Source organism: Ferrovibrio sp. (assembly GCF_036381655.1).
Lineage (GTDB): Bacteria > Pseudomonadota > Alphaproteobacteria > Ferrovibrionales > Ferrovibrionaceae > Ferrovibrio.
The window spans coordinates 1-103,031 of record NZ_DASVCJ010000047.1; the positions used below are offsets into that span (position 1 = coordinate 1).

At 64.5% G+C, this 103,031-nt stretch carries 108 protein-coding genes and 2 tRNA genes; 56 read left to right on the top strand and 54 right to left on the bottom strand.

From position 1 onward, the window contains the following. A partial coding sequence (locus tag VF194_RS09355) for a diguanylate cyclase (protein WP_330890294.1) occupies window positions 1–202 on the top strand: 202 nt, incomplete at its 5' end. A 55-nt stretch (window positions 203–257) separates the two neighbouring features. Here the strand turns inward: VF194_RS09355 and VF194_RS09360 are convergent. The 12 genes from VF194_RS09360 to VF194_RS09415 form a co-directional block, all read right to left on the bottom strand. After that, complete coding sequence (locus VF194_RS09360) at window positions 258–662, bottom strand: host attachment protein (RefSeq protein ID WP_330890296.1); 405 nt, start codon at window positions 660–662, stop codon at window positions 258–260. A 144-nt stretch (window positions 663–806) separates the two neighbouring features. Further along, a complete protein-coding gene (locus tag VF194_RS09365) occupies window positions 807–1,370 on the bottom strand; it encodes a hypothetical protein (protein WP_330890298.1) in 564 nt (187 codons plus the stop codon). Between the two features lie 14 nt (window positions 1,371–1,384). Beyond that, complete coding sequence (locus VF194_RS09370; protein WP_330890300.1) at window positions 1,385–3,262, bottom strand: hypothetical protein; 1,878 nt, start codon at window positions 3,260–3,262, stop codon at window positions 1,385–1,387. Window positions 3,263–3,388: 126 nt separating this feature from the next. Next, window positions 3,389–4,351: a universal stress protein gene (locus tag VF194_RS09375; RefSeq protein ID WP_330890302.1), complete on the bottom strand. Its 963-nt coding sequence runs from the start codon at window positions 4,349–4,351 to the stop codon at window positions 3,389–3,391. Between the two features lie 104 nt (window positions 4,352–4,455). Beyond that, complete coding sequence (locus tag VF194_RS09380) at window positions 4,456–5,034, bottom strand: DNA-3-methyladenine glycosylase 2 family protein (RefSeq protein ID WP_330890304.1); 579 nt, start codon at window positions 5,032–5,034, stop codon at window positions 4,456–4,458. 77 nt (window positions 5,035–5,111) lie between these two features. Continuing rightward, window positions 5,112–6,359 (bottom strand): HD-GYP domain-containing protein, encoded by a 1,248-nt coding sequence (locus tag VF194_RS09385; protein WP_330890306.1) that lies wholly within the window; start codon window positions 6,357–6,359, stop codon window positions 5,112–5,114. A gap of 101 nt (window positions 6,360–6,460) precedes the next feature. Beyond that, window positions 6,461–6,536, bottom strand: a tRNA-Glu gene (locus VF194_RS09390). Window positions 6,537–6,583: 47 nt separating this feature from the next. Then, a tRNA-Ala gene (locus tag VF194_RS09395) sits at window positions 6,584–6,659 on the bottom strand. Window positions 6,660–6,741: 82 nt separating this feature from the next. Beyond that, window positions 6,742–9,426 carry a methionine synthase gene (gene metH / locus VF194_RS09400; protein ID WP_330890308.1) on the bottom strand — a complete coding sequence of 895 codons (2,685 nt, stop codon included), beginning with the start codon at window positions 9,424–9,426 and terminating at the stop codon, window positions 6,742–6,744. Next, complete coding sequence (locus VF194_RS09405; RefSeq protein ID WP_330890310.1) at window positions 9,423–10,502, bottom strand: homocysteine S-methyltransferase family protein; 1,080 nt, start codon at window positions 10,500–10,502, stop codon at window positions 9,423–9,425. Before VF194_RS09405 ends, metH begins: the two co-directional genes overlap by 4 nt. Before the next feature lie 11 nt (window positions 10,503–10,513). Next, window positions 10,514–11,431 (bottom strand): methylenetetrahydrofolate reductase [NAD(P)H], encoded by a 918-nt coding sequence (metF, locus tag VF194_RS09410; protein WP_330890312.1) that lies wholly within the window; start codon window positions 11,429–11,431, stop codon window positions 10,514–10,516. Next, on the bottom strand, window positions 11,428–12,423 hold the full coding sequence (locus VF194_RS09415; RefSeq protein ID WP_330890314.1) for a metalloregulator ArsR/SmtB family transcription factor: 996 nt from the start codon (window positions 12,421–12,423) through the stop codon (window positions 11,428–11,430). The genes metF and VF194_RS09415 overlap by 4 nt, the downstream gene beginning before the upstream one ends. A 194-nt stretch (window positions 12,424–12,617) precedes the next feature. Between VF194_RS09415 and VF194_RS09420 the strand changes: the two genes are divergently transcribed. Next, window positions 12,618–13,238: an ABC transporter substrate-binding protein gene (locus VF194_RS09420; protein WP_330890316.1), complete on the top strand. Its 621-nt coding sequence runs from the start codon at window positions 12,618–12,620 to the stop codon at window positions 13,236–13,238. A 53-nt stretch (window positions 13,239–13,291) separates the two neighbouring features. On the opposite strand, the gene phoB is transcribed toward VF194_RS09420, so the two are convergent. The 8 genes from phoB to hutG form a co-directional block, all read right to left on the bottom strand. Then, window positions 13,292–14,011: a phosphate regulon transcriptional regulator PhoB gene (gene phoB, locus VF194_RS09425; RefSeq protein ID WP_330890318.1), complete on the bottom strand. Its 720-nt coding sequence runs from the start codon at window positions 14,009–14,011 to the stop codon at window positions 13,292–13,294. Further along, on the bottom strand, window positions 14,008–14,730 hold the full coding sequence (gene phoU / locus VF194_RS09430) for a phosphate signaling complex protein PhoU (protein WP_330890320.1): 723 nt from the start codon (window positions 14,728–14,730) through the stop codon (window positions 14,008–14,010). Before phoU ends, phoB begins: the two co-directional genes overlap by 4 nt. Window positions 14,731–14,748: 18 nt before the next feature. After that, window positions 14,749–15,537 carry a phosphate ABC transporter ATP-binding protein PstB gene (gene pstB, locus VF194_RS09435; protein ID WP_330890502.1) on the bottom strand — a complete coding sequence of 263 codons (789 nt, stop codon included), beginning with the start codon at window positions 15,535–15,537 and terminating at the stop codon, window positions 14,749–14,751. Between the two features lie 23 nt (window positions 15,538–15,560). After that, the gene (pstA, locus tag VF194_RS09440; protein ID WP_330890322.1) at window positions 15,561–16,400 is read right to left on the bottom strand and encodes a phosphate ABC transporter permease PstA; all 840 of its coding nucleotides are present in this window, start codon (window positions 16,398–16,400) and stop codon (window positions 15,561–15,563) included. Window positions 16,401–16,404: 4 nt separating this feature from the next. Beyond that, window positions 16,405–17,385, bottom strand: coding sequence for a phosphate ABC transporter permease subunit PstC (gene pstC / locus VF194_RS09445; protein ID WP_330890324.1), 981 nt, complete (start codon window positions 17,383–17,385; stop codon window positions 16,405–16,407). 102 nt (window positions 17,386–17,487) lie between these two features. Then, entirely contained in the window at window positions 17,488–18,519 is a 1,032-nt protein-coding gene (gene pstS, locus VF194_RS09450; RefSeq protein WP_330890326.1) for a phosphate ABC transporter substrate-binding protein PstS, read from the bottom strand. Window positions 18,520–18,743: 224 nt separating this feature from the next. Beyond that, entirely contained in the window at window positions 18,744–20,141 is a 1,398-nt protein-coding gene (locus VF194_RS09455; protein ID WP_330890328.1) for an ATP-binding protein, read from the bottom strand. Window positions 20,142–20,155: 14 nt separating this feature from the next. Further along, entirely contained in the window at window positions 20,156–20,962 is an 807-nt protein-coding gene (gene hutG, locus VF194_RS09460; RefSeq protein WP_330890330.1) for an N-formylglutamate deformylase, read from the bottom strand. 176 nt (window positions 20,963–21,138) lie between these two features. On the opposite strand from hutG, the gene VF194_RS09465 reads away from it, so the two are divergent. After that, complete coding sequence (locus VF194_RS09465; RefSeq protein ID WP_330890332.1) at window positions 21,139–21,792, top strand: TerC family protein; 654 nt, start codon at window positions 21,139–21,141, stop codon at window positions 21,790–21,792. A 5-nt stretch (window positions 21,793–21,797) separates the two neighbouring features. On the opposite strand, the gene VF194_RS09470 is transcribed toward VF194_RS09465, so the two are convergent. Continuing rightward, on the bottom strand, window positions 21,798–22,712 hold the full coding sequence (locus VF194_RS09470; RefSeq protein WP_330890334.1) for an alpha/beta hydrolase: 915 nt from the start codon (window positions 22,710–22,712) through the stop codon (window positions 21,798–21,800). Window positions 22,713–22,774: 62 nt separating this feature from the next. Between VF194_RS09470 and VF194_RS09475 the strand changes: the two genes are divergently transcribed. The 11 genes from VF194_RS09475 (at window position 22,775) to VF194_RS09525 (ending at window position 32,063) form a co-directional block, all read left to right on the top strand. Next, window positions 22,775–23,197 carry a transcriptional regulator gene (locus VF194_RS09475; protein ID WP_330890336.1) on the top strand — a complete coding sequence of 141 codons (423 nt, stop codon included), beginning with the start codon at window positions 22,775–22,777 and terminating at the stop codon, window positions 23,195–23,197. 80 nt (window positions 23,198–23,277) lie between these two features. Then, window positions 23,278–23,766 (top strand): sulfur oxidation c-type cytochrome SoxX, encoded by a 489-nt coding sequence (gene soxX / locus VF194_RS09480; RefSeq protein WP_330890338.1) that lies wholly within the window; start codon window positions 23,278–23,280, stop codon window positions 23,764–23,766. A gap of 32 nt (window positions 23,767–23,798) precedes the next feature. After that, a complete protein-coding gene (gene soxY, locus VF194_RS09485) occupies window positions 23,799–24,281 on the top strand; it encodes a thiosulfate oxidation carrier protein SoxY (RefSeq protein ID WP_330890340.1) in 483 nt (160 codons plus the stop codon). A 47-nt stretch (window positions 24,282–24,328) separates the two neighbouring features. Beyond that, on the top strand, window positions 24,329–24,655 hold the full coding sequence (gene soxZ, locus VF194_RS09490; RefSeq protein WP_330890342.1) for a thiosulfate oxidation carrier complex protein SoxZ: 327 nt from the start codon (window positions 24,329–24,331) through the stop codon (window positions 24,653–24,655). Window positions 24,656–24,690: 35 nt separating this feature from the next. Beyond that, window positions 24,691–25,554 carry a sulfur oxidation c-type cytochrome SoxA gene (gene soxA, locus VF194_RS09495; protein WP_330890344.1) on the top strand — a complete coding sequence of 288 codons (864 nt, stop codon included), beginning with the start codon at window positions 24,691–24,693 and terminating at the stop codon, window positions 25,552–25,554. 126 nt (window positions 25,555–25,680) lie between these two features. Continuing rightward, entirely contained in the window at window positions 25,681–27,399 is a 1,719-nt protein-coding gene (gene soxB, locus VF194_RS09500) for a thiosulfohydrolase SoxB (protein WP_330890346.1), read from the top strand. A 31-nt stretch (window positions 27,400–27,430) separates the two neighbouring features. Further along, a complete protein-coding gene (soxC, locus tag VF194_RS09505) occupies window positions 27,431–28,735 on the top strand; it encodes a sulfite dehydrogenase (RefSeq protein ID WP_330890348.1) in 1,305 nt (434 codons plus the stop codon). Then, a complete protein-coding gene (locus tag VF194_RS09510; RefSeq protein ID WP_330890350.1) occupies window positions 28,719–29,372 on the top strand; it encodes a cytochrome c in 654 nt (217 codons plus the stop codon). Before soxC ends, VF194_RS09510 begins: the two co-directional genes overlap by 17 nt. A 20-nt stretch (window positions 29,373–29,392) precedes the next feature. Next, on the top strand, window positions 29,393–29,878 hold the full coding sequence (locus tag VF194_RS09515; RefSeq protein WP_330890352.1) for a DsrE family protein: 486 nt from the start codon (window positions 29,393–29,395) through the stop codon (window positions 29,876–29,878). Between the two features lie 22 nt (window positions 29,879–29,900). Continuing rightward, window positions 29,901–30,497, top strand: coding sequence for a thioredoxin family protein (locus VF194_RS09520; protein WP_330890354.1), 597 nt, complete (start codon window positions 29,901–29,903; stop codon window positions 30,495–30,497). 9 nt (window positions 30,498–30,506) lie between these two features. Continuing rightward, window positions 30,507–32,063, top strand: coding sequence for a fused MFS/spermidine synthase (locus VF194_RS09525; protein WP_330890356.1), 1,557 nt, complete (start codon window positions 30,507–30,509; stop codon window positions 32,061–32,063). Between the two features lie 4 nt (window positions 32,064–32,067). Here the strand turns inward: VF194_RS09525 and VF194_RS09530 are convergent, their stop codons facing one another. Together VF194_RS09530 and hrpB are read right to left on the bottom strand one after the other, a co-directional pair. Then, the gene (locus tag VF194_RS09530) at window positions 32,068–33,060 is read right to left on the bottom strand and encodes a response regulator (RefSeq protein ID WP_330890358.1); all 993 of its coding nucleotides are present in this window, start codon (window positions 33,058–33,060) and stop codon (window positions 32,068–32,070) included. A 147-nt stretch (window positions 33,061–33,207) separates the two neighbouring features. After that, complete coding sequence (hrpB, locus tag VF194_RS09535) at window positions 33,208–35,745, bottom strand: ATP-dependent helicase HrpB (protein WP_330890359.1); 2,538 nt, start codon at window positions 35,743–35,745, stop codon at window positions 33,208–33,210. Between the two features lie 102 nt (window positions 35,746–35,847). On the opposite strand from hrpB, the gene VF194_RS09540 reads away from it, so the two are divergent. The 6 genes from VF194_RS09540 to VF194_RS09565 all read left to right on the top strand — a co-directional run bounded on the left by VF194_RS09540 (window position 35,848) and on the right by VF194_RS09565 (window position 41,477). Further along, on the top strand, window positions 35,848–36,735 hold the full coding sequence (locus VF194_RS09540) for a DMT family transporter (protein ID WP_330890361.1): 888 nt from the start codon (window positions 35,848–35,850) through the stop codon (window positions 36,733–36,735). 137 nt (window positions 36,736–36,872) lie between these two features. Continuing rightward, a complete protein-coding gene (locus VF194_RS09545; protein ID WP_330890363.1) occupies window positions 36,873–37,628 on the top strand; it encodes an ABC transporter ATP-binding protein in 756 nt (251 codons plus the stop codon). Next, complete coding sequence (locus VF194_RS09550; protein ID WP_330890365.1) at window positions 37,621–38,334, top strand: ABC transporter ATP-binding protein; 714 nt, start codon at window positions 37,621–37,623, stop codon at window positions 38,332–38,334. The genes VF194_RS09545 and VF194_RS09550 overlap by 8 nt, the downstream gene beginning before the upstream one ends. 33 nt (window positions 38,335–38,367) lie before the next feature. Continuing rightward, window positions 38,368–39,579, top strand: coding sequence for an ABC transporter substrate-binding protein (locus tag VF194_RS09555; RefSeq protein WP_330890367.1), 1,212 nt, complete (start codon window positions 38,368–38,370; stop codon window positions 39,577–39,579). A gap of 64 nt (window positions 39,580–39,643) precedes the next feature. Continuing rightward, complete coding sequence (locus VF194_RS09560; protein ID WP_330890369.1) at window positions 39,644–40,525, top strand: branched-chain amino acid ABC transporter permease; 882 nt, start codon at window positions 39,644–39,646, stop codon at window positions 40,523–40,525. A gap of 10 nt (window positions 40,526–40,535) precedes the next feature. After that, window positions 40,536–41,477 carry a branched-chain amino acid ABC transporter permease gene (locus VF194_RS09565; protein WP_414656089.1) on the top strand — a complete coding sequence of 314 codons (942 nt, stop codon included), beginning with the start codon at window positions 40,536–40,538 and terminating at the stop codon, window positions 41,475–41,477. Window positions 41,478–41,516: 39 nt separating this feature from the next. On the opposite strand, the gene rfbB is transcribed toward VF194_RS09565, so the two are convergent. Then, on the bottom strand, window positions 41,517–42,563 hold the full coding sequence (gene rfbB, locus VF194_RS09570) for a dTDP-glucose 4,6-dehydratase (protein WP_330890371.1): 1,047 nt from the start codon (window positions 42,561–42,563) through the stop codon (window positions 41,517–41,519). Between the two features lie 135 nt (window positions 42,564–42,698). On the opposite strand from rfbB, the gene uvrB reads away from it, so the two are divergent. The 7 genes from uvrB (at window position 42,699) to VF194_RS09605 (ending at window position 49,786) form a co-directional block, all read left to right on the top strand. After that, window positions 42,699–44,939: an excinuclease ABC subunit UvrB gene (uvrB, locus tag VF194_RS09575; RefSeq protein ID WP_330890372.1), complete on the top strand. Its 2,241-nt coding sequence runs from the start codon at window positions 42,699–42,701 to the stop codon at window positions 44,937–44,939. Further along, entirely contained in the window at window positions 44,939–45,757 is an 819-nt protein-coding gene (locus tag VF194_RS09580) for an SDR family oxidoreductase (protein ID WP_330890375.1), read from the top strand. Before uvrB ends, VF194_RS09580 begins: the two co-directional genes overlap by 1 nt. Before the next feature lies 1 nt (window position 45,758). After that, window positions 45,759–46,199: a dihydroneopterin aldolase gene (gene folB, locus VF194_RS09585; RefSeq protein ID WP_330890377.1), complete on the top strand. Its 441-nt coding sequence runs from the start codon at window positions 45,759–45,761 to the stop codon at window positions 46,197–46,199. A gap of 329 nt (window positions 46,200–46,528) precedes the next feature. Next, on the top strand, window positions 46,529–48,421 hold the full coding sequence (gene uvrC, locus VF194_RS09590) for an excinuclease ABC subunit UvrC (RefSeq protein WP_330890378.1): 1,893 nt from the start codon (window positions 46,529–46,531) through the stop codon (window positions 48,419–48,421). A 53-nt stretch (window positions 48,422–48,474) separates the two neighbouring features. Beyond that, window positions 48,475–49,068, top strand: coding sequence for a CDP-diacylglycerol--glycerol-3-phosphate 3-phosphatidyltransferase (gene pgsA / locus VF194_RS09595; RefSeq protein WP_330890380.1), 594 nt, complete (start codon window positions 48,475–48,477; stop codon window positions 49,066–49,068). After that, window positions 49,065–49,319: a molybdopterin converting factor subunit 1 gene (gene moaD, locus VF194_RS09600; RefSeq protein ID WP_330890382.1), complete on the top strand. Its 255-nt coding sequence runs from the start codon at window positions 49,065–49,067 to the stop codon at window positions 49,317–49,319. Before pgsA ends, moaD begins: the two co-directional genes overlap by 4 nt. Before the next feature lie 2 nt (window positions 49,320–49,321). Then, window positions 49,322–49,786: a molybdenum cofactor biosynthesis protein MoaE gene (locus tag VF194_RS09605; RefSeq protein ID WP_330890384.1), complete on the top strand. Its 465-nt coding sequence runs from the start codon at window positions 49,322–49,324 to the stop codon at window positions 49,784–49,786. A gap of 61 nt (window positions 49,787–49,847) precedes the next feature. Here the strand turns inward: VF194_RS09605 and VF194_RS09610 are convergent, their stop codons facing one another. Next, complete coding sequence (locus VF194_RS09610; protein ID WP_330890386.1) at window positions 49,848–50,732, bottom strand: branched-chain amino acid aminotransferase; 885 nt, start codon at window positions 50,730–50,732, stop codon at window positions 49,848–49,850. Between the two features lie 179 nt (window positions 50,733–50,911). Between VF194_RS09610 and VF194_RS09615 the strand changes: the two genes are divergently transcribed. Genes VF194_RS09615 through VF194_RS09625 form a run of 3 tightly spaced genes read left to right on the top strand, consistent with a single transcriptional unit; the run spans window position 50,912 to window position 53,422 of the window. After that, window positions 50,912–51,406: a MarR family winged helix-turn-helix transcriptional regulator gene (locus VF194_RS09615; RefSeq protein WP_330890388.1), complete on the top strand. Its 495-nt coding sequence runs from the start codon at window positions 50,912–50,914 to the stop codon at window positions 51,404–51,406. A gap of 9 nt (window positions 51,407–51,415) precedes the next feature. Beyond that, a complete protein-coding gene (locus VF194_RS09620) occupies window positions 51,416–52,105 on the top strand; it encodes a response regulator (protein ID WP_330890390.1) in 690 nt (229 codons plus the stop codon). Next, on the top strand, window positions 52,106–53,422 hold the full coding sequence (locus tag VF194_RS09625; protein ID WP_330890392.1) for an ATP-binding protein: 1,317 nt from the start codon (window positions 52,106–52,108) through the stop codon (window positions 53,420–53,422). It abuts the gene before it with no gap. A gap of 30 nt (window positions 53,423–53,452) precedes the next feature. On the opposite strand, the gene VF194_RS09630 is transcribed toward VF194_RS09625, so the two are convergent. From VF194_RS09630 to VF194_RS09660, 7 genes are all read right to left on the bottom strand, one after another. Further along, on the bottom strand, window positions 53,453–53,869 hold the full coding sequence (locus VF194_RS09630; RefSeq protein ID WP_330890393.1) for a DUF2914 domain-containing protein: 417 nt from the start codon (window positions 53,867–53,869) through the stop codon (window positions 53,453–53,455). Window positions 53,870–53,911: 42 nt separating this feature from the next. Then, the gene (locus VF194_RS09635; RefSeq protein ID WP_330890395.1) at window positions 53,912–54,250 is read right to left on the bottom strand and encodes a tRNA-binding protein; all 339 of its coding nucleotides are present in this window, start codon (window positions 54,248–54,250) and stop codon (window positions 53,912–53,914) included. 153 nt (window positions 54,251–54,403) lie between these two features. Further along, a complete protein-coding gene (locus VF194_RS09640) occupies window positions 54,404–54,838 on the bottom strand; it encodes a TIGR01841 family phasin (protein WP_330890397.1) in 435 nt (144 codons plus the stop codon). A gap of 120 nt (window positions 54,839–54,958) precedes the next feature. Then, complete coding sequence (locus VF194_RS09645; protein WP_330890399.1) at window positions 54,959–55,627, bottom strand: TetR family transcriptional regulator; 669 nt, start codon at window positions 55,625–55,627, stop codon at window positions 54,959–54,961. A gap of 111 nt (window positions 55,628–55,738) precedes the next feature. After that, window positions 55,739–56,542 (bottom strand): pyrroline-5-carboxylate reductase, encoded by an 804-nt coding sequence (gene proC, locus VF194_RS09650; RefSeq protein ID WP_330890401.1) that lies wholly within the window; start codon window positions 56,540–56,542, stop codon window positions 55,739–55,741. 75 nt (window positions 56,543–56,617) lie between these two features. Next, entirely contained in the window at window positions 56,618–57,121 is a 504-nt protein-coding gene (locus VF194_RS09655; RefSeq protein ID WP_330890403.1) for a YbjN domain-containing protein, read from the bottom strand. Window positions 57,122–57,370: 249 nt separating this feature from the next. Then, a complete protein-coding gene (locus tag VF194_RS09660; protein ID WP_330890405.1) occupies window positions 57,371–57,637 on the bottom strand; it encodes an accessory factor UbiK family protein in 267 nt (88 codons plus the stop codon). A gap of 167 nt (window positions 57,638–57,804) precedes the next feature. Here VF194_RS09660 and lysS point away from each other — a divergent pair, with 167 nt between their 5' ends. The 12 genes from lysS (at window position 57,805) to VF194_RS09720 (ending at window position 68,420) form a co-directional block, all read left to right on the top strand. Further along, window positions 57,805–59,355, top strand: a complete 1,551-nt coding sequence (gene lysS, locus VF194_RS09665; protein ID WP_330890407.1) for a lysine--tRNA ligase — start codon at window positions 57,805–57,807, stop codon at window positions 59,353–59,355. A gap of 2 nt (window positions 59,356–59,357) precedes the next feature. Beyond that, window positions 59,358–60,182: a prolipoprotein diacylglyceryl transferase gene (gene lgt, locus VF194_RS09670; protein ID WP_330890409.1), complete on the top strand. Its 825-nt coding sequence runs from the start codon at window positions 59,358–59,360 to the stop codon at window positions 60,180–60,182. Window positions 60,183–60,195: 13 nt separating this feature from the next. Then, window positions 60,196–61,293, top strand: coding sequence for a class I SAM-dependent methyltransferase (locus tag VF194_RS09675; protein WP_330890411.1), 1,098 nt, complete (start codon window positions 60,196–60,198; stop codon window positions 61,291–61,293). Continuing rightward, a complete protein-coding gene (gene pgeF, locus VF194_RS09680) occupies window positions 61,290–62,072 on the top strand; it encodes a peptidoglycan editing factor PgeF (RefSeq protein ID WP_330890413.1) in 783 nt (260 codons plus the stop codon). The genes VF194_RS09675 and pgeF overlap by 4 nt, the downstream gene beginning before the upstream one ends. A 9-nt stretch (window positions 62,073–62,081) precedes the next feature. Further along, window positions 62,082–62,960, top strand: a complete 879-nt coding sequence (locus VF194_RS09685; protein ID WP_330890414.1) for a hypothetical protein — start codon at window positions 62,082–62,084, stop codon at window positions 62,958–62,960. Between the two features lie 92 nt (window positions 62,961–63,052). Next, complete coding sequence (locus VF194_RS09690) at window positions 63,053–63,985, top strand: ribose-phosphate pyrophosphokinase (RefSeq protein WP_330890416.1); 933 nt, start codon at window positions 63,053–63,055, stop codon at window positions 63,983–63,985. Window positions 63,986–64,082: 97 nt separating this feature from the next. Then, entirely contained in the window at window positions 64,083–64,769 is a 687-nt protein-coding gene (locus tag VF194_RS09695; RefSeq protein WP_330890418.1) for a 50S ribosomal protein L25/general stress protein Ctc, read from the top strand. Window positions 64,770–64,836: 67 nt separating this feature from the next. Beyond that, the gene (pth, locus tag VF194_RS09700; RefSeq protein ID WP_330890420.1) at window positions 64,837–65,427 is read left to right on the top strand and encodes an aminoacyl-tRNA hydrolase; all 591 of its coding nucleotides are present in this window, start codon (window positions 64,837–64,839) and stop codon (window positions 65,425–65,427) included. A 6-nt stretch (window positions 65,428–65,433) separates the two neighbouring features. Further along, entirely contained in the window at window positions 65,434–66,534 is a 1,101-nt protein-coding gene (gene ychF, locus VF194_RS09705; protein ID WP_330890422.1) for a redox-regulated ATPase YchF, read from the top strand. Window positions 66,535–66,852: 318 nt separating this feature from the next. Further along, window positions 66,853–67,278 carry a MaoC family dehydratase gene (locus tag VF194_RS09710; RefSeq protein WP_330890424.1) on the top strand — a complete coding sequence of 142 codons (426 nt, stop codon included), beginning with the start codon at window positions 66,853–66,855 and terminating at the stop codon, window positions 67,276–67,278. A 10-nt stretch (window positions 67,279–67,288) separates the two neighbouring features. Then, entirely contained in the window at window positions 67,289–67,747 is a 459-nt protein-coding gene (locus VF194_RS09715) for a MaoC family dehydratase (RefSeq protein ID WP_330890426.1), read from the top strand. Between the two features lie 7 nt (window positions 67,748–67,754). Beyond that, the gene (locus VF194_RS09720; protein WP_330890428.1) at window positions 67,755–68,420 is read left to right on the top strand and encodes a dienelactone hydrolase family protein; all 666 of its coding nucleotides are present in this window, start codon (window positions 67,755–67,757) and stop codon (window positions 68,418–68,420) included. Here the strand turns inward: VF194_RS09720 and VF194_RS09725 are convergent. The 6 genes from VF194_RS09725 to petA all read right to left on the bottom strand — a co-directional run bounded on the left by VF194_RS09725 (window position 68,417) and on the right by petA (window position 73,665). Continuing rightward, window positions 68,417–69,271 (bottom strand): VOC family protein, encoded by an 855-nt coding sequence (locus tag VF194_RS09725; protein WP_330890430.1) that lies wholly within the window; start codon window positions 69,269–69,271, stop codon window positions 68,417–68,419. The genes VF194_RS09720 and VF194_RS09725 overlap by 4 nt on opposite strands. Before the next feature lie 26 nt (window positions 69,272–69,297). Next, window positions 69,298–69,828, bottom strand: a complete 531-nt coding sequence (locus VF194_RS09730; protein WP_330890432.1) for an adenine phosphoribosyltransferase — start codon at window positions 69,826–69,828, stop codon at window positions 69,298–69,300. A gap of 20 nt (window positions 69,829–69,848) precedes the next feature. After that, entirely contained in the window at window positions 69,849–70,946 is a 1,098-nt protein-coding gene (locus VF194_RS09735) for an S-methyl-5'-thioadenosine phosphorylase (RefSeq protein ID WP_330890434.1), read from the bottom strand. A 120-nt stretch (window positions 70,947–71,066) separates the two neighbouring features. Then, window positions 71,067–71,819 carry a cytochrome c1 gene (locus VF194_RS09740; protein WP_414656090.1) on the bottom strand — a complete coding sequence of 251 codons (753 nt, stop codon included), beginning with the start codon at window positions 71,817–71,819 and terminating at the stop codon, window positions 71,067–71,069. A gap of 25 nt (window positions 71,820–71,844) precedes the next feature. Continuing rightward, a complete protein-coding gene (locus tag VF194_RS09745) occupies window positions 71,845–73,119 on the bottom strand; it encodes a cytochrome b/b6 (RefSeq protein WP_330890438.1) in 1,275 nt (424 codons plus the stop codon). A gap of 12 nt (window positions 73,120–73,131) precedes the next feature. Next, window positions 73,132–73,665: a ubiquinol-cytochrome c reductase iron-sulfur subunit gene (gene petA / locus VF194_RS09750; protein ID WP_330890440.1), complete on the bottom strand. Its 534-nt coding sequence runs from the start codon at window positions 73,663–73,665 to the stop codon at window positions 73,132–73,134. Window positions 73,666–73,843: 178 nt separating this feature from the next. On the opposite strand from petA, the gene VF194_RS09755 reads away from it, so the two are divergent. Then, complete coding sequence (locus VF194_RS09755; RefSeq protein ID WP_330890442.1) at window positions 73,844–74,305, top strand: tRNA (cytidine(34)-2'-O)-methyltransferase; 462 nt, start codon at window positions 73,844–73,846, stop codon at window positions 74,303–74,305. 27 nt (window positions 74,306–74,332) lie between these two features. Further along, window positions 74,333–75,187: an oxygen-dependent coproporphyrinogen oxidase gene (hemF, locus tag VF194_RS09760; RefSeq protein ID WP_330890444.1), complete on the top strand. Its 855-nt coding sequence runs from the start codon at window positions 74,333–74,335 to the stop codon at window positions 75,185–75,187. Between the two features lie 639 nt (window positions 75,188–75,826). Here hemF and VF194_RS09765 read toward each other — a convergent pair. The 4 genes from VF194_RS09765 to VF194_RS09780 are packed head-to-tail and all read right to left on the bottom strand — an operon-like array spanning window position 75,827 to window position 78,654. After that, window positions 75,827–77,110 (bottom strand): CCA tRNA nucleotidyltransferase, encoded by a 1,284-nt coding sequence (locus tag VF194_RS09765; protein WP_330890446.1) that lies wholly within the window; start codon window positions 77,108–77,110, stop codon window positions 75,827–75,829. 10 nt (window positions 77,111–77,120) lie between these two features. Further along, on the bottom strand, window positions 77,121–77,375 hold the full coding sequence (locus VF194_RS09770; protein ID WP_330890448.1) for a DUF6111 family protein: 255 nt from the start codon (window positions 77,373–77,375) through the stop codon (window positions 77,121–77,123). Further along, the gene (locus VF194_RS09775; protein WP_330890449.1) at window positions 77,372–78,067 is read right to left on the bottom strand and encodes a CoA pyrophosphatase; all 696 of its coding nucleotides are present in this window, start codon (window positions 78,065–78,067) and stop codon (window positions 77,372–77,374) included. The genes VF194_RS09770 and VF194_RS09775 overlap by 4 nt, the downstream gene beginning before the upstream one ends. Further along, a complete protein-coding gene (locus VF194_RS09780; protein WP_330890451.1) occupies window positions 78,064–78,654 on the bottom strand; it encodes a DUF1285 domain-containing protein in 591 nt (196 codons plus the stop codon). Before VF194_RS09780 ends, VF194_RS09775 begins: the two co-directional genes overlap by 4 nt. A 47-nt stretch (window positions 78,655–78,701) precedes the next feature. On the opposite strand from VF194_RS09780, the gene VF194_RS09785 reads away from it, so the two are divergent. Genes VF194_RS09785 through VF194_RS09800 form a run of 4 tightly spaced genes read left to right on the top strand, consistent with a single transcriptional unit; the run spans window position 78,702 to window position 85,500 of the window. Beyond that, a complete protein-coding gene (locus VF194_RS09785; protein ID WP_330890453.1) occupies window positions 78,702–79,700 on the top strand; it encodes a MoxR family ATPase in 999 nt (332 codons plus the stop codon). Continuing rightward, complete coding sequence (locus tag VF194_RS09790; protein ID WP_330890455.1) at window positions 79,697–80,623, top strand: DUF58 domain-containing protein; 927 nt, start codon at window positions 79,697–79,699, stop codon at window positions 80,621–80,623. Before VF194_RS09785 ends, VF194_RS09790 begins: the two co-directional genes overlap by 4 nt. A 6-nt stretch (window positions 80,624–80,629) precedes the next feature. Further along, complete coding sequence (locus VF194_RS09795) at window positions 80,630–83,392, top strand: DUF4159 domain-containing protein (protein WP_330890457.1); 2,763 nt, start codon at window positions 80,630–80,632, stop codon at window positions 83,390–83,392. Window positions 83,393–83,400: 8 nt separating this feature from the next. Next, the gene (locus VF194_RS09800) at window positions 83,401–85,500 is read left to right on the top strand and encodes a hypothetical protein (protein WP_330890459.1); all 2,100 of its coding nucleotides are present in this window, start codon (window positions 83,401–83,403) and stop codon (window positions 85,498–85,500) included. Window positions 85,501–85,503: 3 nt separating this feature from the next. Here the strand turns inward: VF194_RS09800 and VF194_RS09805 are convergent, their stop codons facing one another. Together VF194_RS09805 and VF194_RS09810 are read right to left on the bottom strand one after the other, a co-directional pair. Continuing rightward, window positions 85,504–86,022 carry an N-acetyltransferase gene (locus tag VF194_RS09805; protein ID WP_330890461.1) on the bottom strand — a complete coding sequence of 173 codons (519 nt, stop codon included), beginning with the start codon at window positions 86,020–86,022 and terminating at the stop codon, window positions 85,504–85,506. Window positions 86,023–86,309: 287 nt separating this feature from the next. Next, the gene (locus tag VF194_RS09810) at window positions 86,310–87,257 is read right to left on the bottom strand and encodes a LysR family transcriptional regulator (RefSeq protein ID WP_330890463.1); all 948 of its coding nucleotides are present in this window, start codon (window positions 87,255–87,257) and stop codon (window positions 86,310–86,312) included. Window positions 87,258–87,364: 107 nt separating this feature from the next. Here VF194_RS09810 and wrbA point away from each other — a divergent pair, with 107 nt between their 5' ends. From wrbA to VF194_RS09840, 6 genes are all read left to right on the top strand, one after another. Then, window positions 87,365–87,973: an NAD(P)H:quinone oxidoreductase gene (wrbA, locus tag VF194_RS09815; RefSeq protein WP_330890465.1), complete on the top strand. Its 609-nt coding sequence runs from the start codon at window positions 87,365–87,367 to the stop codon at window positions 87,971–87,973. A 50-nt stretch (window positions 87,974–88,023) separates the two neighbouring features. Continuing rightward, entirely contained in the window at window positions 88,024–88,743 is a 720-nt protein-coding gene (locus tag VF194_RS09820; protein ID WP_330890468.1) for a pirin family protein, read from the top strand. 188 nt (window positions 88,744–88,931) lie between these two features. Next, the gene (locus VF194_RS09825; protein ID WP_330890470.1) at window positions 88,932–89,636 is read left to right on the top strand and encodes a TVP38/TMEM64 family protein; all 705 of its coding nucleotides are present in this window, start codon (window positions 88,932–88,934) and stop codon (window positions 89,634–89,636) included. A 38-nt stretch (window positions 89,637–89,674) separates the two neighbouring features. Continuing rightward, window positions 89,675–91,102 carry a dihydrolipoyl dehydrogenase family protein gene (locus VF194_RS09830; protein WP_330890472.1) on the top strand — a complete coding sequence of 476 codons (1,428 nt, stop codon included), beginning with the start codon at window positions 89,675–89,677 and terminating at the stop codon, window positions 91,100–91,102. Window positions 91,103–91,120: 18 nt separating this feature from the next. Next, on the top strand, window positions 91,121–92,551 hold the full coding sequence (locus VF194_RS09835) for a HAMP domain-containing sensor histidine kinase (RefSeq protein ID WP_330890474.1): 1,431 nt from the start codon (window positions 91,121–91,123) through the stop codon (window positions 92,549–92,551). Window positions 92,552–92,672: 121 nt separating this feature from the next. Further along, window positions 92,673–93,224, top strand: a complete 552-nt coding sequence (locus VF194_RS09840) for a hypothetical protein (protein WP_330890476.1) — start codon at window positions 92,673–92,675, stop codon at window positions 93,222–93,224. 15 nt (window positions 93,225–93,239) lie between these two features. Here the strand turns inward: VF194_RS09840 and VF194_RS09845 are convergent, their stop codons facing one another. After that, window positions 93,240–94,748 carry a 3-hydroxyacyl-CoA dehydrogenase gene (locus VF194_RS09845; RefSeq protein ID WP_330890478.1) on the bottom strand — a complete coding sequence of 503 codons (1,509 nt, stop codon included), beginning with the start codon at window positions 94,746–94,748 and terminating at the stop codon, window positions 93,240–93,242. Between the two features lie 134 nt (window positions 94,749–94,882). Between VF194_RS09845 and VF194_RS09850 the strand changes: the two genes are divergently transcribed. Both VF194_RS09850 and VF194_RS09855 read left to right on the top strand, forming a co-directional pair. Further along, window positions 94,883–95,347 (top strand): Hsp20 family protein, encoded by a 465-nt coding sequence (locus tag VF194_RS09850; RefSeq protein ID WP_330890480.1) that lies wholly within the window; start codon window positions 94,883–94,885, stop codon window positions 95,345–95,347. A gap of 27 nt (window positions 95,348–95,374) precedes the next feature. Next, window positions 95,375–95,620, top strand: coding sequence for a DUF1150 family protein (locus VF194_RS09855; protein WP_330890483.1), 246 nt, complete (start codon window positions 95,375–95,377; stop codon window positions 95,618–95,620). A gap of 120 nt (window positions 95,621–95,740) precedes the next feature. Here VF194_RS09855 and ptsN read toward each other — a convergent pair whose 3' ends face one another. From ptsN to VF194_RS09900, 9 genes are all read right to left on the bottom strand, one after another. Then, on the bottom strand, window positions 95,741–96,205 hold the full coding sequence (ptsN, locus tag VF194_RS09860) for a PTS IIA-like nitrogen regulatory protein PtsN (protein WP_330890484.1): 465 nt from the start codon (window positions 96,203–96,205) through the stop codon (window positions 95,741–95,743). A gap of 50 nt (window positions 96,206–96,255) precedes the next feature. After that, the gene (gene hpf / locus VF194_RS09865) at window positions 96,256–96,582 is read right to left on the bottom strand and encodes a ribosome hibernation-promoting factor, HPF/YfiA family (RefSeq protein WP_330890486.1); all 327 of its coding nucleotides are present in this window, start codon (window positions 96,580–96,582) and stop codon (window positions 96,256–96,258) included. 166 nt (window positions 96,583–96,748) lie between these two features. Beyond that, entirely contained in the window at window positions 96,749–97,429 is a 681-nt protein-coding gene (locus VF194_RS09870) for a Fe2+-dependent dioxygenase (RefSeq protein WP_330890488.1), read from the bottom strand. A 56-nt stretch (window positions 97,430–97,485) separates the two neighbouring features. Next, complete coding sequence (rpoN, locus tag VF194_RS09875; RefSeq protein WP_330890490.1) at window positions 97,486–99,024, bottom strand: RNA polymerase factor sigma-54; 1,539 nt, start codon at window positions 99,022–99,024, stop codon at window positions 97,486–97,488. A gap of 13 nt (window positions 99,025–99,037) precedes the next feature. After that, window positions 99,038–99,826, bottom strand: coding sequence for an LPS export ABC transporter ATP-binding protein (gene lptB / locus VF194_RS09880; RefSeq protein WP_330890492.1), 789 nt, complete (start codon window positions 99,824–99,826; stop codon window positions 99,038–99,040). Beyond that, the gene (locus tag VF194_RS09885) at window positions 99,823–100,434 is read right to left on the bottom strand and encodes an LptA/OstA family protein (RefSeq protein ID WP_330890494.1); all 612 of its coding nucleotides are present in this window, start codon (window positions 100,432–100,434) and stop codon (window positions 99,823–99,825) included. The genes lptB and VF194_RS09885 overlap by 4 nt, the downstream gene beginning before the upstream one ends. A gap of 6 nt (window positions 100,435–100,440) precedes the next feature. After that, on the bottom strand, window positions 100,441–101,130 hold the full coding sequence (gene lptC, locus VF194_RS09890) for an LPS export ABC transporter periplasmic protein LptC (RefSeq protein WP_330890496.1): 690 nt from the start codon (window positions 101,128–101,130) through the stop codon (window positions 100,441–100,443). Next, window positions 101,130–102,209 (bottom strand): KpsF/GutQ family sugar-phosphate isomerase, encoded by a 1,080-nt coding sequence (locus VF194_RS09895; RefSeq protein ID WP_330890498.1) that lies wholly within the window; start codon window positions 102,207–102,209, stop codon window positions 101,130–101,132. The genes lptC and VF194_RS09895 overlap by 1 nt, the downstream gene beginning before the upstream one ends. A 109-nt stretch (window positions 102,210–102,318) precedes the next feature. Beyond that, entirely contained in the window at window positions 102,319–102,933 is a 615-nt protein-coding gene (locus tag VF194_RS09900; RefSeq protein ID WP_330890500.1) for a ribonuclease D, read from the bottom strand. Window positions 102,934–103,031 lie beyond the last annotated feature (98 nt).

The following is a 103,031-nucleotide window of genomic DNA, read 5'->3' on the forward strand; positions in this document are numbered from 1 at the left end:
CAGTGGCGGCGACATCGCGGCTGGCGTCACGGCCGTGGCGTCGGGAATCCGGGTCACGGTGAGCGCGGGTGTGGCGGAATGCGTCAGCCGGGAACAATCCCCGGCCGATGTCATCAAGGCGGCCGATGAAGCGCTTTACAAGGCGAAACACGCGGGGCGCAATCGCGTGCAAAGAGCGGCCGGGGTGAAACGGGCGAAGTGATGGAGCGGCATCGGTAGCGCCGTCAGCCTGCCTTGCACGGCATTCAGAAGGGCATTCAGAAGCGCCGCGACAACTGCCGGCGTGCCTCGCGGACGGGAAGACTGACGAGATTCTCGGCAACGGCCACGGTCAGCTTGCGCTTGGTCGCGGAATCGAGCGCGGCTTGCAGGAGCTCGAGAACGTCGGGCGATGCCACCAGGATCAGGCCGTCGAAGTCGCCGCGCTTGCGCGCGATTCGCAGTTCACGCGCGAGGCGGTCGAGGAAATCGTCGTCCGGCACCCTGCCGGCAGTATCCTGAAGTTTCTGCATGGCCGACGGCAGGCGCAGTTCACGGCCGTTCCGTTCGTCGCTGCCGCCAGTACGGGTCAGGTCGCGAATGCTCTGCCAGCCGGCGCCGCCGATGCGCGCGAATATTCGCGCGCGCTGCGTGTCCGCGAGTACTGCCCACTCGGTTCTCATCGGCTCTCCCCTGGTAACGGCCAGCGCGCCCCTTTTCGACGCGGCGAGTCTACTCCTGTAACAGGTCGATTCAAGCCGGGCGATCCTGCAGGAAAAAACAAAACGCCGCCCTGAGGCGGCGTTTCGAGTCCGCGGAGGCGGTGTTCAATGACGGGTGATTTCCTGTTCCGCCTTCATCACCGCATCCTGGTCCTGCACGCCGGTCGCCGCCTGGGTGCCTTCCTCGCGCAATACCTTGCTGTGCTTCTTCGGTTCATCACCGAGAAGAAGGCCGGCTTCGCGGGTAACGACCGTCCCGTTTTCCTTGACGGCCCGGATGACGACGCGCAATTCGCGCGCCGCATCGCTGCCCGGAGTGACCTTCAACGGCATGGTGACCGCCTTGTTCGCGGCCACGCCGTTCACGCGCTTCTCCATGAGCCCGTTGGAAAGTACTGTCAGTCCCGCTTCCGGTTTCAGCAGCACGTCCAGGCTTCGAAGCGGCAGCGCGCTGTGAATCGACAGCCGGCCGGTGCTTTCCGTGCCGGCCTTTAATGGTGCATCCATGACGACATCCACGGAGATCGGATGCGACGGCTTGCCGGGCGATCGATACGGCATCGCCGATGTCGCCTCCGGCAATTCGGCAACCGGCTTTGCAGCGGCCGGTTGCACCAGGGGCGCGACAAGGAGCGTGCCCGAGATGGCGGCAATAATCAGTCTGCGCATGTTCATTCCTCCGCTCACTGCTGTACGAACGTGAGATCGAGACAGACGCCATCACCGCCGGTGGCATTGTCATCGTCGACGTTGAGATATTCGACGGCTTCGATCGTGTACAACTCGCCGGCGACCAGCGCAACCGTTGCCGTCTCGATGCCCGGACCGACGCCATCCGGATTCGGATCCGCCGCGGAGTTGTCGACGCCGGAAGCGGGCTCCTCCTGAACGAAATCCGCCGTGACAGGTTCGCCATTCAGGGCGATGAAAAAGTCCGGATCCGTGTTGCCGGGCGCGGTACCGCCGAGATTTCCGTTGTTCGCCGAACCATCCAGCGTCACCAGCCAGTTATCGCTGGCCGGCACCTGGAATGTCATGAAGCGGCGCGCGCCGATGCGGTTGTATTCGTTGCCGGCATCCGCGTATTCGTTCGTGCCGCAGACGACCGTTGTCGTCCCGCCTGCGACAGCCGCGGAAATGTCCGTGTAGATCGGCGACACGTAGCCCGCCCCCGCATCGGCATCCGGCGGCGCTTCATCGGCCTCGTCATTGCCGCGGCCAGCGCCCCACTCGTCCGTGATTATCGAAATATCATGCGACTTCACCACCGCATCGATCGCCGCCAGCGTTGCCACGTCGGCGGCAAAATCCTGCTTCAGGAAATGAATCAGCGGGAAGATGCTGGTGGCGGCCGCGGTGTTGCGCTGCTCGTCGGTCAGAACGGCGTGCAGCGGCGCGAAATCGAGTGCCGCGATGTCATCGTCGCCCACGCCACTGTCATAGAGATCGTAGAGAATCTCCTGGACTGACGACTCGTTCCACCAGCCCGGGTTGGTTTCCGTCTCGTCGTCGACGTTGAACGAAAAGCCGCCCGCCTGGCCGGAGCCGGACGTGTCGACGTAAACCGGATCGTCGGTCGCGATACCCGACCAGGCGTTGCCCCAGCCTTCGCCGAAGGCAACCCGCATATCCAGCCGGCTGCCGCCGGTGTGCTGTCCGCCGATGGAATCGGAACGCGCGAACGCGTCCTCATAGTAATGACCCCATTCGTGAACAATGATGTGGTCGTCGTATTCATCGGTGTCGCCGTCTTCACCGCCGAGAATGAAGATGTTGCGTCCGTCACTGCCGCCGAAATTCGAGAAGAAGCTCGTGCCCACGCAGCCGTCGGCGAACGGAAACGGCTGATCGCTGCTGCAGGCCAGGTTTTCCGGGCTCCAGTTGACCATGAGCGCCGGGAAACTGGCGGCGGGTTCCGCGCTCATCACCTTGAGCATCGCCGTGTAAATGGTGTCCATGATCGCGAACGGGCCGGCGGCGCGATCGTTGGCGTAGGACGAACCGTCCCAGCCGGACCCGGCACGCAGGTTCACCGTGGCGCTGCCGGTGCCGCTGTCGAAATCATCGCCTTGCACTGCCCAGACGGCCTGGCCGTTCGTGTTGTCAACGATCTGCAGGTCCCACGCGGGGCCGCCCGTGGCGGCAGTCAGCGCGCGAACACGGATCGCCACATCGACGTTCTCGGGCACGGACAGGCTGTATGCGCCCGAATCGTCCGTTACCCCGGTGTCATAGACACTCGAGCCGTCCGGGCAGATCGCCTGGATTTCCGCCTGGCGGATCGGTCGGAGCTTGGCGGCATCGTAATCGAGGTAGGGGCCGGAGGCGCCGCCTTCGACTGCCGGTACGAATTCGTACTTCGCCTTTCCGTCAATGACGACGTTGCCGGTACCGTCGCAGTTGTAGACGATCGCCGGATTCTCGTCATCGTCGTCATCGTCGTTGTCGTTGTCGGTGTCGGTACCGCCGCCACCACCACTACCGCCGCCGCAGGCGGCAAGGCTGGAAGAGGCCAGCAGGACATAAAAAAACCGCCGCAGGCGGAAGTTGTTCGGATTCATGACTCTCGATGCTCTCCCCAGAACTGTCGGAAGCTGGAAATTAACTGGTATCGGCGGCAAGTGCTACTGCAATTTCCTGCTGAAATACTGAAATCAATAAGGAAAAGGCTCATATTTGAGCGGGATTTACCCATTCCCGAAGCCTCGCTCCCGGCCGGCAAGCTCGGCTTTCAGCGTTTCCGCAAAACCCGCCGGCTTGATCGCCAGCACATCACTGTTGATGCTGTCGAGAATATCCTCCGCCGTGGCCCCCATCAGCACCCGTTCCAGTCCTGTGCGTTGCGCGGTTCCCAGCACAACCAGATCCGCGTTGATGTCCTCGGCCAGCGTGGCGATCACTTCCGCCGGCGGTCCGGCAAGCAAATGCATGCGGCCGGCCGGGACGCCGTACTTCTCGCCCAGAGCGATGAAATCCTGCCGGTGTTCGTCGCGCAGCTCCTCGAACAGCGCCGTGCCGATGCCGGCCAGCCCCGCATCCGGCGGCGGCGTGGCCGCAGCTCCGTACTGCCATGCGTGGACAAGGTGTACCGGCGCATCACACTGCCTGCCCAGGATCAGTGCCGCGCGCAGGATTGCGTCGTTGAGTCCGGCCGGCTTCCCGTGCGTATCGAAGGGGTCGACGGCGGCGAGAATGCGCTGCGGCCACGTGCTGGAATGCGGACTGACCACAAGCAGCGGCGCAGGACACAGGCGCAGCAGGTGCCAGTCAACCGGGGTGAACACCGCGCGGGAGAACCTGCCCGTCTCGGCGGCATCCTTGATGACGATATCCGGCGCCTGCCGCATCGCCTGGCGCGAGATTTCCTCATAGGCGGGTTTGTGCCATGCGGCAATACCGGCGGCCCGCATGCCCTGCTCCTGAAGTTTCGCGACCTCGAAGTCCAGCCAGCGGCGACGCACCGCAAGAAAGCCCTGCACGGCCTGGGCATGGGTCCCGGGATCGAGAATGCGCGCACGTTCCACCGCCGGGTTGTGATCCACGAGCAGCAATATCAGTGATGCGCCCGTCTTTCCGGCCAGCGCCACGCCCCGCTGGAACGCAGTGCTGTGGCGCATCCGCGTGTCGACGACGATCATGATCCTGTCCATGCGCTTCTCCGCTCGCTCTCCCTCTACTGCAATGTCAGCGGGATGGGCGGATTTCAAGGCATTGCACCCGAACCGGCGCAACAGGCATGCAAACGGGCGAAAAATCAGCCTGGCAGGCTTTCCGGCGGCAAATCGGCCGCTCTCCACAGATACCAGCTGGCAACGGAACGAAACGGCCGCCAGACTTCGCCGCGCGCCGCAAGCACCGCGGCATCGGGTTCGCCGCCGTAAACACGGCAGAAACCGCGATGTACGCCGAGATCGTTCAGCGGCAGGATATCTGGCCGTCCCAGCGCGAAGATCAGCAGCATTTCCACGGTCCAGCGCCCGACGCCGCGCACGGCCGTCAGACGCGCAATGATTTCCTCGTCATCCATGCCGCGCAGGCGGCGCAAGGAAGGCACCGTTCCGTCCAGCACCCGTTCCGCGAGATCGCGCACCGCGCGGGACTTGTTGTTCGACAGGCCCGCGGCGCGCAACGCGGTGTCATCGACCGTGAGGAACTGCGCGGGGGAAGGATGGCCGCGGCCGGGAAACAATTCCAGGACACGGCGGTGGATCGTCGCGGCGGCCTTGCCGGAAAGCTGCTGATAGACAATCGAGCGCAGCAAGGCGGGAAATGGCGCTGCGGGACGGCGTGGAACCAGCGTGAACGGACCGGCCTTGCGGATCAGTTCCCGCATTGCCGGATCGCGGCGCAAATGACGCAGGGCGGCGGCGGGTTCATAAGCGAGAGGGTTCGCGCGCGGCATTGGATCCGTCAGTTGAGGCGCATTTCTTCGGCGGCAATGGACGCGATATCGATGCCGTAATCGGCCGGCGCAACAACGCGCGAAACCGTCCACGCCTGCGCGCTGCGCTGCCCGGAAACCGTCGCGAGGTTGACCAGTTTGCGTGGAAAGACGTTCCTGCCATCCTCATCGCGGACGAGCAGGATCAGCGGCTTGAGACGCGCATCGGGGTTCGAGGAAACAACGACGCCAAGCGCGCCGGTGTCGAGCAGCACGAGACTGCCGATCGGATAGATGCCGACGCACTTGATGAATTCTTCCATCAAACGCTTGCCGAAATCCGATTCGGCGCGCTTGTGCATGGCGGTCAATGCATCCTGCGGCGTCATTGCCTTGCGGTATACCCGTTCCGTCGTCATCGAATCGTACATGTCGGCGATGGCGACGATGCGCACCGGCTCGCGGATCTCGTCGTCCTTGAGCCCGTCGGGATAACCGCTGCCATTCACGCGCTCATGATGATGCAGCACGATGTCCAGCGCGGGCGCCGGAATTTCACGCGTGAGTTTCAATACGTGGTAGCCATCGCGCGGATGCTTCTTGACGATCTCGAACTCGTCTTCCGTCAGATTGCCCGGCTTGTTGAGCACCGCGTTGGGCACGCGGGCGATGCCAAGGTCGTGCAGCAACGCGCCCATGCCGACCTCTTGCAACTGTTCCAGCGGATAGCCGAGGTGGCGCGCGAATGCCAGCGCGAGAATCGACGTGTTCAGACAGTGCGCCGCCGTTGCTTCATGCTGCGTCCGCAGATTCGTCAGCCACAGCGCGGTGTTCACATTCGAGGAAATCGTGGTGACAAGTTCGCTGACGATCGCCTTCGCGTCCTCGGTTTCGACGCTCTTGCCAAGGCGCATGTCATTGAAAAAACGGATTACCCCGTCGGTGGACTTGCGGAAGGATTGCGTGGCGTGGCGCAGATTGCTGCGGAAGCTGTCGGCACTGCCCTGCTGTACGCGCTCGGCGGTCTGCCGGTCGGTTTTGCCCGTGGCGTCCGCGGTCGTGCCGACCGCGTCGATCAGACGGCGCACTTCATCGCTGTCCCTTGACTTCACGTCATCGATGAACACGTAATTGCAGTGCTTGCGGAGCGTTTCGAGATCGTCTTCCGTCTCGACGAGAAAACCCTGGAACAGAAACGGACTTTCCAGCCAAGGGCGGTCCAGCGCGGCGATGTACATGCCCACCCGTATCTGCTCGACATCCAGCTTGATTCGCACAACACCCCCCCGGGTCAGACCTTCCGGAAAAAGATACGCCATCCCCGCAGGGGATGTCACCGGATCTGTTCAAGGCTTTCCGAAACAAACGAGAAGAGAAGTGGCGTCCCCTAGGGGATTCGAACCCCTGTCGCCGCCGTGAAAGGGCGGTGTCCTAGGCCTCTAGACGAAGGGGACGCAGAGAACTGCGTCGTGGAGTCCAAGCTCCGGTAACACTTTCATTTTGGTGGAGCTAGGCGGGATCGAACCGCCGACCTCCTGCATGCCATGCAGGCGCTCTCCCAGCTGAGCTATAGCCCCACGCGAGGAGGCGGCATTCTGCTGTAAGGCCCCATTCAAGTCAAGCCTGAATCTGCGGTGATTCCGGCGTGAAATGCGCGTGTCATGCGCTTGCGCGCCGCGGTTGTCCGCGCGTTTCACCCGCCGTTTCGGCGGAAGATTCATCCGGCGTGTAGGCAAGCGACGGCGCCAGCCATTGCTCGGCCAAAAACAGCGAAACGCCGCGCCGCCGGGCGTAATCCTCGACCTGTTCGCGCGTGATCCTGCCGACGCCGAAATAGCGCGCTTCGGGGTGCGAGAAATAGAAACCGCTCACCGATGCCGCAGGCCACATCGCGAAGGACTCGGTGAGCTCGATGCCTGCCGACGCGTGCACGTCCAGCCATTGCCACAGCGGCTGCTTTTCCGTGTGATCGGGACAGGCGGGATAACCGGGCGCCGGCCGGATGCCGCGATAACGTTCCGCGATCAGAGCGTCGTTGTCCAGGTGTTCGGCCGGCGCATATCCCCAGATCTCACGCCGTACGCGCTCATGCAGCCACTCCGCCGAAGCTTCCGCGAGCCGGTCGGTGAGCGATTGCGCGAGTATCGCCGTGTAATCGTCTTTCGCGGCGCGGCAGGATTGCACGAACGCATCGAGGCCGATGCCCGCGGTCACCGCGAAACCGCCGAGCCAGTCGCGCGGACCCTCGCGCGGCGCGACGAAGTCCGCGAGACAGCGATTGGGCTTGCCTGCCGGACGCTCCGTCTGCTGGCGCAGGAAATGAAATACGTGAGCAACGCTCTGCCTTGTTTCATCCGTGAACACTGCTACATCGTCACCCTGGCGCGCGGCCGGATGAATGCCCGCGACGCCGCGCGCCTGCACGACATTGTCGCGAATCAGCCGGTCAAGCAGCCGGCGACCGTCGTCCAGCAGCGTGCGCGCCGCCGCGCCCTGCTCCGCGTGCTCGAGAATGCCGGGATAACTGCCGCGCATTCCCCAGGCCTGGAAGAACGGCGTCCAGTCGATGTACTCGCGCACGACACCCAGCGGAATATCGAATGCGCGCGTGCCGGTGTGGCGCGGCACGGGCGGCACATATGTTTCCCAGTCGGTGGCATGCGCGTTCGCACGCGCATCGGCCAGGGAAACGAAAATCTCCTTCTGCACGCGCCCTGCGTGCTGCTCGCGCACCGTGGCGTATTCCTGCTTGAGTTCGCGGTGCTCGCCTTCCGCGTTGCCGAGCAGCCGCGAAACGGTCGCGATGCAGCGCGATGCATCCTTGACGTAGCTCACCGTGCCCTTGTACGCCGGATCGATCTTCACCGCCGTATGGCTGCGCGACGTCGTTGCGCCACCGATCAGCAGCGGCAACTGAAAATTCTGGCGCTGCATCTCGCGCGCCACATGCACCATTTCATCCAGCGACGGGGTGATGAGACCCGAAAGCCCGACGACGTCCACGTTCTCGGCGCGTGCGGTATCGAGAATCTTCTGTGCCGGCACCATCACGCCGAGATTGATCACCTCGTAGTTGTTGCACTGGAGCACGATGTCGACGATGTTCTTGCCGATGTCATGCACATCGCCCTTCACTGTCGCGAGCAGCACCTTGCCCTTGGCGCGCGCGCCCGCGTCCTTTTCCGCTTCGATGAATGGCGTGAGATACGCCACCGCCTTTTTCATCACGCGCGCGGACTTCACCACCTGCGGAAGGAACATGCGCCCGTCGCCGAACAGGTCGCCGACAACGTTCATGCCGTCCATCAGCGGACCTTCGATGACGTCGAGCGGCCGTTCCACCTGATGGCGCGCCTCCTCCACGTCCTGGTCGATATAGTCGGCGATGCCGTGCACCAGCGCATAGGTCAGACGCTCGCGGACATCCTTTTCGCGCCAGGACAGATCGGCTTCCTGCGTTTTGCCCTTACCCTTGAACCGCTCGGCAATCTCCAGCATGCGCTCGGTGGCGTCCTCGCGGCGATTGAGCAGCACATCCTCGACGCGCTCGCGCAGCTCCGGATCGATATCCTCATAGACCGGCAATTGTCCGGCATTGACGATCCCCATATCCATCCCGGCCCGGATGCCGTGATAGAGGAAAACCGCGTGCATCGCCTCGCGCACCGGCTCGTTGCCGCGGAACGAGAAGGAGACGTTCGACACGCCGCCCGAAACATGGGCATGCGGCAGGTTCTCGCGGATCCGCCTGGCCGCCTCGAAGAATTCGGCCGCGTAGTTGTTATGCTCCTCGATGCCGGTCGCCACCGCGAAAATGTTCGGATCGAAGATGATGTCTTCCGGCGGGAAGCCTACCTTCTCGGTCAGCAGCTTGTAGGCGCGGGCGCAGATTTCGTATTTGCGGTCGGCGGTATCGGCCTGGCCCTGCTCGTCGAAGGCCATCACCACGGCGGCGGCGCCGTAGCGCAGCACTTTGCGGGCATGCTCCAGAAACGGCCCCTCGCCTTCTTTCAGGCTGATCGAGTTGACGATCGCCTTGCCCTGCACGCATTTCAGGCCGGCCTCGATCACCTCCCATTTGGAGCTGTCGATCATGATCGGCACCTTGGCGATATCGGGCTCGGCCGCGATCAGATGCAGGAACTTCTCCATCGCCGCCTTGGAGTCGAGCATGCCCTCGTCCATGTTGACGTCGATGATCTGCGCGCCGTTCTCGACCTGCTGGCGCGCGATGGCCAGGGCGGCTTCGTAGTCGTCGGCCTGGATCAGCTTGCGGAACTTCGCCGAACCGGTGACGTTGGTGCGTTCGCCGATATTGATGAAAACCGGAATTTGCTGGGTCATGCGGCAGAGGCGGTGAAAGGTTCGAGGCCGGACAGGCGCAAGGCCGGCGGGATTTCGGGGATCTTGCGCGGCTTCAGGCCGCGCACGCTGTCGGCGATCGCCTTGATATGCTCCGGCGTGGTGCCGCAGCAGCCGCCAACGATGTTGACGAGTCCGGCCTCGGCCCATTCGCGCAAATGCGCAGCCGTGGCATGCGGCGCCTCGTCGTATTCGCCGAACTGGTTGGGCAGCCCGGCATTGGGATAGGCGCTGACCGGCACATCGGCGACGCGGCTCAATTCGGCGACATAGGGCCGCATCTGCTGGGCGCCGAAGGCACAGTTGAGGCCGACCGAAAACGGCTTGGCATGGCGCAGTGAATTCCAGAAGGCTTCCGTCGTCTGGCCCGACAGCGTGCGGCCGGAGAGGTCGGTGATCGTGCCCGAGATCATCAGCGGCCATTGCTCGCCGAGTTCGTCGAACAGCTCATAGATGCCGAACACGGCCGCCTTGGCGTTCAGCGTATCGAAGATCGTCTCGACCAGGAGAAGATCGGCGCCGCCCTCGATCAGACCGCGCGCCTGTTCCTGGTAGGCCGCTTTCAGCTCGTCGAAGCTGATGTTGCGGAAATCCGGCCGGTTGACGTCGGGCGACAGCGAAGCCGTGCGGTTGGTCGGCCCCAGGGCGCCGGCGACGAAGCGCGGCTTGTCCGGATTCTTCGCGGTGTATTCGTCCGCCGCCTGACGGGCCAGGCGGGCGCCTTCGCGGTTGATCTCCGGCACGGCCGCTTCGAGGTGATAATCGGATTGGCTGATCCAGGTGCCGCTGAAGGTGTTGGTCTCGATGATGTCGGCGCCGGCTTCGAGATATTCGCGATGCACATCGAGAATGACATCCGGCCGGGTGATGTTGAGAATGTCGTGGTTGCCCTTCAGGTCGCCATCGGCGTCCTTGAAGCGCTCGCCGCGATAGTCGGCCTCGGTCAGCTTGCGCCGCTGCAGCATCGTGCCCATGGCGCCATCGAGAACGAGGATGCGCTGCCTGGCGGCGGCATATAGCGCGGTGCGGCGAACCTTGCGATCGGACCAATCGGTCATGGCATTCTCCCTCACGCCGCCGCTTCGCCGGCCTTGATCGCCGGCGGCCGCACGCCCAGCACATGGCAGATCGCATAGGCCAGGTCGGCACGGTTCAGCGTATAGAAATGGAATTCGTCGATGCCGGCCGCCAGCAGGCGGCGGCATTGCTCGGCGGCGACATGCGCTGCCACCATGCGCCGCGTCTCCGGATCGTCGTCCAGGCCGTCGAACATATCGGCCAGCCAGGCCGGCACGCTGGCGCCGCAGGAGCCGGAGAAGCGGACGACCTGCCTGAAATTCGTCACCGGCAGGATGCCCGGCACGATCGGCACGGTAATGCCGGCCGAGCGGGCCCGGTCGAGGAAGCGGAAATACACGTCGGTGTCGAAGAAATACTGCGTGATGCAGCGCGTGGCGCCGGCATCGACCTTGCGCTTGAGGTGTTCCAGTTCCAGCCGCGGCGAGGTGGAATCGGGATGCCCTTCCGGGTAGCAGCCGACGCTGATTTCGAAATCGCGGATTTTGCGCAGGCCGGCGATCAGCTCGGTCGAATTGGCATAGCCGTCCGGATGCGCAACGAATTTGCCGGTGCCCTCGGGCGGATCGCCGCGCAGGGCGACGATATGGCGGATGCCGGCGTCCCAGTAATGCTGCGCCACCTCGTCCACCTCGCCCTTGGCGGCGCCGACGCAGGTCAGATGCGCCGCCGGCTTCAGCCCGGTCTCCTTCAGGATGCGCACGACCGTGTTATGCGTGCGCTCGCGGGTTGAGCCGCCGGCGCCGTAGGTGACGGAAACGAAACGCGGGTTGAGCGGCGCCAGGCGCATGACGCTGCGCCACAGGCTCTCTTCCATCTCCGCCGTCTTGGGCGGGAAGAATTCGAACGAAATCTTCAGCGGGCCGGGACGGCGCGCGGCATAGGCCGAGCTATCGGGGATGAGCGTCATGCGGCGGCACTCTTCTGCGAGGACGGGATGGCGGCGGCAGCGCGCTTGCGTGCATGCCAGATATGGACGGTCAGCGGCTGACCCGGCAGGGCGATCACCGGATCGGTCTGCAGTCCGGCCTGCTGGCACCATTGCCGCAGTTCGGCATCGGCAAAACCAAGCCGGCGATGGGCATGGCGGGCGCGCAATTCTTCCAGGTCGTGCGGCGCGAAATCGACCACGACAAGCTGGCCCTCGGGTTTCAGCACGCGGGCCGCCTCGGCGATCGCCTTCTGCGGCTCGTCGGCAAAATGCAGCACCTGGTGGATCACGGCGGCATCGACGCTGTTCGGCGGCAGCGGCAGGGCATACATGTCGGCTTGGCGCACCTGGCAATGGCGGATACCGGCGCGCTCCAGATTGGCGCGGGCGATCGCCAGCATCTCGCGGCTCAGATCGATCCCGAGGCCATGCTTGACCGAGGGCGCCAGGATCTCCAGCAGCCGGCCGGTGCCGGTGCCGATATCGAGCAGGTCTTCGATCGGGCCGTTATCGCCGATCAGCCTGGCCACCGCGCTTTCGACCTGCGCCTCATCGACATGCAGCGAGCGGATCGCCGACCATTGCGCGGCGTTGTCGCGGAAATAGGCCTCGGCCGCCTCGGCCCGGGCGCGCTTGACCGCCAGCAGCCGCTCGGCATCGCGCGCCAGCGTCATGTCGTTCGCCGGCAGCAGCGCATTGAGGGCATGCACCAGCGGCGCACCCGGCAACCGCCCGCTGACGCGGTAAAAGGCCCAGGTGCCTTCCGGCACGCGCTCGAGCAGGCCGGCCTCGCAGAGCAGTTTCAGGTGGCGCGAGACGCGCGGCTGGCTTTGGCCAAGAATCTGCGTCAGCTCGGTAACCGTCAGTTCGCCCTGGGCGCAGAGCGCCAGCAGGCGCAGCCGCGTCGGCTCGGCCGCCGCGCGCAATGCCGCCATCAGGATATCCAGGGTCAGGGTCGGTTCCGGGCTCATCTTGCGTTAGATATAAACATATCTTTATGTATTTGTATAGATTGATATTGCCGCGCCGCTGGGAAAAAAGAGCATGGCCTTATCGGGGTGGGCGAGCTATCTATCTGTTCGCCATCCGGCCATATCGTGGCGGCAAAACCTATTTTCGTTCTGAGTGTTACACAAATATGCGACAACCATCGGCGATATCGACCATGTCTTTCATCAGCCTGCAGCGCCGCAGCTTTTTCGGCGCCCTCGTTGCCGTCGGCCTTGGCCTGCTGGCCGCCGCCCCGGCCAGCCGGGCGGCACCGGCAGCCAACGACTTCGTGCGCCAGATCGGAACGGAGACCCTGGATGCGCTGCGCGATCCGAGCCTGACCGACGAGAAGCGCGAGGCGCTGGTCCGCAACCTGCTGGACTCGCATCTCGATCTCGAATCCGTCGGCCGCTTCTGTCTGGGCCGCTACAGCCGCAGCCTCAACGACGCCCAGCGCCAGGAATACAGCGGCCTGTTCAGGGATTACCTGGTCAAGGTCTACTCGCAGCTTCTGGCGCAGTATAACGGCGAGACGCTGGATGTCCGCCCGACCTCGCAGCAGGCCGGCAGCGAGACGCTGGTCGAATCCTTCATCAACCGCCCGAGCGGTCCGCCGATCCGCGTCGAATGGAAGCTGCACGACAAGAGCGGCAAATTGCTGCTGACCGATGTGATCGTCGAAGGCGTGTCGATGGCCTTCACGCAGCGCCAGCAGTTCGAATCGGTGATCCAGAATAACGGCGGCAAGGTCGACGCCCTGTTCAGGGCCATGAAGAAGCAGATCGCCCGCCGCTGAGCGATCTTCCAGCGGCGCGTCGGCCCTGGCGCGTCGGGCCTGGCGCGTCGGCCCTAGGCCGGCAGCGCCGCCGAGGGCGTCAGTTCCAGAGCGTAGCCGGCCGAGCGGACGGTACGGATGATGTCCGTCTCGTTATTGGCGTTCAGCGCCTTGCGCAGCCGGCGGATATGAACATCCACCGTGCGCTGCTCGACATAGATGTCGCGGCCCCAGACGGCATCGAGAAGCTGATCGCGCGACAGCACGCGGCCGGGGTGTTCGAGGAAATAGCGCAGCAGGCGGAACTCGGTCGGGCCGAGGTGCACGTCGCGGCCATTGCGCGTGACCTTATGCGTCGCCACGTCCATCACCAGCCCGCCATAGGTCAGCACTTCCTCGGCCAAAGCCGGACGGATGCGGCGCAGCACGGCGCGGATGCGGGCCAGCAATTCGCCGGGCGAAAACGGCTTGGCGATATAATCGTCCGCGCCGGCATCCAGCCCCCGCACGCGGTCGGCCTCCTCGCCGCGCGCCGTCAGCATGATGATCGGCACGTTGCGCGCATTCGCATCGCGGCGCAGCTGGCGGCAGACCTCCAGGCCGGAGAGCCGCGGCAGCATCCAATCGAGCAGGATCAGATCGGGCAGATGCTCGGCGACCTTGAGCAAGGCCTGCTCGCCGTCGGTCGCCTCGTCGACGATGTAATTCTCCTTTTCGAGATTGTAGCGCAGCAATGCCAGCAGCGCCGCCTCGTCCTCGACCACCAGAACGCGCGGCCTGATCGCCAGGCTCATGGCTTACCTCCGGGCGCGGACAATACGGCGTAGGCAGTGGCGTCGCCCTTGGGCCGTTCGCCAGACGGCATCTGCCCCTTGACCGTATAATGGATCAGCTCGGCGATATTGGTGGCATGGTCGCCGATCCGTTCGATATTCTTGGCAATGAAGAGAAGATGCGTGCATGGCGTGATCGAGCGCGGATCCTCCATCATATAGGTCAGCAACTCACGGAACAGGCTGGTATAGAGTTCGTCCACTTCCTCGTCGCGGGTCCAGACCGCATTGGCCTTGGCGGCATCGCCGGTGATATAGGCGTCCAGGGTATCCTTGATCAGCGCCTGCACCAGCGCCGCCATGCGCGGAATCGCATGCACGGGCCTGACCAGCGGCGACTGATTCAGCGCCACGCTGCGCTTGGCGACATTGGCGGCATAATCGCCGATCCGCTCGATCTCGGATGAAATGCGCAGGGCGGAAACGATGACGCGCAGATCGTTGGCCAAGGGCTGGCGGCGCGCCAGCAGCTCGATGGCGAGATCGTCCACCTGGTTGCGCAGCGCGTCGATCTTGGCATCGTTCTGCACGACCTGATTGGCCAGGTCGCTGTCGCGCTTGACCATGGCCTCGACCGCATTGGCCAGCTGCGATTCCGCCTGGCCGCCCATCTGCACGATCAGCGTGGCCAGCCGGCGCAATTCGTCGTCGAAACTCTGGACTATGTGTTGGGTTGGCATCGTTCAACCTCGTCTGGCTCAGCCGAAGCGGCCGGTGATGTAATCCTGGGTCTGCTGCTTGCCAGGATGCGTGAAAATCTGCCGCGTCTCGCCGAACTCTATCAACTCGCCGAGATACATGAAGGCGGTGAAATCGGAGGTACGGGCGGCCTGCTGCATATTATGCGTGACGATCGCGATCGTGTAGTCATCCTTCAATTCGTCGATCAGCTCCTCGATTTTCGCCGTCGAGATCGGGTCGAGCGCCGAGCAGGGCTCGTCGAACAGGATGACCTCCGGCCGCACCGCCACCGTGCGGGCGATGCAAAGCCGCTGCTGCTGGCCGCCGGACAGGCCGAGCCCGGACGAGTTCAGCTTGTCCTTCACCTCGTTCCACAGCGCGGCGCGGCGCAAGGCGTCCTCGACCCGGTGATCCATCTCGTCCTTGCCGATGCGCTCGTAAAGCCTGATCCCGAAGGCGATGTTCTCGTATACCGACATGGGAAACGGCGTCGGCTTCTGGAACACCATGCCGATCTTGGCGCGCAGCAGGTTGAGATCCTGCCTGGGATCGAGAATGTTCTCGCCGTCGACGATGACGCGGCCCTCGGCGCGCTGCTTGGGATACATCTCGTAGATTCGGTTCAGCACGCGCAGCAAGGTCGACTTGCCGCAGCCCGAGGGCCCGATGAAGGCGGTCACCTTGCGCTCGTACAACGGCAGGCTGATCCCTTTCAGGGCCCTGGCGTCGCCGTAATAAAAGGCGAGATTCTCGATCGAGACCTTCGGGGTCGGGGGATCGCAGGCCGGCACGGCCTGGTCCGCCATGACGGAATCTGCTGTCTGAAGATTCATTTGCTGGACTTCCTTCCGGCCAGGGTGCGGGCGCCGATATTCAGGGCAAGGATTGCCGCGGTGATCAGCAAGGCGCCGACCCAGGCGAGCTTCTGCCATTCTTCATACGGACTCAGCGCGAATTGGAAGATCGCCACCGGCAGATTCGCCATCGGCGCGTTCATATCGAAGCTGGCGAACTGATTGTTGAGCGCCGTAAACAGCAGCGGCGCGGTTTCGCCGCTGATGCGGGCCACGGCCAGCAGGATGCCGGTGATAACCCCGTTGCGCGCCGCGCGATAGGCGACCCGCCGGATCACGAAATAGCGCGGCGCCCCCAGGGCCGTCGCCGCTTCGCGCAACCCGTTCGGCACGAGGTTGAGCATGTCTTCCGTCGTACGCAGCACGACGGGAATGACGATGATCGCCAGCGCGACCGCCCCGGCCCAGGCCGAGAAATGCCCCATGGTGATCACCATCGCCTGATAGACGAACAGGCCGATGATGATCGACGGCGCACTGAGCAGCACATCGTTGATGAAGCGGACGACCATCGACAGCTTCCGCCCACGGCCGTATTCCGCCAGATAGGTGCCGGCGAGGATGCCGACCGGCGTGCCGATCGCGGCGGCGATCGAGGTCATCAGCAGGCTGCCGACGATGGCGTTGCGCAAGCCGCCATCCTGACCCGGCGGCGGCGTGGTCTGGGTAAAGACCTGCAGGTTGACGCCGCTCAATCCCTCGAGCAGCAGGGAAGCCAGGATGAGAACAAGCCAGGTCAGGCCGAAACCGGCGGCGGCGATCGAGAGGATCACCAGCAGCCGGTTGAGCAGGCGCCGTCTCGCATAGAGCGTCATGGCGTCACGCTCCCTTCAGGTTCATGCGCAGCAGCATCAGCCGCGCCGCCGCCAGCACCAGGAAGGTGATGACGAACAGGATAAGCCCGAGGGCAACCAGCGACGAGGTATAGAGATCGCCAACCGCCTCGGTGAATTCATTGGCAATCGCAGCCGAAATCGTCGTACCCGGCCCGAGGATGGAGGCGTGGATCCTATGCGCATTGCCGATGACGAAGGTCACCGCCATCGTCTCGCCCAATGCCCGGCCCAGACCGAGCATGATGCCGCCGACCACGCCGCCCCGGGTATAGGGCAGCACGACATGGCGGGTGACCTCCCAGGTGGTGCTGCCCAGGCCGTAAGCCGCCTCCTTGAGCACCGGCGGCACCGTCTCGAAGACATCGCGCGTCACGGCGGTGATGAACGGCAGCACCATGATCGCGAGGATGAGGCTGGCGGTGAAAATGCCGATGCCGTAGGGCGGCCCGGCAAAAAGATCCTGCAGCAGCGGCACGTCGCTGAAAGCGGAGATCAGGAAAGGCTGGACATGGCGCTGCATGACGGGCGCCAGCACGAACAGACCCCAGATGCCGTAGATGATGCTCGGGATGCCGGCAAGCAGCTCGATGGCGATGCCGATCGGGCGGCGCAGCCAGAGCGGGCATATCTCGGTGAGGAATATGGCGATGCCGATGCTGACCGGCACGCCGAGCAGCATGGCGAGAAAGCTGGTGATCAGGGTGCCGTAGACCGGGGCGAGTGCGCCGAACCGCTCCTTGACCGGATTCCAGGCCTCGGTGGTGAGAAATCCGAAGCCGAATTTGGCAAAGGCCGGCAAGGCGCCCTCGGCCAGCGCGACAATGACGCCGCCGAGCAGGATGAGGACCGCAAGCGCCGCCGCCAGCGTCAGGCCGTGAAAAACCCTGTCGGAAGGGGCGAAGCGACGGGAGATCGCTGCACGCTGGCTGGCCGTCGATGGCGGCGTCACTGCGAAATCGGTCACCGTTGCCTCTTGTCCGTCAACACTCTGCAGCCCTTCGGCCATTCCTGCTCGCTTACCAAAATCGGGACGGCCGGATGACGCGGACCGGCCGTCCCGGCGCATTTACTTGTTGGCGATCTGGCTGGACCAGGTCTCCTCGACCAGCTTGACCACCGAATCCGGCATCGGGATGTAGTCCAGTTCCTCGGCCATCCTGTCGCCGTTCCGGTAGGCCCAGGCAAAGAACTTCGTCGCCTCGGCCGAGGCGGCCTTATCCTGCGGCTGTTTGTACATCAGGATGAAGGTCGCGGCGGTGATCGGCCAGCTCTTGTCGCCGGGCTGATCGTTCAGGATCACGGCATAGCCCGGCGTGCCCTCCCAGTCGGCATTGGCCGCAGCCGCGGCAAAGGCCTCCGGGGTCGGAGCCACCTTCCTGCCCGCCTTGTTGATCATGGCCATGTAGGTCAGCTTGTTCTGCTTGGCGTAGGCGTATTCGACATAGCCGATGGCGCCGTCGGTCTGGCTGGTCATGTTGGCGACGCCCTCGTTGCCCTTGGCGCCGATGCCGGCCGGCCACTGCACCGCGGTGCTGGCGCCGATTTCATCGGCCCATATCCTGCTGACCCGGGACAGGTAGTCGGTGAAGTTGAAGGTGGTGCCCGAGCCGTCCGAGCGATGCACGATGGCTATCGCCTGCCTGGGCAGGTCCACGCCCGGATTCAGCTTTTTGAGGGCCGCGTCGTCCCAGCGCCTGATCTCGCCCATGAATATCTTGGCGAGCGTCTCGCCGTCGATGGCGAGTCGGCCCGGCGCGATGCCCTTGAGGTTGACCACCGGCACGATGCCGCCGATGACCATCGGGAACTGCACCAGACCGGCCTTTTCGAGTTCGCCGGCCTTCAGCGGCGCATCGGAGGCGCCGAAGGTCACCGTTCTGGCCTTGATCTGCTTGATGCCGCCGCCCGAGCCGATCGACTGGTAGTTCACGGCGATGCCGGTTTCCTTCTTATAGGCATCCGCCCATTTGGCGTAGATCGGATAGGGGAATGTCGCGCCGGCACCGGAAATATCGGCCGCCTCGGCATTGCCGAAGCCGATGGCCGTAACGAATGCGACCGCCGCCGCCTTCATTGCGATGGATTTGCTGTGAAACACAGGTTTTTCCTCTGCTTGTGACATCCAGGCCCGATCTGCCCGATCGAACCGCGGCGGAAGATAGGGATGTCATATGACGGGTAATTTGCAGGAATATGACAGTTGCAATAATCGTCGCCCGCTCCGCATGGATGCCGGTCGGCAGCGGCAGGAAAAACGCCGGTTTTTCCAGTTCGCTAAAATACTTGCTCAGTATTCCCTGGGGGCTGATTCCCGATGCGCTGTCACGATGCGGCCGAGATCGGCAGGCGGACAAAGAACGTGCTCCCCTGCCCCGGGCTCGACTCGATGCTCAGCCGGCCGCGATGGCGATTGAGAATGTGTTTCACGATCGCCAGCCCCAGGCCGGTGCCGCCCAAATCGCGACTCCGCGCCGAATCGACGCGATAGAACCGCTCGGTCAGCCGCGGCAGATGTTCGCGCGGAATGCCCTCGCCGTGATCGCGCACGGCGACTTCCAGCCAGTCGGGATCGAGCCGGGCCAGCCGTATGTCCACCGGCGTTTCCGCGCTGCCGTATTTGATCGCATTGTCGATCAGATTCTGGAAAACCTGCATCAGTTCGTCGCGGTCGCCACGGATCGGCGGCAAGGTCTCGTCCAGGTCGAGGTTGAGCGGCATCTGCTTCGCCTCGGCCTGGGGCTGCAAGGCCGCCACGGTGTCGCGCAGCAGCGGCGCCAGGGCCACGGCATCGGCAGGCCGGTCATGCTCGCGCAACTCGATCTGCGACAGCGAGAGCAGATCCTGGACCAGGCGCGACATCCGCCCGGCCTGCTCGCGCATGATGCCGAGAAAACGGATGCGCGCGGCTTCGTCGTCCTTGGCCGGACCGAGCAGCGTCTCGATGAAACCGACCAGCGAGGAGAGCGGCGTGCGCAATTCATGGCTGGCATTGGCGACGAAATCGGCGCGCATCTGCTCGGCCTTGCGCAAGGCGGTGACGTCATGCAGCGCCAGCACGGCCACGGCCCCCTCGCGCGTCGCAGGCAGCGCGAATGCCCGCAACGAGAAGCTGCGCCCATCCGGAACCGGCAATGTAAGCTCCGCCCCGACCAGTCCGGTATCGCCGCGCAGTACGGTATCGGCGGCATCGAGTACGACGGGGTGCCGCAATGCGACGGCAAGGTCGTGGCCGACCATGCCATCGCCGAAGAACTTGCGTGCCGCGACATTGGCGCGGGCAATGCGGCGGCGCGTATCCAACAGCAGGATCGGGTCGGGCAATGCGTTCAGGATGGCATCGGCGGTCGTGCTCTGCAGCGCGACCTGGCCTTTTTCATCCAGCAATGTCTGGCGCAGACGCTCGACGGCAATGCCAAGCGCGCCCAGCATGGTAAGCGCGTTCCGTTCCGAGGCGGCCTCGTCGACCTCGCCGCCGATGATCTCGTCGGTGCTGCGCAGCACCAGCCATGCCGCGCGGGTATGCCAGATGGCGAACGCGCCGACCACGGCAAGCTGGGCCAGCAGCAATCCCGCCGCCGCGCCCGGCGAGAGGGCGTCGCCGAGATAGGCGAGCCAGATGACGATGGCGATCGGCAGACCGAGCATCAGAAACAGCGTCAGTCCGCGCGTCAGCAGGATGCGCCAATGGCCATTATCGTTTCGATCGCCGCTTTCGGACATGCCGCCTCGGTTCCTCAAGCCGGCTGCCAGCGCAACAGCGTTTCGACCAGCCGCCGCAGCACCGCGATCAACGGCGCGGCATGCTGGGCGTCCCAAGCCTCCGGCCGGGTTTCGTCCATGTAACAGCGCTGGCCGATCTCGAGTTGCAACGCATGCACGCCGTCGGCGGGCCGGCCGTAATGGCGGGTGATATAGCCGCCGATGAAGCGGCCGTTATGAACATGGCTGAAACCCTGCGCCGCGGCCAGCACCGCTTCGGCCTGCCCGGCCAGCCCGGGGGCGCAGCTTCGGCCGTTATTCGTGCCCAGATTCAGATCCGGCAGCCGCCCGGGAAAGAAGCGCGGCACTTCGGAAGGGATGCTGTGGCCGTCGAGCAGGATGGCGAAGCCGTGCCGCTGGCGGATCGCGGCCAGCTCGCCTGCCAGCCTGGCGTGATACGGCTGCCAGTATTGCGCCACACGTTCGGCAATCTCCGTCTGATCGGGAGGAGCGGCGCCCTCGTCATAGATCGGCGCGTTGTCGAAGCTGCGGGTCGGGCAGATTTCCGTCGTATCCGCGCCGGGATAGAGACTCTGGCCGGAGGGATCCCGGTTGAGATCGACGACGTAGCGCGACTGCGTCGCCACCAGCAGGCCCGCGCCGAGCGCCGTCGCAAAGCCATAGAGCTTTTCGACATGCCAGTCGGTATCCGGCAGAGCCCGCGCAGACGGGCTGAACCGCCTGCGCAGATCGTCCGGCAATCCGGTGCCGGCATGCGGCACGCTGATCAGCAGCGGCGTGCGCGCGGGAACAAGAGTGAACAGGGGCGTATCGGCGGGCATGGCGTCCATAGGTAACAAAGGCGCGGATCGAGTCCAAGTCGAACCCGCAGCCGCGGCGGCAAATTGCTGATCTGGCAATATTGTGCCGGCGCGATATTTGAGGCTTTGGAGCCTTTCTCCTAACATGCGGCCTTTGCACGATTCATTCCGCCGGCGGGCGACGCTCAGGTTATTCGATGGACATTTCCCTATTCGGCCACACACTCGGCGCAGCGCAGCTCAGTGCTTTCCTCCAGGTGATCATGATCGACGTCATCCTGTCGGGTGACAATGCGATCGTCATCGGCATGGCCGTCGCCGGCCTGCCGCGGCATCAGCGCAACAAGATCATCGTCTACGGCATCATGGCGGCAACGGTACTGCGCGTGCTGTTCGCCGGCATTGCCGTGCAACTGCTGCAGATCATCGGTCTGACGCTGGCCGGCGGCATCCTGCTGCTCTGGGTGGCATGGAAGATGTGGCGCGAATTGCGCGCGCAAGCCAAGGCGGACAAGGACGAGGATTCGCCGCATGCCGAGGCCAAAAAGCCGCCGCCCAAGACCCAGCGCGAAGCGGTGATGCAGATCGTCATCGCCGATCTGTCGATGTCGCTGGACAACGTGCTGGCGGTCGCCGGCGCCGCCAGGGAGCACCCCTACATCCTCGGCTTCGGCCTCATCCTGTCGATCGCGCTGATGGGCGTGGCGTCGAAGTTCATCGCCCGCCTGCTCGACCGCTTCCACTGGATCGCCTATATCGGCCTGCTGATCATCGCCTATGTCGCGTTGCGCATGATCTGGGATGGCGGCTGGCAGGTCGCGCCCGCCGTCGCGGCGCTGGTGACGGAGTAGCGGCGCTACTCCGTCCAGAATGACGCGATCGCATCGGCCAGATCTTCGCCGTAGAGATCCTGGAACATGTGATCGGCGCCATCGACGGTCACGAGCCGGAAGCCGGCCGTCTTGGCAACGCCGGCCAGCCTTTGCGGCAGGTTGCGCACCACTTCGTCGCCGCCGGCGGCGACCAGCAGCACCGGACGCTTTATCCCGGCCAGCTGGCTCGGCGCGTCGTTGCGCCCGTCCGTCGCGTGATAATCGACGAAACTTGCCGCCGCGACCTTGGCCTTCGGGCAATAGAGGAAATCCGTATCGGTCAGCAGTTCATCGCCCTTGCCGGCCCTCACCATTGCCTCGGCCTTGGCCAGCGCGGCGTTGAGATCGGCGCCGTAATGCGCCTTGTAATCCTGCGCGGCAGCGGCCAGATCGAAGGTCATCGGCGCCACCAGTACGATCTTCTTGATCGCCGGGTTCAGCCTGTCGCCGGCGCTGGCCGCGTAATGGGCCACTTGAGCACCGCCACGCGAATGACCGAGGATGCCGATGCTGGCCGCGCCCTGCTGCTGCGCCCAGGCAACCCAGGCATCGATCTCGCGCAGCGCCTGCGCATTGCTGTGGCGATGCGGCTGCGCGCAATCATACATCCCCTTGCGATCCGAGATGCCGAGCGACAGCGTGATGGCCAAAGTCGAAACGTCGCGCTGGGCCAGGCCCTGTTGCAGCGCCCGCATGATCTCCATGCGGCTATGCGCGAGCGTGCCATGTACCAGAATCAGCAGACCGTCCTTGATGCTCTTGCCGCCGGCAAGGGCGAGTTCGCCATCCAGGCCGCGGCCGTCCTGCACCAGGCGGACCGGCTCGGCGCGGGCGGACAGCGCGAACAGCAGCAGGACAGAGGCAGCGAAAGGCAAGGCTTGGCGCAAAAAACCACGCATCGATGTTTCCTCCCATGAAAACAATTGATCGTACTCGGAAGATCAAATAACATTCCAGAGATATGATTTTCCGCATTGCACAATTTTTGTCTGTTCTTACACTGACGATTATGGCCATTGCGCCGGCTCGGGCACAGCCGGCACAACTGGTCATGTTCGAGCGAAGCGACTGCCGCTGGTGTCTGGCCTGGCATCGCGAGGTTGGAGGGGGCTACCCCCTTTCCGACGAAGGAAAAACCGCACCGCTGCGCCGCGTCGATCTCGACGGCGAGCGGCCCGGGGATCTGGCAAAATTGGCGATTCTATATACCCCAACCTTCGTGCTCGTGGCCTGTGGGCGCGAAACCGGCCGAATCACCGGCTATCCCGGCGCGGATTTCTTTTATCCGCGACTCGACAACTTATTGGAACAAATGGAATCCGCCGCTAAACAGGGCTGTGCGGATGTTCCGCAAGGGAAATTACCCATTGCAAATGTAGAATGAGTTCTGTTATGGACGGTCGAACAGCAGCAACAATGCTGACCGGGTCTCCGTCGAATGAGAGGCGCCGAATGGGAGGAAAGATGCGGCAGATCAGCTTTGCAATAACCAGTCTTGTGGCGACCGCCGCGATATCGGCAGCCTTTTTGGCGCAGCCGGCCCGGGCGCAAGAGGGCAAGGTCAACGAACCCGGCCTCGTCAGCTACGAGATCAAGGATTACCAGATCCCGAAATCGCTGACCGGCAAGCCGGGCGATCCGGCCCAAGGCCGCAAATGGGCGATCACCAGCGGAACGGGCAATTGCGTAATCTGCCACCGCCTGCCGATCCCGGAAGTGGATTTCCGCATCGGCAATATCGGGCCGGACCTGACCCATGTCGGCGCGCGGCTGAGCCCGGGCGAAATCCGCCTGCGCATCGTCAATCCGAAAGTGGTCAACGAGGATACGATCATGCCCGCCTATTACCGCGTGAGCGGCCTGACGCGGGTCGACCCGAAGCGTGCCGGCAAGCCGATGCTGACCGCCGAGCAGGTCGAAGACCTCGTCGCCTATCTGTCCAGCCTGAAATAACCGGCGCCACGTTCTTGATCAGGAGATTAGTAATGACTACCCGCAGCCCCCTGCCCATCCCGACGCGGACCGGCCTGAGCCGCCGCCAGGCCGTCGCCGCTCTTGGCCTGGGCGGCATCGCCGTCACGCTCGTGCCGCTGAGCGCCGAGGCGACGCCGGAAAGCGCCAAGAAGCTGCTGAGCGATCTGGTGAAAGCCGAGCCGAAGGCCGGCAAGGTGCAGATCAAGACACAGGAAATCGCCGAGAACGGCAATACCGTTCCGGTCACCATCTCGGTCGACAGTCCGATGACCGACAAGGACTACGTCAAGGCGATCCATATCGTCTCCGACAAGAACCCCTCGCCGGGCGTCGCCAGTTTCCTGCTGACGCCGGCCAGCGGCAAGGCCGAGGTGCAGTTCCGCATGCGCATGGCCGAGACGCAGAACATCATCGCCGTGGCCGAAATGAGCGACGGCAGCGCCTGGACCGCTGCCCGCGAAGTGAAGGTCACCATCGGCGGCTGCGGCGGCTGATCGGCGCAGGAATATACGGAACGGATTTCAGAGAGAGGAATTGCACCATGGCTGACGTCAAGCCGCGCATCCGGGTTCCCAGCGAAGCCAAGAAGGGCGAAGTGATCGAGGTGAAGACCCTGATCTCGCATCCGATGGAATCGGGCCAGCGCAAGGATTCCAAGGGGCAGTTGATCCCGCGCAAGATCATCAACAAGATGAGCGTCACCTATAACGGCAAGACGGTGTTCGAGGCGAAGCTCGAGCCGGCGATCTCGGCGAATCCATACATCTCCTTCTATATGAAGGCGACGGAGAGCGGTGAGATGGCATTTGCCTGGACCGACGACGACGGCAGCGTCTATAAGGCGACTCAGCAGATCAAGGTCGCCTGAGCGGATGTCCGGCCAGCAATAGAGACGGGGGAAACATGACCAGGACCAGCAAGTTCCTTATCACGGCGGCATCTCTGGCGATGGCGGCCGGCCTGGCGGCCTGCAACAACGATCCGCCGAAGAGCGCCTCGGCCGCCGACAGCAACGATGTGATCGCCCAGTACAAGGCCAATCCGAAATACGCCGACTTCATCAACGGCGACAAGATTTCGGGCTACGTCTTCGCTTCGCCGGAAACGCAGGCGATGCAGGACGACGAGTTCGAAAATCCGGGCATGCTGGCCGTGCAGGATGGCGAAGCGGAATGGAACAAGGTGGAAGGCGCCGCCGGCAAGTCCTGCGCCTCCTGCCATGGCGATGCCGCCAAGAGCATGAAGGGCGTCGCCGTCACCTATCCGAAATACGAGCCCAAGATGGGCAAGCTGGCGGCGCTCGAACACCGCATCAATCTGTGCCGCACCGAATACATGAAGGCGCCGGCGCTGAAATGGGATTCCAAGCCCCTGCTCGGCCTCGACGCCTATGTCGAGTATCAATCGCGCGGCATGCCGATCAATGTGAAGATCGACGGCCCGGCGGCGCCCTTCTTCGAGAAGGGCAAGGAATTCTACTATACCCGCCGCGGCCAGATGGACATCGCCTGCGCGCAATGCCACGAGCAGAATGCCGGCAAGAACCTGGGCGTCGAAAACGTCAGCCAGGGCCAGTCGAACGGCTATCCGACCTACCGCCTGAAATGGCAGTCCTTCGGCTCGCTGCATCGCCGCTTCCAGGGCTGCAATCAGGAAGTCCGGGCCCAGCCCTACCCGCGCGGCTCCGACGAGTATACCAATCTCGAACTCTATGTGGCCTGGCGCGGCAACGGCCTGAAATCCGAAGCCCCCAGCGTGCGCCGCTAAGCCCGATCGCCCCCTTTACGGGGGCGATTCTTTGTCTATTTTGTACAGAAATTTTCTGGTGAAAAAGTTGACCGTCATGTCTGCTGTAGCCGTTCCCAGCGTCGCAAGGACAAGGAAAAGCCCCTTATGTTGAGCCGCCGCGATATCCTGCAAGCGAGCGCCGCCGCCGCCGTTCTGCTCGGCGGCAGCGGTTTCACGTCGCGCCTGGGCGCGGCGGCGGCGGCCCAGAAGATCACGCAGGCCGACCTGCTGCGTTTCGAGCCGCTGGGGCAGGTCACGCTGCTGCATTTCACCGATATCCATGCGCAGCTCGTGCCGCTCTATTTCCGCGAGCCGAGCGTCAATATCGGCGTTGGCGAGGCGCTTGGCCTGCCGCCGCATCTGGTCGGCGAGCATTTGCTGGAGCATTTCGGCATCAAGGCCGGCACGCCGGAAGCCTATGCGCTCGCCTATAACGACTTCACCCAGATGGCGAAGGATTACGGGCGGATGGGCGGCGTGGCGCACCTCGCCACGCTGATCAAGGCGATCCGCGCCGAACGGCCGAACAACACGCTGCTGCTCGATGGCGGCGATACCTGGCAGGGCAGCTACACCTCGCTCGCCACGAAGGGCGCCGACATGGTCAAGGTCATGGAGGCGCTCGGTGTCGACGCCATGACCGCGCATTGGGAATTCACCTACGGCCAGGATCGCGTCAAGGAGCTGGCCGGCGGGATGAAGATTCCCTTCCTGTGCGGCAACGTAAAAGACACCGCCTTCGGCGATCCGGTCTTCGAAGCGACCAAGATGTTCGAACGCGGCGGCGTGAAGATCGCGGTGATCGGCCAGGCCTTCCCCTACACGCCGATCGCCAATCCGCGTTACATGATCCCCGACTGGTCCTTCGGCATCGACGAAGAGAAGATGCAGGAGCATGTCGACGAGGCCAAGGCCAAGGGCGCCGACCTGATCGTCGTGCTGAGCCATAACGGCTTCGATGTCGACCGCAAGCTGGCGGCGCGGGTCAAGGGCATCGACGTGCTGCTGACCGGCCATACGCATGACGCCATCCCGGCCGTGATCAGGATCGGCAGCACCTTGCTGGTCGCGCCAGGCAGCCATGGCAAGTTCCTCGCCCGTCTCGATCTCGACGTGAAGAACAAGCGCGTCGCCGATCACCGCTTCCGGCTGATCCCGGTCTTTTCCGATGCCATCGCGCCGGATCCGGAGATCGCCAGGCTGATCGAGGAAGCCCGCGCGCCGCACAAGGCGGTGCTGGACAAGGTCTATGGCCGCACGGATTCGCTGCTCTATCGCCGCGGCAATTTCAACGGCACCTTCGACGATCTGATCTGCCAGGCGATCATGGCCGAACGCGATGTCGAGATCGCGCTGTCGCCCGGCTTCCGCTGGGGCGCCACGCTGCTGCCCGGACAGGAGATCACCGGCGACATGCTCTATTCGCAGACGGCGATCACCTATCCCAACGTCTACCGCAACGAGATGACCGGCGCATACCTGAAGACCGTGCTGGAGGACGTGGCCGACAACCTGTTCAACCCCGATCCCTATTACCAGCAGGGCGGCGACATGGTCCGCGTCGGCGGCCTTGCCTATACGATCGACGTCTCCAAGCCGATCGGCCAGCGGATTTCCAACATGACCCTGCTGCGCGACGGCAAGCCGGTCGATCCGGATAAAAACTACACGGTCGCCGGCTGGGCCTCGGTCAACGAAGGAACGCAGGGCCCGCCGGTCTACGATCTGGTCGGCAAATACATCGCCGGACAGAAGAGCATTTCGATCGGGGAAAACCGCAGCGTGAAGGTGCTGGGCGCCGATCCGCGCGGAATCGGCAGCTGATTGCCGCGCAAAAAAGGGCGGGAGGATCGCAATGAAGAAGACCGTTGGGCAGACTGGCAATGATGGCGCGCTGCTGGCGCCGTCACGGCGCAGCTTCCTGAAGAAATCCGCTGCCGCCGGCGGCCTGACCCTGCTGGCCGGGGCCGGCGTCGGCGAGGCCATGGCCGCGGGCCCCGACAATCTGCCGCCCAATGTGCCGGAATGGATGAAGACGCTGGGCTCGAACGTGGCCGCCCATCCCTATGGCATGCCCTCGCCTTATGAGAAGGACGTCATCCGCCGCAACGTGCCATGGCTGACGGCAACCGAAGAATCGTCGATCAATTTCACCCCGATCCACGAGCTGGACGGCATCATCACGCCGAACGGACTCTGCTTCGAACGCCATCACGGCGGCGCGCCGGAGATCGACCCCGAACAGCATCGCCTGATGATCCACGGTCTGGTGGACCGGCCGCTGATCTTCACGATGGACGACCTGATGCGCTTTCCCTCGGTCAGCCGCATCCACTTCCTGGAATGCCCGGCCAATGGCGGCATGGAGTGGCGCGGCGCGCAGATGGATGGCGTGCAGTTCACCCATGGCATGGTGCATTGCTGCGAATGGACCGGCGTGAAGCTCTCGACCCTGCTGGCCGAGGTGGGCGTGCAGAAAGCGGCGAAATGGATGCTCGCGGAGGGCGCCGATGCCGCGGCGATGACCCGCAGCATCCCGCTCGAGAAAGCGATGGACGACGTGATCGTCTGCTATTCGCAGAATGGCGAACGCATCCGGGTGGAGAACGGCTATCCGCTGCGTCTTCTGGTGCCGGGCTGGGAAGGCAACGTCAATGTCAAATGGCTGCGCCGCATCAAACTCGGCGATCAGCCCTGGCATCATCGCGAGGAAACCTCGAAATACACCGACTTGATGCCGGACGGCATCGCGCGGCAATTCACCTTCGTGCAGGAGGCGAATTCCGTCATCACCTCGCCCTGCCCGGAAAAGCCGATGAAGTTCGGCAAGGGGTTTTACGAGCTGCGCGGGATCGCCTGGTCGGGCCGCGGCAAGATCAAGAAAGTCGACATCTCGATCGACGGCGGCATGAACTGGCATTCCGCCGACCTGCAATCGCCGGTCTTTTCCAAATCGCTCACCCGTTTCCGCTTCCCGCTGCAATGGGACGGCCGGCCGCTGCTGCTGCAAAGCCGCGCCATGGACGAAACCGGCTACGTGCAGCCGACCATCGAAGCCTTGCGCGCCGTGCGCGGCCGCAATTCGATCTACCACAAGAATTCCATCCATACCTGGCGGGTGCTGCCCAGCGGCGAGGTCGAAAATGTCCAGATCGCTTAATCTCGTCGCCCTGCTGATAGTGGCCGCTCTGGCGCTGCCGGCATTGGCGCAGGAAAAGGCGCACAAGCCCTTCGGGTTCGGCAAGCCCGCCACCAAGGAAGAGATCGCCGGCTGGGATATCGATGTGCGCGGTCCCGACGGCGCCGGCCTGCCGCCCGGCAAGGGAACCGTGGCGGAAGGCGAGAAGCTGTTCATGGATAATTGCGCGGCCTGCCATGGCGAATTCGCCGAGGGCGCCGGCCGCTATCCGGAGTTGATTGGCGGCCGCGGCACGCTGAAATCGGACGATCCGCGCAAAACCATCGACAGCTACTGGCCTTATGCGCCGACGGTGTTCGACTATATCCGCCGCGCCATGCCCTTCGGCGCGCCGCAGAGCTTGACCAACGATGAGGTCTACTCCATCGTCGCATGGTTGCTCAATCAGGGCGATCTGTGGCCGGCCGACAAGCCGCTCGACGCCGAAGGCCTGCGGAAGGTGAAGATGCCCAACCGCGATGGCTTCCTCGCCGGCGATCCCCGGCCCGACGTGAAACCAGACACATGCATGACGAATTGCCGCACGACTCCGCCAAAGATCACCAGCGACCTGGCCGCCAGGCTCGGCGTCACGCCGACCGACCGGAAGGGCGACTGACCGCCCCCTCGCGCCGCAATGTGCTGGCCGGCGCCGGCGCGATCGTCGGCGCCGGCAGCGTGGCCGGCGCTGCCGGCCCGGTGCAGGCGCAGGTCCAGGCGCAGAGCGGCACCGGCGAGCGGCGCGGCAAGTTCGCCGATCCGCAGCCGAGCATCGACAATCCGCGCAGGATCGTGATCAGCCTTGCGGAGGACGATCCGAAGCGGATCAACGCCGTGCTGAGCAATATCGTCAATATCCAGAAATACTACGATGCCGCCCTGGTGCGGCTGGCGGTGATCGCTTACGGACCCGGCGTTGCCGCGGTGCTGAAGGACCAAAGCCCGGTGGCGCAGCGGATCGAAAGCCTGCAGGCATTGGACGTCGAATTCATCGCCTGTGGCGCGACGCTGGAAACCTTGCACAAGACAAAGGCCGATCTGCTGCCGGATGTCGGCGAGGTGCCGAACGGCCTGCCGGAAATCGTCGAACGCAGCCTGACCGGATGGGTCCATCTGCGGCCATAGGCGATCATAGGGGAAGACCGCAATGCCGATACTGACACGCCGCTCCCTGCTGGCTTTGCCCGCTGCCCTCGGCCTGGCGCCCGTCGCTGCGCAAGCGGCCAGGCTGACCGACGACGGGCTGCATACCGAGGAGTGGTTTCTCGAAAGCTTCCTCGACCTGAAGCAGGATATCGAGGACGCGGCCGCGAAAAGCAAACGCCTGGCGCTCACCTTCGAGCAGCGCGGCTGCCCGGCCTGCGCCGAAATGCACGAGAAGCAGTTGGCCGATCCGGCGATCAGCGGGTATATCCGCCAGCATTTCGAGATCATACAGATCAACATGTTCGGCGCGCGCGAGGTCACCGATCTGGACGGCAAGGTGCTGCCGGAGAAACAGATGGCCCGCCGCTGGGCGATCACCGCGACGCCGACCATTCTCTTCCTGCCCGAGAAGCCGGCTGTGGGATCGGCCCGGGATCTCGCCTCGACGCGCATGCAGGGCCTGTTGCCGCCGCCGGCCTTCCTGGCCATGTTCCGCTTCGTCGCCGAGCGGGCCTACGAGAAGATGGAATTCCCCGCCTATCTGGCGCAGCAGCAGCCCGGCGCAAGCAGCGCGGCGTTCAGCACGCCCGCCAACTGAGCGACATCCGTGAGTTTCCTACGGCAAAGCGGCTACGGCCTCACGCTCTTTCTTACCTCCGCCGGCGCGCTGATCGTCGAGATCGTCGCCGGCCGCATGCTGGCGCCCTATGTCGGCATGTCGCTCTATACCTGGACATCGGTGATTGCCGTCGTGCTGGCAGGCCTTTCGGTCGGGCACTGGATCGGCGGTCGCCTGGCGGCGCCGCATGTTGCGGTGGCGATTGCCCTGCGCGGCATTGCCGTGGCGCTTGGTCTGGCGGCGCTCACCGCTGCCGGCGCGGCGCCGCTGCTGCGCTGGCTGGCGGCCCTGCTTGGCGAAAGCGGCACGCCGCCGCTGCTGCTGATCACCCTGCTGGCCGGCGGCGTTTTCCTGCTGCCCAGCCTCTTCGTCGGCATCGTCTCGCCGGTGCTGACCAAGCTGGCGATCGACGATGCGCCGCAGATGCAGGGGCCGATCATTGGCCGCATGTTCGCGCTCGGAGCGGCCGGCAGCATCCTGGGCACGCTGGCGGCCGGCTATCTGTTCATCTCCTGGATCGGCTCGATCGGCACCCTGCTGGCGGTCGCGGCGCTCTATCTGGCCTTCGCCGCCGCCTATTGGCTGCGCGGGCGCAAAAGCTTCGTCGCGGCGCCGATTGCGGCGCTTATCGTACTGGCCGGCTTCGGCGTTGCGCGCCTGCCTAGCTTTGCCACGCCCTGCGACATCGAAAGCAATTACTACTGCATCCGCATCGTCGATTTCTCGCCGCAGAGCGGCCGTGCCTCGGCCGCGATGGTGCTGGATCACCTCGCCCACAGCATCAACGACCGCGACGATCCGACCCTGCTCTACAGCCCGTATCTGCATTTCGTCGCCGAGCGCACCCGGCGCCTCCTGCAAGGCCGGCCGCCGCATGCCTATTTCATCGGCGGCGGCGCCTTCACCCTGCCGCGCGCCTGGGCGGCCGAGTATCCGGACGCGGAGCTCACCGTTGCCGAAATCGATCCGGCGGTGACCCGTGCCGCCGCCAAGTTCATGTGGCTGGACGAGCAGGCGCCGGCCTTGCGCATCATTCATGCCGATGCGCGCAGCACGCTCGCCCGCCTGCCGCCAAACGAACGGTTCGACCTGATCCTGGGCGACGCCTTTCACGATTTCTCCATTCCGCCGCATCTGGTGACGCGGGAATTCCATCAACTGGTGGAACGCCGTCTGGCGCCCGGCGGCGCCTATGCGATCAATGTCATCGACCAAAGCGAGCAGCCGCGCTTCACCTTCGCGCTGGTAAAGACGATGCAGCGCGATTTCCCGGTGGTGGAAGTCTGGCTCGACGACGAAAGCCGGCGCCGCGGCGGCCGGGTCACCTTCGTCGTCCTGGGCCTGCGCGAGCCGAGCGCCAGCCCCATCCTGCGCGCCTCGCTTCCCGATCCGCATCTGGGACAGCGGACCTGGCTGCGCTGGCCGCCCCAGGATCTGGCGGCGCGGATTGCCGCAGCCGATGTGCCGATCCTGACCGACGATTTCGCGCCGGTCGACCGCCTGATGGCCGGCTTCCTGCTGCGCCCCGACGAGGCGCTGCACTGATCGCTCAATCGAGCGGCAGTTCGCCGGCCGCCTGCGCCGCCTTGCGGGCGCGGAACCGGTCGATCGCCTGCGTAACCTCGCGCGCCAGCGCCGAGGCATCGCGGTCGGGGTGAAAGAAGGCCAGCACCGCATCGCCCAGCGTTTTCATCAGATCGAAAGTCTTCTGCCAGTCCGGCATGAACTCGAAGGCCTCGCCGCGTTCGAGCATTTGCCGCGCCGGCAGCAGCATGCGTTCGCACAGCTCGGCGACATGGGCGAAATCCGTATGTGCAACGCGTCGCTGGATATCCTCGATCGAAACGATCAGGTCCCGCAGCATGACAAGCGTGCCGTGGTCGGGCTGCAATTCCGCCTTGTAGAGCGGCAGGATCTGCTCGGCGACGAAGGCGATGCGGAAGGCATCCGCACGTAGGCGCTGCTCGTTCACCTGCCGGTTCGCCGCGTGGATCTCTTGCTGCATTGCCTTGGCATCCAGCGCCGCGCCGGACAGCTTGAGACGCATCGTATTGGGCACCTCGATCAGCGGCACCGTGCTCTCGCGGCGGTCGGCGGCCTTGCGGCGGTCCGGCCCGATATAATCCGAGGTCACCACGAAGGGCTTGCGCTGCCATGCCAGCGTCTCGATGCGCTCGAGCAGCGCGCGGGTCGACAGCGGCTTCAGCAGCAGATCGTCGGCGCCGGCATCGATCGCCCGCCGCACCATGGCTGCCGCGCCTTCCCAGGCTGTGAGAATGACCGGCAGATAGGGATTGACGCCGAGCTTGCCATGCCGAAGGTCGCGCACCAGGGCAATCGCATCGCCGCCGCGCATGGCCACGTCCATGAAAACCAGGTCCGGCTGGCTTACGGCCAGAAGATCGGCAAAGCCTTCCAGAGTGTCGAAATCGCGCAGATGCGAATATCCCGCGGCGATCAATGCCTGACGATAAAGGATGCGCGTGCTTTGGCCCGGATCGCCGAACAGGAGTCGCACATCGCCGCGGTGCTCGGAATGCATTCCGCGATCCTAGAGAGGCAATATCGCCGCAACAAGGCATCCGGTGGACCATCGGGAACCACAAGATGATTTTAGTTATTAAGAACGCCCTCGCTGCAACTGCGGCGCTACGTTCGCAAAAGCGCCACCGCCCCGCTCAGCGGCGATCTAGCTGCGTGGCCGCGGCTTGGCGCGATTGGTCGGCGTCGCGGCCAGCGGGTCCTCCGGCCAGTCATGCTTCGGATACTGCCCGCGCATCTCGGCCCGCACCGCGCGATAGCTCGATTGCCAGAAACCGGCCAGGTCGCTGGTGACCTGCAAGGGCCGCCGCGCCGGCGACAGCAGATGCAGCACCAGCTTGACCCTGCCGCCGGCGAGCGCCGGCGTTTCCGCGCAACCGAACATCTCCTGCAGGCGGACGGCCAGCACCGGCGCCTCCCCCATCGTGTAGTCGATCGGGATGTGCGATCCGGACGGCACGCGCCAATGGGTCGGCGCCTCGCGATCGAGCAGTTTCTGCTGGGCATAATCGAGCTGCTGCGTCAGCGCGGCGTGCAGGTCGATATCCGCCAGTTGCGACAGTTTCATGATGCCGCCCAGATACGGCAGCAGCCAGCCTTCGAGACGCTCGCTCAGGGCGGCATCACTCATGTCGGGCCAGTCGGCCGCAGCAGGCAGATGCCGCCGCAGCAGGGCGAGCCGCGCCTGCCATTGCCGCAGGGCCGGCGTCCAGGGCAGCACGGCGTCCAATCCCTTCTTGCGGATTGCCGCCAGCAAGGCTCGCTGAACGGCGTCCTGCGCCGGATCGCTCAGCGGGGCTTCGCGCAGCACCAGGGCGCCGATGCGGCGCTGACGTCGCGCCAGAACGGCCTGCGAGCGTTCATCCCATTCCACCGCGTCGCGGGTTTCGATGATCGCCTCGAACTGCGTTTCGATCTCGGCCTCGCTGATGGGGGCGGCGAGAAAGATGCGGGCGTCGGCCCGGGCGCCATCCACCTCGGCCACGGCAAGGTATGCCTCCCTGCTCAATGCGTCCAAGGGATCGAGCCTGGCGCCGCGGCCATTGCTCAACAGAAAGCTGCCTTCGCTCCCGCCGCGCCGCCTGGCGATGCGGTCGGGATAGGCCAGTGCCACCAGCAGGCCGGCCTCCTCGACCGGCCCCTGATGAGAGGGTGCGCCGATCTGGCGCCGCCAATCTGCGGCCAGCCGCCGGATCTGGCGAACGGCATTCATGTCGACACGCATGCCATGCGGGGCGGTATCGCGCTCGCCCTCGCCGACGACGATTTCCAGACGCCAGCGCAGATCGGCATCGCGGATGTTGCCGCCTTTGGCGATGTCGCGCTCGCCCAGCAGGGCCGCCAGGGCGCAGGCCAGGCCGCCCAGTCCAAGCGCGTGTCCCCGGATCACCATATGCGCCAGCCGCGGATGCAACGGCAACTCGGCCATTGCGCGGCCATGCGCGGTGACGACGCCGTCACCGTCCAGCGCGCCAAGTTCGCGCAGCAGTTCATGCGCATAGGCCATGGCCGCTTCCGGCGGCGGATCAAGCCAGGCGAGGTTGCGCGGATCACGCACGCCCCAGGCGGCGAGATCGAGCGCCATCGGCGTCAGATCGGTGACGGCGATTTCCGGCGCAGTGAATTTCGGCAAGCCGCCATGCGCGGCTTCGGCCCAGAGCCGGTAGCAGACGCCCGGTCCCAGGCGGCCGGCGCGGCCGCGGCGCTGATCGGCCGAAGCCTGGCTGACGCGCAACGTCTCCAGCCTCGCCATGCCGGTACTCGGTGAAAATCGCGGCTGGCGCATGTAGCCGCTGTCGACGACGACGCGCACCCCCTCGATGGTCAGCGAGCTTTCGGCGATCGCCGTCGACAGCACCACCTTGCGCTGTCCCGCCGGGCTCGGCCGCAGCGCGCGATCCTGTTCCTCGCCCGGCAGATCGCCGTAGAGCGAGAGCATCGACACGCCCGGCGGCAGCGGCCTTTCCAGCAGCCTGGCCTCGACGCGGCGGATATCGGCCACCCCGGGCAGAAAGACCAGCACGTCGCCATCCGTCTCGGCCAGCGCCTCGCGCACCGTATCGGCGACGGCCTGATCGATCCGCATCTGCGGCGATGGCGGGCGCCAGCGCGTCGCGACGGGAAAGCTCTGCCCCTCGCCGGTAACGATCGGACAATCTCCCATCAGCCGGGCGAAAGGCGCGGCATCGAGCGTCGCCGACATCGCCACCAGCTTCAGATCGGGCCGCAAAGCCGCCTGCGCCTCCAGGCACAGCGCCAGGCTGAGATCGGTCTCCAGGCCGCGTTCATGGCATTCGTCGAACAGGACCGCAGCAATCCCCTTCAGCTCCGGATCGCGCTGCAGGCGCCGCAGGAACACGCCATCGGTGTTCAGTTCGATGCGCGTTTTCGGCCCGGCCTTGCTGTCCAGCCGGACGCGGTAGCCGACGGTCTCGCCGACCGCCTCGCCCAGCAGGTCGGCCATGCGCCGCGCCGCCATGCGGGCGGCCAGGCGGCGCGGCTCCAGCACGATGATGCGTCCGGCCTGCGCCCAGGCCTCGTCCAGCAGGGCCAGCGGCAGCAGCGTCGTCTTGCCCGAGCCGGGCGGTGCCTGCACCACCAGATTGTTCGCGCAAGCAAGCGCAGCGGCGACATCGGGCAGAATCGCCTGAATCGGCAAGGCATGGGAGAGTTGCAATTTTTGCAATTTTCGCGGTTTCCCGACTCTGAAATGGTACAATTTTCGCGCGTCGACACGGATAAAATGTTCGGATACTCACTGCCTGCTGCCCTGACCGGGGCTCATCCCGTGGCCAGGGCGATGGCGATGATGCTGCTTTCCTCCCTCAGCTTCATCTGCATGCATGCCTTGGTTGCCCGGGCATCGCAAGATTTGCCGGCTTTCGAGGTCGCGTTTTTCCGCAATCTGTTCGGCTTCCTGTGGCTCCTGCCCGCGCTGCTGCGCGGCCGCTTCGCGGCGCTCAAGACGAAGAAGCTGCATCTGCATGCCCTGCGCGGCGCCGTGAACAGCGCCTCGATGCTGATGTTTTTCAGCGCCCTTGCCTTCACGCCGCTGGCTCAGGCGACCGCGCTGGCCTATACCTCCCCGCTCTTCGTGACCATCGGCGCCGCGCTTGTCCTGGGCGAAACCCTGCGCCTGCGCCGCCTAACCGCCCTGCTGTTCGGCTTTGCCGGCATGCTGCTCGTACTCCGTCCGGGCGTGATCGAGATCGGCACGGGCCCGCTGCTGGTGCTGGGCTCGGCCCTGCTCTGGGCGGTGGCGATGATCGACATCAAGATTCTCTCGCGCACCGATTCCAGCCTGACCATCGCCGCCTACATGGTCGTCTTCCTTACGCCGATGACCTTCATCGCGGCGCTGTTCGTCTGGCAATGGCCAACCTTGCCGCAGATCGGGCTGCTGATGCTGATCGGCGCCTTCGGCACCATCGGCCACCTCCTGTTCAACGAGGCGTTCCGCCAGGCCGATGCGACCATTCTGGCGCCGCTGGATTTCACGAAGCTGATCTGGGCCTCGGTGATCGGATTTTTCGCTTTCGGCCAGGTGCCCGATCTTTGGACATGGATCGGCGGCAGCGTGATCTTCGCCAGCGCCACATACATCTCCTATCGCGAGCATCAACTGGCGCGGCAGGCCACGAAGGCCGCCGCAGCCGCCCAAACGCCGAGAAATTAGGCACCTGGGCGAACTGATATATCAGCCAAAGTCTTTGCCCGGCCTAGCTATTTACAAGATGGGCCGAATCCGGTTCCATGCGTTCCGCATACAGCTTAGGCGGTATGCTTTGGGAGGCAGCAAGGGGACGGTCAAAAATGACCGAGGATTATATCCTCACGACCGAGGGACTCACAAAGGAGTTCGCCGGCTTCGTCGCCGTCAAGGACGTCAATCTGAGAGTCCGGCGTCATAGTATTCATGCGTTGATCGGCCCGAACGGCGCCGGCAAGACGACCTGTTTCAACCTCCTCACCAAGTTTCTGAGCCCGAGCCGGGGCCGCATCGCCTATAACGGCCATGACATCACCAGCGCCAAGCCGGCCGATATCGCGCGCAGCGGCATGGTGCGGTCTTTCCAGATCTCGGCGGTATTCCCGCATCTCAGCCTGCTGGAGAACGTCCGCGTCGCCCTGCAGCGGCCGCTGGGAACGTCGTTCCACTTCTGGAAATCGGAAAACTCGCTGAACGCGCTGAACAGCCGCGCGGAAGAGCTTCTGGAAGCGGTCGGCCTGATCGAATACCGCCATCTGACAGCGGTCGAGCTGCCCTATGGCCGTAAGCGCGCCCTGGAAATCGCCACCACGCTGGCGCTCGAGCCGGAGATGATGCTGCTGGACGAGCCGATGGCCGGCATGGGCCACGAGGATATCGAGCGTATCGCCGACCTGATCAAGAAGGTCGCCGCCAACCGCACGGTCCTGATGGTCGAGCACAACCTGAATGTGGTGGCCAAGCTGTCCGATACCATCACCGTGCTCCGCCGCGGCGAGGTGCTGGCGGAAGGCAGCTACGATATCGTGTCGCGCAACCCGGAAGTGATTGAAGCGTATATGGGGACCGGCCATGCCTGAGACCACAGCCTCGACATTGGCGGTAAAGGGCCTGCATGCCTGGTATGGCGAATCGCACATCCTGCATGGCATGGACTTCGACGTCTATAAAGGCGAGGTCGTCACCCTGCTCGGCCGCAATGGCGCCGGCAAGACGACGACGATGAAATCGATCATGGGCATGATCCCGAGCCGGCAGGGATCGGTGGTGTTCGAGGGGGGCGAACTGATCCAGTTGCCGTCGAATCGCATCGCCCGCAAGGGCATCGCCTTCTGCCCGGAGGAACGGGGCATCTTTTCCGGCCTGGATGTGCGTGAAAACCTGACTTTGCCGCCGGTCGTGAAGCCGGGCGGCATGGGGCTGGATGAGATCTATCAGATTTTCCCGAATCTGAAGGAGCGGCTGAAAAGCCAGGGCACCAAGCTGAGCGGCGGCGAGCAGCAGATGCTGGCCATCGGCCGCATCCTGCGCACCGGCGCCAATTTCCTGCTGCTGGACGAGCCGACGGAAGGTCTGGCGCCGGTCATCGTGCAGCAGATCGGCGGCATGATCCGCCTGCTGAAACAGAAGGGTTATACGATCCTGCTGGTCGAGCAGAATTTCCGCTTCGCCAGTACGGTGGCCGACCGCCATTACGTGGTCGAGCACGGCAAGGTCGTCGACATGATCCCGAATGATCAGGTCGGTGCCAATACCGCCAAGCTGGAGACTTATCTCGGAGTCTGACCGAGCGAACGATCGTCAAAAGAGGAGGAAACTATGCGTTTGAAGTATTTGGCATTCTCGGCAGCAGTGATGCTTGCCGCAGGCACCGCCCACGCGCAATACAGCGATGGCGTGATCAAGATCGGCGTCCTCAACGACCAGTCCGGTCTGTATGCAGACGTCTCCGGCCCCGGCGGCACCTGGGCTGCCAAGAAGGCGGTCGAGGATTTCGGCGCCGCCAAGAAGGGCATGAAGGTGGAAGTCATCGCCGGCGACCACCAGAACAAGCCGGATGTCGGCTCGAACATCGCCCGCCAGTGGTATGATACTGACGGTGTCGACGTCATCGTCGACGTTCCGACCTCGTCGGTGGCTCTGGCGATCAACCAGATCACCAAGGAAAAGAACAAGGTCTTCCTCGCTTCCGGCCCGGCAACGGCCGACCTGACCGGCCCGCAATGCTCGCCCAACATGGTGCACTGGACCTACGACACCTGGGCGCTGGCCAACGGCACCGGCAAGGCGATCGTGCAGACCGGCGGTAAGACCTGGTTCTTCCTCACGGCCGACTATGCGTTCGGCCATGCGCTGGAACGCGACACCAGGGCGGTGGTCGAGGCCAATGGCGGCAAGGTGCTCGGCGCCGTCCGCACGCCCTTCCCCGGCAACGACTTCTCGTCCTTCCTCCTGCAGGCGCAGGCTTCGAAGGCGCAGATCATCGGTCTGGCCAATGCCGGCGGCGATACCATCAACTCGATCAAGCAGGCGGCTGAATTCGGCATCGTCGAAGGCGGTCAGAAGCTTGCCGGCATGCTGATGTTCATCACCGACGTGCATTCCCTGGGCCTGAAGACGGCGCAGGGCCTGAACTTCACCACCGCCTGGTACTGGGACATGAACGACGCCAACCGCGCCTTCGCGAAGGAATTCGCCGCGGCGAATGGCGGCAAGATGCCCACCATGGTCCAGGCCGGCATCTATTCGTCGGTGATCCATTACCTGAAGGCCGTGGAAGCGCTAAAGAGCGACTCCGATGGCGCCAAGGTCGTCGCCCAGATGAAGAAGATGCCGACCGAAGACAAGCTGTTCGGCAAGGGCACGATCCGCATCGACGGCCGTCACATGCACGACATGTACCTGGTCGAGGTGAAGAAGCCGTCGGAATCGAAGGGCCCGTGGGATTATCTCACCATCAAGAAGACCATCCCGGCCAACGAGGCCTTCCGTCCGCTCGCCGAGGGCAAGTGCCCGCTGGTCAAGAGCTGATCACGTGTAACGGTGCCGGCCGGGGCGGCCCGGCCGGCACCAATCTTCTTCGGGGGCTTACCGCATGTTCGAGTTGCTTGGCATTCCACCACAGATGCTGTTCGGCCAGATTCTGCTTGGCCTGATCAACGGCGCCTTCTATGCCATGCTCAGCCTCGGGCTGGCGGTAATCTTCGGCCTGCTGAACGTCATCAATTTCGCCCATGGCGCCCTGTACATGATGGGGGCCTTCGCCGCCTGGATGCTGCTCAACTGGGCCGGCATTCCCTACTGGGGCGCCCTGATTCTGGCGCCGATCATCGTCGGCGCAGTCGGCATCGTACTCGAGCGCCTGTTCCTGCGCCGGCTCTATCATCTCGACCATCTCTACGGCCTGCTGCTCACCTTCGGTCTGGCGCTGGTCATCGAAGGCCTGTTCCGCAATCAATTCGGCTCCACCGGCCTGCCCTATCCCAACCCGCTGCCCGGCGGCACGCGGCTGAGCTTCATGTTCCTGCCGAACTACCGCGCCTGGGTCGTCGTCGCCTCGCTGCTGGTCTGCTTCGGCACCTGGTTCCTGATCGAACGCACGAAGCTCGGCTCCTACCTGCGCGCCGCGACCGAGCGGCCGGACCTCGTGCAGGCCTTCGGCATCAACGTGCCGCGCATGATCACGCTGACCTATGGTTTCGGCGTTGGGCTGGCCGCCCTGGCCGGCGTGCTGGCGGCGCCGGCCTACAATGTGAGCCCGCTGATGGGCTCGAACCTGATCATCATCGTCTTTGCCGTCGTGGTGATCGGCGGCATGGGCTCCATCATGGGGGCGATCCTGACGGGGTTCGCCCTTGGCGTCATCGAAGGCCTGACCAAGGTCTTTTATCCGGAAGCATCCAATACCGTGATCTTCGTCATCATGGCGATCGTGTTGATGCTGAAGCCCGCCGGCCTGTTCGGCACGCCGAAGTGAGAGTTGCAGCATGATCAAGAAAAATCGCGACATGGTGATTTTCGCCATCTTCCTCGCTGTGGCTCTGGTGGCGCCCGCGGCGATCTATCCGGTCTTCCTGATGCAGGTGCTGTGCTTTGCGCTGTTCGCCTGCGCCTTCAACCTGCTGGTCGGCTATGTCGGCCTCCTGTCGTTCGGCCATGCCATGTTCTTCGGCGGCGCGGCCTATATCAGCGCCTACACGGTGAAGGTCTGGGGATGGAATCCCGAACTCGGCATCCTGGCCGGCGCGGCCTGCGCCGCTCTGCTGGGCCTGGTAACCGGCACCTTGGCGATCCGCCGCCAGGGCATCTATTTCGCCATGGTGACGCTGGCGCTGGCGCAGATGGTGTATTTCTTCTTCCTGCAGGCGAAATTCACCGGCGGCGAGGATGGCATCCAGGCGGTTCCGCGCCGGGCGGTCTTCGGCCTGATCGACACCACGAACGACCTCTCGCTCTACTATGTCGTGCTGGCCGTCTTCGCCTTCGGCTTCCTGGTCATCTGGCGCACCATCCATTCGCCCTTCGGCCAGGTGCTGAAGGCGATCCGCGAGAATGAGCCGCGCGCCATCTCGCTGGGCTATCGCGTCGATCAGTACAAGCTGCTCGCTTTCGTGCTGTCCGCCGGCCTGGCCGGCCTGGCCGGCGCCACCAAGGCGATGGTCTTCCAGCTCGCCTCGCTGACCGATGCGCATTGGCAGATGTCGGGCGAGGTCGTGCTGATGACGCTGGTCGGCGGCATGGGCACTGTTTTCGGCCCGATCGTCGGCGCCGGCGTGATCGTCACCATGCAGAACTACCTCGCCAGCCTCGGCGAATGGGTGGTGGTGATCCAGGGCGCGATTTTCGTGATCGTGGTGCTCGCCTTCCGCAAAGGCATCGTCGGCGAGCTGCAGGCCTGGTGGCAGCGGCGAAGCAGCAAGAAGGCCTGAGCCGGGCCAGCCGACAGGCCGGATCGACCCGGCCCCGGCCTACCCCAGTCCGATGCGGCTGCGGTCGTAGGTCGCCGTGGCGCGGCGGCACCAGGCGCTGTTGTCGAGATACCACTGCACGGTGGCCTTCAGCCCGGTGGCCAGGTCATAGACCGGCTTCCAGCCGAGTTCGCGCTCGGCCTTCGCCGGATCGATGGCGTAGCGGGCGTCATGGCCGGGCCGGTCGGTCACGAAGGTGATCAGCTCGGCGTATTTGCGGCCGCCCTGCTGCGGCACCAGTTCGTCGAGGATGGCGCAGAGCTTGCGCACCAGGTCGATATTGCGCTGCTCGCCGCGGGCGCCGATCAGATAGGTCTCGCCCGGCCGCCCCGTCTCCACAGCCAGTTGCAGCGCGGCGGCGTGGTCCTCGACCTGGATCCAGTCGCGCACCTGCTCGCCCTTGCCGTAGACCGGCAGCCTCTTGCCCTCGAGGGCGTTCAGGATGGTGAGCGGGATCAGCTTTTCCGGAAACTGGTACGGGCCGTAATTGTTGCCGCAATTGGTCACCAGCACGGGCAGGCCGTAGGTGCGCCCGAACGCCCGCGCCAGATGGTCGGCCGCCGCCTTGCTGGCGGCATAGGGGGAATTCGGCTTGTAGGGGCTGTTCTCGTCGAAAAAGCCGGTGATACCCAGCTCGCCGTAGACCTCGTCGGTCGAGACCTGGAGATGCCGGAACTGGCCTTTGGCGGTGGCATCCAGCCCGCGCCAGTGATCCAGCGCCGCCTCGAGCAGTACGAGACTGCCGTTCACATTGGTCTCGATGAAGGGCGCCGGGCTGTCGATCGAGCGGTCGACATGGCTTTCGGCCGCCAGATGGTACACCGCCTGGGGCTTGGTTTCGGCGTAGATCCGCTTGATCGCCGCCCGGTCGCAGATGTCCACCTGCTCGAAACGGTGCAGCTCGGGATGCGGCAGGCCGGCCAGGTTGTCCGGGTTGCCGGCATAGGTCAGCTTGTCGATGGTGACGACGCGCCGCTTCTGGGCGTTCAGCCGGCGCACCAGCGCCGACCCGATAAAGCCGGCGCCGCCGGTAACGATCACGGTCATGGACGGGTCTCCTTGGCGATGTGTATACCGGAGCCGGCCGCCGGCCGGAAGCTTCGCCAAAAAGGCCTTCCGGAATGGCTTTCCGAACGGCTTTTGGCAGTTGGCGTCGGGCCCGGCCAGCCCCATATTGGCGCCATGAGCCAGACCACCGCCGCCCCCCAGACCATGGAACGCGAGATCGAGGATCCCGATCGGTTCGCCGATGCGAATTTCCCCGATTTCGTGCCGCATCGCCCGCCCCGCCCGGACAAGAGCGAGGGCGGCATCGCCTATGACCTGCAGGCACCCTATGAGCCCAAGGGCGACCAGCCGCAGGCCATTGCCGAGCTGACCGCGGGGGTGAACGGCGCGGAGCGCGACCAGGTGCTGCTCGGCGTCACCGGCTCGGGCAAGACCTTCACCATGGCCCAGGTGATCGCCCGCACCGGCCGGCCGGCGCTGATCCTCGCCCACAACAAGACGCTGGCGGCCCAGCTCTACGGCGAGATGAAGGCCTTTTTCCCCAACAACGCGGTGGAATATTTCGTCTCCTATTACGATTACTACCAGCCGGAAGCCTACGTTCCGCGGAGCGATACGTATATCGAGAAGGATTCCTCGGTTAACGAGCAGATCGACCGCATGCGCCATTCGGCCACCCGCGCGCTGCTGGAGCGCGACGATGTCATCATCGTGGCCTCGGTTTCCTGCATCTACGGTATCGGCTCGGTCGAAACCTACAGCGAGATGACCCTGGCGCTGGAGACCGGCCAGACCATTGCGCGCGACACCCTGCTGCGCCGGCTGGTCGACATGCAATATCGGCGCAACGATACGGATTTCTCGCGCGGCGCCTTCCGGGCGCGCGGCGACGGCATCGAGATTTTCCCGTCCCATATGGAAGACCGTGCCTGGCGGTTGTCGCTGTTTGGCGACGAACTGGAAAGCATCGTCGAGTTCGACCCGCTGACCGGACAGAAGACCGGCGAAATGAAGTCGGTCAAGCTCTACGCCAACAGCCACTATGTGATCCCCAAGCCGACGCTGCAGCAGGCGATGGAGCAGATCAAGATCGACCTGCGCGTCCGTCTGGACCAGCTCACCCGGATGGGCCGGCTGCTGGAAGCGCAGCGGCTGGAGCAGCGCACCAGCTTCGACCTGGAGATGATGGCGGCAACCGGTGTCTGCGCCGGCATCGAGAATTATTCCCGCTATATCACCGGACGCAAACCGGGCGAGCCGCCGCCGACATTGTTCGAATACCTGCCCGACAACGCACTGCTGTTCGTTGACGAAAGCCACCAGACGGTGCCGCAGATCGGCGCCATGTTCCGTGGCGACTTCCGGCGCAAGGCGACCCTGGCGGAATACGGCTTCCGCCTGCCGTCCTGCATCGACAACCGGCCGCTGCGCTTCCGCGAATGGGACCGGCTGCGGCCGCAGACCATCTTCGTTTCGGCCACGCCCGGCAAATGGGAACTGGAGCGGACCGGCGGCGTCTTCGTCGAGCAGGTGATCCGCCCGACCGGACTGATCGATCCGGTCACCGAAATCCGCCCGGTCGAGCATCAGGTCGACGACCTGCTGGCCGAATGCAAGGCGGTGATCCAGAAAGGCTATCGCGTCCTGGTCACCACGCTCACCAAGCGCATGGCCGAGGATCTGACCGAGTACATGACGGAGGTCGGCCTCAAGGTGCGGTACCTGCATTCCGACATCGATACGCTGGAGCGCATCGAGATCATCCGCGATCTGCGGCTCGGCGCCTTCGACATCCTGGTCGGCATCAACCTGCTGCGCGAGGGCCTCGATATTCCGGAATGCGGCCTTGTCGCCATCCTGGATGCCGACAAGGAGGGCTTCCTGCGCTCGGAAACCTCGCTGATCCAGACCATCGGCCGCGCCGCGCGCAACGTTGACGGCCGCGTGATCCTCTATGCCGACCGGATGACCAACAGCCTGCAGCGGGCGCTCGACGAGACCGCGCGCCGCCGCGCCAAGCAACAGGCCTATAACGACGAGCACGGCATCACGCCGCAAAGCGTGAAGAAGCAGATCGGCGACATCCTGCAATCGATCTACGAGCAGGATCACTATACCGTCGATGCCGGCGAGGCCGCCGAAGGCCATCTGGTCGGCCATAACCTGAAAGCGTATATTGCCGACCTCGAAAAACGCATGCGCGAAGCGGCTGGCAACCTGGAATTCGAGGAGGCCGCCCGCCTGCGCGACGAGATCAAGCGCCTGGAGATGAGCGAACTGGAAGTGCCGACCGGCGGCTTCGCCTTGAAGCCGCTCGGGATGGCGGAGGACGCGGCGGCAGCGCCGCGGCCGACCGGCCGCTCCACCGCCGGCCGCGCCGGGTCGCGGCGCGCCTATCGCGGACGGAAGCGCTGATGGCCGTTTCCGCCTCCGCTCCCACGGCTCTGGTGACCGGCGCCGGCATCCGTATCGGCCGGGCCATCGCGCTGTATCTCGGCCGCCGCGGCTATTCCGTCGCCGTGCATTACCATCGCTCTCGCGAAGACGCCGATGCCGTGGTCGGCGAAATCACCGGCATCGGCGGCAAGGCGGCAGCCCTGCAGGCCGACCTTGCCGACCATGCCGCCGTATCGGCGCTGGTGGGACAGGCCGCCGACGCGCTGGGCCCGCTATCCGTCCTGGTGAACAATGCCTCGCTGTTCGAATACGATCATATTCAGACCGCCACCGAGGCGAGCTGGGACAGCCACCTCGACATCAACCTGAAGGCGCCCTTCTTCCTGTCCCAGGCCTTCGCCGCCCAATTGCCGGACGGGGTCGCCGGCAACATCGTCAACATGATCGACATGAGGGTCTGGCGGCTGACGCCCCATTTCGCCTCCTATACGACGGCCAAGACCGGGCTCTGGGCCCTGACCCAGAGCTTGGCGATCGCCCTGGCGCCCCGTATCCGGGTCAACGGCATCGGTCCCGGGCCGGTTCTGCCCAACAAACGGCAGACCCCGGAGCAATTCGCCAGGCAATGGGAAAGCACGCCGCTCAGGCGCGGCGCCCACCCGGACGAGATTGCCGCAGCCGTGGGTTTCCTGCTTGACGCACCGGCCATGACGGGCCAGATGATCGCCCTCGATGGCGGCCAGCATCTGCCCTGGCAAGGCAATGCCGCTCCGCTTTCGTCTGGCCCCCGGGGCCTGAGCCATGCGGAGCCGGGCCAAGCGGATCCGGAGGAATGAGATGACGATCCACGAGCGTGCCCGTGCTGCCTGGGCGGAAATCCCGCTTCCCAGCCTCATTCCGGCGCAGCCGGCGCAGAACCGGCCGGAACGGCGGGTTTTCGTCCGCGATCTGCTGCTGGATGCGCTGATCGGCATCTACCCCCATGAGCGCACGGCACCGCAGAAGGTGCTGATCAATCTCGATCTCTGGGTGGCAGACACCCCCGGCGAGCCGCCGCGCGATTACGCGGATGTCGTTTGCTATGAGAAATTGGTCAAGCAGACCAAGGCCCTGCTGGCTGAAGGCCATGTCGACCTGGTCGAGACCCTCGCCGAGCGGCTGGCCGCTCTGTGCCTGGCGGATCAACGGGTGCTGCGCGCCCGGGTGCGGGTGGAAAAACCCGATGCGATTGCGGAAGCGGCCGGAGTCGGCGTCGAAATCGAGCGGCGGCGGAGTTGATCTTGAAGGTTGCAGTCGCGAGCTTCAAATAAAACTTGACTCTGCGTGGCATTTCGGCTTGAGCGCAATGTTGTGCACAGGCTTTGCCGATTCTCCCGGCCGGGGGAACGCCGCTCAGCGCGATCTGAATTTTCTGTGGATAAAGGTAAATTCGCACGCAGTATCAATATTTTATGGAATGGCTTGAATGCGGCATCTGCGCGTTATCATTGATCTTCGGGGGAAAACTTCGATCAGTGGACCGATTTCCCCACAAAGTTATCCACAACCTTGGGACCTTTTTGTCAACATCACGTAATCATTGGCGTTTTATTGTGTAGGGTGGGTGTATGAGTGAGCCGGACAGCATTCCCCCTTCGCCGCCATCGCCCGCTGCCCCGGGCGAGATCGGCGCGGCGGCGATACTCCGCCACCTGCCGACCCTGCCATTCGGACCTGGCGTCTATCGGATGCTTGATAGCCGCGGCGAGGTTCTCTATGTCGGCAAGGCCCGCTCGCTGCGCAAAAGGGTCGCCTCCTATACCAAGACGAATGGCCTGACCATCCGCATCCTGCGCATGGTGCGGCAGGTTGCGAGCGTCGAGATCACGACGACCCATACCGAAGCCGAGGCGCTGCTTCTCGAGGCCAACCTCATCAAGAAGCTGCAGCCGCCGTTCAACGTGTTGCTGAAGGACGACAAGTCCTTTCCCTACATCCTGGTGGCGCGCGATCACCCCTATCCCAGCATCAACAAGCATCGCGGCGCCCGCGACATACCCGGCGAGTATTTCGGCCCCTTCGCCTCGACCGGCGCGGTGCATGTCACGCTGAATGCGCTCTCGCGCGCGTTTCCGTTGCGAAGCTGCACCGACAGCGAATTCGCCAGCCGCACCCGCCCCTGCCTGCAATATCAGATCAAGCGCTGCTCGGCGCCCTGCGTGAACCGGATCTCGGAAGCCGATTACGCGCGCATCGTGGACGAAGCCTGCCAGTTCCTGCGCGGACGGAATCACAAGATCCTCGATGCCTGGCGGGACCGCATGCAAGCGGCCTCGGAAGCGCTCGACTTCGAAACGGCGGCGGAATTGCGCGATCGCATCCGCGCCCTGGCCCATATCACCCAGAAACAGGATGTCAGCCTCAGCGACATCGAAGATGCCGATGTCATTGCCGTGCATGCCGAGGCCGGCCTGGTCTGCATTCAGATCTTCTTCTTCCGCGCCGGGCAGAATTTCGGCAATCGCGCCTATTTCCCGGCCCATGCGCGCGATGTCGAGATCGACGAGGTGATCGACGCCTTCATCGGCCAGTTCTATGCCCAGCGCGATCCGCCGCGCCTGATCCTGCTCAGCCACCCCGTCGGCAATGCCCAACTGATCGAGGAGGCCCTGAGCAAGCATGCCGGCCGCAAGGTGGAACTGCATTGCCCGCAGCGCGGCACCAAGCGCGACCTGGTCGAGCACGCCGTCACCAATGCGCGCGACGCCCTGCGGCGCCGGCTGGCGGAAACCTCGTCGCAGCAGCAATTGCTTGCCGGCGTCGCCGAACTCTTCGGCCTCGAAGCGCCGCCGAACCGGATCGAGGTCTACGACAACAGCCATATCATGGGCCGGCATGCCGTCGGCGCCATGATCGTCGCCGGCCCCGAGGGCCTGCGCAAAAATGCCTATCGCAAGTTCAACATCCGCGGCGAGGAGATCGAACCGGGCGACGATTATGCGATGATGAAGCAGGTGCTGTCGCGCCGCTTCCAGCGGCTGCTGAAGGAGGATGCGGAAGGCCACGATGCCGACTGGCCGGACCTTTTGCTGATCGACGGCGGCAGGGGCCAGCTCAACGCCACGCTGCAGGTGATGCAGGAATTGGGCATCGACGACGTTCCCGTCGTCGGCATCGCCAAGGGCCCGGACCGCAATGCCGGGCGCGAGCAATTCTTCCTGCCTGGGCGGGAGCCGTTCATGCTGGAACCCCGGCACCCGGTTCTGTTTTTCCTCCAGCGGCTCCGCGACGAGGCGCACCGCTTCGCCATCGGAACGCACCGCGCCAAGCGGTCGAAAGACCAGATCCGCTCGCCGCTGGATGAAATTCCCGGCATCGGCGCAGTCCGGAAGAAGGCGCTTTTGCTGCATTTCGGTTCGGCCAAGGCGGTATCCCGCGCCGGCCTGGCGGACCTGGAAGCGGTGCCCGGTGTCAGCAAGGCGGTGGCGAAGCGCATCTACGACTATTTCCATGGCGGTTGACCAGGATGCGGCCCTAGTCCCCCCGCCCTCAACCATGCGATAGTTGCTCTGTCATGCTGAACGGCCTGCCCAATATCCTCACCGTCTCGCGCATTCTGGCCATCCCGGCGATCTGCGCGGCTTTCTTCCTGCCGCATGCCTGGAGCGCCTGGGTGCCGCTCGCCCTCTTCGTGGCGGCCGGCATCACCGACTGGTTCGACGGCTATCTGGCCCGCAAATGGGGACAGATGTCGGACCTCGGCCGCTTTCTCGATCCGGTCGCCGACAAGCTGCTGGTCGCGGCGGTGATCCTGATGCTGATCGCCTTCGAGCGCATCGACCGGGTGACCTCGCTGGCCGCGGTGGTCATCATGTGCCGCGAGATCACCGTAACGGGCCTGCGCGAATTCCTCGCCGATCTGCGCGTGAAGGTCCCGGTTTCCCGCCTGGCCAAGTGGAAGACCACGGTGCAGCTCATTGCGCTCGGCATCCTGATCGTGGGCGATTACGGGCCGGCGGCGCTGCCGGTCCGCCTGATCGGCGAGATCGGCATCTGGCTGGCGGCGGTACTGACGCTGTATACCGGCTGGGACTACCTGCAGACCGGGCTGCGGCATATCGCGGCGGAGCCGACGGCATCGCCCGGGAAGGAGACCGGCGCGGAATGATACGCGTGCTCTATTTCGCTTCGCTGCGCGAGCGGGTCGGGGTCGCCGAGGAAACGGTCGCGCCGCCGCCAGAGGTCCGCACCGTCGCCGAGCTGATCCAGTGGCTGCGCGGGCGCAGCGACATTCACGACAGCGCCTTGGCCAATCCCGCCATGGTCCGCATCGCCGTCAATCAGGATTACGCTCAGGCCGACCATCCCGTCCGCGCCGGCGACGAGATCGCGATCTTTCCCCCCGTCACCGGAGGCTAGCCATGCCAGCGGTCGATGCGAAGGTGCGCGTGCAAAAAGAGGATTTCGATACCGCGGCCGAGCTGGAAAAGCTCACCGCCAACAATCCCCGCATCGGCGCGGCGGTCACCTTCACCGGCCTGGTGCGGGATTTCGCCGACAATACCGCCGTCCGGCGGATGACGCTGGAACATTATCCCGGCATGACCGAGAAGCAGCTCGCCGCCATCGTGGCCGAGACCGAGCGCCGCTGGCCGCTGGATGGCTGTCTGGTGATCCACCGTTACGGACCGCTGGAGCCGGGCGAGCGCATCGTGCTGGTCATCGTCACGTCGGCGCATCGGCAGGCGGCCTTCGAGGCCTGCGCCTTCCTGGTCGATTGGCTCAAGACCAAGGCGCCGTTCTGGAAGCTGGAAGAGCATGGCGGCGAACGCCGCTGGGTCGAAGCCAAGGCGAGCGACGACGAGGCCGCGGCGCGCTGGCGCTAGCAAAGCAAATGGCCGCGGCGATGAACCGCGGCCATTGTCGTTATTGCCTTAGCTTCGCCGATCAGGCGGCAGCCTTGCGATGCGTCGCCGCATCGAAGTCGGCCAGAAGCTGCTGGCAGATCCGGCCCGGCTTGAAGGTGTAGGGCCCGATCTCGGAAACCGGCGTGACCTCGGCAGCCGTGCCGGTGAGGAAGCATTCCTCGAAACCGGCCATCTCCTCGGGCATGATCGCCCGCTCGATCACCTCGATGCCGCGAGCCTTGGCCATCGCGATCACCGCCCGGCGCGTGATGCCGTCCAGGAAGCAATCCGGCGTCGGCGTATGCAGCTTGCCGTCCTTGGAGAAGAAAATGTTGGCGCCGGTCGCCTCCGCCACCTGGCCGCGCCAATCCAGCATCAGCGCATCCTGATAGCCGTCCCGCTCCGCCTTATGCTTGGAAAGCGTGCAGATCATGTACAGGCCGGCAGCTTTCGCCCGGGTCGGCGCCGTGTTCGGCGCCGGGCGGCGCCAGTCGCTGATCTGCAGACGCAGCCCCTTCATCTTCGCTTCCGGCGAGAAATAGCTCGGCCATTCCCAGACGGCGATGGCGAGATGGATTTTGTTCTGCTGCGCCGAGACGCCCATCATTTCCGAGCCGCGCCAGGCCACGGGCCGGATGTAGCAGTTCGGCATCTTGTTGGCCGCCACCGTTTCCTTGGTCGCGCGGTCGATCTCTTCCACCGAATAGGGGATGGTGAAGTCGAGCAGCCTGGCCGAATCGTACAGGCGCTGGCTGTGTTCGGTGAGATGGAACACCTCGCCGTCATAGGCCCGCTCGCCCTCGAACACACAGGACGCATAATGCAGGCCATGGGTCAGCACATGCAGCTTGGCTTGACGAAACTCGATCAGCTTGCCGTCGAACCAGATAAAACCGTCGCGGTCGTCGTAGGGGATGAGAGACATGGGCTGCTCCTTTGGCGAAACGGCGCTTGGGTATTATTATTACCCAATGATTTACGCAGAAGTAACAATATGATCAATATATGTCAATACTGCTGACATATTTTTCGCGGCGCCGCCCCGGCCCACGCCGTCAGCGGCTACCTTGCTACCGGCTATCACTTTGCCCCATATAGGACGTCATGAGCGACCTCAAATCATTGGCCAACCCGCTGTTTCTGCGCGAAGACGAGCTGCGGCAGGGTATCGAGCTGCTTTTCTACGCCTACCGCGATTTCACCCGCGGGCCGGACGAGATCCTCGCCCGCTACAATTTCGGCCGTGCCCATCACCGGGCCCTGCATTTTATCGGCGGCAATCCGGGCATCACCGTGGCGGACCTGCTGGGCATCCTGCGCATCACCAAACAGAGCCTGTCGCGCGTGCTGTCCGCCCTGATCGAAGGCGGCTTCGTCCGCCAGCAGCAGGGCACCCGCGATCGCCGCCAACGGCAGTTGTTCCTCACCGAGCAGGGCAAGAACCTGGAACGCCAGATCAGCACCATCCAGCAGGCCAAAGTGGCTCAGGCCTATCGCGAGGCCGGTGCCGAGGCCGTCGCCGGCTATCGCAAGGTCCTTGCCGGACTGATCGACGAACCCGATCGCGCCGCCATCCTGCGGGCGATCCAGCGGCGCTGACGGATCGGCATGGACCCCAACGCGCCCCATATCCTGGTCATCGACGACGACGAACGCATCCGCACGCTGCTGTCGCGCTTTCTTGCCGGGCAGGGTTTTCGCGTCACCAGCGCCGAGCATGCCGAAGATGCCGCGGCCAAGATCGCGGCGATCAGCTTCGACCTGCTGGTCGTCGACGTCATGATGCCGGGCCAGAACGGTTTCGAATTCGTCAGCGAATTGCGCCGGCGCGGCAATCAGGTGCCGGTGATCCTGCTGACGGCGCGCGGCGACGCGGAAGACCGCATCAAGGGCTTCGAGACCGGCGCCGACGACTATCTGCCGAAGCCGTTCGAACCGCGCGAACTGACGCTGCGCGTGCAAGCCATCCTCAAACGCGCCGAGCGCGCGCCGCCCGCGGCCAATAGCGAACCCGCCCGTTTCGGCGAGTTCGTGTTCGACATCCAGCGCGGCGAGTTGAAGCGCGGCAACGACATCGTTCCTCTGACCACGGGCGAGGCGCAATTGCTGCGGATTCTGGCCCGCTCGCCCGGAACCACCGTCTCGCGGGCGGCCCTCGCAGAACCGGGTTCCGGGGGAGAAAGCCGGGCCGTCGACGTCCAGATCACGCGCCTGCGCCGCAAGATCGAGGCCGATCCGCGCAATCCGCGCTATTTGCAGACGGTCTGGGGCGAGGGCTACGTCCTCTGGGCCGAATAGATGGCAACGATCATCAAGCGCTTCCTGCCACGCAGCCTGTTCGGCCGCTGGCTGATGCTGTTGGTGGCGCCGATCGTCATCCTGCAGGCGCTGCTGACCTACATCTTCTACGAACGCCACTGGGACATCGTCACCCGGCGGCTGACCCTGGGCGTGGCGGGCGAGATTGCCGTGCTGATCGATACGCGCCGGGAGAATACCGATCCGACCGTATTGTCGGCGCTCATCGAGCGGATGCAGCGCTCGCTGGAAATGCATGTCACCTTCCAGCCGGGCGGCAAGCTGCCGAGCGACCTGCCGCCGCCGCGCCGCTTCTCGATCCTCGACCGCATGCTGATCCAGGCGCTCGGCGAGCGGCTGAACGATCCCTATATGATCGACACCCAGCGCAGCTCGCATTGGGTAACCATCTACGCACAGCTTCCCGACGCGCTGATGACCGTCGTCGTTCCGGAGAGCCGCGTCTTTTCGAGCAGCACCTATGTCTTCATGATCTGGATGGCCTCGGCCTCGGTGCTGCTGCTCGGCATCGCCGTGCTGTTTCTGCGCAATCAGATCAAGCCGATCCGGCGGCTGGCCGAAGCGGCGGACGCTTTCGGCAAGGGCCGCGAGATCACCGATTTCCGCCCCGCCGGCGCCGAGGAAATCCGGGCAGCGGCACGCGCCTTCCTGGCCATGCGGGACCGCCTGCGCCGCCATATCCGTGAACGCACCGACATGCTTGCCGGGGTGAGCCATGATTTGCGCACGCCGCTGACCCGCATGAAGCTGCAACTGTCGCTGATGCCCGCCGGGACGGAAATCGAGGAGCTGAAGAGCGATATCAGCGAAATGGAAAAGATGGTGGAGGCCTATCTTTCCTTCGCCCGCGGCCATAGCGAACAGCCCGCCCAGCCGACCGACCTCGGCGGCCTGATCGCCGAACTGGCCGAAGATGTCCGGCGGCGAGGCCGCGAGCTGAAGGTCGAGCTTGATGAGCCGATCACGCTGCCGCTGCGGCGGCTGAGCTTCAAACGCGCGCTGTCCAATCTGGTGGAGAACGCTCTGCGCTATGGCCGCAATGTGCGCCTGACGACCGCGCGCCATGGCAGCCGGATCGAAATACGCGTCGAGGATGACGGCCCGGGCGTGCCCGAAAAAGAGCGCCACAAGGTGTTTCGGCCGTTTTACCGCCTCGACCAGTCGCGCCATGGCAGCGGCAATGTCGGGCTCGGCCTGACCATCGCCCGCGATGCCGTCCTCGCCCATGGCGGCGAAATCTTGCTGGGCCAGTCGGAAATGGGCGGCCTGCAGGTGACGATCCGCCTCCCGGTCTGAAGCAGCTGGAGGCCGGCGGCCGTCTACGGCTTATTCCGCGTCCGGCTTGTCCATCGAAAAGCGCTGCTCGGCCTGCAATCGGCCTTCGCCATCCTTGAGCTGAACCGTCCAATCGCCGGGGAAAATACGGGACTGCGACCAGATACGCCAATTCGGACTGACGTCTACCCGCGCCTTCGACTTGCCCACTTCGCGGTCGTTGTACAGCCAATGGAACCAGAAGGTCTCGCCCGCGCCGACCTGCGTGCAATTCAGGCGCGCAAAGGCATAGGCGCGCTCAGTGCCGGGCCGATACGCCTTCTCGACCACCCCTTGGGGTTCGAGATTGACGACATTGTTGGTCATGATGAATTGCCGGACGACGCAGTCATGCTCTTGCGCTGCGGCTGGCAGCATGGGGGCAAGCACCAGAGCTGCCAGGATGATTATTATTCTTTTCTGCATCATGGGACGTTCCTGGGGAATTCTCGAACGATCCGCATGACCGCGTCAATACATTCGGCCGCCATTCGGCACCGGCTGATCGGGGCCGAGCAGCACGACTTCCCCCGCCGCATCCGGCAGGCCGAGGACCAGGACCTCGGACAGGAATGAGGCGATCTGGCGCGGCGGAAAATTGACCACCGCCACGACCTGGCGCCCCACCAGCGCCTCGGTCTGGTAGTGGCGCGTGATCTGGGCCGATGATTTCTTCACGCCGATCTCGCTGCCGAAATCGACCCAGAGTTTTATTGCCGGCTTGCGCGCTTCGGGAAACGGCTCGGCCTTAACGACGGTGCCGACCCGGATATCGACCTGATGGAATGTCTCGAGGCTGATTGCGGCCACGCTGCCCCCCAGTGCCACGCTTCCATAAATGAACGGGCGGGAGTCTTACCCGCCCGCTCTCGGTCTGGCAAATGGGGCACGGACGGCTTGAGGCGCCTTACTTGGCCAGCCTTACTTGGCCAGCCTCATTTGGCCAGCCTCATTTGGCCAGCCTCATTTGGCCTGGGCGAAGCTCCGCTTGAGCTCTTCGAGGTTTTCGCTCAGCCGCCGGTTGATCGTCTCGAAAGCCTCGGTATTGGTCTTCGAGGCGATCTCCGTCAGCTCGCGGATATTGGCGAGCGCCTTCTCGATCGACTGCTGCAGCAATTCGGATTGCTTGCCGAGGCCACCCTGGGCCGCGCCAGCCGTCGCGTTCTGCTGCGCGATCCGGGCGATCTCCTGCATTGTTTCCTGGAAGATCTCGGCCTGGCGCTTGACCAGAGCCTGATAGCCTTCCAGGGCCCGCTTGTTGGCGGCCGCGACGGCGTCGAGATTCTTCTGCTGGGCCGCCGCCAAGGCGGAGGGATCGAAGCCCGGCATCTGGAGGTTGCCGAACAGCTTGGTGAAGTCGAAAGCGGCGAAGGGATTCTCAGTGGTGGTCTTGCTCATGGTTGGCTCCGGGGTGCGAGGATCTAGGGGCTAGCTTACCGGTAACCGCTGCAAGGTCAAGCATTTTATTGTGCAATGCACAATAAAATTAAACATTACAATTCAAATGCTTATTCATTTTTAGACTACATTTCTTCGCAATCGCGAGAGGAAACCTCCTGCGTTGAGGCAATTCATCGCCTGCCGCAGCCGTTTATCCAGATGGGCCATCGTGGTTTCCATGTCGGCGCTCTCGTCCCGCAGCCAGACCCGCAGCGTGTCCAGATAGATGGCGCCGAGGACCTTGCGGCGGAGAATGCCGGCAAGCCCCGGGCTATCGAGCTCCGCCGCCGCCAGGGTCCAGTCGATCCCCCGGCGCAATCCGCCATACAGGAAACACATCAACGCCGCCGGATCGGCCGGCAATTCCCGCATCAGCACCCGCACCGCCGCCTTATGCGGCGCCAGGGCATCAAGCCGGGCCATGATGGCCTCGAACAAGCGGTCCTTGACGGCGGCAGCCTCGGCCTCGGCCGGCATCGGACCGAGCGCTTCGAGCATCGCCGCATCGATCCGCTTGGCATAGGCGATCAGCAGATCGGTCTTCGAGGCATACCGGCCATAGAGATCGCTCAGCGACAGGCCGCAGGCCGTCGCGATCCGCCCCAGGCTGACCGCCCGCCAGCCTTCGGCCGCGACCAGCAGCAGCATGGCCTCGACGGGGTCGCTGCTGCGGCGCATGCGTTCGCCGGAAGCCGCTCCGCCAGGGGTCTTCTGCGTCTTTGCCTTCCGCTTTGCCGCCTTCGCCATGCCGCTCTCCCCGGAACCAATTTCTGGACCTGCCCGACGCGGGCTGCGCCAGGTCCAATTCTGATAATGTGGGCGCGCCGGCACCAGCGGCAAGAGCGCGCAAGAGCGCCCTTATCCGGCCAGCTCCCTGGACCGCCGCGCGGCGGCGGCGACCGCACGCTCCATCAGCGGGCCCAGGCCATCGGGCGCCATCAGCACATCGAGCGCCGCCTGCGTGGTGCCGTTCGGGCTGGTGACGTTCTTGCGCAGCTGCGCCGGACTTTCGGCGCTCTGGCGCATCAATTCGCCCGCACCCGTCACGGTGGCGCGCGCCAGGCGCGCCGCCAGCGCGGCATCGAGCCCGGCTTTCTCGCCCGCAGCCGCAAGGCATTCGGTCAGCCAGAAGACATAGGCCGGCCCCGAGCCGGAAACGGCTGTCACCGCGTCGATCAGCGCCTCATCCTCGACCCAGCCGACTTCGCCGACCGCTTCCAGCAACGCGGTGCAGGTCGCGCGCTGCCCGGCCTTCACCTCGGCATTCGCGCAGGCCACCGTGATGCCGGCGCCGACAGCCGCCGGCGTATTCGGCATGCTGCGCACGATGGCGGCCTTGCCGCCGAGCAGGCGGTCGAGCGCCGCGATGGTCTTTCCGGCCGCGATGGAAAGGATGCAGGCGCCCTGGGCCGCGTATGGCGCGTAGGCGGGCGCGACCTGGTCCATCACCTGCGGCTTGACCGCCAGCATGACGATTCCGGGCCGGATGGTCGCGGGAATTGCCGATGGCTCGGCAAATTGCCGAATGCCGGCGGGCAGGTCGGAGACGGGCGCGGGTTCGACGACGACGATGTCGGCGGCCGCGATGCCGCGGCGCAGCCAGCCGGTCAGCAGGGCCTTACCCATCTTGCCGCAGCCGACCAATACAATTCCCTGATTCATCCCGACCTCCTGCTGCCGATACGGTGCCGGAGGTTACCCGGATGCGGGGAACGGGTTAAGCGCCAGCGGCCTGGATTACGCCTCCCCGGCGCATTCGAACATGGCCGCCGCCACGGCGTCCTCGGGCGAGCGTCCGCCCCAGATCAGGAACTGGAAGGCCGGATAGAAGCGCTCGCATTCCGACAGTCCGATTTCCATCAGGTCCTCGATCTGCTCGCTGGTGGCACCAGGGCCGCCGCGCAGCAGCAAAGCCTGCCGGAACACCAGCATGCCTTCCTCGACCCAGTGATCGAAATGCCCGATCAGCGCCTTCTCGTTCACATAGGCCAGCAGCGAATGAAGGTCCTTGCGCCGGTTGGCCGGAATCTTCATGTCGAAGGCGCAGGTGAAGCTCAGCGCGCCAAGCTCCTCGCGCCAGGAGAACCACATCTGATGCTCGCAGTAACGACCGGTCACGCCGACCGTCAGTTCGTCCTGACCCTGACGGTCGAAAGGCCACTCGTGATCGCCAACGATCTGTTCAACCAGATCGAGTGGATTGAGGCGGCTGGAGGTTTCAGTCTCGACTAGAGTCCGCATGCGCTAGCGCTCCCCTCTGCGGCGGGCCGTTTCTCGGCGGGTCGTCCGGAATGGCTCTTCATGGCTGGGAATTTCGCCCCAAGAAGGGGCGAGACGGCCATGGCCGAGAAAGCCCCCTTCCCCTCGGCTGACCATAGATGTTGGTGTCGCGAAACAAGACGCACCATAGATCTAGAGTATTCGCGGCACTGACATGGTGCAAGGGCGGATTTACGAAAAATTCATGAAATCGTCTGTTCTGGCTTCAATTTAGCTGCCGTTGCCCAATCCGCTATTTTGCTTGGATTCGAGCGCCGCCAGCCGCTCGGCCAGGCGGATATTCTCCTCGCGCGCCGCCTGGGCCATGGCTTTCACGGCCTCGAATTCTTCCCGCGTTACCAGGTCCATATCGGCCAAAGCGCGCTCGCGACGCTGGCGAATCGCCTGCTCCACCTCGCCCTTGACCCCCTGCAGGGTGCCCAGAGCGCCCGTGGCGATACGGCTGAGATCGTCCAGAAGGCGATTATCGGTCTGCATGGCGCGACTCCATCTTCGGATGCCTTCCCGATATGGCCACCTGCGGCGCCGGCCGCAAGCATTCCAATTCCTTATCCACAGGTATTCGGGCCGGGTGGACCGGTTGGAATGCGGCTATCCCGGTGCTAGGTTCCCCGCCCAACCTTTTAGATTTGCGGCCGAATATCGTGACCGACCAAAATCCCTCAGCCCATCCGACCCCCGAGGCCTCATCCGGCGAGCGCGCCAATCGCGAGGCGAAGCTGGAGCAGCTTCGTCAGCTTGGCCTTGATCCGTACACGGCGCCGAAATTCAACAAGACTCACAAGAACGCCGCGGTGCACGACGCCTATGCCCATCTGCAGCCCGATGAGCGGACCGGCGATACGGTGGCCGTCGCCGGCCGCATCATGGCGATGCGCAACAGCGGCATGTTCATCGACCTGGTCGACGACACGGTGAAGCTGCAGATTTATACCGCCAAGGAGGAGTTGCAGGGCCGCCTTGCGCCGGTAATGAAGGCGCTGGATCTCGGCGACGTCATCGGCGTGCGCGGCACCGTCCGGCGCACCAAGCGGGGCGAGATCACGGTCGACGCCAGCGAAATCGTCGTGCTGGCCAAGGCGCTCGAGCCGCCGCCGGAGAAGTGGCACGGTCTGAAGAATGTCGAACAGCGCTACCGCCATCGCGAATACGACCTGATCAGCAACGAGGAAAGCCGGCAGACGCTGCGCACCCGCTTCCGCGTGATCCAGGCGATGCGGCAATTCCTCGCCGGCGAGGATTTCCTCGAAGTCGAGACGCCGATGCTGCACACCATCCCCGGTGGCGCCATCGCGCGGCCGTTCGTCACGCACCACAACACGCTCGACATACCGCTGTTCATGCGCATTGCGCCGGAGCTGCATCTCAAGCGGCTGGTGATCGGCGGCCTCAGCGAGAAGCTGTTCGAGATCAACCGCTGCTTCCGCAACGAAGGCATCTCGCCGCGACACAATCCGGAATTCACCACGCTGGAGCTGTATCAGGCCTACGCCGATTACAACGACATGATGTCGATTGCCGAGCGGCTGATCGCCCATGCCGCAATCACCGCGACCGGCAGTACCAAGGTGAAATTCGGCGAGCACGAGATCGATTTCACGCCGCCCTTCCGGCGCGCCTCCATGCTCGACCTGATCAAGGAACATGGCAGGATCGAGCTTGCCGGCCTCGATGACGCAGCCGCGCGCAGCATCGCCAAGCAGGCCGGCGTTCCGGTCGACGACAAGGCGAGCTGGGGCAAGGTGGTGGAAGCCAGCTTCGAGCATTTCGTCGAACCCAACCTGATCCAGCCGACCCATGTGGTGGCCTTGCCGAAGGCGATCTCGCCGCTGGCCAAGGCCAATCACGAGAATCCGGAGATCGCCGAGCGCTTCGAGACTTTCTGCAATACCTGGGAAATCGCCAACGCCTTCTCCGAGCTGGCCGACCCGCAGGAGCAGCGCGCCCGCTTCGAGGATCAGCAAAGCCAGCGCGATGCCGGCGACGAGGAAGCCCATCGCATCGACGAGGATTTCCTCAAGGCGCAATCGGCGGGCATGATGCCGATGGGCGGCCTGGGGATAGGCATCGACCGCCTGGCGATGCTGCTGACCAATTCGCCGACGATCCGCGAAGTCATCGCCTTCCCGACATTGCGGCCCCGCACCGGCGCGTCCGGCACAGCCGACACATCCGGCGAACCCGGCGAAGCGTGACGATGTTCGCAACGCTTCCCGCCATCGCCTTCCCGGTGATCGACCCGGTCGCCTTCGCGATCGGGCCCTTCACCGTGCGCTGGTATGCCCTGGCCTATATCGTCGGCCTGATCGCCGGCTGGCAGATGGCAATGCGGATTGCCAAGAAGCCCACCGATCCGGACCTGACGCAAACGGTCACGCCGCAGCAGATCGACGGTTTTCTCGTCTGGGCGACAGTGGGCGTGGTCGTCGGCGGCCGGCTCGGCTATGTGCTGTTCTATAACCTCGAGATGTATCTGCGGAATCCGATCGAGATATTCGAGGTCTGGCACGGCGGCATGTCCTTCCATGGCGGCATGCTCGGCGTCATCATCGCGATGTTCGTCTATTGCCGCGCGATCCAGACGCCGTTCCTCGCCTTCACCGATATCATCGCCTGCGTCACGCCGATTGGACTGTTCTTCGGCCGCATCGCGAATTTCGTCAACGACGAATTGTGGGGCCGCGTCGCGCCGGACCTGCCCTGGGCGATGGTCTTCCCGACCGGCGGGCCGGAGCCGCGGCATCCCAGCCAGCTTTATCAGGCCGGTATGGAAGGCATTCTGCTCTTCCTGCTGCTGAACCTGGTGCGCTGGAACAGCGGCGCCCTGCAGAAGCACGGTCTTCTGTCGGGCCTGTTCCTGGTTGGCTACGGCGTCGCCCGCATCGTCGGCGAATTGTTCCGCCAGCCGGACGCCCAGATCGGTTTCCTGGCCGGCGGCATGACGATGGGGCAGTTGCTGTCGCTGCCGATGGTACTGTTCGGCCTCGGCCTGATGTGGTGGGCAAGCCGACGCACATCGTAATCGGAGGATCGCCTTGGGCGTAGAAGCTCCGCTTCGCGACATCCTGCGCCGCCGCATCATGGCGGAAGGCCCGATCACCGTGGCGGCCTTCATGGCCGATTGCCTGCTGCATCCCGAACACGGCTATTACCGCAGCCAGGAAGCGATCGGGCTGGGCGGCGATTTCATCACCGCGCCGGAGATCAGCCAGATGTTCGGCGAGCTGCTTGGCCTCTGGGCGGCGGATTACTGGCAGCGCATGGGCGGGCCCGGCCGCTGCTATCTGGTCGAACTCGGCCCGGGCCGCGGCGCCCTGATGCGCGACGCGCTCCGCGCCGCCCGCGCCCTGCCCCCGTTCCGCGCGGCGATCACGCCTGTGCTGGTGGAGGCGTCGCAGCGCATGCGCGAAGCGCAGCAGAAAACATTGGCCGGCGAGGCGGCGATCTGGCTGGAAGACATCAGCGCCATCCCGAAGGATGCGCCGATCATCCTGCTGGCCAACGAATTCCTGGATGCCCTGCCGGTGCGCCAGTTCCAGCGCGGCGATGACGGCGCCTGGCATGAACGCTGTGTCGGCCTGGCCGAAAACGGCACCGATCTGCAATTCCAGCTCGATCCGCGGCCGCTGCCATTCGACGCGCTGCTGCCGCCGGAATTGCAGGACGCTCCGCCGGGCGCCATCGTCGAGTCGAGTCCGGCCATGCGCGCGACGGCGGGCGACATCGCCGCTCGCCTGCGGCTGCAGGGCGGCGCCGCCCTGTTCATCGATTACGGCTATGACCGCCCCGGCATCGGCGAGACGCTGCAGGCGGTTTACCGGCACGCCTATACCGACCCCCTGGCCGAGCCGGGTTTGGCGGACCTCACCGCGCATGTCGACTTCGCCGCTTTCGCCGTCGCCGCAAGGCATGGCGGCGTGGTGGTCTATGGCCCGGTCGGTCAGGGCCAATTCCTGCAGTCGCTCGGTATCGAAGCGCGCGCCATTCGGCTGAAGCAGAGCGGCAGCAAGGCGCAAGGCATCGAAATCGACGCAGCCCTGCATCGGTTGACGGCCCCGGAGGAGATGGGCACCCTGTTCAAGGTCCTGGCTCTGACGCCGCCCGAATCCGTGGCACCGGCAGGTTTTGCATGATCAGTTCCGCCTCCGTCGATCTGGCACCCATTACGGCTGCGTCCCTGGCGGATGTCCGCCACGGTTTCTTCATGCGGCGCGGCGGCGTCTCGTCCGGCATTTATGCGTCGCTGAATTGCGGGCCGGGTTCTTCCGACGATTCGGATGCCGTACGCGAAAATCGCCGCAGGGTCGCCGCCGCACTGGACGCGAGCGAAGGCCTTGTCTCGCTGTACCAGGTGCATGGCCGCGACGTGGTGATCGTCGACGACGGCTTCGATCTTGCGCAGCGCCCCAAGGCCGACGGCATGGTCACGCGGCGGCACAATGTCGCGCTGGGCATTCTCACCGCCGACTGCGCGCCGGTACTGTTCGCCGACGCCGAAGCGGACTTGATCGGCGCCTGCCATGCCGGATGGCGCGGCGCGCTCGCCGGCGTCACCGATGCGACCATCGAAGCCATGGAGCGGCTGGGCGGCCGGCGCAGCCGCATCCGCGCGGTCATCGGCCCGGCGATCGCGCAGCGCTCCTACGAAGTCAGCGCGCCGTTCCGGGATACGTTCATCGCCGCCGCTGCCGACAATGCCGCTTTCTTTGCCGAAGGGCGCCGCGCCGGACATTGGCAGTTCGACCTGCCCGGCTATCTCATGCACCGGCTGCGGCAGGCCGGGGTCGCAGCGGAGAATCTCGATCTGGATACCCGCTCCGATCCGGAGCGCTTCTTCAGCTACCGCCGCACAACATTGGCCGGCGAGCCGGATTACGGCCGCCAGATTTCAGCAATCGCCTTGCCGGGATGATGGTGAGCCGTGTCGTACCGTAACATTCTGAGCCTTCTCCTGATCGGTGCCGCCCTTGCGGCCTGCCAACCGCTTCCGCAACCGTTCCAGCCTGAAGTCAAAGGCCGCGCCGTCAACCCGCTGATGCGCCCGATCGGCGAGACCAGCCTGTTCGTTGCGCCGGTCGCCGGACTGCCTGCCGAGCAGGGCGCGCGGCTGGCGCAGAGCCTGGCGGATGCCCTGGCGGAGCAGGAAGTGCCGGCCAGCAATGACGCCCGCAGCGTCCTGTCCTCCACCCTGACGGTCTCGCTGGCGCCGCAGGGGAGCCAGACTGTCTGGCGCTGGAGCAAACAATCGCCCGACAAAAGCGTGCAGTCCGGCGGCGATCGGCCGCTCGGCATCGCCATCGACCGCCTCGATGCCGGCGATGAAGGCGCCATCAAACAGGCCGCCGCCGCCATGGCGGCGGCAATCGCGGCGAAATTGAACGAAGACACCGCCGGCGTTCTGGCCCAAGCCAAGCAACCCAGGCTTTCCGTGCTGGAATGCGATGGCGCCCCTGGCGACGGCAACCGCAGCTTGCGCCAGGCCCTGCGCGAAATCCTGATTCTGACCGGCCAGCCGCCGGTGGCCGACCCGGCCCAGGCCGATTACCTCATCGCCTGCCATGTGAAGGTCTGGGCCGACGGCCCGAATTCCGAACGGGTGGCGATCGAATGGGCGCTGATGACCAACGACGGCCGCCGTCTGGGCGAGGTAAAGCAGGGCAACCGCATCCCCCGCGGGCAGCTTGCCCAGGCCTGGGGGAATACCGCCCATATCATCGCCGAAGGCGGCTGGCAGGGCCTGAGCAAGATTCTGGAGACGCAGCAGCGCCCGACCCTGCCGCCGAAGCCGGCAAGATCCTGAAAATCTTGTCCTTTTGCCGGTTTACAGGGGGCTGATCGGCGGTTATAGTCCGCGCGGTTTTCTCCCGGGTCCGGCATCCATCGAGCTCTGTCATGAAAGTTTTGGCGGGTAATTCCAATCGTCCGCTGGCGGAAGCCATTGCGGCATATCTTTCCGTTCCTCTCGCCAAGGCGAGCGTGCGCCGGTTCTCCGACATGGAGGTCTTTGTCGAGATCCATGAAAACGTCCGCGGCGAGGACGTCTTCGTGATCCAGTCGACTTCCTATCCCGCCAATGACCACCTGATGGAACTTCTGGTCTGCATCGATGCGCTCAAGCGGGCATCGGCGCGGCGCATCACGGCGGTGCTTCCCTATTTCGGCTATGCCCGTCAGGACCGCAAGCCGGGTCCGCGTACGCCGATTTCGGCCAAGCTGGTCGCCAACCTGATTACCGCGGCCGGCGCCAACCGCGTGCTGACGCTCGATCTGCACGCCGATCAGATTCAGGGCTTTTTCGACATCCCTACCGACAACCTGATGGCCGCTCCGGTGCTGACCGCCGACATCAAGCAGCATTTGCAGGGCAACGACCTGATGGTGGTCTCCCCCGATGTCGGCGGCGTGGTGCGCGCCCGCAACATCGCCAAGCGCCTGGACGTCGATCTCGCCATCGTCGACAAGCGGCGCGAGCGCGCCGGCGTGTCCGAGGTGATGAACATCATCGGCGACGTCGAGGGCCGCCGCTGCCTGCTGGTCGACGACATCGTCGATTCCGCCGGTACGCTCTGCAACGCCGCCGAGGCGTTGAAGAAGCACGGGGCCAAGGCGGTCTATGCCTATGTCAGCCATGGCGTGCTGTCGGGCGGCGCGGTGGCCCGCGTCACCGCCAGCCAGCTCGAAGGCCTGGTCATCACCGACTCGATCCTGGCGACCGAGGCGGTCCGCCTGGCGCGCAACGTCCGCCAGGTGTCGATCGCGCCGCTGATCGGCGAGGCCATGCGGCGCATCAGCGAGGAGACTTCGGTCTCCAGCCTGTTCGACTGAACGACTTTCCGAGTTTCGGCGTACGGCACCCCTGGAGGCCGGCGCCGGAAACGGTTCGGCAATGGTGCCGCACCGTCCGTCAACCAAGGAGCGTGTTATGCGTGAAGTAACCACCATCGCCGCCGAGGCGAGGTCGAGGGCCGGCAAGGGGACCGCCCGTGCGACGCGACTGAAGGGTCGCGTACCGGGGGTCATCTATGGCGAGAAGCTCGCCCCGGAACTGATTTCCATCGACGGCCGCGACCTGCTGAAGGAGCTGAGCAAGGGCAGCTTCTTCTCGCGCCTGTTCACCGTAGAGTTCGCGGGCAAGACCGAACGCGTTCTGGCGCGCGACGTACAGCTCGACCCGGTATCAGACCGGCCGATCCATGTCGACTTCCAGCGCGTCGGCAAGGGCTCGCGGGTCCGTATCTTCATCCCGGTGCATTTCCTCGATCAGGATCAGTCGCCGGGCCTGAAGAAAGGCGGCGTGCTCAACATCGTCCGTCACGAAGTCGAATTCTTCTGCCAGCCCGATTCCATCCCCGAGGCGATCTCGATCAGCCTCGCCGGCATGGAGATCGGCCATTCGATCCACATCTCCGCATTCCAGTTGCCGGAAGGCATCCGGCCGGTGATTCAGGATCGCGACTTCACGGTTGCGACCATTGCCGCGCCGATCAAGGAAGAAGAAGCGGCTCCGGCGGCCGCAGCCGCTGCTGCCGCCGCTCCGGCAGCCGGCGCTGCCGCTGCGGCACCTGCCAAGGCGGCGGAAGCCAAACCCGCTGCCGGCGGCAAGAAGTAAGGCGTATCGGGACGGCGCATCGATGGTGGGCCGTCCCTCCCCTTTTCTGCAGGCGAGTTGAACCAGCATGCTGCTTCTCGTCGGACTGGGCAATCCCGGCAACGAGCATAGGCGGCAGCGTCACAATGTCGGTTTCCTCGCTGTCGATGCCATCGCCGAACGGCACAAGTTTCAGCCTTTCCGCCGGCGCTTTCAGGGCGAAATCGCCGAAGGCCTGCTGGATGGCGTCAAGACGCTGATCCTGAAGCCGATGACCTATATGAATCTGTCCGGCAAATCGGTCGGAGAGGCGGCGCGCTTCTACAAGATTCCGCCGCAGCAGGTGGTCGTCGTGCATGACGAGCTGGATCTGGCACCCGGCAAGATCCGGATGAAAACCGGCGGCGGTCATGCCGGACATAACGGCCTGCGCTCGGTGGATGCCGCGATCGGCCCCAATTACCGCCGCCTGCGCGTCGGCATCGGCCATCCTGGCAAGGATTATGTCCTGAGCTATGTGCTGCAGAACTTCACCAGCGACGAGCATGCCTGGCTCGATCCCCTGCTCGACGCCATCGCCGATCACGCCGGCTATCTGGCGCGCGGCGACGATCCGGGCTTCATGAACAAGGTGGCGCTGCAGTTGCAGCCGCCCAAAGCGAAAAAACCGAAGGACTAGCGTATCATGGGTTTCAAGTGTGGCATCGTCGGCCTTCCGAACGTGGGCAAGTCGACCCTGTTCAATGCATTGACGCAGACGGCGGCGGCGCAGGCGGCGAATTATCCCTTCTGCACCATCGAGCCGAATACCGGCCTGGTCGGCGTGCCGGACGAGCGTCTGGATGTGCTGGCGCAGATCGCCGGCTCGGCCAAGATCATCCCGACGCAGCTCACCTTCGTCGATATCGCCGGTCTGGTGCGGGGCGCTTCGAAGGGCGAAGGCCTCGGCAACCAGTTTCTCGCCCATATCCGCGAGGTGGATGCGATCTGCCATGTGCTGCGCTGCTTCGAGAATGGCGACATCACCCATGTCGAAGGCAGGGTCGATCCGATCGCCGATGCCGAGACGGTCGAGACGGAACTGATGCTGTCCGATCTGGAAAGCCTGGAGCGCCGCGCCGAACAGACCGCCAAGCGCGCCAAGCAGGGCAATGAGGAAGAGAAGGCGCGCCTCGCCGTCATGGAGAAGGTGCTCGCGGCATTGCGCGAGGGCAAGCCGGCCCGCACCGTGAAGCCCACGGCAGACGAGCAGCGTTTGTATAAGGAACTCATGCTGATCACCGCCAAGCCGGTGCTTTATGTCTGCAATGTCGAGGAAGCCGCGGCGGCGGACGGCAATGCCTTCTCGGCGCGGGTGAAGGCCAAGGCCGAAGTGGAGGGTGCGGCGATGGTGGTGATCTCGGCCGCCATTGAAGCCGAGGTCGCCCAGCTCGACAGCGAAGACGAGAAGCAGGCCTTCCTGGCCGATCTCGGCCTGACGGAAACCGGCCTTGCCCGCGTGATCCGCGCCGGCTACCGCCTGCTCGATCTCTTGACCTTCTTCACCGTCGGGCCGAAGGAGGCCCGCGCCTGGACCGTGCGCAAGGGCGCCAAGGCGCCGGAAGCGGCCGGTGTCATCCATACCGATTTCGAAAAAGGCTTCATCCGCGCCGAAACCATCGCCTACCAGGATTACGTGGCCTGCAAAGGCGAGGCCGGCGCGCGCGACGCCGGCAAGCTGCGCCTGGAGGGAAAGGATTACGTCGTCCAGGACGGCGATGTCTTCCACTTCCGCTTCAACACCTGAGCGAACCGGCTCAGCTATCGAAATCCGTGCTGCGCGCCAGCGCCTCCCATTTCGCGAGATCCTTTAGCAAAGCCTCGCCATGCGCGCGGACGGCATCCACCGCCTTACCTAGCGGAATCGGACGAAGAAGGCATGATCGGCATTTACAGATGCCCGCAACATTGCTTCTCTACCTGAGGCGGCGGCTGACTGAACATCGACACCGGAGGGAAATGATCGAAGACGATGACGGCATCGCAACTTGACCCACAATCGACACAGGCCGCTGGCCAAAAAGCTGATCTTAAATATCTGGAGGATTTTACCGTCGGAGAGGTGATGGAATTTCCCCCGCGGAAGGTCAGCGAGGACGAAATCATCGCATTCGCGCGGGAGTATGATCCGCAGCCTTTCCACCTCGACAAGGAAGCCGCCAAACGCTCGCTGTTCGGCGGCCTCTGCGCCTCGGGCTGGCATACCGCCGGCATCATGATGCGCCTTTTGGTCGACAACATGATCGGCTCGGCGGCCAGCATGGGATCGCCGGGCGTCGATCAGCTCCGCTGGGTCAAGCCGGTCCGCCCCGACGACACCCTGTTCCTGAAGGGAGAAATCATTGCCGTGAAGCCGTCGCAGTCGAAGCCGGATCGCGGCGTAATCACAACGCGCTACGAGATGCGCAACCAGAATGGCGAGATCGTCCTGACCATGCAGGCCAAGGGGATGTATCGCCGCCGCAGCGCCGGCGGAACGGCGCCAGCCTAGGAAGCCTCCGATGCAGTATTATGAAGACGTCGTCATCGGCGCGACGCGGGAAACCGGTCGCTATACCTTCAGCGAAGATGCGATCATCCGCTTCGCCAGCCAGTTCGATCCGCAGCCGTTCCATATCGACCCCGAGGCGGCCAAGCACAGCAATTTCGGCGGCCTGATCGCCTCGGGCTGGCATACCGCCGCAACCGTGATGCGGCTGATCGTCGATTCGGCCATCGATCTCGAAGCCAGCCTCGGCTCGCCCGGCTTCGACGATCTGGCCTGGATCAAGCCGGTGCGTCCGGACGACACGATCCGGGCGCGGCTGTGCTGCACCGAAAAGACCCCTTCGAAAAGCCGGCCCGGCATCGGCTCCGGCCGCTTCCTGGTCGAGGTCTTCAATCAACGGGACGAGCTGGTGATGAAATTCACCAGCATCGGCCTGATGCGCTTTCGCGATCCGCAACTTCAGCAGGGATGAAACCGCCATGGGTACGATGACCAATCTGACGGCGGCGGACGGCCACCGTTTCGAGGCCTATATCGCCGAACCGAAGACGGCTGCCAAAGGCGGCCTGGTGGTGATCCAGGAGATTTTCGGCGTCAACAACCACATGAAATCGGTCTGCGACGGATTTGCCGCCGACGGCTACTACTGCGTGGCGCCAGCCCTGTTCGACCGCATTCAGCGCGGCGTCGATCTGGGCTACAGCCCCGAGGATATCGCCAAGGGCCGCGAATTGCGCGGCAAGATGAACTGGACCGACTGCATGCGGGATGTGACGACTGCCGTGGCCGCCGCCGGCGCCGCCGGCCGCGTCGGCATCACCGGCTACTGCTATGGCGGCGGCGTGACCTGGCTGGCGGCGGCGATCGTGCCCGGCCTGAGCGCCTCGGTCGGCTATTACGGCGGCCCCTGGGCCGAATTGATCGACAATGCGCCGCAATGCCCCGCGCTTCTGCATTTCGGCGCCAAGGATGCCATGATCCCGGTCACGCTCGCCCAAACCATGAAGGCGAAGCATCCGACCATCACCACGCATATTTACGACGCCGATCACGGCTTCAACTGCGATCAGCGCCCGGTCTATGACGGCTATGCCGCCGCGCTGGCCCGACGCCGCACGCTGGCCTTCTTCGACGCCATTCTCTAAAGGCGGGCGGAAAACTCCAGGAAGCAGCCATGCGCCGCCGAGGCGGGCACCAGCACGGTGCCGTCCAGGCTGCGCGCATGCTCCACGCCCACCGCCTCGAAATAGGCCGCGGCGGCATCCGGATTGTGCACGCCGAAACGCAGCCCGGCGATGTAGGGCGTCGAGCGCGGCGGATGATCGAGATCGGGGAACAGCGTCGCCAGATCGTCCTCGGTGACGAACAGAATCGTCTCCGCGCCGGTCCGCGCCGCAATCATGCGGTCGGTGCGCACCGCAGAACCCGCGCCAAGCAGCCGCTCGTAGGGCATCTCCAGGGAGGGCGGATCCTCCGCCACGACGACAACGCCGGCCAGGTTCTCGGCGCCGTTCGGATGGATCAGCCATTCCGGACGCCGCAACAGCCCGGGCGTCAGGTGCTGGCACAAGAACATCGAGGTCTGCGGCGTGGCTTCGGCCGGCAGATGCACCAGGCTGAAGGCCGGCATGACCGTGCCTTCGGGCAATTCCAGCGCCCGCTTCAGGTCCTGCACTTCGGAGGCGGCGATGCCCTCGGCCACCAGGGAAGCCCGTGCTGCGGCCGCATCGTCGATGCCAAGCACCAGCTTATGCACCCCCTCGCCGCGCCGCTGGACGGTTTCTTCCAGACCGGCCGTGAATCCGCCCGGCTCGGCAATCCCCAGCAGTTCGAGGTAATTGCCGCCGAACATGATGCAGTAATTGCCGGTCGCCCAGCCGATATGGCGGCCGCGCGGCGTCAGCGTGAAGCCGAGCTTGCGGTAGGTTGCGCGCGCCGCTTCCAGATCGGCAGCGGCCAATACGGCGTGATCGAGACCAGTGATATGATGCGCCACAGGGCCACTCCCTTGGCAGAAGGCTGTCAGTGGCCTTCGAAGTCGCAGAGCGCCAGCACCTTGACCCCCAGCGCCTCGAGACGCTTGCGGCCGCCAAGCTCAGGCAGATCGATGATGAACGAGCAGCCGATCACCACGCCCTTGTAGGCGCGGATCAGCTTGATCGCGGCCTCGGCCGTGCCGCCAGTAGCGATCAGGTCGTCGACGACGAGCACATTCTCGCCCGGCTGGATCGCATCGACATGGATTTCCATCGCATCGGTGCCGTATTCGAGCTGGTATTCCTGCTGCAGCGTCTTGTAGGGGAGCTTGCCGCGCTTGCGTACCGGCACGAAGCCGATCGAAAGCTGATGGGCGATGGCGCCGCCGAGAATGAAGCCGCGCGCCTCGATGCCGACCACCTTGTCGATGCGGGTACCGGCGAACGGCTGCACCATTTCGTCGATCGTCTTGCGGAAGCCCCGCGCATCCTGCAGCAGCGTGGTGATGTCGCGGAAAATGATCCCCGGTTTCGGATAATCCGGAATGGCGCGGATTTTGTCCTTGATGCCCTGCATGCGGCTGGTCTTTCCCTAACTCAGGCGTTCAAGACGCGGCCGGCGACCGCGTCGAGCTTCTTGATCAATTTCGGATCGCGCTTCTCCGGCGCCGTGATCAGCGCCGTATCGAGCGCATGATTGCAGCCTTGCGGACAATCCGCCGGGCGATGCTTGAGATGCGGGACGGCCTCGGCGACCAGAGCCTGCCCCTTCTCGGCATTTTCCAGCAGAACCTTTATCACGGCGGCGACATCGACATGATCGTGGTCGGGATGCCAGCAATCGTAATCGGTGACCATGGCGACGCTGGCATAGCAAAGCTCGGCTTCGCGGGCCAGCTTGGCCTCCGGTGCATTGGTCATGCCGATCACATCGCAACCCCAGCTCTTGTACAGGAAGCTTTCCGCCTGCGTGGAGAATTGCGGCCCTTCCATGCACAGATAGACGCCGCCGCGCTGAACCTCGATACCGGCGGCCTTCGCCGCCGCTTCCAGCGCGTCGCCCAGACGATGGCAGACCGGATGCGCCGCCGAAACATGGGCGACGAGTCCGGTACCGAAGAAGCTTTTCTGCCGCATGAAGGTACGATCAATGAACTGATCGACGATCACGAAAGTTCCCGGCGCCAGAATCTCCTTGAACGAACCGCAGGCCGAAACCGAGATCACGTCCTGGCAGCCGACGCGCTTCAGCGCGTCGATATTGGCCCGGTAATTCACCTCGGACGGCGAATGGCGATGTCCGCGGCCATGGCGCGGCAGGAAGACCAGTTCGGCGCCATCGAGGGTGCCGAACAGCAGCTCGTCGGACGGATCGCCCCATGGCGTCGAAACCTTCCGCCATTGCGTGTTCTTCAGGCCGGCCATGCCGTAGATGCCGCTGCCGCCCAGCACGCCGATCCGCACCGGATCGCCCGGCCTGGCGATATGCGGCTTGGAAATGTTGGCGCTCTTGCGGCCACCCTTGACGGATTTGGCGGCGACCCGCGCAATCGCCCCCGCGGATGCGCTGTTGCTGCCGCTGCGCCGGACGGCGGTTTTGCGCTTGGCCGCCGATCCGGAGGCGGCTTTGGCGCGGCTTGCCTTGCGCGGCGCGGAACTGCGCTTGGATGTCGGTTTTCTTGCTTTCGCCGCCATCGTCTATCCCCGTCGGAATCGGCTCAAATTGCCGCGCGACTTAAGCAAACCGCCTGTCGCGGCGCAACAAAAAAGGCCGCCCCGACCGTTTGGCCGGGACGGCCCTGAACCCGCGAAACGTCAGTGGACGTCGCGCCAGATCCGCTTCTTGGCGGCGAAGAACAGGCCGGTCAGGATGACCAGGAAGATCATCACCTTCAGGCCCATGCGCTTGCGCTCTTCCAGCTTGGGCTCGGCCGTCCACATCAGGAAGGTCGTAACGTCATGCGCCTCCTGCTCCAGCGTCGCCTTGGTGCCGTCGCTGTAGGTCACCTGATCGGCGGTCAGCGGCTGCGGCATCGCGATCTTATGACCGGGGAAGCCCTCGTTGTAATGCAGGCCTTCCGGCACCTGGAAGCCCGCCGGGGCTTCCTTGTAGCCGGTCAGGACCGAGTAGATGTAGTCCGGACCATGAGCCCGGGCCTTGGCCACCAGCGACAGATCCGGCGGCAGAGCCCCGCCATTCGCCGCCCGCGCAGCCTTGTCGTTCGGGAAAGGCGATGGGAATTTGTCGGCCAGGGTCGCCGGGCGCTGGAACATCTCGCCATCATCGTTCGGACCGTCGGTGACCTGATAGCCCGCCGCCAGCGCCTTCGCCTCCGCTTCCGAGAAGCCGATCTCGGTCAGATTGCGGAAGGCGACGTACTTCATGCTGTGACAGGCGGAGCAGACCTCTTTGTAGATCTGGTATCCGCGCTGCAGGGCGGCGCGATCGAAGGTGCCGAACGGACCGTCGAAGCTCCATTTCTGGGCCGGCGGGGCGCTGCCCTCGGCGGCCATGGCGGGAACGGCGCAGCCGAGGACGAGGGCCGCGAGGATCGCACGCAGTGACATCTTTTTCATTCTTCGATCCCCCAGCTTACGCTTTGCTGCCCGCAGCGCCCGGAGCGGCATCGCCCTTGAGCACCGCCTCGCTGATCGACGCCGGCAGCTTCAGCGGCTTCTCGAACCAGCCGACCAGCGGCAGCAGCACCAGGAAGTGCAGGAAGTAATAGATCGTGCAGACGCGGCCGATCACCAGGGCCATGCCTTCCGGCGGCTGGCCGCCGGCATACCACAGGCCGATGCAGGCCAGCACGAACACCCAGAACAGCTGCTTGTAGATCGGGCGGAACTTGGCCGACCTCACCTTGCTGGTGTCCAGCCAGGGCAGCACGAACAGGATCAGGATCGAGCCGAACATGGCGATGACGCCGGCCAGCTTGGCTTCGATGAACCAGATGTCCGGCACCGAACGCAGGATCGCGTAGAACGGCAGGAAGTACCATTCGGGCACGATATGCGCCGGCGTCACCAGCGGATTGGCCGGAATGTAGTTGTCCGGATGGCCCAGACCGTTCGGATTGTAGAACAGCCAGTAGCCGAAGAAGAGCAGGAACAGGCCGATGCCGAACAGATCCTTGATGGTGTAGTACGGATGGAACGGGATCTTGTCCTGCGGGCCCTTGGTGTCGATGCCCAGCGGGTTGTTGGAACCATGCTGGTGCAGCGCCAGGACGTGCAGCACCACCACGCCGACGATGACGAACGGCAGCAGGTAGTGCAGCGAGAAGAAGCGGTTGAGCGTCGGGTTGTCGACCGCAAAGCCGCCCCAGAGCCAATGCACGATCGGCTCGCCGATCACCGGAATGGCCGAGAACAGGTTGGTGATCACGGTGGCGCCCCAGAAGCTCATCTGGCCCCACGGCAGCACGTAGCCCATGAAGGCGGTCGCCATCATCAGCAGGAAGATGACGAGGCCGAGCCACCACAGCAGCTCGCGCGGCGCCTTATAGGAGCCGTAATACAGGCCACGGAAAATGTGGATGTAGACGGCCACGAAGAACATCGACGCGCCGTTCGAGTGCATGTAGCGCAGCAGCCAGCCATAATTGACGTCGCGCATGATGTGCTCGACCGAATCGAAGGCCAGCGAAGTCTGCGGCGTGTAGTGCATCACCAGCACGATGCCGGTCAGGATCTGAATGACCAGGCAGAGGCCGGCCAGCGAGCCGAAATTCCACCAGTAGTTCAGATTCTTCGGGGCCGGATACTGGCTGCCCACCACATGATCGAGGGTCGAGAAGATCGGCAAGCGGTATTCGATCCACTTGACGATCGGATTGCTGTAGAAGCCGGTCGTATTATTTGCCATCGGTTGGGGTCCTTAGCCGATGCGGATGCGGGTGTCAGTCAGGAAGGTGTATTGCGGCACCGCCAGATTCTTCGGCGCCGGGCCTTTCCGGATGCGGCCCGAGGTGTCGTAGACCGAACCGTGGCAGGGGCAGAACCAGCCGTGATACTCGCCCTGCTCGCCGAGCGGCACGCAACCCAGATGGGTGCAGACGCCGACCAGCACCAGCCATTCCGGCTTCTGGACCCGATCCTCGTCGCGCTGCGGATCCTTCAGGTCGGCATTGTCGTCCTTCTCGGCGGCCTCGATTTCCGCCTTCGTGCGATGGCGCACGAAAACCGGCTTGCCGCGCCACAGGACCGTCAGGCTCTGGCCGACTTCGATTTGGCTGAGGTCGACCTCGGTGCTGGACAGCGCCAGAACATCCTCAGACGGATTCATTTGATCGATGAACGGCCACAAAGCCGCCGCCGCCCCCACCGCTCCGAACGCGCCGGCCGCGACGACGATAAAGTCGCGGCGGGTCGGCTCGGTCGTGCCGGCCTTTTGGGTCGCTGTCCCTGCCATAGCTTCCTCGAGAAATAATAAGGTCCTGGAAACGAGAGGGGATATTTCTCACTATATGTTGACGAAGTCCAGCATTTAGCCCAATGCATGCGACAGGTTGCCGCAGGGGTCTTGAGGCTGGAAACGGCTTGATAAACCGCGAAAAACCTGACACCCCTCTCCCGCCTCGAAGGACCCGATGCGGATCGCACTGTTTGAGCCCGACATACCTCCGAACCTCGGCACGATTCTGCGCCTCGGGGCCTGCCTTGACGTGCCGGTGCATGTCATCGAACCCTGCGGCTTCCCTTTTTCGGTGCAGGCGATCCGCCGCAGCGCGATGGACTATCTCGAACATGCCGCGATCTTCCGGCATGAGAGCTGGGACCGCTTCCTGGCCGAGCGGCCGCCCGGCCGCCTGTTGCTGATGACGACCAAGGCCGCCGTTCCGTATACCGAGTTTCGCTTCGCCGCCGGCGACATAATAATAATGGGCCGCGAAAGCAAGGGAGCGCCGGACCATGTTCATGCCGCCGCCGATGCCCGGCTGGTGATCCCCATCCGCCCCGGGTTGCGCTCCATCAACGTCGCCACCGCCGCGGCCATGGTACTCGGCGAGGCGTTGCGTCAGTTGCAGGCCTTCCCCCGCCCGGCTTCCTGATCCCGCTTTATGAAGGAGAGAAATTCCATGAGCGATGCCGTCGTCTCCGACCGCCAGCAGCAGGCTCGCCTGTGGTTTGAGGAATTGCGCAATCGCATCTGCGCCGCTTTCGAGCAGCTCGAGGATGAACTGACCGGCCGACTGAGCGACCGGCCGGCCGGCCGCTTCGAGCGCAAGAGCTGGGAGCGGCCGGGCGGCGGCGGCGGCGTGATGAGCGTCATGCGCGGGCGGGTGTTCGAGAAGGTCGGCGTCAATGTCTCGACCGTGCATGGCGAGTTCTCGCCCGAGTTCCGCAAACAGATTCCCGGTGCGGCCGAGACGGGGCGCTTTTGGGCATCGGGCATCTCGCTGGTCGCGCATATGCAGTCGCCCAAGGTTCCCGCCGTGCACATGAACACGCGCTTCCTCGTCACCAGCAAGTCGTGGTTCGGCGGTGGCGCCGACCTGACGCCGATGATTCCCGACGCCGCGGATACCGACAGCTTCCATGCCGCATTGAAAGCGGCGTGCGATCGCTTCGATCCCGACTACTACCCCCGCTTCAAGAAATGGTGCGACGATTATTTCTTCCTGCCGCATCGCAACGAGCCCCGCGGCGTCGGCGGAATCTTCTTCGACAATCTCGACAGCGGCGACTGGGAACGCGACTTCGCATTCACCAAAGCGGTCGGCGAATCGTTCCTCGAATCGTACCCGAGAATCGTGCGCCGGCACCTGAATGATTCGTGGACCGAAGCCGAAAGAGACCATCAACTGGTCCGTCGAGGGCGCTACGTGGAGTTCAATCTGCTCTACGACCGCGGCACGACTTTCGGTCTCAAGACCGGCGGCAACACCGAAGCGATCCTCATGTCGATGCCGCCTGTCGTGAAATGGCCATGATCAAAATCACCAGTATTTATGCGGCTTCGCGCGCATTCGCGTTTTTCTCTGCGATCATCGTCGTATTACTTTGACGATGCGTTTTCGTTCGAGCGTTGCCCTCGAGTCTGCGACCAAAAGGACACGCTTTTAATAATTTTTTAGCACTACGCAAGATTTAGTGGTTAACGCCGCAATGTTGTGCTAGAGATACGCTCGTTCGAGAAACATTTCTCGAAACTTCGTTGCGGTATGTACCGCACTTAATCCATGGAGGAGAACATGGCTGCGAAGAAGAAGGCTGCTAAGAAGAAGGTAGCCAAGAAGGCCGTGAAGGCTAAGAAGGCCCCGAAGGCCAAGAAGAAGGTTGCCAAGAAGAAGGCTGCCAAGAAGAAGTAAAGTCCAAGTAGCGTAAGTTTGGTCTCGAGCTCCACATCGACGTCCGGATTACGGCGCCGACGTGGAGCTCGAGTTCTTTTAAGCGCCTGACAAATTTCAAGCGCCCGACCAAGCGGCCCGCGTTTGCCGCACCGACCGCCTCCCGACCGTTCCGCCTATCGTCGGATGCCCCTCACGAAAGGGCGGCGCTTTACCTCCTGGAAATCATTAAAACGCGCATTTTCCGCGGGCTTTGGTTCGCAGGCTTTGGTTTTCGGGCTTTCAGTTGCCCGGCGCCACCCGCACGCGCTCGCGCAACTGTGCCAGGCAAGCCTCCCGGTCGGCCTGGAAGCCGCCCTCCGCCCACCATGTTTCCAGCTCTCTCAGCAATGCGCTGACCGTCGGCCCCGGCGAGAAGCCGAGCGCCAGGATATCGGCGCCACGCAGGGGAAAGACCGGGCGGCGCCATTGCGTCGTCTCCACCGCCCTCTGCAACGCCGCCGCAGCGACATCTTGATCGCGCGCTCCCAGCAGCAGCACATGATCGCGGCAACGTTCTGCGCCAAAGCGATAGAGCGCCTGCCGGAAGCGTGCCTCGTCCGGCAGTGATTCGGCGGTGAAGGGCGCCGGCGCCATGGTCGCACCGAAGCGCAGCCGCTGCGCGTTCGACAGCTTCAAACGGTCGGCGAGGCGATCGGCAAGCTCGGCAGGACCGGGCGGAAAGAGCGCGGCCAGCCGCGGCCAGACTTCCGGGTAAAGCCCGCTCCGCTCCGACAATGCCGCCTGCAACCGGATCAGCGCCGATAGCTGGGCGGCATCGAAGCGCGCATCGGGCAGCAGGGCGGCCAGCACGCCGCTTTGCTGCATCAGCAGCAAAGCCTCAGGCGCATTCGGCAGCCCCAATATCTTCAGCAATTCGTCGCGGATGCGCTCGCCCGAGAGGCGCTCCAGCTTGTCTGCGGCATCCGCGCAGGCGGCCAGCGCAGCGGCATCCGGCGCGCCCCTGCCGAATCGGGCATGGAAACGGAAAAAGCGCAGGACGCGCAGATAGTCTTCCGCCACGCGCTGCCTGGGATCGCCGATGAAACGCACGATGCCGGCCGCCAGATCGGCCCGGCCGCCGGTGAAATCGTGCAGGCGGCCATCGGCGTCGGCGTATAGCGCATTGATGGTGAAGTCGCGCCGCTTGGCGTCCTCCGCCCAATCGGTGCCGTAGGACACCACGGCATGGCGGCCGTCGGTCGAAACGTCGCGGCGCAGCGTGGTGATCTGGAAGGTCGATGGCGGCGCCACCGCCGTCACCGTGCCATGCTCGATCCCGGTCGGCACGGCCTTCAGCTTCGCCTTCTCGAGCCGGCGGATCACCACCTCCGGCACCTCCGGCGTGGCGATGTCGATATCCTCCGGCTGCAGGCCCAGGATAGCGTCCCGCACGCAGCCGCCGACGAACCGGACGGTAGCGCCGCCCGCACCCAACGCCGCCAGCACGGCGAGGGTGGGCGGCGCCTGCATCCAGTCCGTCGGCTCGATGCGGTCGGGCAGATCCTGCTCTGGCTCGCTGGTCATCGATGGCAGCTCATCGCGTGATTCGGCCGGGTACGATGCGGCCGTCCTCAAACCGGGCGGGAGCATAGTCGCCCAGCTGCTGCTCGAAGAAAACGCCCCAGATGATGAAGCTGACGATGGCGAGGACCAGCCCGCTTGCCGCCAGCCAGAACCACGGCGTCGCCTCGGGGCCGTCCTTGCCGCTCCGCTTCACATGCCACAGGTACAGCCCATAAAGGATGAACGGCAGCAGCAGCGGAAGAAGGTTAAGAAGAAGACGGCTCATCCGGCGACTTCGCGCTCGTTGTTGGCCACATCGCCATGCAGAAGTTCATGCAGATTGCGCAGCATGCCGGCGGTCGCTCCCCAGATATACCGGTCGTCATACGGCATGGCCCACCATTGCCGCTCCATCCCGTTGAATACGCCCCTATGGCGCTGGTGATTTCGGGAATCCATCAGGAAGGCAAACGGAACCTCGAAAATCTCCGCCACCTCGTGCTGCTGCGGCATCAGGGTAAAGCCGGGGCGGACCATGCCCACCACCGGCACGATGATGAAGCCGGTGCCGGTAACGTAAGGATCGAGCGCGCCAAGAACGCTGACATGGACCCGGTCGAGACCGATCTCCTCCTCGGTCTCGCGCAGCGCCGTGGCAATCACATCGGGATCCTCCGGATCGATCCGGCCGCCGGGAAAACTGATCTGGCCGGCATGATTGGACAGATGCGCCGTGCGCTTGGTCAGGATGACGCGCTCGCCATCCTCATAGGCGACCACCGGCATCAGGACGGCCGCCGGAACCAGCGGACCGGGCCGAAGCGGCCGGAAATTCTGATTGAGCTGGAAATCGCCCTTCGGGGCGGCGGCATAGTCGCGCGGTATGTCGGCGAGCGGCGGCACCGGCCGAAGCCGCCGCCGCAGGCGATCGAGCACCGGCGTCGCCGCCGCGACGATCATGGGCGCCTCGGCCGTCATAGGACATCCCCGAGCGAAAAGAACTGCCCGGCGCTGAACACGCCGTAGGAGCGGCGAGCGTCCAGCTCGCGTTCCTCGGCAAGATCGGCCAGCTGATAATAGACCGGGCGGGTCAGCAATGCCTCGAGCCGGCCGCGCACGAGGACGTAAGGCGACGGCTCGCCGGTGGCCGGGTTGATGCTGACCCGCAGCGGATGCTCTGCATCGAGAGGGACGATATCGTCGACGTTGGTGCGGAAGGCGATCAGGCGGCTCTCGCCCTCGCCGGCCAGAGTCATTTCGACCGCAACAAAGGGCGCATCGTCGACCCTGATGCCGCATTTCTCCACCGGCGTGACCAGTACGTAACTTCCATCCGCCTCCCGGCGCAGGATGCTGGCGAAGAGCCGGACCATTGCCGGCCGAGAAATTGGCGAGCCCATGTAATGCCAGGATCCGTCCCGGGCGATACGCATATCGATTTCGCCGCAAAACGGCGGATTCCATTTTTCTACCGGCGGTTTGCCCTGCAGGGCAGTTTCGCTGCCGGCGCTGAAACGGGCAATCACGTCTTTGAGATTTGGTACTTTGGCACTAGGGACGGGCATATGCGATATCTGTGCTTTCGCTTCCCTTCTACTATATACTCGCCGGCATGCAAAATCTGAGTGATACTGCCGAACAGATCCTTCCCGAAATTGAGCGGATTGGCGGGCGGCTGGGCGCCGCGCGCGATGCGGTCGAGCGGGTCATCTTCGGCCAGGGCAACGTGGTCGAGGAAACGCTGATCACCCTGCTGGCCGGCGGACATGCCCTGCTGGTCGGCGTTCCCGGCCTCGCCAAGACCAAGCTGGTCGAAACGCTGGCCAAGGTGCTTGGCCTGGACGCCCGCCGGGTCCAATTCACCCCGGATCTGATGCCCGCCGACATTCTCGGCTCCGAGGTCCTCGAGGAAAGCGATGCCGGCAGGCGCTCGTTCCGTTTCATTCCGGGCCCGGTCTTCTGTCAGTTGCTGATGGCCGACGAGATCAACCGCGCCAGCCCGCGCACCCAGTCGGCGCTCTTGCAGGCCATGCAGGAGCGTCAGGTCTCGGTGGCCGGCCAGCGCCACGAATTGCCGGCGCCCTTCCATGTGCTGGCGACGCAAAATCCGCTGGAGCAGGAAGGCACCTATCCGCTGCCGGAGGCGCAACTCGACCGTTTTCTGCTGCAGATCGACGTACATTACCCGGACCGCGAGGCGGAACGCCGGATGCTGTTCGCCACCACCGGCGCGACCGAGGAAACCGTCCCGGCCGTGCTCAGCGCCGCCGATCTGATGGCAGCGCAGCGCCTGGTGCGGCGCGTGCCGGTCGGCGAAAGCGTCGTGGAGGCGATTCTGAACCTGGTCCGCTCCGGACGGCCCGAGGACACCACGATAGAAGGACTGGACGAACAGGTTGCCTGGGGCCCCGGACCTCGCGCCAGCCAGGCCCTGATGCTGGCGGTGCGTGCAAGGGCGCTGCTGCAGGGGCGGCTGGCTCCTTCGATCGACGACGTTCTGGCGCTCGCCGGCCCGGTCCTGCGCCACCGCATGGCATTGACCTTCGCGGCCCGGGCGGAGGGCGTCACGATGGCCGACGTGATTGGTCGCCTGACCCAGCCACTGCAATGAGCAGAGCGACGGCCGCCGGAGCGACAGCAAATGCCCGGCGCCAGCGCGCCGAACATTTTGCTGCTTTCCTGCCGCCGCTGCTGGTCGCCGCCGAGCGGGTGGCCGCCACGATCGAGCAAGGCGTGCATGGCCGCCGACGCGTCGGCGCAGGCGATGCCTTCTGGCAGTTCCGCCGCTACAGCCCTGGCGACCCGATCGCGCGAATCGACTGGCGCCAGACGGCCAAGCGCCCGCACCCCTTCATCCGCGAAAACGAATGGGAAGCCGCCGAAAGCGTCTGGCTGTGGCGGGATCCCTCGCCGTCGATGCGCTGGAAGTCGTCGCAGGCTCCGGAACAGAAGGACATGCGCGCCGACCTGTTGCTGCTGGCGCTGGCCAGCCTGCTGCTGCGCGGCGGCGAGCGGATTGCGCTGCTGGGCAATCCGGAACGGCCGGCCACCGGCCGGCTGGTCCTGGAAAGGATCGCCGAACAGCTGCTGCGCGCGCGCCTGAATACCGCCGAAGCCAGCCTGCCGCCGGCGCAGAGCCTGCCGCGCTATGCGCATGTCGTGCTGATCGGCGACTTCCTCTACCCGATTCCCGAATTGGCGGCCCGCCTGCGCGCCATTGCCGATATGGGCATCAAAGGCACGCTGATGCGCCTGGTCGACCCGGCCGAAGAGGATTTCCCCTATCAGGGCCGGACGCGATTCCTGGGGCTGGAGGGCGAAACGCCCCTGCTGGTACCGCGCGCGGAGTCGCTCGCCGACGATTGGCGCACCGCCTTTGCCGCGCATCAGCACGATCTGGCCGAGGTCTGCCGCCGACTGGGATGGCGGCACCTGAAGCACGGGACCGACCGGCCGCCGCAGACTGCTTTGCTGGCATTGTACCAAGCCCTCCAGGGCGAGCGGGCCGGACGGGCGAATATCATCATGCGGTAGGCCGCCATGCTGACGCTCGGCTCTCTTGCCTTCGCCACGCCCTGGGCACTCGCCGCGCTCCTGAGCTTGCCGGTCCTGTGGTGGCTGCTGCGGATCACGCCGCCGACGCCCAAGCAGGTCGAGTTCCCGCCGCTGCGCCTGTTGCAGCTTCTTCGCCCCAAGGAAGAAACGCCGGCCCATACGCCGCTCTGGCTGCTGCTGCTGCGCCTGCTCATCGCGGCACTGGCCATCCTCGCATTGGCGGAACCGATCCTGAACCCGCAGGTGGCGCAACGGCATAGCGGACCGCTGGTGCTGGTAATCGACGACGACTGGACGGCGGCGGCGCATTGGCGCGAGCACCTTGCCTATGCGGACAATGTTCTGGATCGCGCCGAACGCGAGGGCCGCCCGGCGCTTCTGGTGACGAGCGCTCCGCCCGAGAATGCCGAGACGGAGCAGGTGAGCCAATTGATGCCGGCCGGCGAATTGCGTCCCACCGTCGCCGCCTTGCAGCCCAAGGCCTGGCGGAGCGATCGCGCCGCCCTGGTCCAGACCCTGCGTGGAGCGAAACTGCCCGACAGCGCCGAAGTGATCTGGCTCACCGACGGATTGCAGGACGATGCCAGCGGCGAGGGCGCCTACACGCTTGCCGAATGGCTGCTCAGGCTCGGTCCCCTGCAGGTGGTCACCGACGAGCCGGGCAACGCGCCGCTGGCGCTCTTGCCGCCGGCGACCAACCGGCAGGGCGACATGATCACCGCCCGCCGGCCGCAAGGTGAAACGGGAGAGCGCCGTATGACGCTACGCGCGGTAACCGATCAGGGCCGCGTCCTGGCACGGAACACGATGACCTTCACAGGCGGCTCGGCCACCGCCGAGACGAAACTCGATCTGCCCAGCGAACTGCGCAACCAGCTCTCGCGGCTGGAGATCGAGGAGCAGCCGAGTGCCGGGACGGTGCAGTTGCTGGACGATCGCTGGCGCCGCCGCCCGGTCGGCCTTGTCGCCGGCGGCGCTCTGGAAACTCGTCAACCTTTGCTGGACGACCTCTTTTATCTCGACCGCGCGCTGAGCCCCTATGCCGAGCTGCGGCAGGGCCGCATCGCGGAATTGCTGGAGCGGGATATCGCCGTCATCATCCTGGCCGATGTCGCGCAGGTCGTCGGCGGCGACGAAAGCCGGCTCCAGGACTGGATCGACCGCGGCGGCGTGCTGCTGCGCTTCGCCGGTCCGAGAATGGCGGAAACCAACGATTCGCTGTTGCCGGTGAAGCTGCGCCAGGGCGCGCGCCAGCTCGGCGGGGCATTGTCCTGGTCTCAGCCGCAGAAGCTCGGTCCGATTCCGGAGAGCAGCCCCTTCTATGGCCTCCCCGGCGGAGAAGACATCACCGTCACCCGGCAGGTCCTGGCCGAACCGGAAGCGCAGCTTGGCGAGAAGACCTGGCTGCGCCTGGAGGACGGGACCCCGCTGGTTACAGCCGAACGGCGCGGCAAGGGTTGGTTGATTCTCGTGCACACGACGGCAAATACATTATGGTCCGATCTTGCCTTGAGCGGGTTTTATGTCGAGATGCTTCGCAAGGTGATCGATCTTTCTCAAGGCGTGGCGGCCAGCAGCGACGTGGCGGACAATCCCTTGCCGCCCCTGAACGTGCTGGACGGCTTCGGCCGCTCGATACAGCCAAGTCCCGCCGTGCAGCCGTTGCCTGCCCAAAGCGGCAGCAGCGTCAAGCCCGGCCCGGAGCATCCGCCCGGCTGGTACGGCCGCCTCGATGCGCGCCGGGCCTTGAATGCGACCAATGCCGAGACCGTCCTGCAGCCGATTTCCAAATGGCCGGCCGAGGCGAGCGTCGTGACGCTGCGGCAGACGGCGCATGAAGTCCGGCTGCTGCCCTGGCTGCTCAGCGCCGCCCTGCTGCTCATCCTTGCCGATTGGCTGATCGGCCTCGCCCTGCGCGGATTGCTGCCGCGCTTCCGGCCGGCGGCCGGGCTATTGCTGATCGGCGTTCTGGTCGGCGTCGGATCAGCGGCGCAGGCGCAGCAGCGCGGAAATGCAATCTCGCCGGCCGACGAATTCGCCATGAAAGCCTCGCTCGATCTGCGGCTGGCCTATGTCATCACCGGACAGCGCGACGTCGACGAGATGAATCGCGCCGGCCTGTACGGGCTGACCGAAATTCTGTACCGCCGGACCTCGATAGAGGCGGCCGAGCCGATCGGCATCGATCTGGAGAAGGACGATATTTCGCTGCTGCCGTTTTTATACTGGGCGATCACGCCCAGACAGCCGCAACTGTCCGATCAGGCGCTGCGCCGCATCGATCAGTTCATGAAAACCGGCGGCATGATCCTGTTCGATACGCGCGATCAGGCGACCGGCCTGAGCGGCACTGCCGCCAGCCCCAACACCGCCAAGCTGCGCCAGCTGCTGGCCAAGCTGGACGTCCCGCCGCTGATGCCGGTGCCTGAAGATCATGTCCTGACCAAGGCATTTTATCTTCTGCAGGATTTCCCTGGCCGCTATAGCGGCGGAACCGTCTGGGTCGAGCGCAATCCCGGCGGCGACAAGGACGGCGTCACCTCCATGGTCATCGGCAGCAACGACTGGGCCGCGGCCTGGGCGATGGATTCGAGCGGCCGTCCCCTGGCGGCTACGGTTCCGAACACGCCGCGGCAGCGTGAATATGCCTATCGCTTCGGCGTCAATCTTCTGATGTACACCCTGACCGGCAACTACAAGGCCGATCAGGTGCATGTCCCCGCCCTGCTGGAACGCCTGGGACAGTAAGGCTTTCCATGAACAGCACCTATACGCTCGATTTTGCTCCCCTGGTGCCCTGGCCTTTTCTGGCGGCCTGCATGGCAATCGTGGTGCTGCTCGCGATCTATGGCCTGTGGCATCGCGCGCGCGGAACGCTTCTGCGCACCCTTGCCGCTGCAGTCGCACTGGCCGCCTTGGCCAATCCGGTGGCCCGCAAGGAAGAGCATGCCGGACTGCCCGATGTCGCCGTCGTCGTGGTCGACGACAGCCCGAGCCAGGGCATCGGCGATCGGCGCCAGCAGACCGCCGCCGCCGAGGCCGCCCTGCGGCAGAGGCTCGGCGCCATCGAGAACCTGGACGTGCGTGTGGTCCATGCCGGCCAGCCGAGCGCGAACACGGCGCATAGAGACGAAGGCACCCGGCTGTTTTCCGCCCTGACGCTCGCCTTGAGCGACCTGCCGCGTCAGCGGCTGGCCGGCAGCATCCTGATCACCGATGGCCAGGTACATGACATGCCGGAGGTCGTCGCGGCGCAGGATGCGGCAAGCGCACCCGTCCATGTGCTGCTGACCGGCCGCCCCGACGAGCGGGATCGCCGTCTGGTCGTGCATAACGCCCCCACCTTCGGCATGGTCAATCAGGACCTCAGCATCACGTTGCGTGTGGACGATTCAGGCGCTGCGCCGGGCGAGACCGCCGAATTGCATTTCCACCAGCAGGATGTGGGCGATCAGACGATCACCGCCCCGATCGGCCAGGATGTCACCGTGCCGTTCCGGCTGCCGCGCGCCGGCCATAGCCTGCTCGAATTCGACGTCGCGCCTGTGGAAGGCGAACTCACGCCGCTGAACAACCGCGTCGCCCTGTCCGTCAATGGCGTACGCGACAGGCTTCGCGTGCTGCTGGTCACCGGCGAAGCCCATGCCGGCGAGCGCGTCTGGCGCAACCTGCTGAAGGCCGATCCGAACGTCGATCTCGTGCATTTTACCATTCTGCGGCCGCCGGACAAGCAGGACGGCACGCCGATCCGTGAACTATCGCTGATCGCCTTCCCGATCCGCGAGCTGTTCGAACTCAAACTCAACGAGTTCGACCTGATCATCTTCGATCGCTACCGGCGCCGCGGCATCCTGCCGAGCTCCTATTATGAAAACATCGTCAATTACGTCCGCCATGGCGGCGCCCTGCTCGACGTTTCCGGGCCAGCCTATGCGACCCCGCTGAGCATCTACCGCACGCCCCTGGCCGATGTCCTGCCGGGCCGGCCGACCGGCACCGTCCGCACCGAACCGTTCCTGCCGGAGTTGAGCCCGACCGGCTTGCGGCATCCGGTCACCGCCGATCTGCCGGGCGCAACCGACAACAACGGAAAGCCGAGCTGGAGCCACTGGTTCCGCGTCACCAATGTCGATGTCACGCGCGGCCAGACGCTGATGCAGACGTCGGACGGCACGCCGCTGCTGGTGCTCGATCGTTTCGAACAGGGACGGGTGGCGCAGATCTATTCCGACCAGATCTGGCTATGGTCGCGCGGCTTCGAAGGCGGCGGCCCGCAGGCCGAATTGCTGCGCCGCCTGGCGCATTGGCTGATGAAGGAGCCAGATCTGGAGGAGGAGGCGCTGCGCGCCGAAATCCGCGGCGGCGAGTTGCAGGTCGAGCGCCAAAGCCTGACCGAGCATCAGGAGCCGGTGACCGTCACCAAGCCGGATGGCAGCCAGGCCCCGCTCAAACTGACCGAACAGGGCAAGGGCTTGTCCAACGGCACGATGCCGGTGGAGATGCCCGGCATCTATCGCGTCGAGGATGGCGAGCATGAGGCGATCGCCACGATGGGGTCCGTCAATCCGAAAGAATTCGCCGACCCGCGCGCCACGCCGAACATATTGAAGCCGCTCGCCGATGCGAGCCATGGCAGCGAACATTGGCTGCGCGACGGTCTGCCCGATATCCGCATGCTGGACAAGCCGACGCGCAGCGCGGCCCGCGACGCCGCCGGGCGCGACTGGATCGGCCTGTACCGGCAGAACGATTACGTCGTCACCGGCCTGACGCTGACGCCGCTGGCGGCGCCGCTCGGCGTGCTGGCCGGGTTGCTGGTTGTCATGCTGCTGATGTGGCGGCGCGAAAGCCGCTAGGCCTCAGGCGGCGCGGCTGCGACGCCCGGCCTTCGCCTTGCCGACCATGCCTCTGACATCGGTCAGGGCACCCGGCGCCAGTTCCATCACCTGGAACCGCTCGCGTTCCACCCAGCCCGGCATTTCCAGGCCGCGGTCGGCGGCATTGCTGAAACCGAAGGGTTCGTAATACGGCTTATCGCCCACCAGGATGCAGATCCGGTGCCCCTGCCGGGTGGCGGCATAGAGGCTGTGCCGGATCAATGCCCGGCCGATCCCCTGGCCCTGATAGTCCGGATGCACGGCGACCGGCCCCAGCATCACCGCCGCCGTCTGCTCGCCGATCGTGACCGGCCAATAGCGGATCGAACCCAGCACCCGCCCTTCCGGATCGCGGACCACGAAAGCCAGCGACTTCACATGCGCAACGCCCTCGCGCAGGCGATAAACCGTCTTTTTCGTCCGCTCCGACCCGAAGGTGATGTCGAGCAGGTTTTCGATCTGGGCGGCATCGGTGGACCGCTCGGGAACTATGGGGAACATCAGCTTGCTTCCGGCAACGAGATCTGAAACCACTGGCGGACGGGCCGTCCGGGCCGTCCGTCCTTTCGGCCGGCGGTTCGCGGTCATCCTGGAAGCTGCTGGTGTCGTTTTTCAGAAATAGCGACTTGGACTCAGGCTTCAGCGCACGCGAACGGCCAACCGGCACCGCTTTCGCATTTGCGGTGCGGCTTGATGCGGTCGTCGATGTCGCCAAAGGCGTGTCATCCGGTGCGTCCTCTCGTCGCGCCCGTTCGATAGCACAGCGCTGCGGCGCCGTAAACCCGGTTTCAATCCCCGGTTCGCTGCTGCTTCCCGGGTGTGTTCAGCCAGACACGGTCCCAGGGCGGCTCCGGGCCGAACCGCTCGGCGAGGAAATCGATGAAGGCGCGCACCTTGGGGGTCAGATAGCGCTGCGCCGGATAGACGGCGTAGATGCCGCTCGGCGCCGGCGTGTAGGACTCGAGCAGCGGCACCAGCCGGCCTGCCGCGAGATCGGCGCCGACCATGAAGCTCGGCGAGAAGATGATGCCTGTGCCGGCCAGCGCGGCAATGCGGAGCATGTCTCCGTTATTGGCATGCAGGCGCCCGCTGACCTTGACTGCCGCGGCAGCGCCGGCTTCATTCACCAGCGGCCATATCTCGGGGGCCGGAAGATAGGAATAGACAAGACACTGGTGCTGGCGCAGGTCCTCCGGTTTCATCGGCACGCCGGCGCGGCGCAGATAGGCCGGCGCAGCGCAGATCACCATGCGATTGCGAGCCAGCCGCCGCGCGGTCAAAGTCGAATCGGCCAGCACGCCGATCCTGATCGCGACATCGACATCCTCCTCCAGCAGGTCGATCCGCCGGTCGTTGACGGTCAGCTCCAGTTCCAGTTCGGGACAGCGCGCCAGGAAATCCGGCAGCAGCGGCGCAACATGCATCTGCCCGAAATTGACCGGCATGTTCACCCTGAGGCGGCCGCGCGGCGTCGAATAAAGCGCCTGCACGGCGGTTTCGGCGGCCTCCGCCTCGGCCAGCAGACGCTGGGCATGGCCATAGACGATCCGGCCGGTCTCGGTGAGCGCCAGTTTGCGCGTCGTGCGCTGCAGCAGCTGCGCCCCGAGCCGCGCCTCCAGGCGGGCCACCTGCTTCGACACTGCCGACTTGGACAGCTTCAGGGCGGCAGCCGCGGCGCTGAAGCTGTTGTTCTCGACCACCCGGGCAAAGACCGCCAGATCGACCAGATGCTCCATACGCTATCGTCCACAATAGGAAACAATCATATTCCAAATCATAGATTGTTTCTGAAAATAGAGAAGCTAATTATCGACGCGACATCACGAAACCAATGGAGCCGACAATGACCAAGGTGCTGGTGCTGTATCATTCGATGTATGGCCATATCGAGAAGATGGCCGAGGCCGTTGCGGCCGGGGCGCGCGAGATGGCCGGAACCCAGGTCACCGTCAAGCGGGTGCCCGAGACCATGCCGGAAGAAGCGTTCAGGAAGGCCGGCGGCAAGTGGGAACAGGCAGCGCCGGCCGCCAGCCCGGCGGAGCTGGCCGATTATGACGCCATCATTTTCGGCACCCCGACCCGCTTCGGCAATATGAGCGGCCAGATGCGCAACTTCCTCGACCAGACCGGCGGTCTTTGGGTCAAGGGCGCGCTGATTGGCAAGGTGGCCAGCGTCTTCGTCTCGACCGGCACCGGCGGCGGCAACGAGACCACCATCACCAGCTTCCACAACACGTTGCTGCATCACGGCATGGTCATCGTCGGCCTGCCCTATTCGGCACCGGAACTGATGCAGCTCGGCGAGGTGAAGGGCGGCTCGCCCTACGGCGCCGGCACGATCGCCGGGCCGGATGGTAGCCGGCAACCGACCGAGATCGAATTGAAGCTGGCACGCTTCCAGGGCCGGCACGTTGCCGGCATCGCCGCCAAGCTGGCGGCCCAGAACGCCTGATCCCAACCGGCCGCGGCGGCCGCGCGCCGCTGCGGCACATGGAGATGATGATGATCCACGTCATTCCTTTCGACCGGCTGGGCCGGATGCAGATCGACTGGCTGAACAGCCGGTTCCACTTCAATTTCTCCGGCGTCGCCGCGCCGATGGGCAATGCCTTCGGGCCGCTGCGCGTCTGGAACGACGACGAGATCCAGCCCAAATCTGGTTTTCCCATGCACGGCCACCGCGACATGGAGATCATCACCTATGTCCGCCGCGGTGCCATCACGCATGAGGACAGCCTCGGCAACCGCGGACGCACGCCGGCCGGCGATGTCCAGGTGATGAGCGCCGGAACCGGCATCATGCACTCGGAATGGAATGCCGAGGACGAGCTGACGCATCTGTTCCAGATCTGGGTCGAGCCGAAGCAGATGCGGCTCAAGCCGCGCTGGGAGCAGGCGCAGTTCCCCAAGCATGACCGCGCCAATCGCCTGGTGCCGCTTGCCTCCGGCGAGGAGCCGATCCGGGCGGCCAATCCCGGCACCTTGCTGATCCATCAGGATGCCACGCTGTACGGCGCCTTGCTGGAAAGGGGTGCGGAGACCGGCTTCAACCTCAAATCCGACCGGATCGCTTATCTGGTTGCAGCCGACGGCAAGGTGACGGTGAACGGCACCGAAATTCCCACCCGTGCCGGTGTCGCCCTGGTCGGCGAGGACCCGGTGTCGATTGCGACCAAGGACGGCGCCGAGATTCTGCTCTTCGATCTGCCGAAGCCGAACTGACCCGCTGTCCGCCCGCCCGCCGGCGTCATGCCGGCGAGCGAATACGGGGCGGCTTCGGTGGCCCCGTTGGAAGCCAGAGGTTCACGATTGGGTGAAAGCGATGCTTTCCCGCCGCGCTCGCGTGCAATTTGCCGCTCTTTGCTGCCATATTGGGGCGAAGATCAAGGCTGGCAGCAGCGCTCTCCGACATGACTTTGAAACGCCTTCTTCCCCTGCTCGTGCTCGCCCTCGGCCTTGTACTGTTCCTGGCGTTCGACCTGGGACGCTTCTTCGATCTGGCCGCGCTGCGCGCGCATCAAAGTGACCTGCGGCTCTGGGTGGCGGCCCATCCCCTGCTCGCGCCGCTGGCCTATACCGGTTTTTACACGATCCTGGTTGCCTTCTCCCTGCCGATCGCCAGTTTCGTTACCCTGGCCGGCGGCATCCTGTTCGGCGCCTGGCTTGGCACCCTCTGGACCGCGATCGGCGCGACACTGGGCGCCGGTATCGTTTTCCTGGCCGCGAGGACCGCTTTGGCAGCCAGCTTGCGCGCCCGCGCCGGCCAGCGGCTGGCCAAACTGGAACGCGAAATCCGCGATAACGGCTTCCACTACCTGCTCTTCCTGCGACTGGTTCCGCTCTTTCCTTTCTGGCTGGTCAATATCGCACCGGCGCTCGTCGGCATGCGATTGATGCCATACCTTGTCGCCACCGCGCTCGGCATCTTGCCGGGAACCTTCGTCTTCGCCTATTTCGGGCAAGGCCTGAGCAATACGCTGCAAAAGAGCGATACATTGTCTCTGTCCATGATCGCCTCTCCGGAAATCCTGATTGCGCTGACCCTGCTGGCTCTGCTTTCCTTGCTGCCGATCTGGATCAAGCGGCGCCAGGCAGGCCGCAGCCGGCAAGAATGACGCTCGGGACGTGCAACCTGGAGAGATGACGGACCCAGATGGCTGATCGGATAGGCTGCGATATTGCGGTGATCGGCGCCGGCTCCGGCGGTCTGTCCGTTGCCGCCGGTGCGGCGATGATGGGCGCGAAGACGGTTCTCATCGAACGCGGGCACATGGGCGGCGACTGCCTTAATTACGGATGCGTCCCGTCCAAAGCGATGATCAATGCCGCGCGCCACGCCGTCGCCTGGCGGCAGGCCGCGCCGCTCGGCATCCGTTACGAAGAACCGGAGGTCGATTTCGCCGCCGTCATGCGGCATGTGAAGAACACCATCGCCGCCATAGCGCCGCATGACTCGATCGAACGCTTCACTGCGTTGGGGGTACAGGTCGTGCAGGGACATGGCCGCTTCTCATCACCGGATACGGTGACGGTCGGATCGAATGCGATCCGCGCCCGCCGCTTTGTTATCGCAACCGGCTCGCGGCCATCGATACCGCCGATCGGCGGCCTGGCCGATATCGGCTACCTGACCAATGAAACGGTGTTCAGCCTGACCGAACGGCCTGTGCATCTTCTGGTGATCGGCGGCGGCCCGGTCGGGATCGAACTGGCCCAGGCCTTCCGGCGGCTCGGCTCGAAGGTGACGCTGATCGAGCGGCAGCGCTGCCTGCCGCACGAGGATGGCGAGCTGTCCGGCATTCTCCTCAACGCCCTGCGGGACGACGGCGTTTCGCTCTACGAGCGGACGGAGGTGATCCAGGCAGCGAATACCGTCTCCGGCATTGTTTTGACGCTGCGCCGTCAGGATGGCAGTGAAGAGCGCGTCGCCGGATCGCATGTCCTGGTGGCGGCCGGGCGCATGCCGAATATCGAGGATCTCGGCCTGGAAAGCGCGGGCATCGCCATCCGCAAGAGCGGCATTGCCGTCGATGCCGGCCTGAAGACCACCAATCGGCATGTCTATGCCATCGGCGACGCCACCGGGCTCAGCCCGTTTACGCACAGCGCCAACTACCATGCCGGCGTGGTGCTGAAGAATGCGCTTTTCCGCCTTCCGGCGCGGGCCGACCACACAGCCATTCCGCGCGTTACCTATGGCGATCCGGAGCTTGCCTCGGTCGGACTGCTGGAGGAGGAGGCCCGTGCCCGCCACGGAAAGATCACCATCCTGCGTTGGCCGTTCGCCTTGAACGACCGCGCCCACACCGAAGGCCGGATCGAGGGCATGATCAAGGTGCTCGCCAGCCGCAGCGGCCGCGTGCTGGGGGCGAGCATCGTCGGGCCCGATGCCGGCGATCTGCTGCAGCCCTGGGTGCTGGCGCTGGAGAAAAGGCTGGGGATCGGAGCTTTGCAGGCCATGGTGGTTCCCTATCCGACCCGTGGCGAGGTGTCGAAACGGGCGGCGGGCGACTTCTACAAACCGAAACTGTTCAGCCCCCTTACGCGCAAGCTGGTGCAGTTTCTCGCCCGCTTCGGCTAGCCGCCGTATAATATTTCAATGCACGCACAGAAGCCCGAGACGCTAAAGCGGTCAGCCGGCCGCGCAAGACACAGCATAACCGGCCTGTCGGGCCGGCTGCTGGTCCTGACGGTCGCCTTCGTCATGCTGGCGGAAGTGCTGATCTATCTGCCTTCGATGGCGCGTTTCCGGATCACCTATTTCGAATCGAAGATCGAGCTGGCCGATCAGGCGGCCCTGGCCCTGCTGGCGGCGCCGGACGGCATGGTCAGCGAGGAACTGGAAAACGAGCTGCTGCGCAATGTCGGCGCCAAGCTTGTCGCCATGCGGCGCAAGGCATCCAACGCACTGATCCTGAGCGACCGGCAGGAACTGCCGATGCTCGGCGCGCCCATGGATCTGTCGAATTGGATGTGGTGGGAAGCCATCATGGATGCCGTCAAGGCGCTGACCGGCCATGCAGACCAATATCTCCGCGTCATCGGACCGTCGCCGCGCGAGCCGCAAACGCGGATCGAGATCGTCCTGCCGACTGCACCGCTGACCAAGGCCCTGCAGGAGTTTTCCTGGCGGATTTTCTCCATGTCCCTGATCATCTCGATCGTCACCGCCTCGCTGGTCTACCTGACGCTGCAATTATGGCTGGTGCGGCCGATGCTGCGCCTGATCGACAGCATCGTCGGCTTCCGGTCGGCGCCGGAGGATGCGCGTCAGACCTTGCAGCCATCGCAACGAACCGACGAGCTTGGATTGGCCGAGCGGGAGTTGCAAAGCATGCAGCAGGAGCTGCGGCAGGCCTTGATCCAGCGCGCCCATCTGGCCCAGCTCGGCATCGCGGTCAGCAAGATCAGTCACGATCTGCGCAACATGCTGGCTTCGGCGCAACTCGTCTCCGATCGCCTGGCGGCATCCCAGGATCCGACGGTCAGCCAGGTGGCGCCGCGACTGGTGAATTCGATCGACCGGGCGATCAATCTTTGCGCTCAGACGCTGCGCTACGGCAAGGCCGAGGAGCGCGCGCCGGAGCCGGCGCGTTTCGCCCTGCGCCCCTTCATGGAAGAGGTGGCCGCCAGCCTAGGCATGGCCGACATGGCCGCGATCCGCTGGATCAACGCCGTCCCCGATACGCTGCAGGTCTGTGCCGATAGCGAGCATCTTTATCGGATTCTCAACAACCTGATCCGGAATGCCTGCCAGGCGATGCTGCCAAAGGGCGGCGAGGTCCGGGTCAGCGCGACCAATACCGGCGCTCGGGTCGTAATCGAGGTGGCCGATACCGGCGCCGGCTTGAGCGAGGCCGTGCAGACGCATTTGTTTCAGCCGTTCCGTGGCGGCCGCGATGGCGGCACCGGCCTTGGGCTGGCGGTCGCCCGCGAACTGGCCCGCGCCCATGGTGGCGATCTGGAACTGGCCCGCACCGGACCGCTGGGCACGACATTCCGGATCATCCTGCCCTACCCGGCCAACTGACGGCTATGGCTAACGCCGGTTAACCATATCGCTTAACTGTATATCCCTCCGCCGCTGCGCTATAACGCTTCGAGCCAGAATGGCTGAAATATCCGGATTACGGATCGCGCGGGAGAAGGCCATGCGCCTGATGTGTCGTTTGCTGATGCTTGCACCCTTGCTGACGGCCGGGCTGCTTGCCGGCTGTTCGTCGGAACGGGAGAATTTCACGCCGGCAACGCAGGCGATCGGCATCGGCCTCGGCATCGAGGTCATCAAGACGAAGATCGAGCGGCGCCTCGAAGTCACCTGCAATCCGCTCAACCTGATCAGCGACGGCACCTACTGCGTCAGCAACTACAAGCCGACCGACCGCCAGGAAGTCTGGTGCTTCCGCACGCTCGGCGATCCCGACTGCTACGGCGAACCCGATCCCTATTCGCTGCAGGGACGCGCCCTGCCGAAAGCGCCGCGTCCGCTGGCCGATCCCCGCATGCCGATGACGCCGCCGGGACGGCACCATCAGGCGGATAGCCAGATTGCGGTCGCCCCGATCGGCGCGGCAGCCGAGCCGGTGCCGGTTCCTTCCATCGTCGCGCCGGTCGGCATGCCGGCGAGCCAGATGCCGGCGCCGCAGCAAGCGCCGGCCGCCAATACGGCGCCGGACGACATCTACAAGCGCCTGGCGGAGTAGCGCCGCCCGGCCCGTTCAGTCTGCCGCCAGTGCCGACAACCCCAGCAGCGCGCGGCGGCGCAGCCACAGGCTTGGCCGATAGCGGTCATCGCCGGTGATCGCCTGTAACTGCTGCATGATGGTGTGAACCGCCGCCACGCCCATCGCATCGGCCAGCGCCAGCGGCCCGAGCGGATAATTCAGGCCCAGCGTCATCGCCTTGTCGATATCTTCCGGTCCGGCGATGCGGATCTGTGCCATTTCGCAGCCGAGATTGGCCACCATGGCGGCGATGCGCTGACCGACGAAACCGGGGCTGTCGAAAATCACGCTGATGGGGCGGCCGGCCTGATTGAACCGCGCCACGACCGCATCGAGCAAAGCCTGGCGCGCGCCCGGCGCGCGCATCAGCGTCAGACGCTTGTCGAACTTGCCGGTCAGGTCGAGGGCGAAGAGTCTCCTGTGATCGAGACCCAGACGGGCGGCATAGGTGGCGCAATCCTCGCCCAGCGGCGCGCCAAGGATCGGACAATCGCCGTCGTCAAAACCGCTCGCCTCGAAGCCGCAATCGCGCAGCAATTCGCCCAGGACCTCGTCCTCCTCGGCCAGGCAGACCCGGCTGGCAGGCGCTGCGTCGGACGATGCGTCCGCAGAGGGCAGGATCGCCTTGCCGTTACTGTCGTAATCGAAGAATCCGCGACCGCTCTTGCGTCCGAACTGGCCGCTTTCCTTGAGCGACTGATGCAGCGGTACGGTCGCCAGCCGGCGGTCGTAGAAATAGCCCTCATGCACGATCTGGCTGACCGGGAAATTCACGTCGATGCCGGTCAGGTCCATCAGTTCGAACGGCCCCATGCGAAAGCCCCAGACTTCGCGCATGATGGCATCGACCTGTGCCGGCGTCGCCACCCCTTCGGAGACGATGCGCAGCGCTTCCTGCGTATAGGCCCGGCCGCCGAGATTGACGAGAAAACCGGGGCTGTCCTGCACCACCACCGGCGTACGGCCCATGCGCTCGCCCACCTTGACCAGGGCGGCGACCGTCGCATCGCTCGTCGCCGGCGCGCGGACGACTTCCACCAGCCGCATCAGCGGCACCGGATTGAAGAAATGCAGGCCGCCGATCCGGCCGCGGCGCTCGCAGGCGCTGGCGATACTGGCGATGCGCAGGCTGGAGGTATTCGAGGCGAGCAGGCAGTCGGGCCGCACGATACCCTCGAGTTGCCGGAACACCTCCTGCTTGACGCCAAGATTCTCGACAATGGCTTCGACGACCAGATCGGCCGGCGACAGGGCCTTGAGCTCCTCCACCACACTAAGGCGGCGCTTCGCCTCCTCCGCGGCGCCGGCCTCGAGCCGCCCCTTGGCCACCATCTGGTCCAGCTGGGCAAGAATGGCGTCCCGCGCCCTGGCGGCGGCACCGGGCGCAGCGTCGTACAGTAATACCGTCATACCGCCGCTGGCGCCGACCTGGGCGATGCCCCGCCCCATCGCGCCCGCGCCGACGACCCCAACGATTCCAATATCTTGTGCGGAATTCGCCACAATATTCCTCCGGTTTTCTGCATCATCGCATCCTGCCCAGACGAGCCTTGATCCGCAAGGCGCGACACCCCACATCATTTGCGTCGGGGTGCCTGATAGGGCCCCGACGGCACTCGCTTAGCAAGGAGTCCGCCATGACCCGTGTGTCGTTGTTTTCCAGCCCGCTACTGCTCGGGTTCGATCATGTCGAACGGATGATCGAACGGGCCGCAAAGGCCGGCTCGGAAGGTTATCCGCCCTACAATATCGAGCAGATCGGCGAGGACGGTTTTCGCATCACGCTGGCAGTCGCCGGTTTCGACGCCGGCAGTCTCGCCATCAGCGTTGAAGATAACCAGCTCGTCATCCGTGGCAAGCAGACCGACGACAAGGACAGGGTCTACCTGCATCGCGGCATCGCCGCACGGCAGTTCCAGCGCAGCTTCGTCCTGGCCGACGGCATCGAGGTCATCGGCGCCGAATTGGCGAATGGCCTGCTGCACGTCGATCTGCGGCGGCCCAAGCCGGAACCTCAGGTACGCAATATCGCCATAAAAACGACCGACGGGGGGCGGAAGAGCACGCTCGGCGTCGAGAGTGGCAGCGGCGACGGCGCATAAGGCGGAATCCGAAAAGGAGACACAGACATGAGCACCCCCAGCAATCACGACGCCTACATCAACAACTCCCGCATCGGCACTCCCATGTCGGCGGAGACCTTCGCCAATCTTGGCGCGCCGGATCTGGCCTACATCCGCCCGATCGATACTCCGCAGGGCGTGGTATGGGGCATTTTCGCCGCCAACGGAACGCAGCTTGGCGTCGCGCCCGAACGCGACCTGGCCTTCGCGGCGGCGGTGCAGAACGACCTCGTGCCCGTCAGCCTGCACTGAGGGCTTGTGAACCGGCGGCTGAATCGAGGCAGCGCGTATCCGCAAGAGCGCAAGGCAGGAGGACAGTGCACACGGGAACAGAGCGCCGGCCGGGCCAGACCCGGTCGGCGTCCGCCGTTCTTATGCCGCGTGCGAAGCCGGACTATCGGTCAGCAGCGCATAGAGCGCATCACCGTTCTCCGCGCCGCGCAGCTTTTCGCAGATCGCCTTGTCGCGCAAAAGACGCGATACGCGCGCCAGCGCCTTCAGGTGATCCGCGCCGGCCGATTCCGGAGCCAGCAGCAGGAAGATGAGATCGACCGGCATTTCGTCGATCGAATCGAAGTCGACCGGCCGATCGAGACGGGCGAACAATCCATAGAGCTTGTCCAATCCCTGCAACCGGCCATGCGGGATGGCAATGCCGTTGCCAACGCCCGTCGTCCCCAGCCGCTCACGTTCCAGCAGGGTGTCGAAAATCACCCGTTCATGCTGCCCCGTAAGCTTGGAGGCACGCGCCGACAACTCCTGCAACGCTTGCTTCTTGCTGTTGGCTTTGAGATTGGCGACGACGCTCTCTGGGCTCAAAAGCTGATAGATTTCCATCGGAAAATACTGCCTCCGCGGGCTATGCCGAACAGCGCCTGATCGCGCGATCAGGCGGCATCCTCGGCATCCGGCATACGCGCGTGATGATTGCGCCGCTTGCGTTTGTCGCGCCGAACCTGCTTGGCCAGCCGATCCAGCGCGTTGTCGAAACTGCCATAAATCTCGGTATCCTCTCCCTCCGCCAGCATTTCGATGCCGGCGCCGACATGAACGGCGCATTGGCAGTAGTAGACCCCGCGTTCGCGGCGAAACACCACCTGCCCTTCAATCGCATTGTCCATATATTTGGATACCGCTGAGCTGAGCTTGTCGGCCACATAGGCGCGCAACGACTCGCCGAGATCAAGCTGCAGTCCAGACGTTTGGATTTTCATGATGCGTCGAAATCCGATTTCACTCGGCCATGGCATATTATAGTACGGCCTGCCGCAGCCGTCATGCGGTGGCGGACCATAGACAAGGCCCCCTGCTCTGTCAACCAGAGACAGGCACATGCAAGACATTGAAAGTTCTAGATTTTATTCCTCGCTGCATTCCGGATCAATTGTCGATCCACTGGCGCAGCAGATTCTTGCGCACTTTGTCCAGCATATCCTGCGCCGCAACGATGGCTCTGCGATCCGTCTGCTGGATCATGTTACTGATCATCGCCAATTCAAGGATGATCTCGCGCTGCACCTCATTGCGGATCATGCTCTGCAGCCAGGTGACACAGGCCAGGCGCTCTCCGCGCAGCACCGGCTTCACTTCATGAAAGTAGTAGGTCGGATAAACGATCATGTGGCCCGCGGGCAGCTTGTAGCTGTTCGATCCCAGGCTGGTCTTGATGACCAATTCCCCGCCGTCATATTCGCTCGGATCGTTCATGAAGATCGTGAACGACATGTCGACGCGGATCTTGTCGTCCTGGCCTCCCATGATGGCATTGTCGACATGGTCGCCGTAATACATGCCCTCGCGATAGAGGTTGAACCGCGGCGGCAGGATTCGTTTCGGCGCCGCGACGGTCTGAAACGTGCTGTTGCGCGCAAGCGCCGCCAGGATCAGGTCCTGCGCCTGTGTCATGCGCGGCGATTTCCTGTCGGTCTGCAGATTGTGCTTCACATCGCGCGCCCGGCCGGCCGCGGTCAGGCGTCCGTCGAGGAAATCGTCCGGCCCGAGCCCGGCCCTGAGCTTGGCAAGCTCTTCCCGGGTCAGAATATCTGGAATGACGACGAACACTTGCCCCTCCGCACCAATCCTTCAATGTGAACCGCGCCGTATGCTGCGGCGCCGCTTCAGCCTACCTTGAGCAATCCCGCGCGCTTCAGCCGACGCCGCTCCACCGACGAAGGAATATTCATCGCCTCGCGGTACTTCGCCACGGTGCGGCGCGCAATATCGACGCCCTTGCCGGCCAGAATCTCGACGATCTTGTCATCCGAAAGCACATCGTCCGGGTCTTCCCCGTCGATCAAGGCCTTGATTCGATGACGGATCGACTCGGCGGAGAAGGCCTCGCCGCCATCGGTCGCGGCGATGGAAGCGGTGAAGAAATATTTCATTTCGAAGATGCCGCGCGGCGTCGCCATGGTCTTGTTCGAGGTCACCCGGCTGACCGTGCTTTCATGCATCTCGATCGCCTCGGCCACCGCGCGCAGGTTCAGCGGCTTCAGATGCGCCACGCCGTGACGCAGAAAACCGTCCTGCTGGCGGATGATTTCGCTGGCGACCTTCAGGATCGTCTGCGCCCGCTGATCCAGCGACTTGACCAGCCAGTTGGCCGAGTTGAGGCAGTCGGAGAGATAGCTCTTGGCCTGCTTGTCCGCCCCATTCGCCTTGTTGTCACGCGATACCCGCGCATAGTAGCGGCTGTTGACGAGAACCCGCGGCAGAGTCTCGCTGTTCAATTCGACCAGCCAGTTTCCGTCCGCGGAACGCCGGACATAGACGTCCGGGATGAGCGTCTGCACCGGCTCGCCGCCGAACAGCAACCCTGGCTTCGGATTGAGGGCGCGAATCTCCCTGACCATGTCGGCGATATCTTCCTGATCGACGCCGCAGATGCGCATCAGCCCGGAAATGTCCCGCTTGGCCAGCAATTCCAGATTGTCGAGCAGGGCCTGCATGGCCGGATCGAGCCGGTCGCGCTCGCGCAACTGCAGAGCCAGGCATTCCCTCAGGCTGCGGGCGAACAGGCCACTCGGCTCTATCGTCTGCAGATCGAGCAGCACGGCTTCGACATCATCTACATCCACACCCAGACGGGCAGCGATTTCGCTGAGCGGCTCGGTCACATAGCCCGCCTCGTCCAGCGCATCGATCAGGGCCTGTCCGATCATGCGGTCGGCGGCATTTGCCGGCATCAGGCACCAATGATCCTGCACGTGCTCCCGCAGGTTCTTCACCTCCGACGGCGTCTGCTCGAACGAGCCGTCGTTCTCGAAACGCGGATCGCCCCCGCGGCCGGGCATGAAATTGCTGCTGAGGGCATTGCCCGGATCGCCGGCGTCATAGCCGCTGTCGTTGGTGAAGGTGCTGTCGCCGTCGGCGTCCAGCGCATCGCGCGCCTTCTCGACGACGCTGTCGGATGCAAGATCGAGCCGTTCCGCCGCAGCCGTCACTTCCTCGCCGCCTTCGAACGGCTCGCTGCCGTCATCGGGCCCGGCTCCGTCGCCTTCAACGCGCTCGAGCAGCGGATTGCGTTCCAGTTCCTGCTCGACATAGGCCTGCAATTCCAGATTGGAAAGCTGCAGCAGCTTGATCGCCTGCTGCAACTGCGGGGTCATGACAAGAGCTTGACCCTGCCTGAGTTCGAGACGGGGACCAAGGGCCATGACTAAGCCCCAGCTACCAACTGAAGCGTTCGCCGAGATAAACCCGGCGTACATTCTCGTCGGCGACGATTTCGCTTGGGCTGCCTTCCATCAGCACTTTGCCGTCGTGCAGGATGTAGGCCCGATCGATGATATCGAGCGTCTCGCGTACATTGTGATCGGTGATCAGCACGCCGATGCCGCGATCCTTCAGATGCGACACCAATTCGCGAATCTCGCCGACGGCGATCGGATCGATGCCGGCCAGCGGCTCGTCGAGCAGCATGAACGAGGGCTGCGTCGCCAGGGCCCGGGCGATTTCGCAGCGGCGCCGCTCGCCGCCCGACAGCGCCAGCGCCGGCGTGCGCCGCAGATGCGTGATCGAGAACTCGGCCAGCAGATCGTCCAGCATGGCTTCGCGGCGATCGACTTCGGCTTCGACCAGTTCGAGTACGGCGCGGATATTCTGCTCAACCGTCAGGCCGCGGAAGATGGAGGCTTCCTGCGGCAGATAGCCCATGCCGAGACGGGCGCGCCGATACATCGGCAAGCCGGTGATGTCGTGCCCGTCCAGGCTGATATTGCCGTGATCGGGCCGGATCAGCCCCGTCATGATATAGAAGGTGGTCGTCTTGCCCGCCCCGTTCGGCCCGAGTAGACCGACCGCCTCGCCACGCTGCACATAGAGCGAGACGTCGCGCAGGACGGGACGCTTCTTGAAGCTCTTGCCGAGGCGATGCGCCGCCAGTCCGGGAAACGGATTCTCCGAAACCAGGCGCAGTCCGGCGTCATTGGGATCGTTCCCGGCGTCGATCACCGTCATTGCTTGCTCTTCCCTGCGCCTGTCTGACCGGAAGCAGCCGGTCCGTTGCCGGCCGGAGCGGTCTGCGCGTCATTCGGCAGGAAAACGCCACGGACGCGCTCGCCCGGCAGAGGCTCGCAGATGCTGCGTCCGCTGTCTTGGAACATGACCGCCTTGGCGCAGCGCACCGTCGCCCGATCCGTCGTCAGCAGGACATTGCCGGTCAGCGTCACCGTCTTCTTGTCCACGTCATAGACGCCGAAATCGCCCTGCGCCCGTTCCTCCGGCGTCGAAACGAAGACCTTGCCTTTCGCCTCGATCCTGGTGATCGAGCTGGCGTCCGGCGCGCCGGTCGTGGAAGCCGGCTTGACGGCAGACTTGCCCTCGGATTGCGCCGAGCGCTCGCGATAATAGACGAAGAGTTCTTCCGAGCGCAGCCGCGTGTCGCCCTGTATGACATCGACATCGCCGCGGAAGATCGCCAATTGCTTGTCCTGCTGGACCTCCAGCGTGTTCGACGTGATCTCAATCGGCTTGTCGCTGTTGCGGTTGTTGCCCAGGTTGACCTGCGCAAGGCTTGGCGCCGCGATGGCGGCGAGCAAGAGGGCTACGAAAAAGATGACACGCATTCCCGATCAGCCCCGTTTCTTGCCCGGCAGGATCGTCGTATTGACGCCATTGATGAAAATGATTACCCGCCCCTTGTCGCGGATACGCAAACCGTTGGCCCGGATCATGCCCAGATCGGACTGACCCCAGACCTTCTCGTCGCTGGCCAGCTCGTCGGTGTTGAGATTCACCTCGGCGCTGGTGCCATGCATCTGATAGCCGTTGTCGCCATAGACATTGATGTTGCCGAACAGGTTCAGCAGCTTTGTTCCGCCATGATAAAGGCCGGTATCGGCCGTCAGCGACCACCAGGCGCCGTTATTCATCGTCAGGTCGGCCTGGACATTGTCCATCGTCACCTGCTGCTTATCCTGCGGGTCCTGGATGGCGCGATCGGCGGTCACCACGTAAGGCTGATCCTTGGCATCGGTTCCGCGATAGCGCGGATTGTTCATGACGAGCGCCGCCTCGGCGGTATCGACTTCGCTGAAGGTCAGCGGCAGCGCCACATGTCGCTTAGCCAGTTGCGGCCAGGCGACCAGCACGGCGACCGTGCCGAGGGCCAGCAAGGGCAGCACGAACTTCATGAAATGGACGTAGCGCCGGCGCTTGGTCAGCGTCGTCAGCGCCATTTCGGAGTTGCGCGGTGCGAATTCGGTAACACGACGATGCCGTGACACTGAGAATTCCGCTGCCTCTTCGATGCCGCCGGCCATCACGTGATTCCGGCGCGCACGCAATCGTGCATATGAACGATGCCGACCGGCCGGCCGGCTTCCACGACGAAGAACGCGGTGATCCGCCGGCGGTTCATCTCCCGCAGGGCCTCGACGGCCAGAATATTCGGGCCGATCGTGATCGGCGACTTCGTCATGACCGCATCAACCTTCTGAGCCAGCAGGTCGCCTTCGATATGGCGGCGCAAATCGCCATCGGTGACGATGCCGACCAGCCTGCCCCTGTTGCGTCCCTTTTCGGCAATGACGCCGATGCAGCCGAAACTGCGCCCGGCCATGGTGATCAGCGCCTCCCGCATCGGCGTGCCGCTTGCCACCAGCGGCATCTCCGCCCCGGCATGCATCAGATCCTTGACCTTGATCAGTTGCTTGCCCAAACGGCCGCCGGGGTGGAAGACCCGGTAATGCTCGCGCGTAAACCCTTTGCGTTCCATTAACGCCACGGCCAGCGCATCGCCGAGGGCCAGCATCATGGTCGTCGAAGTCGTCGGCGCCAACCCCATCGGGCAGGCCTCCTCGACCGGCGGCAAGGTCAGAACGACATCCGAGGCCTGGCCCAGCGCCGAACGCGGCTTCGAGGTCATGCCGATCAGCGGAATGGCGAAGCGTTTGGCATGGGCGATGAGGTCGGCCAGTTCGGGCACGTCGCCCGAATTCGACAGGCAGAGCAGGACATCGCCCTGGGTCACCATGCCGAGATCGCCATGGCTGGCTTCTGCCGGATGGACGAAGAAAGCCGGCGTGCCGGTCGAGGCCATGGTCGCCGCAATCTTGCGCGCCACATGGCCGCTCTTGCCCATGCCGGACACGATCACGCGGAAACGGCCGCCGGGCTGGCTTACGCCCATCAGAATGTCGACGGCCTTGGTGAAGGCGCCATCGATCTGCGCGGCCAGCGCCGCCAGGCCGTTCGCTTCCATCAGCAGGACGCGGCGGCCAACCGCCACATCCTCGCTGGCAGCCGGCTTCGGATTCGAAACCTGGACGACCTTTACCTCTGTCTTTGTGCTCTTGCGCCCGACGCGCTTGGCACGCGTGGCGGCTGGTGCGGATGCCATGGACTTACCCACCGCTTGCAACCTCTAACAAAAATCGTGCCAAATATGGGGGCTTAGCCCTGAAAATGCAAACCGGTTGATCTGTCAGGGCCCTTTTCGCCCGATACAATCAGTGGGCGAAGATATCTTCCTCTGCCCAACCTGCGAGATCAAGCTCGGCGCGGGTCGGCAGGAAACCGAAACAGGCTTCCGCCAAGGCCGTACGCCCTTCCCGGGCCAGCATCCCATCCAGCACGGTCTTGAGCTGATGCAGGTGCAGCACGTCCGACGCGGCATAGCGCTGCTGCGCCTCGGTCAGCTTCGGCGCCCCCCAGTCGGAGGACTGTTCCTGCTTGGAAATTTCGACGCCGATCAGCTCGCGGCACAGATCCTTCAGGCCATGCCGGTCGGTGAAGGTGCGGACAAGGCGGGACGCCGTGCGGGTGCAGTAGACCGGCGCGGTCTTCGCCCCCAGATAATGCCGCAGCGCCGCCAGGTCGAACCGGGCGAAATGGAATAGCTTCAGGATATTGGGGTTTTCCAGCAGGCGCTTGAGATTCGGCGCCCGATAATCCGTGCCGGCCTGGAACTGCACCAGATGGGCATTGCCGTCGCCGCCGGAGAGCTGGACCACGCAAAGCCGGTCGCGCAGCGTGCGCAATCCCATGGTTTCGGTATCCACGGCAACCACCGGCCCCAGATCGAGGCCGTCGGGCAAGTCGCCTTGATGAACGGTAATGGCCATGCCTGCGCTCTCTCTGGATGCGCTTGCCTTCAGAGGGTGCCCTGCCGGCAGGGCCCGATCATCGGCACGATACTCGGGAATTGGTGCCCAGGATAAGA

Bases quoted from the DNA above. Each gene is read 5' to 3' on its own strand.
- VF194_RS09360 (WP_330890296.1), bottom strand. From the start codon at position 662: ATGAGAACCGAGTGGGCAGTACTCGCGGACACGCAGCGCGCGCGAATA.
- VF194_RS09365 (WP_330890298.1), bottom strand. From the start codon at position 1,370: ATGCGCAGACTGATTATTGCCGCCATCTCGGGCACGCTCCTTGTCGCG.
- VF194_RS09370 (WP_330890300.1), bottom strand. From the start codon at position 3,262: ATGAATCCGAACAACTTCCGCCTGCGGCGGTTTTTTTATGTCCTGCTG.
- VF194_RS09375 (WP_330890302.1), bottom strand. From the start codon at position 4,351: ATGGACAGGATCATGATCGTCGTCGACACGCGGATGCGCCACAGCACT.
- VF194_RS09380 (WP_330890304.1), bottom strand. From the start codon at position 5,034: ATGCGGGAACTGATCCGCAAGGCCGGTCCGTTCACGCTGGTTCCACGC.
- metH (WP_330890308.1), bottom strand. From the start codon at position 9,426: ATGACCCAGCAAATTCCGGTTTTCATCAATATCGGCGAACGCACCAAC.
- VF194_RS09405 (WP_330890310.1), bottom strand. From the start codon at position 10,502: ATGACCGATTGGTCCGATCGCAAGGTTCGCCGCACCGCGCTATATGCC.
- metF (WP_330890312.1), bottom strand. From the start codon at position 11,431: ATGACGCTCATCCCCGATAGCTCGGCCTATGCCGCGCGCCGTCCCGGC.
- VF194_RS09415 (WP_330890314.1), bottom strand. From the start codon at position 12,423: ATGAGCCCGGAACCGACCCTGACCCTGGATATCCTGATGGCGGCATTG.
- VF194_RS09420 (WP_330890316.1), top strand. From the start codon at position 12,618: ATGTCTTTCATCAGCCTGCAGCGCCGCAGCTTTTTCGGCGCCCTCGTT.
- phoB (WP_330890318.1), bottom strand. From the start codon at position 14,011: ATGAGCCTGGCGATCAGGCCGCGCGTTCTGGTGGTCGAGGACGAGGCG.
- phoU (WP_330890320.1), bottom strand. From the start codon at position 14,730: ATGCCAACCCAACACATAGTCCAGAGTTTCGACGACGAATTGCGCCGG.
- pstB (WP_330890502.1), bottom strand. From the start codon at position 15,537: ATGGCGGACCAGGCCGTGCCGGCCTGCGATCCCCCGACCCCGAAGGTC.
- pstA (WP_330890322.1), bottom strand. From the start codon at position 16,400: ATGACGCTCTATGCGAGACGGCGCCTGCTCAACCGGCTGCTGGTGATC.
- VF194_RS09455 (WP_330890328.1), bottom strand. From the start codon at position 20,141: ATGTCCGAAAGCGGCGATCGAAACGATAATGGCCATTGGCGCATCCTG.
- hutG (WP_330890330.1), bottom strand. From the start codon at position 20,962: ATGCCCGCCGATACGCCCCTGTTCACTCTTGTTCCCGCGCGCACGCCG.
- VF194_RS09465 (WP_330890332.1), top strand. From the start codon at position 21,139: ATGGACATTTCCCTATTCGGCCACACACTCGGCGCAGCGCAGCTCAGT.
- VF194_RS09470 (WP_330890334.1), bottom strand. From the start codon at position 22,712: ATGCGTGGTTTTTTGCGCCAAGCCTTGCCTTTCGCTGCCTCTGTCCTG.
- VF194_RS09475 (WP_330890336.1), top strand. From the start codon at position 22,775: ATGATTTTCCGCATTGCACAATTTTTGTCTGTTCTTACACTGACGATT.
- soxX (WP_330890338.1), top strand. From the start codon at position 23,278: ATGCGGCAGATCAGCTTTGCAATAACCAGTCTTGTGGCGACCGCCGCG.
- soxY (WP_330890340.1), top strand. From the start codon at position 23,799: ATGACTACCCGCAGCCCCCTGCCCATCCCGACGCGGACCGGCCTGAGC.
- soxZ (WP_330890342.1), top strand. From the start codon at position 24,329: ATGGCTGACGTCAAGCCGCGCATCCGGGTTCCCAGCGAAGCCAAGAAG.
- soxA (WP_330890344.1), top strand. From the start codon at position 24,691: ATGACCAGGACCAGCAAGTTCCTTATCACGGCGGCATCTCTGGCGATG.
- soxB (WP_330890346.1), top strand. From the start codon at position 25,681: ATGTTGAGCCGCCGCGATATCCTGCAAGCGAGCGCCGCCGCCGCCGTT.
- soxC (WP_330890348.1), top strand. From the start codon at position 27,431: ATGAAGAAGACCGTTGGGCAGACTGGCAATGATGGCGCGCTGCTGGCG.
- VF194_RS09510 (WP_330890350.1), top strand. From the start codon at position 28,719: ATGTCCAGATCGCTTAATCTCGTCGCCCTGCTGATAGTGGCCGCTCTG.
- VF194_RS09520 (WP_330890354.1), top strand. From the start codon at position 29,901: ATGCCGATACTGACACGCCGCTCCCTGCTGGCTTTGCCCGCTGCCCTC.
- VF194_RS09530 (WP_330890358.1), bottom strand. From the start codon at position 33,060: ATGCATTCCGAGCACCGCGGCGATGTGCGACTCCTGTTCGGCGATCCG.
- VF194_RS09545 (WP_330890363.1), top strand. From the start codon at position 36,873: ATGACCGAGGATTATATCCTCACGACCGAGGGACTCACAAAGGAGTTC.
- VF194_RS09550 (WP_330890365.1), top strand. From the start codon at position 37,621: ATGCCTGAGACCACAGCCTCGACATTGGCGGTAAAGGGCCTGCATGCC.
- VF194_RS09555 (WP_330890367.1), top strand. From the start codon at position 38,368: ATGCGTTTGAAGTATTTGGCATTCTCGGCAGCAGTGATGCTTGCCGCA.
- VF194_RS09560 (WP_330890369.1), top strand. From the start codon at position 39,644: ATGTTCGAGTTGCTTGGCATTCCACCACAGATGCTGTTCGGCCAGATT.
- VF194_RS09565 (WP_414656089.1), top strand. From the start codon at position 40,536: ATGATCAAGAAAAATCGCGACATGGTGATTTTCGCCATCTTCCTCGCT.
- rfbB (WP_330890371.1), bottom strand. From the start codon at position 42,563: ATGACCGTGATCGTTACCGGCGGCGCCGGCTTTATCGGGTCGGCGCTG.
- uvrB (WP_330890372.1), top strand. From the start codon at position 42,699: ATGAGCCAGACCACCGCCGCCCCCCAGACCATGGAACGCGAGATCGAG.
- VF194_RS09580 (WP_330890375.1), top strand. From the start codon at position 44,939: ATGGCCGTTTCCGCCTCCGCTCCCACGGCTCTGGTGACCGGCGCCGGC.
- folB (WP_330890377.1), top strand. From the start codon at position 45,759: ATGACGATCCACGAGCGTGCCCGTGCTGCCTGGGCGGAAATCCCGCTT.
- uvrC (WP_330890378.1), top strand. From the start codon at position 46,529: ATGAGTGAGCCGGACAGCATTCCCCCTTCGCCGCCATCGCCCGCTGCC.
- pgsA (WP_330890380.1), top strand. From the start codon at position 48,475: ATGCTGAACGGCCTGCCCAATATCCTCACCGTCTCGCGCATTCTGGCC.
- moaD (WP_330890382.1), top strand. From the start codon at position 49,065: ATGATACGCGTGCTCTATTTCGCTTCGCTGCGCGAGCGGGTCGGGGTC.
- VF194_RS09605 (WP_330890384.1), top strand. From the start codon at position 49,322: ATGCCAGCGGTCGATGCGAAGGTGCGCGTGCAAAAAGAGGATTTCGAT.
- VF194_RS09610 (WP_330890386.1), bottom strand. From the start codon at position 50,732: ATGTCTCTCATCCCCTACGACGACCGCGACGGTTTTATCTGGTTCGAC.
- VF194_RS09615 (WP_330890388.1), top strand. From the start codon at position 50,912: ATGAGCGACCTCAAATCATTGGCCAACCCGCTGTTTCTGCGCGAAGAC.
- VF194_RS09620 (WP_330890390.1), top strand. From the start codon at position 51,416: ATGGACCCCAACGCGCCCCATATCCTGGTCATCGACGACGACGAACGC.
- VF194_RS09625 (WP_330890392.1), top strand. From the start codon at position 52,106: ATGGCAACGATCATCAAGCGCTTCCTGCCACGCAGCCTGTTCGGCCGC.
- VF194_RS09630 (WP_330890393.1), bottom strand. From the start codon at position 53,869: ATGATGCAGAAAAGAATAATAATCATCCTGGCAGCTCTGGTGCTTGCC.
- VF194_RS09640 (WP_330890397.1), bottom strand. From the start codon at position 54,838: ATGAGCAAGACCACCACTGAGAATCCCTTCGCCGCTTTCGACTTCACC.
- VF194_RS09645 (WP_330890399.1), bottom strand. From the start codon at position 55,627: ATGGCGAAGGCGGCAAAGCGGAAGGCAAAGACGCAGAAGACCCCTGGC.
- proC (WP_330890401.1), bottom strand. From the start codon at position 56,542: ATGAATCAGGGAATTGTATTGGTCGGCTGCGGCAAGATGGGTAAGGCC.
- VF194_RS09655 (WP_330890403.1), bottom strand. From the start codon at position 57,121: ATGCGGACTCTAGTCGAGACTGAAACCTCCAGCCGCCTCAATCCACTC.
- VF194_RS09660 (WP_330890405.1), bottom strand. From the start codon at position 57,637: ATGCAGACCGATAATCGCCTTCTGGACGATCTCAGCCGTATCGCCACG.
- lgt (WP_330890409.1), top strand. From the start codon at position 59,358: ATGTTCGCAACGCTTCCCGCCATCGCCTTCCCGGTGATCGACCCGGTC.
- pgeF (WP_330890413.1), top strand. From the start codon at position 61,290: ATGATCAGTTCCGCCTCCGTCGATCTGGCACCCATTACGGCTGCGTCC.
- VF194_RS09690 (WP_330890416.1), top strand. From the start codon at position 63,053: ATGAAAGTTTTGGCGGGTAATTCCAATCGTCCGCTGGCGGAAGCCATT.
- VF194_RS09695 (WP_330890418.1), top strand. From the start codon at position 64,083: ATGCGTGAAGTAACCACCATCGCCGCCGAGGCGAGGTCGAGGGCCGGC.
- pth (WP_330890420.1), top strand. From the start codon at position 64,837: ATGCTGCTTCTCGTCGGACTGGGCAATCCCGGCAACGAGCATAGGCGG.
- ychF (WP_330890422.1), top strand. From the start codon at position 65,434: ATGGGTTTCAAGTGTGGCATCGTCGGCCTTCCGAACGTGGGCAAGTCG.
- VF194_RS09710 (WP_330890424.1), top strand. From the start codon at position 66,853: ATGGAATTTCCCCCGCGGAAGGTCAGCGAGGACGAAATCATCGCATTC.
- VF194_RS09715 (WP_330890426.1), top strand. From the start codon at position 67,289: ATGCAGTATTATGAAGACGTCGTCATCGGCGCGACGCGGGAAACCGGT.
- VF194_RS09720 (WP_330890428.1), top strand. From the start codon at position 67,755: ATGGGTACGATGACCAATCTGACGGCGGCGGACGGCCACCGTTTCGAG.
- VF194_RS09730 (WP_330890432.1), bottom strand. From the start codon at position 69,828: ATGCAGGGCATCAAGGACAAAATCCGCGCCATTCCGGATTATCCGAAA.
- VF194_RS09735 (WP_330890434.1), bottom strand. From the start codon at position 70,946: ATGGCGGCGAAAGCAAGAAAACCGACATCCAAGCGCAGTTCCGCGCCG.
- VF194_RS09740 (WP_414656090.1), bottom strand. From the start codon at position 71,819: ATGTCACTGCGTGCGATCCTCGCGGCCCTCGTCCTCGGCTGCGCCGTT.
- VF194_RS09745 (WP_330890438.1), bottom strand. From the start codon at position 73,119: ATGGCAAATAATACGACCGGCTTCTACAGCAATCCGATCGTCAAGTGG.
- petA (WP_330890440.1), bottom strand. From the start codon at position 73,665: ATGGCAGGGACAGCGACCCAAAAGGCCGGCACGACCGAGCCGACCCGC.
- VF194_RS09755 (WP_330890442.1), top strand. From the start codon at position 73,844: ATGCGGATCGCACTGTTTGAGCCCGACATACCTCCGAACCTCGGCACG.
- hemF (WP_330890444.1), top strand. From the start codon at position 74,333: ATGAGCGATGCCGTCGTCTCCGACCGCCAGCAGCAGGCTCGCCTGTGG.
- VF194_RS09765 (WP_330890446.1), bottom strand. From the start codon at position 77,110: ATGACCAGCGAGCCAGAGCAGGATCTGCCCGACCGCATCGAGCCGACG.
- VF194_RS09770 (WP_330890448.1), bottom strand. From the start codon at position 77,375: ATGAGCCGTCTTCTTCTTAACCTTCTTCCGCTGCTGCTGCCGTTCATC.
- VF194_RS09775 (WP_330890449.1), bottom strand. From the start codon at position 78,067: ATGACGGCCGAGGCGCCCATGATCGTCGCGGCGGCGACGCCGGTGCTC.
- VF194_RS09780 (WP_330890451.1), bottom strand. From the start codon at position 78,654: ATGCCCGTCCCTAGTGCCAAAGTACCAAATCTCAAAGACGTGATTGCC.
- VF194_RS09785 (WP_330890453.1), top strand. From the start codon at position 78,702: ATGCAAAATCTGAGTGATACTGCCGAACAGATCCTTCCCGAAATTGAG.
- VF194_RS09790 (WP_330890455.1), top strand. From the start codon at position 79,697: ATGAGCAGAGCGACGGCCGCCGGAGCGACAGCAAATGCCCGGCGCCAG.
- VF194_RS09795 (WP_330890457.1), top strand. From the start codon at position 80,630: ATGCTGACGCTCGGCTCTCTTGCCTTCGCCACGCCCTGGGCACTCGCC.
- VF194_RS09800 (WP_330890459.1), top strand. From the start codon at position 83,401: ATGAACAGCACCTATACGCTCGATTTTGCTCCCCTGGTGCCCTGGCCT.
- VF194_RS09805 (WP_330890461.1), bottom strand. From the start codon at position 86,022: ATGTTCCCCATAGTTCCCGAGCGGTCCACCGATGCCGCCCAGATCGAA.
- VF194_RS09810 (WP_330890463.1), bottom strand. From the start codon at position 87,257: ATGGAGCATCTGGTCGATCTGGCGGTCTTTGCCCGGGTGGTCGAGAAC.
- wrbA (WP_330890465.1), top strand. From the start codon at position 87,365: ATGACCAAGGTGCTGGTGCTGTATCATTCGATGTATGGCCATATCGAG.
- VF194_RS09820 (WP_330890468.1), top strand. From the start codon at position 88,024: ATGATCCACGTCATTCCTTTCGACCGGCTGGGCCGGATGCAGATCGAC.
- VF194_RS09825 (WP_330890470.1), top strand. From the start codon at position 88,932: ATGACTTTGAAACGCCTTCTTCCCCTGCTCGTGCTCGCCCTCGGCCTT.
- VF194_RS09830 (WP_330890472.1), top strand. From the start codon at position 89,675: ATGGCTGATCGGATAGGCTGCGATATTGCGGTGATCGGCGCCGGCTCC.
- VF194_RS09835 (WP_330890474.1), top strand. From the start codon at position 91,121: ATGCACGCACAGAAGCCCGAGACGCTAAAGCGGTCAGCCGGCCGCGCA.
- VF194_RS09840 (WP_330890476.1), top strand. From the start codon at position 92,673: ATGCGCCTGATGTGTCGTTTGCTGATGCTTGCACCCTTGCTGACGGCC.
- VF194_RS09850 (WP_330890480.1), top strand. From the start codon at position 94,883: ATGACCCGTGTGTCGTTGTTTTCCAGCCCGCTACTGCTCGGGTTCGAT.
- VF194_RS09855 (WP_330890483.1), top strand. From the start codon at position 95,375: ATGAGCACCCCCAGCAATCACGACGCCTACATCAACAACTCCCGCATC.
- ptsN (WP_330890484.1), bottom strand. From the start codon at position 96,205: ATGGAAATCTATCAGCTTTTGAGCCCAGAGAGCGTCGTCGCCAATCTC.
- hpf (WP_330890486.1), bottom strand. From the start codon at position 96,582: ATGAAAATCCAAACGTCTGGACTGCAGCTTGATCTCGGCGAGTCGTTG.
- rpoN (WP_330890490.1), bottom strand. From the start codon at position 99,024: ATGGCCCTTGGTCCCCGTCTCGAACTCAGGCAGGGTCAAGCTCTTGTC.
- lptB (WP_330890492.1), bottom strand. From the start codon at position 99,826: ATGACGGTGATCGACGCCGGGAACGATCCCAATGACGCCGGACTGCGC.
- VF194_RS09885 (WP_330890494.1), bottom strand. From the start codon at position 100,434: ATGCGTGTCATCTTTTTCGTAGCCCTCTTGCTCGCCGCCATCGCGGCG.
- lptC (WP_330890496.1), bottom strand. From the start codon at position 101,130: ATGGCCGGCGGCATCGAAGAGGCAGCGGAATTCTCAGTGTCACGGCAT.
- VF194_RS09895 (WP_330890498.1), bottom strand. From the start codon at position 102,209: ATGGCATCCGCACCAGCCGCCACGCGTGCCAAGCGCGTCGGGCGCAAG.
- VF194_RS09900 (WP_330890500.1), bottom strand. From the start codon at position 102,933: ATGGCCATTACCGTTCATCAAGGCGACTTGCCCGACGGCCTCGATCTG.